This is a genomic window from Sphingobium sp. AP50 (genome assembly GCF_900109095.1).
In the GTDB taxonomy this organism is placed as follows: Bacteria; Pseudomonadota; Alphaproteobacteria; order Sphingomonadales; family Sphingomonadaceae; genus Sphingobium.
This window is the reverse complement of sequence record NZ_FNYZ01000004.1, coordinates 115344-230686: the sequence shown is the minus strand read 5'-3', so window position 1 is coordinate 230686 and position 115343 is coordinate 115344. Positions and strand designations below refer to the sequence as shown.

86 protein-coding genes (2 of these 86 cut by a window edge) are annotated in these 115343 nt (G+C 63.7%); 24 read left to right on the top strand and 62 right to left on the bottom strand.

Annotated features, from left to right (window positions below; all coding sequences use genetic code 11):
* Both dld and BMY84_RS10475 read left to right on the top strand, forming a co-directional pair.
* Window positions 1-213, top strand: the final stretch of a protein-coding gene (gene dld / locus BMY84_RS10480) for a D-lactate dehydrogenase (protein WP_093083668.1). The gene continues 1485 nt to the left of window position 1, outside the view; the window shows 213 of its 1698 coding nt (coding positions 1486-1698); its start codon lies beyond the left edge, outside the window; it ends in the stop codon at window positions 211-213.
* Complete coding sequence (locus BMY84_RS10475) at window positions 210-1076, top strand: BadF/BadG/BcrA/BcrD ATPase family protein (RefSeq protein ID WP_093083667.1); 867 nt, start codon at window positions 210-212, stop codon at window positions 1074-1076. Before dld ends, BMY84_RS10475 begins: the two co-directional genes overlap by 4 nt.
* On the opposite strand, the gene BMY84_RS10470 is transcribed toward BMY84_RS10475, so the two are convergent.
* From BMY84_RS10470 to BMY84_RS10455, 4 genes are all read right to left on the bottom strand, one after another.
* Complete coding sequence (locus tag BMY84_RS10470) at window positions 1066-2460, bottom strand: DUF1593 domain-containing protein (protein WP_093083665.1); 1395 nt, start codon at window positions 2458-2460, stop codon at window positions 1066-1068. The genes BMY84_RS10475 and BMY84_RS10470 overlap by 11 nt on opposite strands.
* 55 nt (window positions 2461-2515) lie before the next feature.
* Window positions 2516-5257, bottom strand: coding sequence for a TonB-dependent receptor (locus BMY84_RS10465; protein ID WP_218146938.1), 2742 nt, complete (start codon window positions 5255-5257; stop codon window positions 2516-2518).
* 80 nt (window positions 5258-5337) lie between these two features.
* The gene (locus BMY84_RS10460; protein ID WP_093083664.1) at window positions 5338-6609 is read right to left on the bottom strand and encodes an MFS transporter; all 1272 of its coding nucleotides are present in this window, start codon (window positions 6607-6609) and stop codon (window positions 5338-5340) included.
* Entirely contained in the window at window positions 6609-7760 is a 1152-nt protein-coding gene (locus tag BMY84_RS10455; RefSeq protein ID WP_093083662.1) for a mandelate racemase/muconate lactonizing enzyme family protein, read from the bottom strand. Before BMY84_RS10455 ends, BMY84_RS10460 begins: the two co-directional genes overlap by 1 nt.
* A 151-nt stretch (window positions 7761-7911) precedes the next feature.
* Between BMY84_RS10455 and BMY84_RS10450 the strand changes: the two genes are divergently transcribed.
* A complete protein-coding gene (locus tag BMY84_RS10450) occupies window positions 7912-8661 on the top strand; it encodes a FadR/GntR family transcriptional regulator (RefSeq protein ID WP_093083661.1) in 750 nt (249 codons plus the stop codon).
* Window positions 8662-8701: 40 nt separating this feature from the next.
* On the opposite strand, the gene BMY84_RS10445 is transcribed toward BMY84_RS10450, so the two are convergent.
* The 7 genes from BMY84_RS10445 to BMY84_RS10415 all read right to left on the bottom strand — a co-directional run bounded on the left by BMY84_RS10445 (window position 8702) and on the right by BMY84_RS10415 (window position 21490).
* Window positions 8702-11668 carry an amidohydrolase family protein gene (locus BMY84_RS10445; protein ID WP_093083659.1) on the bottom strand — a complete coding sequence of 989 codons (2967 nt, stop codon included), beginning with the start codon at window positions 11666-11668 and terminating at the stop codon, window positions 8702-8704.
* Window positions 11669-11684: 16 nt separating this feature from the next.
* Window positions 11685-13553, bottom strand: coding sequence for a gamma-glutamyltransferase family protein (locus BMY84_RS10440; RefSeq protein ID WP_093083657.1), 1869 nt, complete (start codon window positions 13551-13553; stop codon window positions 11685-11687).
* 132 nt (window positions 13554-13685) lie between these two features.
* On the bottom strand, window positions 13686-15071 hold the full coding sequence (locus BMY84_RS10435; RefSeq protein WP_093083656.1) for a uracil-xanthine permease family protein: 1386 nt from the start codon (window positions 15069-15071) through the stop codon (window positions 13686-13688).
* Window positions 15068-16168 carry a purine nucleoside permease gene (locus BMY84_RS10430; protein WP_256215201.1) on the bottom strand — a complete coding sequence of 367 codons (1101 nt, stop codon included), beginning with the start codon at window positions 16166-16168 and terminating at the stop codon, window positions 15068-15070. Before BMY84_RS10430 ends, BMY84_RS10435 begins: the two co-directional genes overlap by 4 nt.
* Window positions 16169-16233: 65 nt before the next feature.
* Window positions 16234-18702: a TonB-dependent siderophore receptor gene (locus tag BMY84_RS10425; RefSeq protein ID WP_093083654.1), complete on the bottom strand. Its 2469-nt coding sequence runs from the start codon at window positions 18700-18702 to the stop codon at window positions 16234-16236.
* Window positions 18703-18890: 188 nt separating this feature from the next.
* Window positions 18891-20417, bottom strand: coding sequence for a hypothetical protein (locus BMY84_RS10420; protein ID WP_093083653.1), 1527 nt, complete (start codon window positions 20415-20417; stop codon window positions 18891-18893).
* Complete coding sequence (locus tag BMY84_RS10415; RefSeq protein WP_256215200.1) at window positions 20414-21490, bottom strand: purine-nucleoside phosphorylase; 1077 nt, start codon at window positions 21488-21490, stop codon at window positions 20414-20416. The genes BMY84_RS10420 and BMY84_RS10415 overlap by 4 nt, the downstream gene beginning before the upstream one ends.
* Before the next feature lie 163 nt (window positions 21491-21653).
* Between BMY84_RS10415 and BMY84_RS10410 the strand changes: the two genes are divergently transcribed.
* The 3 genes from BMY84_RS10410 to BMY84_RS10400 all read left to right on the top strand — a co-directional run bounded on the left by BMY84_RS10410 (window position 21654) and on the right by BMY84_RS10400 (window position 23810).
* Window positions 21654-22586 carry a LysR family transcriptional regulator gene (locus tag BMY84_RS10410; protein WP_093083650.1) on the top strand — a complete coding sequence of 311 codons (933 nt, stop codon included), beginning with the start codon at window positions 21654-21656 and terminating at the stop codon, window positions 22584-22586.
* A gap of 85 nt (window positions 22587-22671) precedes the next feature.
* Complete coding sequence (locus BMY84_RS10405) at window positions 22672-23202, top strand: phosphoribosyltransferase (protein ID WP_093083648.1); 531 nt, start codon at window positions 22672-22674, stop codon at window positions 23200-23202.
* A gap of 29 nt (window positions 23203-23231) precedes the next feature.
* Complete coding sequence (locus BMY84_RS10400; RefSeq protein ID WP_093083736.1) at window positions 23232-23810, top strand: LOG family protein; 579 nt, start codon at window positions 23232-23234, stop codon at window positions 23808-23810.
* Window positions 23811-23816: 6 nt separating this feature from the next.
* On the opposite strand, the gene BMY84_RS10395 is transcribed toward BMY84_RS10400, so the two are convergent.
* The 20 genes from BMY84_RS10395 to BMY84_RS10300 all read right to left on the bottom strand — a co-directional run bounded on the left by BMY84_RS10395 (window position 23817) and on the right by BMY84_RS10300 (window position 45645).
* Window positions 23817-24833 carry an adenosine deaminase gene (locus BMY84_RS10395; protein WP_093083647.1) on the bottom strand — a complete coding sequence of 339 codons (1017 nt, stop codon included), beginning with the start codon at window positions 24831-24833 and terminating at the stop codon, window positions 23817-23819.
* Window positions 24834-24907: 74 nt separating this feature from the next.
* The gene (locus BMY84_RS10390; protein WP_093083645.1) at window positions 24908-25603 is read right to left on the bottom strand and encodes an HAD family hydrolase; all 696 of its coding nucleotides are present in this window, start codon (window positions 25601-25603) and stop codon (window positions 24908-24910) included.
* 10 nt (window positions 25604-25613) lie between these two features.
* Window positions 25614-26894, bottom strand: coding sequence for a guanine deaminase (gene guaD / locus BMY84_RS10385; RefSeq protein ID WP_093083644.1), 1281 nt, complete (start codon window positions 26892-26894; stop codon window positions 25614-25616).
* The gene (xdhC, locus tag BMY84_RS10380) at window positions 26891-27811 is read right to left on the bottom strand and encodes a xanthine dehydrogenase accessory protein XdhC (protein ID WP_093083643.1); all 921 of its coding nucleotides are present in this window, start codon (window positions 27809-27811) and stop codon (window positions 26891-26893) included. The genes guaD and xdhC overlap by 4 nt, the downstream gene beginning before the upstream one ends.
* Window positions 27808-30117, bottom strand: a complete 2310-nt coding sequence (gene xdhB, locus BMY84_RS10375; protein ID WP_093083641.1) for a xanthine dehydrogenase molybdopterin binding subunit — start codon at window positions 30115-30117, stop codon at window positions 27808-27810. The genes xdhC and xdhB overlap by 4 nt, the downstream gene beginning before the upstream one ends.
* Window positions 30110-31540, bottom strand: coding sequence for a xanthine dehydrogenase small subunit (gene xdhA / locus BMY84_RS10370; RefSeq protein ID WP_093083640.1), 1431 nt, complete (start codon window positions 31538-31540; stop codon window positions 30110-30112). Before xdhA ends, xdhB begins: the two co-directional genes overlap by 8 nt.
* A gap of 1 nt (window position 31541) precedes the next feature.
* A complete protein-coding gene (gene uraH, locus BMY84_RS10365) occupies window positions 31542-31871 on the bottom strand; it encodes a hydroxyisourate hydrolase (RefSeq protein ID WP_218146937.1) in 330 nt (109 codons plus the stop codon).
* Entirely contained in the window at window positions 31868-33286 is a 1419-nt protein-coding gene (locus tag BMY84_RS10360) for an FAD/NAD(P)-binding protein (protein WP_177203978.1), read from the bottom strand. Before BMY84_RS10360 ends, uraH begins: the two co-directional genes overlap by 4 nt.
* The gene (uraD, locus tag BMY84_RS10355; protein WP_093083637.1) at window positions 33283-33738 is read right to left on the bottom strand and encodes a 2-oxo-4-hydroxy-4-carboxy-5-ureidoimidazoline decarboxylase; all 456 of its coding nucleotides are present in this window, start codon (window positions 33736-33738) and stop codon (window positions 33283-33285) included. The genes BMY84_RS10360 and uraD overlap by 4 nt, the downstream gene beginning before the upstream one ends.
* Complete coding sequence (hpxZ, locus tag BMY84_RS10350) at window positions 33735-34115, bottom strand: oxalurate catabolism protein HpxZ (RefSeq protein ID WP_093083636.1); 381 nt, start codon at window positions 34113-34115, stop codon at window positions 33735-33737. Before hpxZ ends, uraD begins: the two co-directional genes overlap by 4 nt.
* A complete protein-coding gene (gene puuE, locus BMY84_RS10345; protein ID WP_093083634.1) occupies window positions 34112-34987 on the bottom strand; it encodes an allantoinase PuuE in 876 nt (291 codons plus the stop codon). The genes hpxZ and puuE overlap by 4 nt, the downstream gene beginning before the upstream one ends.
* On the bottom strand, window positions 34984-36165 hold the full coding sequence (locus BMY84_RS10340) for a pyridoxal-phosphate-dependent aminotransferase family protein (protein ID WP_093083733.1): 1182 nt from the start codon (window positions 36163-36165) through the stop codon (window positions 34984-34986). The genes puuE and BMY84_RS10340 overlap by 4 nt, the downstream gene beginning before the upstream one ends.
* Window positions 36166-36208: 43 nt before the next feature.
* Window positions 36209-37444: an allantoate amidohydrolase gene (locus tag BMY84_RS10335; protein WP_093083633.1), complete on the bottom strand. Its 1236-nt coding sequence runs from the start codon at window positions 37442-37444 to the stop codon at window positions 36209-36211.
* Window positions 37438-39015 carry a gamma-glutamyltransferase family protein gene (locus tag BMY84_RS10330; RefSeq protein ID WP_093083631.1) on the bottom strand — a complete coding sequence of 526 codons (1578 nt, stop codon included), beginning with the start codon at window positions 39013-39015 and terminating at the stop codon, window positions 37438-37440. Before BMY84_RS10330 ends, BMY84_RS10335 begins: the two co-directional genes overlap by 7 nt.
* On the bottom strand, window positions 39015-39926 hold the full coding sequence (locus BMY84_RS10325) for a 5'-methylthioadenosine/S-adenosylhomocysteine nucleosidase (protein ID WP_093083630.1): 912 nt from the start codon (window positions 39924-39926) through the stop codon (window positions 39015-39017). Before BMY84_RS10325 ends, BMY84_RS10330 begins: the two co-directional genes overlap by 1 nt.
* Window positions 39926-41293 carry an NCS2 family permease gene (locus BMY84_RS10320; protein WP_093083628.1) on the bottom strand — a complete coding sequence of 456 codons (1368 nt, stop codon included), beginning with the start codon at window positions 41291-41293 and terminating at the stop codon, window positions 39926-39928. Before BMY84_RS10320 ends, BMY84_RS10325 begins: the two co-directional genes overlap by 1 nt.
* A complete protein-coding gene (locus BMY84_RS10315) occupies window positions 41290-42630 on the bottom strand; it encodes an AtzE family amidohydrolase (RefSeq protein WP_093083627.1) in 1341 nt (446 codons plus the stop codon). Before BMY84_RS10315 ends, BMY84_RS10320 begins: the two co-directional genes overlap by 4 nt.
* Window positions 42627-43775 (bottom strand): bile acid:sodium symporter family protein, encoded by a 1149-nt coding sequence (locus BMY84_RS10310; protein ID WP_093083626.1) that lies wholly within the window; start codon window positions 43773-43775, stop codon window positions 42627-42629. The genes BMY84_RS10315 and BMY84_RS10310 overlap by 4 nt, the downstream gene beginning before the upstream one ends.
* An 85-nt stretch (window positions 43776-43860) precedes the next feature.
* The gene (locus tag BMY84_RS10305) at window positions 43861-45207 is read right to left on the bottom strand and encodes a DUF418 domain-containing protein (protein WP_093083625.1); all 1347 of its coding nucleotides are present in this window, start codon (window positions 45205-45207) and stop codon (window positions 43861-43863) included.
* 42 nt (window positions 45208-45249) lie between these two features.
* On the bottom strand, window positions 45250-45645 hold the full coding sequence (locus BMY84_RS10300; protein WP_093083624.1) for a hypothetical protein: 396 nt from the start codon (window positions 45643-45645) through the stop codon (window positions 45250-45252).
* A 219-nt stretch (window positions 45646-45864) separates the two neighbouring features.
* On the opposite strand from BMY84_RS10300, the gene BMY84_RS10295 reads away from it, so the two are divergent.
* Window positions 45865-47973, top strand: a complete 2109-nt coding sequence (locus BMY84_RS10295) for a winged helix-turn-helix domain-containing protein (RefSeq protein ID WP_177203977.1) — start codon at window positions 45865-45867, stop codon at window positions 47971-47973.
* A gap of 13 nt (window positions 47974-47986) precedes the next feature.
* Here the strand turns inward: BMY84_RS10295 and BMY84_RS10290 are convergent, their stop codons facing one another.
* The 7 genes from BMY84_RS10290 to BMY84_RS10260 all read right to left on the bottom strand — a co-directional run bounded on the left by BMY84_RS10290 (window position 47987) and on the right by BMY84_RS10260 (window position 56333).
* Window positions 47987-49192, bottom strand: coding sequence for a TolC family protein (locus tag BMY84_RS10290; RefSeq protein ID WP_093083732.1), 1206 nt, complete (start codon window positions 49190-49192; stop codon window positions 47987-47989).
* Between the two features lie 32 nt (window positions 49193-49224).
* Window positions 49225-49524 carry a DUF3240 family protein gene (locus BMY84_RS10285; protein ID WP_093083730.1) on the bottom strand — a complete coding sequence of 100 codons (300 nt, stop codon included), beginning with the start codon at window positions 49522-49524 and terminating at the stop codon, window positions 49225-49227.
* Complete coding sequence (locus BMY84_RS10280) at window positions 49517-52609, bottom strand: efflux RND transporter permease subunit (protein ID WP_093083621.1); 3093 nt, start codon at window positions 52607-52609, stop codon at window positions 49517-49519. The genes BMY84_RS10285 and BMY84_RS10280 overlap by 8 nt, the downstream gene beginning before the upstream one ends.
* An 8-nt stretch (window positions 52610-52617) precedes the next feature.
* The gene (locus BMY84_RS10275) at window positions 52618-53724 is read right to left on the bottom strand and encodes an efflux RND transporter periplasmic adaptor subunit (RefSeq protein ID WP_093083619.1); all 1107 of its coding nucleotides are present in this window, start codon (window positions 53722-53724) and stop codon (window positions 52618-52620) included.
* A gap of 40 nt (window positions 53725-53764) precedes the next feature.
* Window positions 53765-54784 (bottom strand): sensor histidine kinase, encoded by a 1020-nt coding sequence (locus tag BMY84_RS10270; protein ID WP_093083618.1) that lies wholly within the window; start codon window positions 54782-54784, stop codon window positions 53765-53767.
* Window positions 54781-55458 carry a winged helix-turn-helix domain-containing protein gene (locus BMY84_RS10265; protein WP_093083616.1) on the bottom strand — a complete coding sequence of 226 codons (678 nt, stop codon included), beginning with the start codon at window positions 55456-55458 and terminating at the stop codon, window positions 54781-54783. Before BMY84_RS10265 ends, BMY84_RS10270 begins: the two co-directional genes overlap by 4 nt.
* Window positions 55459-55580: 122 nt before the next feature.
* Entirely contained in the window at window positions 55581-56333 is a 753-nt protein-coding gene (locus BMY84_RS10260) for an SDR family NAD(P)-dependent oxidoreductase (RefSeq protein ID WP_093083615.1), read from the bottom strand.
* Window positions 56334-56446: 113 nt separating this feature from the next.
* Between BMY84_RS10260 and BMY84_RS10255 the strand changes: the two genes are divergently transcribed.
* On the top strand, window positions 56447-57352 hold the full coding sequence (locus BMY84_RS10255) for a LysR family transcriptional regulator (RefSeq protein ID WP_256215199.1): 906 nt from the start codon (window positions 56447-56449) through the stop codon (window positions 57350-57352).
* Window positions 57353-57402: 50 nt separating this feature from the next.
* On the opposite strand, the gene BMY84_RS10250 is transcribed toward BMY84_RS10255, so the two are convergent.
* The 4 genes from BMY84_RS10250 to BMY84_RS10235 all read right to left on the bottom strand — a co-directional run bounded on the left by BMY84_RS10250 (window position 57403) and on the right by BMY84_RS10235 (window position 61967).
* Entirely contained in the window at window positions 57403-59439 is a 2037-nt protein-coding gene (locus BMY84_RS10250) for an amidohydrolase family protein (protein ID WP_093083612.1), read from the bottom strand.
* A gap of 82 nt (window positions 59440-59521) precedes the next feature.
* The gene (locus tag BMY84_RS10245) at window positions 59522-59917 is read right to left on the bottom strand and encodes a hypothetical protein (RefSeq protein WP_143075020.1); all 396 of its coding nucleotides are present in this window, start codon (window positions 59915-59917) and stop codon (window positions 59522-59524) included.
* Entirely contained in the window at window positions 59914-60753 is an 840-nt protein-coding gene (locus BMY84_RS10240) for a class I SAM-dependent methyltransferase (RefSeq protein ID WP_093083609.1), read from the bottom strand. Before BMY84_RS10240 ends, BMY84_RS10245 begins: the two co-directional genes overlap by 4 nt.
* Window positions 60750-61967, bottom strand: coding sequence for an MFS transporter (locus BMY84_RS10235; RefSeq protein WP_093083608.1), 1218 nt, complete (start codon window positions 61965-61967; stop codon window positions 60750-60752). The genes BMY84_RS10240 and BMY84_RS10235 overlap by 4 nt, the downstream gene beginning before the upstream one ends.
* A 188-nt stretch (window positions 61968-62155) precedes the next feature.
* On the opposite strand from BMY84_RS10235, the gene treF reads away from it, so the two are divergent.
* Window positions 62156-63751: an alpha,alpha-trehalase TreF gene (gene treF, locus BMY84_RS10230; RefSeq protein ID WP_093083606.1), complete on the top strand. Its 1596-nt coding sequence runs from the start codon at window positions 62156-62158 to the stop codon at window positions 63749-63751.
* Window positions 63752-63838: 87 nt separating this feature from the next.
* Window positions 63839-65710, top strand: a complete 1872-nt coding sequence (locus tag BMY84_RS10225; RefSeq protein ID WP_093083605.1) for a bifunctional sugar phosphate isomerase/epimerase/4-hydroxyphenylpyruvate dioxygenase family protein — start codon at window positions 63839-63841, stop codon at window positions 65708-65710.
* Window positions 65711-65747: 37 nt separating this feature from the next.
* Here the strand turns inward: BMY84_RS10225 and BMY84_RS10220 are convergent, their stop codons facing one another.
* The 10 genes from BMY84_RS10220 to BMY84_RS10175 form a co-directional block, all read right to left on the bottom strand.
* Window positions 65748-67061 (bottom strand): carbohydrate porin, encoded by a 1314-nt coding sequence (locus BMY84_RS10220; protein ID WP_093083603.1) that lies wholly within the window; start codon window positions 67059-67061, stop codon window positions 65748-65750.
* Window positions 67058-67954, bottom strand: a complete 897-nt coding sequence (locus tag BMY84_RS10215) for a shikimate dehydrogenase (protein WP_093083602.1) — start codon at window positions 67952-67954, stop codon at window positions 67058-67060. Before BMY84_RS10215 ends, BMY84_RS10220 begins: the two co-directional genes overlap by 4 nt.
* Before the next feature lie 28 nt (window positions 67955-67982).
* Window positions 67983-69335, bottom strand: coding sequence for an MFS transporter (locus tag BMY84_RS10210; RefSeq protein WP_093083729.1), 1353 nt, complete (start codon window positions 69333-69335; stop codon window positions 67983-67985).
* A 147-nt stretch (window positions 69336-69482) separates the two neighbouring features.
* Window positions 69483-70388, bottom strand: coding sequence for a LysR family transcriptional regulator (locus tag BMY84_RS10205; protein ID WP_093083600.1), 906 nt, complete (start codon window positions 70386-70388; stop codon window positions 69483-69485).
* Between the two features lie 139 nt (window positions 70389-70527).
* Window positions 70528-76782 carry a calcium-binding protein gene (locus BMY84_RS10200; RefSeq protein WP_177203976.1) on the bottom strand — a complete coding sequence of 2085 codons (6255 nt, stop codon included), beginning with the start codon at window positions 76780-76782 and terminating at the stop codon, window positions 70528-70530.
* A 240-nt stretch (window positions 76783-77022) separates the two neighbouring features.
* On the bottom strand, window positions 77023-78435 hold the full coding sequence (locus BMY84_RS10195; RefSeq protein ID WP_093083597.1) for an efflux transporter outer membrane subunit: 1413 nt from the start codon (window positions 78433-78435) through the stop codon (window positions 77023-77025).
* 11 nt (window positions 78436-78446) lie between these two features.
* Entirely contained in the window at window positions 78447-81629 is a 3183-nt protein-coding gene (locus tag BMY84_RS10190; RefSeq protein WP_093083596.1) for an efflux RND transporter permease subunit, read from the bottom strand.
* Between the two features lie 186 nt (window positions 81630-81815).
* The gene (locus tag BMY84_RS10185) at window positions 81816-83081 is read right to left on the bottom strand and encodes an efflux RND transporter periplasmic adaptor subunit (protein ID WP_093083594.1); all 1266 of its coding nucleotides are present in this window, start codon (window positions 83079-83081) and stop codon (window positions 81816-81818) included.
* Window positions 83078-83479 carry a hypothetical protein gene (locus BMY84_RS10180; protein ID WP_093083593.1) on the bottom strand — a complete coding sequence of 134 codons (402 nt, stop codon included), beginning with the start codon at window positions 83477-83479 and terminating at the stop codon, window positions 83078-83080. Before BMY84_RS10180 ends, BMY84_RS10185 begins: the two co-directional genes overlap by 4 nt.
* A gap of 342 nt (window positions 83480-83821) precedes the next feature.
* Window positions 83822-84433 (bottom strand): TetR/AcrR family transcriptional regulator, encoded by a 612-nt coding sequence (locus BMY84_RS10175; RefSeq protein ID WP_093083591.1) that lies wholly within the window; start codon window positions 84431-84433, stop codon window positions 83822-83824.
* 152 nt (window positions 84434-84585) lie between these two features.
* On the opposite strand from BMY84_RS10175, the gene BMY84_RS10170 reads away from it, so the two are divergent.
* The 13 genes from BMY84_RS10170 (at window position 84586) to BMY84_RS10110 (ending at window position 100715) form a co-directional block, all read left to right on the top strand.
* Entirely contained in the window at window positions 84586-85590 is a 1005-nt protein-coding gene (locus tag BMY84_RS10170) for a threonine ammonia-lyase (protein ID WP_093083590.1), read from the top strand.
* Entirely contained in the window at window positions 85587-86483 is an 897-nt protein-coding gene (locus BMY84_RS10165; protein WP_093083588.1) for a LysR family transcriptional regulator, read from the top strand. Before BMY84_RS10170 ends, BMY84_RS10165 begins: the two co-directional genes overlap by 4 nt.
* Window positions 86484-86564: 81 nt before the next feature.
* Window positions 86565-87800, top strand: a complete 1236-nt coding sequence (locus BMY84_RS10160) for an amidohydrolase family protein (RefSeq protein ID WP_093083587.1) — start codon at window positions 86565-86567, stop codon at window positions 87798-87800.
* Between the two features lie 15 nt (window positions 87801-87815).
* The gene (locus BMY84_RS10155; protein WP_093083585.1) at window positions 87816-89315 is read left to right on the top strand and encodes a bifunctional 3-(3-hydroxy-phenyl)propionate/3-hydroxycinnamic acid hydroxylase; all 1500 of its coding nucleotides are present in this window, start codon (window positions 87816-87818) and stop codon (window positions 89313-89315) included.
* The gene (locus tag BMY84_RS10150) at window positions 89312-89743 is read left to right on the top strand and encodes a GlcG/HbpS family heme-binding protein (RefSeq protein WP_093083584.1); all 432 of its coding nucleotides are present in this window, start codon (window positions 89312-89314) and stop codon (window positions 89741-89743) included. Before BMY84_RS10155 ends, BMY84_RS10150 begins: the two co-directional genes overlap by 4 nt.
* A complete protein-coding gene (locus BMY84_RS10145) occupies window positions 89740-90648 on the top strand; it encodes a VOC family protein (RefSeq protein ID WP_093083582.1) in 909 nt (302 codons plus the stop codon). The genes BMY84_RS10150 and BMY84_RS10145 overlap by 4 nt, the downstream gene beginning before the upstream one ends.
* The gene (locus BMY84_RS10140) at window positions 90648-91478 is read left to right on the top strand and encodes a fumarylacetoacetate hydrolase family protein (RefSeq protein WP_093083581.1); all 831 of its coding nucleotides are present in this window, start codon (window positions 90648-90650) and stop codon (window positions 91476-91478) included. Before BMY84_RS10145 ends, BMY84_RS10140 begins: the two co-directional genes overlap by 1 nt.
* A gap of 38 nt (window positions 91479-91516) precedes the next feature.
* On the top strand, window positions 91517-93760 hold the full coding sequence (locus tag BMY84_RS10135; RefSeq protein ID WP_093083579.1) for a TonB-dependent receptor: 2244 nt from the start codon (window positions 91517-91519) through the stop codon (window positions 93758-93760).
* Window positions 93761-93831: 71 nt separating this feature from the next.
* The gene (locus BMY84_RS10130) at window positions 93832-94680 is read left to right on the top strand and encodes an alpha/beta hydrolase (RefSeq protein ID WP_093083578.1); all 849 of its coding nucleotides are present in this window, start codon (window positions 93832-93834) and stop codon (window positions 94678-94680) included.
* 25 nt (window positions 94681-94705) lie between these two features.
* Window positions 94706-96010 carry a glycoside hydrolase family 1 protein gene (locus BMY84_RS10125; protein WP_093083576.1) on the top strand — a complete coding sequence of 435 codons (1305 nt, stop codon included), beginning with the start codon at window positions 94706-94708 and terminating at the stop codon, window positions 96008-96010.
* A gap of 13 nt (window positions 96011-96023) precedes the next feature.
* Window positions 96024-96932 (top strand): alpha/beta hydrolase, encoded by a 909-nt coding sequence (locus BMY84_RS10120; RefSeq protein ID WP_093083575.1) that lies wholly within the window; start codon window positions 96024-96026, stop codon window positions 96930-96932.
* Window positions 96929-97369, top strand: coding sequence for a hypothetical protein (locus BMY84_RS10115; protein ID WP_093083573.1), 441 nt, complete (start codon window positions 96929-96931; stop codon window positions 97367-97369). Before BMY84_RS10120 ends, BMY84_RS10115 begins: the two co-directional genes overlap by 4 nt.
* A gap of 19 nt (window positions 97370-97388) precedes the next feature.
* Complete coding sequence (locus BMY84_RS10110) at window positions 97389-100715, top strand: glycosyl hydrolase (protein WP_093083572.1); 3327 nt, start codon at window positions 97389-97391, stop codon at window positions 100713-100715.
* A 37-nt stretch (window positions 100716-100752) separates the two neighbouring features.
* Here BMY84_RS10110 and BMY84_RS10105 read toward each other — a convergent pair whose 3' ends face one another.
* The 7 genes from BMY84_RS10105 to BMY84_RS10075 all read right to left on the bottom strand — a co-directional run bounded on the left by BMY84_RS10105 (window position 100753) and on the right by BMY84_RS10075 (window position 110179).
* On the bottom strand, window positions 100753-101625 hold the full coding sequence (locus BMY84_RS10105) for an amidohydrolase family protein (protein ID WP_093083570.1): 873 nt from the start codon (window positions 101623-101625) through the stop codon (window positions 100753-100755).
* Window positions 101615-103747 (bottom strand): PQQ-dependent dehydrogenase, methanol/ethanol family, encoded by a 2133-nt coding sequence (locus BMY84_RS10100; protein ID WP_093083569.1) that lies wholly within the window; start codon window positions 103745-103747, stop codon window positions 101615-101617. Before BMY84_RS10100 ends, BMY84_RS10105 begins: the two co-directional genes overlap by 11 nt.
* Before the next feature lie 43 nt (window positions 103748-103790).
* On the bottom strand, window positions 103791-105353 hold the full coding sequence (locus BMY84_RS10095; RefSeq protein WP_093083567.1) for an AMP-binding protein: 1563 nt from the start codon (window positions 105351-105353) through the stop codon (window positions 103791-103793).
* Between the two features lie 4 nt (window positions 105354-105357).
* The gene (locus tag BMY84_RS10090; protein ID WP_093083566.1) at window positions 105358-106107 is read right to left on the bottom strand and encodes a glutathione S-transferase family protein; all 750 of its coding nucleotides are present in this window, start codon (window positions 106105-106107) and stop codon (window positions 105358-105360) included.
* Entirely contained in the window at window positions 106104-106871 is a 768-nt protein-coding gene (locus tag BMY84_RS10085; RefSeq protein ID WP_093083564.1) for a glutathione S-transferase family protein, read from the bottom strand. Before BMY84_RS10085 ends, BMY84_RS10090 begins: the two co-directional genes overlap by 4 nt.
* A gap of 65 nt (window positions 106872-106936) precedes the next feature.
* On the bottom strand, window positions 106937-109444 hold the full coding sequence (locus BMY84_RS10080; RefSeq protein WP_256215198.1) for a TonB-dependent receptor: 2508 nt from the start codon (window positions 109442-109444) through the stop codon (window positions 106937-106939).
* Between the two features lie 279 nt (window positions 109445-109723).
* The gene (locus BMY84_RS10075) at window positions 109724-110179 is read right to left on the bottom strand and encodes a MarR family winged helix-turn-helix transcriptional regulator (RefSeq protein ID WP_256215197.1); all 456 of its coding nucleotides are present in this window, start codon (window positions 110177-110179) and stop codon (window positions 109724-109726) included.
* 111 nt (window positions 110180-110290) lie between these two features.
* On the opposite strand from BMY84_RS10075, the gene BMY84_RS10070 reads away from it, so the two are divergent.
* A complete protein-coding gene (locus tag BMY84_RS10070) occupies window positions 110291-111754 on the top strand; it encodes a carotenoid oxygenase family protein (RefSeq protein ID WP_093083561.1) in 1464 nt (487 codons plus the stop codon).
* On the opposite strand, the gene BMY84_RS10065 is transcribed toward BMY84_RS10070, so the two are convergent.
* The 3 genes in view from BMY84_RS10065 to BMY84_RS10055 are tightly spaced (at most 3 nt apart) and all read right to left on the bottom strand, a layout consistent with a single transcriptional unit that may run on beyond the window.
* Window positions 111751-113355: an MFS transporter gene (locus BMY84_RS10065; RefSeq protein WP_093083559.1), complete on the bottom strand. Its 1605-nt coding sequence runs from the start codon at window positions 113353-113355 to the stop codon at window positions 111751-111753. The genes BMY84_RS10070 and BMY84_RS10065 overlap by 4 nt on opposite strands.
* Window positions 113352-114407, bottom strand: coding sequence for an amidohydrolase family protein (locus BMY84_RS10060; protein ID WP_093083558.1), 1056 nt, complete (start codon window positions 114405-114407; stop codon window positions 113352-113354). The genes BMY84_RS10065 and BMY84_RS10060 overlap by 4 nt, the downstream gene beginning before the upstream one ends.
* A gap of 3 nt (window positions 114408-114410) precedes the next feature.
* On the bottom strand, window positions 114411-115343 hold the 3' portion of the coding sequence (locus BMY84_RS10055) for an NAD-dependent succinate-semialdehyde dehydrogenase (protein WP_093083556.1). Its footprint extends 495 nt past the window's final position; the window shows 933 of its 1428 coding nt (coding positions 496-1428); the start codon falls outside the window, past its right edge; it ends in the stop codon at window positions 114411-114413.

Genomic DNA, 115343 nt, shown 5'->3' with positions numbered 1-115343 from the left:
CCGCTGGCGTTCGAGCATCGGATCTGGGCGCTGCTGGACGCGCGCGGGGCGGAATATCCGGCCGAACATAATGTCGGCCATCTCTATAAGGCGAAGGCCGATCTGGCGGACTTCTATCGCCGGATCGATCCGCGCAACCAGTGCAATCCGGGCATCGGCCAGACGGCGCGGGCGCGCCATTGGGGTGAGCCGCAACAGGAGGCGCAACGATGAGCTATTTTCTGAGCATCGATGCGGGGGGCAGCAATTGTCGCGCGCGGCTGATCGACAGTGATGGCAAAGTAATCGGTACCGGGCAGGGCGGGACCGCCAATGCCCGGATCGGGCTGGAGCCGCTGTACGCGACATTGCGCGCCGTGTCGGATCAGGCGATCGGGGAGGCGGGGCTGTCCCCGGCGCAGGTCGAAAGGATCCGGGCGGGCATGGGCATCGCCGGCATTTCGCGGCCGGGCGTGCGTGATGCGCTGAAGGATTTCGCCTTTTCTTTTGCATCGGTCGCTTATGAGACGGACGCCTTCATCGCCAATCTGGGCGCGCATGGCGGCGGGGATGGGGCGATCCTGATCCTGGGTACGGGCAGCATTGCGCAGGTGCGCGCGGGTGGCCGGGATTTCACCATAGGCGGCTATGGCTTCCCCATTTCCGATGAGGGCAGTGGCGCAGCGCTGGGCCTGAGCGCGATGCGCCACGCGCTGCGCGCGCTGGATGGGCGATCGCAGACGACGCCGCTCAGCCGGGCGGTGACGGAGCGGTTCGGCCATGACACAGCGCAGGCGATCGGCTGGATGGATAAGGCCAGCCCCAAAGATTATGGCAGTTTCGCGCCATTGGTGATGGATTATGCCGAGGCCGACGATGCCATCGCCCGATCGATCGTCGAGGATGCGGTCCAGCATATCGAGCGGTTTATCGAGACGATTTTCGAACGGGGGGCGAGCCGTTGCACGCTGGTTGGCGGACTGGCCGAGCGGATGCAGCTCTGGCTGCGGGCGCGGACGGTGGCGCGGCTGAGTCCGATGCTGGGCGATCCGCTGGACGGGGCGCTGCTGCTGGCGGGCTATCAGGCTAAGGGTTGACGGTGATGATTGCGCGGCGATAGCTGGTGAGGGCAGGTTTGCCCTGATCGCGCGCCTCCAGAATGATGTGGAAGCGGGTCGCTTCCTCGACGGCGGGGACGGTGAAGCGGGTGTCGCGCGGATCGCCGCGTTGCAGCTCGACGCGGGGATTGCGGTTGGTCGCTTCGGACTCGCGATATTGCCACCAGTCATAGGTGACGGCGTCGCCATCGGGATCGGCCGATCCGGCAGCGGAGAGGCGGATGACGTCGCCGGGTTTGGCGGTCAGTTCAACTGGGGCGTTCCCTGCGACCCCATTCAGGACCAGTCGGGGCGGGTGATTGGCGCCCTTGTAGCTGGACTGGAGCGACCACTGTATCCGGGCGGCAAAGTCATTCTGGAAGGCTTCGCGCCAGCGCCAGATGGTCGCCTTGTTGCTTTGACGGGTACGGCCGTCCGCGCCGGTGACGAGGTCGCTGGTGTCGGTCCAGATGCCGTCCCATTCCGAAATCTTGCCATAGCGGCCGCCCCAGCTGCCATAATCGGGATGCTCCGGATGGCCCAGGCCATTGGGGACCAGATAGAGGAAGCTGGGCGTGTCGCCTTCCATGATAAATTCATAATTTGGATAGAGCGATCCCAGCGGGCCGATCTGGATATTTTCGCGCAACCATTCCTTGGAAACGGTCGTGAAGTCCGGCCCGTCGAAATAATACATGCGGTCGCCCGATATGCCGCCCCAGGTCGACAGATTATAGTGGCGATGCGCGGTCAGGCTGACGATCCAGAAGAGATCGGGGAAATAGCGACGGACCCAGGGGCCGGCATTATCCTGATCGGAGATGGAATAGACGCGCAATTTGCTGACGAATGTGGCGAGTTGTTCGGGCGATCGGGTTTCGCGCACCGTCCAGAGCGCCTGCGCCAGATCGACCGCGCCGCCCCAGACGGTGATCCAGACGGGCCGGGGATCGGGTCGGTCGACGGCGGCGATGATCGCCTGCGATCCCGGCGTGTCCTTGCCTGCGCCCACGCCCGCCATGCCATATTCGGGGCGGCCGGGCTTTACCGCAGCGCGCAGTGCGTCGGCGCTGGGCCAGCCATCGGCATGGGCCTTGAGGTTGGGAAGGACCTGCGCATAGGCGTCTATCCGGCGCAGGATTTGTTTGGGGTGGACACTGTCCTTGAGGTGCCGTGAGGTCGAAGGGATCAGCGCTTCTATGTCGAAATCATTGGCATAGAGCAGGAAGCGGACCATCGATTCCATGTCGTCCGGGTCGGACCCGATATCGGTCAACACGATGACGCGGGATTTTGGCAGGTCGCTGCTTTTGCCCGGTGCCGCCTGCGCGGGCAAGGCCGCCAGAGCAAGGGCGCAAAAGGCGGTAGCCCAAGCCAGTTTCATCGGGAATCGTCCTTGCGAATAGGGGCGGCGTCGATCGACGCCGCCCCGCATAGGATCAGAAGCGGACGCGCACGCCGCCGGAGAGGCGCCGGCCGGTCTGGCGATATTCCTTCGTCCGGTCCGGGCTGACCGAGTAGATGAACTCCTTCGCATTATTGAGGTTGATCGCATCGGCGAAGATGGTGAAGTTCGGCGTCACCTCATAAGACAGGCCGGCGTCGAGTTGGCCATAGGCGTCGAAATATTCCGGTTCACCGTTGCGGCCCGATGCGACCTGAAGGAAATTGTCGCGCCAGGTGTAGGCGACGCGCGCCTGGATGCCATATTTCTCATAGAAGCCGACGAGGCTGTAGCTGTACTTCGACAATCCTTCGAGGCCGAAGGAGACATTGGCCACCGCATTTTCATATTTGGCGTTGGAGTCGGTGAAGTTGAAGCTGGTCTGCACGCCAAGACCGTCGAACGGGGCGGGCAGGCCGGAGAAGGCCTGACGATAGCCGACTTCGAAGCCCTTGACCGTCGCGCCCTTGCCATTGCCGGGCACCGTCACCTGGAACGTCACCTGATCCACCGTCTGCGGCGTGGTGATCAATGTCACGAAGGAGTCGATCTTCTTGTAGAAGGCGGCGAAGGACAGGAGCGAGGAGTCGGCGAAATACCATTCCACGCCTGTTTCGATCTGCTTGGCCCGGAAGGGTTGCAGGTCGGGATTGCCGCGACTGATCGTCTCATTGCCGGGGTTGGTCTGGATCGACTGGCGCGGCGACAGGTCGGTCAGGGTCGGGCGGGTCATCACCTTCGACGCGGACAGGCGCAGGATCAGATTGTCGGTCGCCTCCAGCTTGATGTTGAGCGAGGGCAGCCAGTCGTCATATTTGCCGCGGAAGCTGACGGGGACGATGCCCGACACGACGATATCGTTTTGCCCCGTGGGATTGCCATTGGCGTCGACGCGCGGCTTGGCGCTCAAGACCGTGCGGGATGCGCCTGACGAGGTGTAATCGGTATTCTCGTAGCGCAAACCGGCGTTGATCGTCAGCGGCATCGACCCCAGCATGGTTTCGAAATTGGCCATGACATAGGCGATCTTCACCTTCTCATCGATCACCGAAGAGGCGGAAGGCGAGAAGACGGCCGGATTGAACGCCTTGCCATCTTCGGTCGCATATTGATCGATCAACTGGACCAGTTGCTGCGGGTTGTAGATCACCCAGTCGCGGATGATATTGTCCGGGCCGCCGCCCTGGAAGAAATTGCGGTTGGTCGGGCTGAAGAGCGAGGTCGGCAGCAGACGGTCGGAACCGCAATAGGCGCATTGTTCGCCAAAGGGCATTTCGTCGGCCGTCAACGTCTTCTTGCGGTTGGCGATCATGCCGCCGGTGAAGAGGGTGAGGTTGGACGTCGCCTTCCATTCGGTATCGGCGCGATATTCGCCAATCTTGTCATCGACGTCTGTGCCGCCGCCCCAGATATAGTAATGGGCGGTGATGCCCTGCGGGTTGGTCGCGGCATTGGGGTAATTGGGGCTGGTGAAGCCATAATCATAGATCGGGCTGTCGCCGCGCCGGTCGAACCACAGGTCAACATTTTTACGGCGGATGGTGGTGAAGAGATTATTCTCCTTACCGCGCCGTTCCGCCTTGGATCGGGAAGCGTCCAGCTTCAGCTTGAAATTGTCGGACGGCTTCCATTCGACATTCGCACCGAACTGGTTGGTCATGACATTGCGCTGGTCATATTGCAGGATCTGGTCGACGAAGCCGCCCTGATAGCGCTGATAGACCGCTTCGCCATCTTCAACGACCTGCTCGACCAACGTGCCACCGGAAAAGTCATAGGCAAGGCCGGTTTGCTGTTCGGTAAACTTGGCCTTAGAATAGAGGCCGTCCAGCGTGACGGTCAGCGTATCGGTCGGCCGGGCCTGGAAGGAGCCGGAGAAGCCATAGCGTTCCAGACCGCGTTCGAAGAAGAAGGGCGACAGGTTGGAGGGCATGGAGATGTTGCTGAACGGCGCGACATTTGGCCCGATGCGGCCGCCATCCACACCATTGGCGCGATAATAGGAGTCGGTGCTGGAGCGATGAACATGGCCGGCGCCGATGGTGAACTCATCATTGCGGGTGTCGCGCTTGGTATAGACGCCCGATAGCGACAGGCCGATGGTACGGTCGGCATTGCGCCAGGAGGCGACGCCCGAGATTTCAGGATTGAACTTGTCGGCGATCTCGGCCCACATCTGTCCGGCGGACGCGCTGAAGGCGAATTGCTCCTTCTGGTCGATCGGGCGCAGCGTGTGGACGTCCACCGTCGCGCCGATTGATGCGCCGTTCAGATTGGCCTGGGGCGATTTGAACACGTCGGCACCGGCGATGATTTCGGACGGCAGCACGTCGAAGGAAAATTCGCGACCATTATTGTCGGTGGCTAGCGTGCGGCCGTTGACGGTAACGGCGTTGAATTTGGGGCCAAAGCCACGGACGGTGATGTAGCGGCCTTCACCCCGGTTCCGTTCGATGGTGACGCCGGCGACACGTTGAAGGGATTCGGCGACATTCTGGTCAGGCAGCTTGCCCAGATCCTCGGCCACGATCGAGTCGACCACGCCGACCGATTCCCGCTTGATATCGATCGAGGCTTTCTGGCTGGCGCGGATGCCGGTGACGATGATGTCTTCCGTTGTCGATTCCGCATTTTGCGCCGCGGATGCATCCTGCGCCAGGGCCGCGCCGCCGATCGTCAGCGCCAGACCGGACGCCGCCATCATGCTCGCAAGACGGACCTTACCCACCTTCCTCATAACCACTCTCCCTCTCTTTATTGTCGGTGTTTATGGCGCAATGTTGCGCATATGTCAAATGACGTAATACATAATATGAATTAGCGAACGGCGCGGATCGGGAGCACGCACAGCGCCGATCCGAAGACGAACAGCAGCGCCGCGATGAAGATGGCGCGATAGTCATTGTCGAACAGGCCGAGCAGAATGGCGGCCATGACCGGGCTGATGATCTGGGGAATATTGACCGCCGTGGTCAGCACGCCCAGATCCTTGCCTTCGTCCCCCAGCGCGCTTTGGGGCAGCACCTGCGTCATCAACGCCATGTCGATCGACATGAACATGCCATATCCGATGCCGATCACCCCGGCATAGACCCACATGCCCGCCATGGATGGCGCCAATAGGGGCGCTGTCATGGCGATGCCCATGATCAGGCTGCCCAGTATGACGAAGGGCTTGCGCCGTTGCCAGCGGTCGGACAGCCAGCCGGAGATCAGCGAGGAGGCGACGAGGCAGACCAGGGTGAGCAGCGCCATATTGGCGATGGCGATGTTGGACGCGCCGTCGGACAGGCCGATATAGTCGCGCAGGATATAGAGCAGATAGGCGGCGACCGCCTGATAGCCCATATAGATGGTGAAGCGGCTGGCGAAGGCCCAGGCGAAATCGGGATGGGCGCGCGGGCTGATCCAGAAGCTCTTGAAGAAGCTGCCCCAGTGGATGGGACGGCGTGGCGTGGCGTCGCTGGGCGGTTCGCGGTTGAGCGCGACGAAGGCGATGCAGGAGGCGGCGATGGCGCCGGCGAACAGGCCATAGGCCAGCACGCGCTCTCCAGCCAGATAGCCCGCGACCACCGTGCCCGCCGTCAGACCAGCGGTCATGCCCGCGCCAACGATGCCCGATATGCTGCCGCGCGTTTCCGGAGCGAAGCGATCGGCGATCAGCGTGGTCATCGCCGGTTGCATGGCGTTATAGGCGATCGCCGCCATCACCCACAGGATCATCAGCGACCAGAAGCTGGTCATCCACGATACCCCGAACAGGCAGAGCGATCCGATGAGCGAAGCGATGGCGATCCATGGCGCACGGCGACCCCAGCGGCTGCGAGTGCGGTCCGACAGGGCGCCCGCGATCGGCGTCGCCAGCGTCGAGAAGATCGAGGTGATGGCGAAGAGCAGGGCGAGATTATTTTCTTTTGCGCCCGGCGAGAGTTCGGCGATCTGGTTGGGCAGCAACACGCCCAGCACGCCGCTGTACAGCGCCATCAGCAAGAAGAAATTGACCATCAGCGACAGTTGCAGCCGGACGCGCGCCGGGCCTGTCACCCATTGGGGCGAGGCGGTGTCGGTGGTTGTGGCGACGCCGTGCATCAGTGGTTCGCCCGGCCCTGTGGCACCAGACGCAGGCCCGCATCGCGGGGGCGGCGGTGCGGGCCGCCGCGTATATTCCAGCCATTGCCGGCCACGCTCTGCGCAATGGCGGCTTCATCGACCAATATGCCGAGGCCCGGACGGTCGCCAAGCACGATGCCGCCATCGGCAATCTGCTGATCGACGTCGAGACCGGTGGGGAAGCGGAAGTCCTGCACTTCTATGCCGATCATGTTGGGCACGGCCGCAGCGGCATGGGCCACCGGATTGGCATTATAGGCCACCGGCGAGACGGGCAGGCCGCGCGCATGGGCGGCCATGGCGACGCGGTGGAAATGGGTGATGCCCCAGACGCTGCCGGTCTGGACGATGTCCACGGCGCCAGCATCCAGCAGGGGCATATATTGTTCCAGCCCGGTGAGATTTTCGCCGGTGGCGACGGCGGCCTTGGCGGCGCGGGAAATGGCGGCGTGGCCCGCCGCGTCCCAGCGGCGCACCGGCTCCTCGATCCAGGTCAGGTCGACCCGCTTTTCGATTTCGGCGAGATGGCGGATCGCCTGTTTGCAATTCCAGGCTTCGTTGACGTCCAGCATCAGCGCGGGGCGACTGCTGTTGCGCGACAGGATGTCGCGTACCGTCTCCAGCCGGGCGATGTCGCGATCGAGATCGCGGCCGCCCTTGATCTTGGCGGCGGTGAAGCCGCGATCGGCCCAGTCGCCATAATGGGCGGCGAAGGCATCATCATCCAGACCATAGCAAAGGCCCGAGGCATAGCCGGGCACGAAGCGGTCGCCCGCGCCCAATGTGCGCCACAGGGGTTCGTCGGCCATCTTGGCCTTGAGATCCCACAGCGCCATGTCGATCGCAGCGATCGTGCCGAAGGTCGCGCCGGCATGGCCGCTCTTGAACACATGAGCGAGCATTGCGTCATAGAGGGTCGATACGGCACGGGGGTCCGCCCCTTCGACCGCAGGAAACAGCCGGTCGATCTCGCCATGCTGGCCAAGGCCCACGCCGGTCAGGCCGCCATCGGTTTCCAGCAACAGCAGGGGCACTTCGGTAATGCCCGACTGGACGACGCCATTCACGTCGCCCACGGGGCGCTGCCAGTCATGATAGGCGGTAAGGCTGCGATAGCCTGTGATCTTCATTGTATGTCCTCTACCCTCCGGTCCAGCCGGCCACGAGTCATATTATGTATTATCTATGTTGTTTGACAAGTCTTGACGACACTTGTCAATCGGGTCCACCGTCGAAAAAAGCGTCGTGCAGGGCGTGAGCATGAGAAAAGGCGTAAAAAACATGCAGGATAGAGTGGCCGGCGGGGGCCCGGCAGCGACGCAAAGGGTCAGGCGGCGTCCGCGACTGGCGGAAGCGGTGGTCGAGGACCTGGTCAATGCGATCGTCACCGAAATGTATCCGGCGGGGACTGCGCTGCCGCCGGAAAATATGCTGTGCGACATGTATGGCGTCAGCCGGACGGTGGTGCGCGAGGCGACGACGGCGCTGACCGAAAAGGGGCTGGTGGTATCGCAGCAGGGGCGTGGGACGATCGTGCGGGATTCGCGTGACTGGAACCTGCTGGACCCGATGATCCTGGCGGCCCTGTTCCGGCGCGAGGATGGCCTGTCCTATCTGGATAATCTGTCGGAAATCCGATCCTCGCTGGAAGCGTCGATGGCGGCCAAGGCGGCGAAGAAGGCGACGCCCGATAGCGTGGCGGAGCTATCCGCGCAGATCGACAAGCTGGAAGCGCTGGTCGAGATGCCGGCTGCCTATGTGCATGAGGATGTCAATTTCCATGATATCATCATGCGCATGTCGGGCGACCGGCTGAGCAAGGCGATCATCGACGGCATTCAGGGCAAGGCGCTCAACACCCATGGCTATGCCGGCAAGCTGAGCGTGGCGCATGTGCGCGACACCCATGCCGCGCACCGGCGTATCCATGACGCGATCGTGGCGGGTGACCCGGAAGGGGCCGCGCGCGCGATGCGCGAACATATCGAATCATCCTGGGCCAAGCGGCGGGGTTCGCGCGCGGCGACATAGGATGTCGTGGGCTGCCGGTGGGCAGCCCATAACCGATGACTTACTTCTGCGCGCCGCTGGCGACCAGATCATCGACATCATGGCTGACGCCGTTCGCCACCACCTTGCGGACCTTGAACGTGTTGGCGATATTTTCACGCGGATCGCCTTCGATCAGGGCGATGTCGGCCAGTTTCCCTGCTTCCAGCGTACCGGCGTCCAGATTGAGCGCCCTGGCCGGATTGACGGTAGCGGTTTGCAGCGCCTGGAACGGCGTGAGGCCGGCATCGACATAGGATGCGATTTCGGCATGGAGATTGGTCGAGATCATCGTGTCGGTACCGGCGACCACCTGGGCACCGGCATCATACATCTTCTTCATGCTCAGCAGCATGCCGCCGAACATCGGCTTGATCAGGCCTTCCAGCGGGCTGCGTTCGGTGACCGACTTCTGCGCCCAGACCGGGAACAGCTTGATGCGCGGGTCATTCATATAATCGGGATGCTTGGCCAGATAGCCTGACAGCGCGCCGAACATCGTCGGCGTCAGGGTGCGACCGCTGCGGCCGAACAGTTGCACGACATCGTCATAGGCAATGCCCAGCGGCCCCTGTTTGGGCGAATAGCCGCGCCGGCTGGTCGCGCCGACATGTTCAGTGCCGTCCACGCCGGTATAGGCGGCGGGGAAGATTTCATGGCCCGACACCGGCACGCCCATCTCATGCGCCGCCTCCACGATGCGGCGCTGGCCGAAATCGGTCATGCGCACATAGCTTTTGATGAGGTCATATTTGAGCGCCTTGGCCCGCGCCAGTTCGCGCTCCAGATGCGCAGGGCCGGATACGGCGACGCCCATCTTATAATAGACGCGCTGCCATTCCAGCAGCGGGCTGGCGGTGTAGAGGCGCGGACTGACGCGGACGCCCGCTTCGCTCGCCTCGCGATCCTCGATCGCGTCATAGACCATGGTGCCCGGATCGCGGACCGTGGTGATGCCATAGGCCAGCCAGGCCTTTTCCAGATTGGAACCGAAATCCTTCTGAACATGGGCATGATATTCGATCAGGCCGGGGATGGCGGTCAGGTTCGGCGCGTCGATATATTTGGCGGAGGCATCGCGCTTGGCCGGATCATGGGCACGGATTTCGGTGATGCGATTGCCGTCGATCACGATATCCTTGTCGAGCTGCGTTTCGTCCTTCACCGAATCCACCAGCTTGCCGACATGGATGATGGTACGACCCGTCGGCTTGGCGAGCGTGTAGTTCAGCGTCAGCGGAACCGGCGTGACGACGCCCGTTTCCAGATTGACGGTCTTCATGCTGTCATCGGACTGGAACAGGATCGTGTTGCCGTCAGCCGCCCAGGTCGGGAAAAAGGCGGTGTCGGATGCCAGCGCGCGGGGCGGACCCAGCGGCTTGCCATCCTTGTCCACCGGCCAGACCTTCAGCAGGCCTTCATAGATGCCCGCCATCTTCGTGCCGTCGGGCGACCAGACCGGGCCGCTGCCGCTGCGGGTGTCGAGCGACATATTTTCTTCGGGGATCTGCCAGAAGGCGGGGCTGGTGCCGTCGGTCGGGATTACCCAGGCCTGATTGGTGCCTTCGCGGAAACTGCTCGAATATTTGTGGGACAGGCTGATGACGACATATTTGCCGTCCGCCGACCAGCTGGGGCTGCCCGGCTGGCCCAGCGAGGTCTGGAGCCGGGTGATCTTGCCGGTCGCGACGTCGACCATGCAGACGCCCGCGACGCCCCATTGTCCGTCAATGTCGAGGAAGGCGATCTTCGTGCCATCGGGCGACCAGGCGGCGCCCAGCGGCTGGGTGTCCATATTGACCAGTTGGCGATCCTTGCCGGTGGCAAGGTCGCGGATGAACAATTCGGGCAGGCCGCCATTGCGATCGGAGGAATAGGCGATGCTCTTTCCATCGGGCGACCAGGTGGGATCGGCGTCGAGCGCGGCATCCTTGGTCAGATTCTCCGGCACGCCGCCCTTGGACGATACGACATAGAGGTCGCCGAGCGCGACGAAGGCGATCTGGCTGCCATCGGGCGAGATTTTGGGATGCATGATGCCCAGCGCCTTGCGCGGCGCGGTCGAATCCCAGTCGCGCTTGGCGCGGGTGTAGCTGGGGCGGACGGCTTCAAGCGTAGCGGCGAAGGGGATGATGGTCGCCTTTGCGCCTGCCCGATAATGCAGCTTTCCGTCGGCGGCGTAATAATAGCCGGTCTTGTTCCACGACACGCGGAATGGCGCGACGACTTCGCTGCCGCTCACCGTCTTGCCATCGATCTGGAGGTAGGAGCCTTTGGGATCGGAGGCGACATAGGCGAGTTGGCCGGATGGGCCGTAAGAGGGCGCATCCAGCCGCGTGCCATCGATCGCCTTGAGCAGGCTTTCCTTGCCATCCGCCAGGCTCGTTTCGAACAGGGAGGCCTTCACCATTCCTTCCTGACTGGAATAGGCGATCTTCGTGCCGTCGGGCGACCAGGTCGGCATGCGGTCTTCCAGCGGCCCCTTGCTGATCTGCTTCAGCGCGCCGCTGGCAAGGTCGATGGTCCAGATATCGTAATTGCTGCCCGACCGATCCGAGGAGAAGGCGATGGTCTTGCCATCGGGTGAGAAGGTCGGTTCGCGATCGTCATAGGCGCCGTTGGTCAGCTTGCGCATATCGCTGCCGTCGGGCTTGATCGTCCAGAGATCATAGCCGCCGTCGCGATAGGAGAAATAGGCGAGGTGCGATCCGTCCGGCGCCCAGACCGGCTGGCGGGCATCGTTGAAATAATCGGTGATCCGCTTTGCCTTGCCGCCCTTGACCGGCACGATCCACAGGCTGCCCTGCAAGTCCATCGCCAGCCATTTGCCGTCGGGCGACACCGACACGGCCATGGACGTGCCTTCATGCACGTCGAAAGCGACCGGGGTTTCGCCGCCGGGCGGGGGGAGATTGGCGGGTTGGGCGTAGGCGGTCGTCGCGCTTGCGGTCAGAAGGGCGAGGGACAGGAGCTTGATGGCAGATTTCATGATCTTGGAGTTTCCCTTACCAGCCAAAAATATAGCGTTCGCGGCGGACATCCGCGCCGCCGCGCAGCGTGCCGCTGCCCGGCACGACACCGGCAGCGACGATGCCGGTGGACACGGCGAACGGCCCCAGCACGTCGAGCCTGTGGCCACGCGCGGTCAGATCGTCACGGACGGCCTGCGGCACGCGATCCTCGATCTCCAGCACGCCCGGTTCATCCTTCTTGATGCCGAAGGAGTTGTGGAAATGGTTGGAATTGATGCGCGGCGCCTCGATCGCGGCCTGTAGCGGCTGATCGAAGGCGAGGACGCGGAGCAGGACGTTCATGATCTGCTGATCCTGATTGTCGCCGCCGGGCGTGCCGATTGCCAGATAGGGCGCGCCGTCCTTGAGCACCATGGACGGCGACAGGGTCGTGCGGGGCCGCTTGCCCGGCGCCAGCACATTGGGGCTGGCGGTATCGAGATCGAACACGGTCAGCCGATTGCTCATCGGGACGCCGGTGTCGCCCGCAATATAGGCGCCGCCCAGCATCCAGCCGGAACTGGGCGTGCAGGAAAAGAGGTTGCCGTGCCTGTCCACCACCTCGATTGCGGTCGTATCGGCCGTGGGCCTGGGTGGGGCCTTGAGCATATGGGGGGTGAAGAGGGGCGTGGTGCGCGCCTTGCCCTCATAGGCCCATGGGTCGCCGAAACGATGGTCGAGGGAGGCTTTCGGCCCGATCTGCTTCGCGCGGGCGGCGGCATAGCCCTTCGACAGGAGGCCCTTCATCGGCACGGTCGCGAAATCGGGATCGCCGAAATACATGTTGCGATCGTCGAAGGCGAGCTTGATCGATTCCGCCACGGTGTGGAGATAGGGGGCGGACCCCGGCTCCATCGCGGCGATGCCGGCCGCCTCGGCGATGTTCAGCGCCATCAGCATGGCCGGACCCTGGCTCCAGAAGCCGGCCTTGTACACCTGATAGCCGAACACATTGGTCATTATCGGGGTTTCGATTTTCCCCTTATAGGATGAGAGATCCTCATAGCGCATCAGGCCGCCGTCGCGCGCCATGGCGGCGCCGATGCGACGAGCGATGTCGCCCTTGTAGAAAGCGTCGCGCCCGGCCTGGATTGCGGCCTTGCGGTCCTTCGTCTTTGCAAAGGCGGTGCGGTCAGCCTCCGCGATGATGCGCATGGTGCGAGCAAGGTTGGGCTGACGGAAGAACTCGCCGGTCCTGGGGGGCTGGCCGCCCGGATAATAGGCGTCATAGGCGTCCTTATATCTGGACGTCGCCTTCTGCTGACTGACGAAAACCTCCGCCAGGAAATTATACATGACGAAGCCATCGGCCAGTTCGATCGCCGGTTGCATCACCTGATCGAGGGTCATCGTGCCGTTAAGCTGGAGCGCCAGCGCCATGGCGTCGACCATGGCGGGTACCGTGCCGCCATTGGGGCCATTGCCGGGGATGACCCCGGCGGCGGCGAATTTGTCCGGTGTGGCAAGGGCGGGGGCGACGCCCTGTCCGTTCACCAGCGATATCTTTTTCGTGCCAGCATCATAGATAATGGTGGGCGCTTCGCCGCCAAAGCCGAAATGGGATATTTCCGTCACCGCCGCCGCGAACACGGCCGCGACGCCGGCATCGGTCGCGTTGCCGCCCGCCATCAGGATGCGGGTGCCCGCCGCCACGGCATAATGGCGACCGGCCGCCACGATGCCGAACTGACCGACGATTTCGGGCCGCAATGTTTCGCCCGCGCTGACCAGTCGGGTGGGTTCGATCGCCGGTTTGGATGCCTGTGCGATGGCGGGCATCGCATTGCCCATCAGGGTCACGCCGCCCGCCGCCAGCGCCGCAAAGTCGCGACGGCTCAACCCTTGCTTGTCGCTGTCGCTCATCCCGTAAATCCCCTGTGGTCAGCATGGTCTGCCCGGCCTGAAGGGAAGGCGCGTGCCTGCCGATACCGGTCATAACGGGCAAGCCGGTCGTGTCCGCTATAGGGCGATCAATTCAGGCGATATTTCGGGGGCTCAGCGGACGGGGGAGCGTCCGGGGATCAGGAGATTGAGGACCACGGCAATCACCGCCGCCGGCAGGACACCCGACGACAGCAGAATACGCGCGGCTTCGGGCAGATGCGACAGGGCGTCCGATTCCAGTTCCAGCCCGATGCCCAGCGACAGAGCGAGGGCGAAGATCATCATGTTGCGCTGGGTCCATTCGACCGCCTGCAACATGGAGAGGGCGGCCGATGCGACCATGCCGAACATCAGGATCACGCCGCCGCCCAGCACCTCGATCGGGATTGTGGTGATGGTCGCGCCGATCTTGGGCACCAGGCCGCACAGGATCAGGAACAGGGCGCCGATCGTCACGACATGGCGGCTGACGATGCCGGTGATCGCGATCAGGCCGACATTCTGGCTGAAGCTGGTATTGGGCATGGCGCCGAACAGCGCGCCAAAGGCGGTGCCGACGCCATCTGCCGCCGTCGCGCCGATCAGTTCACGGTCATGCGCGGGGCGACCGGCATTGCCTTCGCAGATGGCGGACACGTCGGCGATGGATTCGATCGCGGAAATGAAGCCCATCAGGCAGAAACCCAATATGGCGGAGGCGGAAATCGAGAAGCCGAAATGCAGCGGATCGGGCAGCATGAAGAGGCCGGCCGACCCGATCGGCGCGAAGGAGACGCGGCCCATGAGGAAGGCGAGCACATAGCCGGCCATCAGGCCCAGCAGAACGGACGCGGTCGACCAGAGGCCCTTCCCGTAGAAGCTGAGGCCCAATGTCGTGACGATCACCACGCCCGCCAGCAGCCAGCTTGCGCCCGCGCCATAGGCTGGCGTTCCCTGCGCGGCGACACCGCCTGCGGCATATTGGATGCCCACCCGCATCAGCGACAGGGCGATCATCAGCACCACCAGTCCCGTCACCAGCGGCGGCAAGGCGAAGCGGATGCGGCCGACAAACTGGCTGACGAAGATGTGGAACAGCCCGCCGAACAGGGCGGCGGCGGTGAGTTCCGCCATCGCCTCCACCCCGCGTCCGGCACAGATGGGGATGATGACCGGCAGGAAGGCGAAGCTGGTGCCCTGTACAAGGGGCAGCCGCGCGCCGACCGGGCCGATGCCGACCGTCTGGAGCAGGGTGGCGACCCCGGCGAACAGCATTGCCATCTGGATCATGTAGATGAGCGCGCTGGGGTCTGCCGATCCATAGCCGAAACCGGCCGCGCCCGCGATAATGATGGCGGGGGTGATGTTGCTGACGAACATCGCCAGCACATGCTGGATGCCCAGCGGGATGGCGACGGCGAAGCCCGGAAAATGATCGGGATCACGCGCCTGTGCGGCTGTCATGCCGCCCGGCGATACGGGTGGGATGTCCGTAACGGCGAGCGGCGCGGCGGTCATTGCGGCGGGGCCTGTTCGTAGCGGTTCCAATGGCCGAGCAGCTCGTCCACCACTTTCGATCCGACCAGATAGAGGCTTTCCAGCGAGGCACGCATGCCCGAATAGCCTTCATTTTCCCGCATCAGATTGTCGGCGGCGGACACGCCATCGGGCGGCATGGAATAATTGCTGCCCGACCGCAGTACCATGACCCGATCCATCTTCGCCCGGCCGACCCGGTCGAGATAGGTCATCGCCTGAAGCGTGCCGGTTTCCTCCATGGCGGAGGTGACGAATTCGCCCTTTCCGCTGGTGGAATAGCGGGTGAAGTCATTGGCCCAATTGTTGAGCAGCTTGCCATGCCAGAAGGTCATCGCCGAAAACTGGTCGCCGATCAGGACGAAGGGCGGCTTTTGCGCATTGGGATAGCTGGTATAGCGCGCCCGTTCCTTCTGGATGCCGGCGTCGTCCGGGATGGGCGTGTCCTTCGTCAGGGCAAAGGCCCAGTCGACCAGCTTTGGGTTGAGCGCGAAGACCCGGCCCTCGGTGATCGGCGGGCTCTTGTCATGCGGGCCATTCTTGTCGAGCGGGAAGAAGCCGGACGGCCAGTCCTTCGGGATTTCGCGGGCGTCGATTTCATGCACCAGATCGCCGTCCACGCTGTAGCGCGCCCAGGCGGCCGATCCGATTGAGGCATTTTCGGGATCAATGCCGGCGATGCCGGCGACCAGCCAATAGGATTTCGACAGGTCGAAACGTGAGTCCAGGCCCAGCGCCATGGTGGCGGTGGCGGATCGGGCGGTGCCCACACCCGTCACCATCGCCAATATCTGGCTGTCTGGATTGTAATAAAGGTCGTGATAGCCCTGCGGGAAGGGGATGCGCGTGTCGAGTTTGCGGCGTTCCTTCCAGAGCTGGAATTCGCCCGGCGCATCGCCCGTGTCGGCCCCAATTTCGAACATGGTGACGATCACCATGCGGACGGGCAGGGGATTGGCGCAGGGCTTTGTCGGCGCACAGGCCAGCGCGGCATCGACGGCGGGTGTCGCGCTGGCGCCTGTGAAGGAGAGACAGGCGCTGGCGGTCAGAAGCAGGCAGCGGAACGGGAATAAGGTCAAGAACAGGCCTTCCGGTAATCAAAAAATGGGGGAGCGTGGCGTGGCCGCGCTCCCCCTTGAACGGATCAGAATTTATAGACGACCGACGCTTGGAAGCTGCGCGGCCGTTCCGGCAGGACGATGGTGCTGCCGAACAATTCGGTGAAATTCGCACGGAAATATTTCTCGTTAGTGGCATTTTTGACCACCAGACGGAGCAGGATCGGGCCGGTTTCGAACGATGCGCTGAGGTCCGCCGTGGTGTAGGCGGGCAGCTTCACCGCCTGGCTCTGACCCGAATAGACCGAGTCGACATGGACGATGCTGCCCGACAGAGCGAGGCCGAAGTCGAACGCATAGGTGGCGGTCGCCGAATACATATTTTCGGGGATGCCCGCGCGCTTGGAATCGCTCTTGCTGTTGATCGGCACCAGACCGATCGGCTGGCCACCCAGGAAGAGGGTCGGGTCGGTCACGTTGACCAGATCCTCGATGCCGAAGAAGCTGAACAGCGTGCCATCATGCAGTGCCGTCAGGTTGTATACATTGGTGTGGGTATAGGCGCCGGTGATCAGCAAGTGACGATCCACCGACCAGCGCAGTTCCGCTTCCAGACCCTTGGTTTCGACCGACTGGTTTACCGTGATCGACTGGACATTATAGTCGGTGCGCTTCTGCTTGTAGACCGATACGGCGGCATAGAGCTTGTTGTCGAGCCAGCTGCCCTTCAGGCCCGCTTCATAGAGTTTCGACGCGGAGATATAGGTGCCTGCCAGCACGTCCGTCGGGTAGATTTCGGCGCCCTGTCCCGCGATGACGGTCGATTGCTTGGCGATCGTGCCATAGGGGATGAGGCCAAGGGGCAGCTTGTAATTGGCGCTGGCCGACCAGGACCAGGCACCCTTGCTGCCGCTGGCATTATTGTTCACCGGATTGGCATCGGGGGCTTCCAGCTTCGACACGATGTTGGTCGCCTTGACGTCCAGATGGTCGTAGCGGGCGCCCAGCGTCACATCCAGGCCGAAGGCGAAATCGAGATCGGCAAGGCCCGCAAAGGCGAGATCGGTATAATGGCCGACGACATAGTTGGTATAGTCGCAGTCGCATTCGGTCGACAGCAACCGGTCGGACAGCGCATCATAGCCGACGGTCAGGTCGACGCGGTTGAAATATTCATAGTTGAAGTCGTCGCCATGCTTATATTTGGTGTAGCGGACCGAGGGCGAGAGCTGGAAGGCGAATTTACCGGCATCGCTTTCGAACGTCTTGGACGCGACGATCTTGTCCTCGAACACCCAGCTGTCATGGAATTGCGAGAAGCCATAGGCATTCTCGTTCATATTCTCATAGCTGTCGTAAAAGGCCTGGTTCTTGAGTTCGAAACCGCTGTCGGCCGTGTAGATGGCATCGAAATAGAGCGTCGTGCCGCGGTTGACCAGCCTGTCATCCTTGCCGGTCAGGACGTTGCGGCGGCTGAGCTTGGTGGTGCCGGTATTGGTCAGGTTGAGCGGCGAATTGGTGTAGCAGGCGTCGGTGATCGAGGCGGCGAAGGGGCTGCCGTTGCAGCCAAAGCCGCCGAAGATCGACAGGCCGCCGGGCGACACGACATTGATTTCCTGTTGCGAAATCTGGCCATCGCCATCGGTGTCGATCGGCTGCGCCTGACCGGTGATATAGGTGCCATTATTGACCAGCGCCTGCGTCAGGCGGTTCCAGCCGCCATTCTGTTGGCCCTTGTAATTCTGATACTGGCCGCCCCATTCGATGCGGACATGATCGGACAGATCGGTGTCGAACGATCCCTGAAGGATCGTCTGCTTGGTCCACATATTGTTATAGTAGCTGCCGTCATCTTCATATTGGCCGAACAGGCTGTAGCCGAATTCCTGTTCGCCGATCTTGAGCGGGCCCGAGATATTGCCCTTCACGACATTCATGTCCCAGCTGCCACGGGTGTAGCTGAGTTCGCCCGATGCCTTGTCGCGCAGCTTGCCATCGGCGACGCGCGCGGACTTTGGTACGAAGTTCATATAGCCGCCGGTCTTGGACGGGCCGTAGATGGGCGAGGCAGGGCCGCGCACGATGTCGATACGGTCCGACGCGCCGATCGGCGTGGGATAGTTGCCCGGATTGTCGAGCCGGCGCATGCCGCGGAAATAGACTTCGCCGGGCGTGCCGCGAATGTCGAGCGCGCCGCCGACGCCGAAGAAGCTGTTGGTGAAGGTGCCGGGCGCCTGCGCCACCAGATCATAGATGTCGGTGATGCCGAAGCGTTCGATCTGCTCGCTGGAAATGGTGGAGGCGGAGCGCGGCGTTTCCAGGATGGTCTTGTCGAAGCCGAAGATGGAGCCGACATTCTTGACCGGCAAAGCGTCGAGCGCACCGGTCACGACGATTTCGGCGTCGCCCGGTGCATCACCGGGTTCGGGCGTCTGCGCCCATGCGGCCGAAGTCAGCGCGGTGCAGGACAATAGCGCCAGTCCCAGCGCTGCGCTGCGCCCATGCTGCGATGCAGCGCCAAATGATTTGCGACCAGAAACTTTATAATTCGGCATCTTATACCCCCTTTTAAAGGCGGCGAAGCGCAAATCCCCACAGCTCCGCCAGCCGGTTTTCCCTGCTGCCTGCCTCTCCCATGACAAATTGAAATGCTGCGATGCACCAGACTAATATTTTCGACGCATCGTCGCAAAGAAAATGTCTTATATTCTCGACTATCTTCCAGATTCTGGACCAACCATGATCATGGCTTTGCCATTTTTGTCATGGATGGCACGGTAACATCTTCAAAAATCTTATATTCTTCTTCCAGTTGTAGCTGGAGCGCGGCCTTGGCGCTGCGCCGGATGAGCGCGCGGCAGGCCGGTGCAGCAATTGTGGTGCAGGCGGTCACTGGCGTTCCGATTTGTCCGTTGGCCCAAAGGCTGTCGCCCGCGACGAAGGCCTGTTCCAGACTGGTGCGGGCCATCTGCTTGAGGTCGGCATAGGACAGGCCCTGTTCCCGCGCGGCGCGCAGATATTCATTGGTCATGTCTGTGCGCAAAATGCCCTGATCGTCGGTCGAGAGCATCACGGGCACACCCATTTGCCGATAGAGGCGCAGCGGATGGGCATCGCCCTTCACGCCCAATATGATGTCATTGCTGCTGAGGTTGATTTCCACCCCGACATGGTCGCGCGCCATGCGCTGCAACGTGCCGGTCGCATCCTCCTCATAGGCGATGGCGGTGCCATGGCCGATCCGTTCCGCACCCGCATCCAGCGCCTTGGCGATATGGTCGCGCAGCGCGGCGGGCGGCACCAGTCCGAAAGCCAGTTCGCCGGCATGCAGCGTGCGATGGACACGCGGATAGCGTTCGCCGAGGAAGCGGATCATCGCCATGTGCAGATCATAATCGCGCAGGGCGATCACCCAGTCTTCGGGCTGGACGATGTTGATGCCAACATAGCGCGGATCGCGGTCGGCCAGCGCGAAGGCGAGAATCAACGAGGTGAAGGCCTGCGCGGGCGGCAGGTCACGCCAGCCCCAGGCGAGATAGCGGATGGCGACGCGGCAACCCGGATCGGGCTTTGCGCTGTCGCAGGCCATTGCCTTGCGGGCGACAGCTTCGTTGGCATCCAGTTCGGCGATGGCGCGATCGATGATCGGCTTGGCGTCGCGCATCGTCCGGTCGTAAAAGGCGGCAAGGGTGGTGGCATCCAGCGGCCTGTCGGCCGCCCCCAGCGTCGCGGCGATCAGCGCGGCGGGATTGTGGGTCAACTCTACATAGGCGACCCGATCTCCCGCTGCGACCTGCCACGCGACGATCATGCTGCCCACTTCGGTTTCCGGTGTCTCTGGCCCGAAGCGTTCGAAGCTGGAGAAGAATTGGGTGTGGCCCGATGCGTCATTGGCGCCAACGCCGCGTTGCAGACCGCGCGTCGACATGGCGTCGATCAGCGTTCCGAAGGCGAAGGGGCTGCGTTCGCCCAGATGCTTTAACCGCCGATCATCGGGGCAGGGCGGCGCGACGATGGCTGTACCGCCTTCATCGGCGCACAGATCCGCCTTCGCCGCCCAGCGCAGATAATCTTCGGCATAGGGCGTGCCGCCCAGATGATTGTGCAGGTCGCCGCCTTTGGGCATGGCCTTCAGAAAGACGCGCAGGGCAGGCGGACTGTCCAGCAACGTGTCGAACAGCGCCGATGCAGCCGCTTCGCCCGATTGCGCCTGTGCGGTCGCCGGCGACAAAGCAGCTAGGGAGGTGAAGAGAGCCAGACCTGGTTTCACCGGGGATCGGCTCCCGGCACATGGTCCTGATATATGTCCCAATGGCTCAGCAGTTCATGGACGACTGGTACGCCGACGCGATAATTGGCTTCGAACGCGGCGATCTGGCCCGCGCCTTCATCCGCCACGCTCTCCACGGCCGATCGGCCCGGTGGCGGCATGGACGGGTTGCTGCCGGTGCGCAGCACCAATACCCGCGTCGGATCGACCAGCCCCTGTTTTGCAGCGATCGCCATGGTTCCGGCCAGCGACTGGCTTTCCATATTGGTCATGGCAAAGCGGCCCTTGCCGCCGGTCCACAGCTTCACCCAGTCGCGCGCCCATTGCGTGCGGCCCGGACCATGCCAGTAGCGCACCGATCCCAGCGTCTCGCCCATCAGCACGAAGGGCGGCTTTTGCGCATTGGGATAGCCTTTCCACGCGGCGCGAGCCTTTTGCAGTGCCGGGCTGTCGGGAATGACCACATCCTTGGTGCGGTCATAGGCCCATTGCGCCAGACTCTGGTTGAGTTTCACCGACATGGCGAGTTTGCCCGTGTCCGTGAAGCCGGCAAAACTTTCGGTATTGGCGGGCAGCGTATTGGGCGCGTTGGCGCCGATCGCGAACAGGCCATAGGGCCAGTCCTTGGGCACTTCGCGATCGTCAAATTCGCGCAGCGTGTCGCCCTGCACCACCCAGCGCGACCAGGCGGCGCTGCCGACCGAGGCGAGTTCCGGATCGACCCCGGAAATGCCGGTGAACAGCCAATAGGTCTTGCTGAAATCGAAGCGCGGATCGAGCAGCAGGCTCATCAACTGTTCGGCAACCCCGCCCAGCATAGTGTCCGGGCTGCCCCAGCACATGCCATAAAGGCCGTCGGCATTGCGCCGTAGCGGATGGAGCGCGCCCTTGATCGGGATCACTTCATCCAGATGCTCGCGTTCCGCCCAGAACTGGAATTCGCCCGGCGCATCGCCTTTATCCTCGCCCGGTTCGAAATTGGCGATGACGATCACCTTGACCGGGATCGGTTTGATGGCCGGAAGGACTGGAACCGGCGGTTCCGCGCTGGAGGCGGCGGAAGGCGCGAGCATGGCGACAGCCGCAGCGAAGGCCAGTACCGCCTTTTTCCCGGACCCTCCCCCCATAAATGCCACGCGCCCCCCGAAATTTACCCTGTGGTGCGAGTAGGGGCTTGACCTGATGCGATCAAACGCAATGAATCCTACAGAGTGTTGCAAAAAATAGGGTGGGTTCATGCCGGCATTTTCGCGCTTTCTGCGCTACTTCATGGCGGTCGGACGGTTGGGGTCGATCCGTAAGGCCGCGGACGAACTCAACATCTCTGCCTCCGCCATCGATCGGCAGATTTTGAATGTCGAGGCGGACCTGGGCATGCCGCTGTTCGAGCGTCTGCCGACCGGCCTGCGATTGACGGCGGCTGGCGAGATCATGATGGCGGCCGGTGGGCGCTGGCAGAAGAATCTGACCGATGTCCGCGCCCAGATAGAGGATCTGCGCGGGCTGAAGCGGGGGCATGTCGATATCGCCATCATCGATGCGCTGGCCAAGGGCTATATCCCCGGCGCCATCCGCGCGATCCAGAGCCGCTATCCGGGCATCACCATCGGCGTGCGGGTGCTGGAAAATGATCGGGTCCGCGACGCCATCGCCAGTGGGGAGGTGGATTTCGGCATCTTGTTCGAACCGCAATCCTATCGCGACCTGACCGTGCGTTCCTTTGTAGAGGTGAGGTTGGGCTTCATCACCCCTGCGGGCCATCCGTTCGGCGACCAGCGCGAGGCGCGCTTTTCCAACTGCGCCGGATCGCCGCTGATCGTGCCGGCAGAACCGTTGGCGGTATGCCAGCAGATCGCGGTGCTGGAAGGGACCAGCGGCCTGCATATCGATCGCAGCGCGACATCGGACAATATCCAGATGATCACGTCGCTGGTGTTGCAGGGCGTCGGTATCGGCATCCTCACCTCGCTCGACGTGATTACGGAGGTGCAACGCGGCCTGTTGTCCTTCACCCGCATTTCCGATCCGATCCTGCGCCCGATGACGCTGGCACTGTGCACGGCGGCGACGCGCACGCCATCCTATGCGGCGGGGATCGTGTTGGGCGAGATCGAGAGCGGGTTCGCGCAATTAAGCTATCCGGCATCGATCGAGCGGAACGACATCTGATCCGCGCTGCCACAGATTGCCCCCTTGGCCCGGGCACGATAATCGGCATGTTTGTCTCTATTCCCGCCAACTGGATTCGCGTTTCATGAGCAGCACCGAAGAACCCGAACTTTTCTACATCGCCTATGACGCCTTCCTTGCCGATGTGCAGACGGTCGCGCGGCAGGTGGGGAGCGGCGGCTGGACGCCCGATTTCATCATCGGCATTGGGCGCGGCGGGTTGGTGCCGGCGGTGTATATTTCGCACCAGTTGAAGTTGCCGATGCTGTCGATCGACCATAGCAGCAAGGTGCCGGGCTTCGCCGACGAACTGCTGGGTAAGGTCGCGGCCAAGAGTGCGGCGGGCGTCAAGCTGCTGTTCGTCGACGATATCAACGACAGCGGCGGCACGATCGATTATATCCGCCACCTTCTGCGCGACAATGGTTGCGACCAGGACAATCTGCGCTTCGCGGTGCTGATGAACAACAGCCGGTCGCGCCAGACGGTGGATTATTGGGCGAGCATGATCGATCGCGACAGCGACAAGCGCTGGTTCGTCTTCCCGTGGGAATCGGTCGGCGCCAATGACGATATCGTGGAAGAGGCGCTGTCCGTGCCTGAGAGGCTGTCCTGACCATGGACGTCCTTGGCCGCGACGGGCGGATGCGCATCTGTGTGTTCCTGGGTTCGTCGCCGGGACGGTCGCCCGTCTATCGCGAGGCGGCTGAGGCGTTCGGCACGTTGCTGGCGAAGCGGGGCATCGGCCTGGTCTATGGCGGCGGCACCGTCGGGCTGATGGGCGTGGTGGCCGATGCAGCCTGCGCGGCGGGGGGCGAGGTGATCGGCGTCATCCCCGAAGCATTGCGCGCGCGTGAGCATGATCATCAGGGGATCAGCGAACTGCATGTCGTACAGACCATGCATGAGCGCAAGGCGCTGATGGCCAAGCTGTCCGACGGTTTCGTGACCCTGCCGGGCGGGATCGGCACCTTTGAAGAGATGTTCGAGGCCTGGTGCTGGTCGCAGCTTGGTTATCATGCCAAGCCGGTCGGCATGCTGGACGTCAACGGCTTCTACAGCGGCATGTCGGGCTTCATCGACCATGTCGTGGCCGAAGGTTTCCTGAAGCCCGAACATCGCGCCATGCTGCTGGTGGAGAAGGACCCGGAAGTGATGCTCGACCGGATCGCGCAATATCTGCCGCCCCGGACCGAACATTGGCTGGGTGATAATGATGTGTGACGCCGGTCAGGCCACCGTTTCGAGATAGGCGCCCAGCCGCTCCAGATGCGCGGCCACAGCCGGTTCGGGCAGGAAGGAGCCGGTGAAGCTGTTGCGGGCCAGCGTGGCCAACGCTGCCCGATCTAGACCCCGTGCCGCAGCGATCGCGCGATAATTGTCGCCGATATAGCCGCCGAAATAGGCGGGATCGTCCGAATTAACGGTCGCCTTGAGGCCGGCCGCCAGCATCCGGTCGATAGGATGATCCTCGATCGCGTCGATGACGCAGAGTTTGAGGTTAGAAAGCGGGCAGACGGTCAGCGTCATGCCTTCGCGCGCCAGCCGATCGACTAGCGCCTTATCCTCCAGCGCGCGATTGCCATGGTCGATCCGGTCGACCTTCAGCACGTCCAGCGCTTGTATGACATAGGCGGGCGGGCCTTCTTCCCCGGCATGGGCAACAAGGCGCAGGCCCCGGTCGGCGGCGGCGGCGAAGACACGCGCGAATTTTTCGGGCGGATGGCCCATTTCCGAGGAGTCGAGGCCGACGGCCGCGATCCGGTCCAGCCAGGGTTCGGCCATCGCCAGCGTCGCAAAGGCGGCGTCCTCGCTCAGATGGCGCAGGAAGCTGAGGATCAGGCTGCTGCTGATGCCCAGCCGGGTTTCGGCTTCGGCACAGGCGGACAGCAGGCCCTCGATTACTTCCGAAAAGGGGATGCCGCGATCGGTATGGGTCTGCGGGTCGAACATGATTTCGGCATGAACCACGCCGTCGGCGGCGGCCCGTTCGAAATAGGCGGCGGCCAGATCATGGAAGTCCTGCCGCGTCCGCAGCACGTCTGCCCCGGCATAATAGATGTCGAGGAAATCCTGTAGATTGCCGAAGGCATAGGCGGCGCGGACTTCCTCCACGCTGGCATAGGGGATGGTGACGCCATTGCGCCGCGCCAGCGCGAACATGAGTTCGGGCTCCAGGCTTCCTTCGATATGCAGATGGAGTTCGGCCTTGGGCAGGCCGGTGATGAAAGCGTCGAGATCGGTCATGGCGCGACTTTAGACAGGGACGGCGGCGCCCGCAAATGCAATCCCGGCGACGGCGCGTTGCCGCAAAGCGCGCATCAGGCGATGGTGCGCACCCAGTCCGGTAGGTCGCCCAGCCGGTCGAGCAGGCGGAAATGGGCATGGCCTTCGGGTACATGCCCCATTTCATGCGCCCATGCGCCCTCTTGCGGGATATAGGCGGCCCAGGCGCCGGCCTCCAGCGCAGGGTTGATGTCCGACCGCAGCGAGTCCCCGGCCATCACCGCCTCCTGCGCCGCGACGCCATATTGGGCGAAGATACGAGTGAAGGTTTCGGGCTTCTTGTCGCTGACGATCTCTATGCCGCTGAACAGATCGCCCAGGCCCGACGCCGCCAGCTTGCTTTCCTGATGCAGCAGGTCGCCCTTCGTCACCAGCACCAGCCGGCCGATGTCGGACAATGTCTCCAGCGTTTCATACACATCGTCGAACAGCTCGACCGGATGGGCGAGCAGGGTGCGCCCGGCGGCAAGAATGTCCGCGATCAGCGATTTGGACAGATGATCGCCGGCCAGTTCCACCGCCGTCTCGATCATCGACAGGGTGAAGCCCTTTGCACCATAACCGTAGAGTTTGAGGTTGCGCGTTTCGCAGGTGATCAGCCGCTCGCGCGTGACATGATCGTCCGCGAAGGGCTGGAGCATCGCCACCAACGCTTCCTCGGTCGCGTTGAAGTGACGCATATTGTGCCAGAGCGTGTCGTCGGCATCGAGGCAGATCAGCTTGATCGTCATGGTCTTTCCATCATGTGCGGCCGGTGCGGGCGCCCATGACATAGGTGCCCGCAATTGCCCGGTCGTCCCCCAATATCTGCAACGCGAAAAGCCGTTCGGCAAGGTCCGCTCCGGCAGTTCGTCGTGCGAGAAGTGGCGTTGCGGCCGGGTCCAGCACGATGAAGTCGGCCTCCTGCCCCGGCAGCAGTCCGCCGACCTTGTCTTCGATATGCAGCAGCGCCGCGCTGCCCGCCGTGGCGAGGTAGAGGGCGCGGAAGGGATCGAGCCGATGCCCGCGCATCAGCCCGGCCTGATAGGCGACGCCAGCGGTGTGCAGCATCGAAAAGCTGGTGCCCGCGCCGACGTCCGTTCCCAGACCGATCTTCAGTCCATGCTGCGCCGCCCGTGTGAAATCGAAGAAACCCGATCCCAGGAACAGGTTGGAGGTCGGGCAGACCGCGATGCCTGCGCCGCTTTCCTGCATGCGCGCGCATGCGCGGTGGGACAAATGGATACCATGAGCGAAGACGGAACGATCACCGACAAGCCCGAACCGGTCATAGGCGTCGAGATAGTCGGCGGCGTCCGGGAAGCGCGCGGCCACTTCCGCGCATTCCCGCTCATTTTCCGCCAGATGGGTGTGCATCAGCACGTCGGGATGATCGGCCAGCAATTGGCCCGCGACATGAAGTTGCTCGTCCGAGGATGTCAGAGCGAAGCGGGGCGTCACCGCATAGCCGAGCCGCCCCTTGCCGCGCCAGTGACGGATCAGTGCTTCGCTTTCCGTCCGGCCGCTGTCGGGCGTGTCGGCAAGGCCTTCGGGGCCAAGGTCCATCAGCACCTTGCCGGAGGTGATGCGCATGTTCCGGGCCAGCGCGGCCTCGAACAGGGCATCGACCGAATGGGCGTGAACGGTGGGAAAGACCAGCGCGCTGGTGGTCCCGTTGCGCAGCAACTCGTCCAAAAAGAGCCCCGCAATCTGATCTGCATGGGCACGATCGGCGAAGGCCTTTTCCGCCGGGAAGATATGCCGATCGAGCCAGTCGAGCAGTTGCTCGCCATGGGAAGCGATCCGGTCCATCTGCGGATAATGGATATGGGCGTCGATGAAGCCGGGGACGATCAGGCCCGGCAGCGTTTCGACCGGGACATTAGGATAGAGCGGCGCCAGGTCGGCATAGGCGCCACGCGCGACGATGATGCCGTCTTCCACCAGCAGCAGCCCGTCCGGATCATGGCGGATGGCCTCGCTATTGGTCAGCGGATCATGCGGTACGGACAGGATTTCGCCGCGAAAGGCCCGAACGGTCATGGACGCTCCAGTTGCAAAAGTTGGGCCAGCGCCGCAATCGCTATCACGTCCGGCTCCTTGCCGGTCACGCCGGAGACGCCGATCGGGCAGGTCAGGCGTGCGCGGGCCGTATCCGGCAGGCCGTCCCGTTCCAGCCGGCTTTGGAAGCGGGCGCGCTTGGTCTGCGATCCGATCAGGCCGACAAAGGCGATCGGCGAGCGGCGCAGCGCCGCGCGGGTCAGCAGATAGTCGAGCGCATGGTCATGGGTCAGGATCAGCATCGCGGCATCGTCCGGCGCTTCGGCTACGCATTGGGCGATGGCGTCTTCCGGCACGATGGCGACGCCATCGATCGTCTCGAACAGCGGCCGGGTATCGAACCAGGCGAGACGGAAGGGGAGTTGCTGGACATGGCGGGCAATCGCCTGTCCGACATGGCCCGCCCCGAACAGATAGAGCGGGCGGCGGCGCTGGCCGATAATCTCGGCGAAAGTCATGCCTTCCCGCGGCCGGTCGCCGCGCGCGGACAGCAGGGTTGGTGTCGCCTGCGCGCTGACATGGCGCTTGATCCGGCCGGGATACAGCGCGGACACCAGCACGCGCTCTTCCGCCGCATCTGCCAGCCAGTCGAGCGTGGTCGGATCGACATGTTCGATCAGCAACCGCACCCGCCCGCCGCAGCATTGGCCGAGCAAGGGGCCAAGCGGATAGTCCTGCACCCGCCAACTGCCTGGAGGCAGCTCCAATATGGCGTGCGCCTGTTCGATCGCCCGATGTTCCAGCTGGCCGCCGCCGATCGTGCCGAACAGGCGATCCGCGCTGACCAGCATGCGCGTGCCCGCGCCGCGCGGGGCCGATCCTTCGCTCGCCAGCACGCTGACCAGTGCCGCCGGTTCCTGCGTCGCCACGTCCCGCACCCATGTCAGCCATTCACTCATGCAGCGCGGTGGCTCGCAATAGCGCGCAAGATTCGTTCGGGCGTGGTCGGCGCGTCGAGCGGGGGCAGACTGCGCTTGTCCGGCGCGGTGGCGGCGATCGCCTGATTGAGCGCGGAAAAGACCGAGTTGGCCAGCATGAAGGGCGGTTCGCCCACCGCCTTCGACCGATTGATGGTCGGCTGCACATTCTCGCCATCCCACAGGCGGATCGACAAATGGCGCGGCCGGTCCGACGCAGTCGGGATTTTGTAGGTGGCGGGGGAGTGGGTCAGCAGCCGGCCCTTGTCGTCCCACACCAGTTCTTCGGTGGTGAGCCAGCCTTGCCCTTGCAGGAAGCCGCCCTCGATCTGGCCGATGTCGATGATGGGGTTCAGCGACTTGCCGACATCATGCAATATGTCGACCGCCAGCATCTTATGCTCGCCGGTCAGCGTATCGATCGCGACTTCCGCGACGGCCGCGCCATAGGCGAAATAATAGAAGGGCCGCCCCTTATGCGTGGCGCGATCATAGGCAATGTCGGGCGTGGCATAATAGCCGGTCGAAGAGAGCGAGATGCGCCCCATATGCGCCTTGCGGCAAAGGGCGCCGAAGTCGATGCGCTCGCTGCCGATCTGCACCCCGTCCGGCGTGAAGAGGACGGCCGTTTCCTCGCAGCCGAAGCTGCGCGCGGCAAAGGCGGTCAGCCGGTCGCGGATCGTGATCGCCGCATTATAGGCGGCCATGCCGTTCAGGTCGGCGCCCGAAGAGGCCGCCGTGGCAGAGGTGTTGGGAACCTTGTCGGTGCGGGTCGCGGTGATCCGGACCTGTCCGACTGGCAGGGCGAACACATCGGCCACGACTTGCGCGACCTTGATATAGAGGCCCTGGCCCATTTCGGTGCCGCCATGATTGATCTGGATGCTGCCATCGGCATAGACATGGACCAGCGCACCGGCCTGATTGAGGTGGGTGGTGGTGAAGCTGATGCCGAAGCGGACCGGGGTTAGCGCGATTCCCTTTTTCAGCACCGGATTGGCCGCGTTGAAGGCCGCGATCGCCTGTCGCCGGGCGTCATAGCGGGAGTCCGCGCGCAGCTTCGCGATCAGTTGCGGGGCGATATTGTCAGTGATGGTCATGCCATAGGGGGTGACGTCCCGGCCAGGGCCATAGAGATTGGCCATGCGCACGGCGAGCGGGTCCATGCCCAGATGCGCGGCGACATCGTCCATGATCCGCTCGATCGCCAGCATCCCCTGCGGCCCGCCAAACCCGCGAAAGGCGGTGGCGGACACCATATGGGTCTTCAGTCGCTCCGACGCGATTTCGATATCGGGCAGATGATAGCAATTATCGGCATGGAACATCGCCCGGTCGTTGATCGCGGGGGACAGGTCCACCGTAGCGCCGCAACGAGAGGCAAGACGGAGCTTGAGAGCGAGGACATGGCCCGCGGCATCGAAGCCGGCCTCATAATCGACGCGGAAATCATGGCGCTTGCCAGTCATCACCATGTCGTCGTCGCGGTCGCAACGGAACTTGGCCGGACGGCCGGTCTTGTGCGCCACCAGCGCGGCGGCGGCGGCGAAGAGGGCCGCTTGCGTCTCCTTGCCGCCGAAAGCACCGCCCATGCGCCGCACCTCGACCGTGACGTCGGCGGAAGAGCAATGGAGCATATGGGCGACCAGATGCTGGACTTCGCTGGGATGCTGGGTGGAGCAGAGGACGTGCATCTGCCCATCCTCGCCGGGCGTGGCGACCGCGACCTGCCCCTCCAGATAGAAATGATCCTGCCCGCCCATGTCGAAGCCGCCGGTCAGGCGCAGCGGCGCGGTTTGCAGCGCGGCCTCCGCATCGCCGCGCGCCATATGCTGAGTCGGCTCGATCAGCGACGTGGCGGTGCGCGCCTGTTCGACGGTCAGATGGACGGGAAGTGGCGCATAGTCGATCTTGCCGAGCCGGGCGGCCTGTCGTGCGGCGCGCTGGCTGGTGGCGGCGATGAGGAAGATGGGCTGCCCGACGAAGAGCACTTCGCCGTCTGCCAGAAGCCGGTCGTCGCCTGCGACCGGGCTGACATCATTTGCGCCGGGAATGTCGGCGGCGGTATAGACCGCGACCACGCCGGGGGCAGCGCGGACGGCCGACAGGTCGATGGCGGTGATGCGCGCATGGGCCTGACTGGCCTGGCCGAAGGCGAGGTGCAGCATGGCCGCCGGTTCGGGCATGTCGTCGGCATAGCGAGCGAGGCCACTGACATGCAGCGGCGCGCTGTCATGCGGATTGGAGGGTTTGGACAGGACCGGCCAGACGGGGTCGCGTTCAGCCATGTTCCGGCTCCAGCGCCATCAGCGATATCGCCGTGCCGGCCTCGCGATGCCAGAGCCGCCGGAACAGGCTGGCTGCGGCCTCCATCCGGTAGGCGGAACTGCCGCGCACATCGCTGAGCGGGCTATAATCCTCCGCCAATGCGGTGATGGCACTGTCTATGGCCGCTGCGCTGAAAAGCTTGCCGATCAATGTAGCTTCGCAGGCCGCCGCACGGTGGGGCGTGGCCGCCATGCCGCCAAAGGCGATCCGCGCGTCGGCGATGCGATCGCCATCCATGCGCAGGCAGATCGCGCCGCATACCGCCGAGATATCGCTGTCGAACCGGCGGGACAGCTTTCCGATCAGGATGATATCGGTCGGCGCGGGACGCGGCACGAAAATGCTTTCCACAAACTCGAACGGGCGGCGATCCTGTTGGCCATAGGCAAGGAAATACTCCTCCAGCGCCATCGTCCGCCGCCCCATGGCGCTGCGCAGCGTCAGGGTCGCGCCCAGTGCGATCAGTGCGGGCGGGCCGTCGCCGATCGGCGAGCCATTGGCGATATTGCCGCCGACCGTGCCGGCATTGCGCACCTGCAATCCGCCGATCCGCCGGACCAGTTCGCCCATGTCCGGGTGCAGCCGTGCGAAAGCGGCATGGGCGTCGGCATAGCGCACGCCCGCGCCGATGGTCAGACCGTCCGGGCCTTCGTCCATCTGCTGCAATTCTGCGATGTCGCCGATGAAGATCAGCGTCTCCAGCGTGCGCAGACCCTTCGTCACCCACAGGCCGACATCGGTGGCGCCCGCCACCAGCCGCGCGTCGGGATGGGCGCTCAGCAAATCCGCCAGCGCGGCGGCGGTGCGGGGGATGAACCAGCGGCGATCGCCATGGCTGCCTGAGATCGTCTCGTCCGATGCCAGCGCTTGGAGTGCCTCAACGGTGGCGCTGTCATCCTGTGGCAGGGACGGAATGCTTTCCGCCGCCTCCAGGATCGGGCCATAGCCGGTGCAGCGGCACAGATTGCCGGCCAATATGTCGGCTACCGGCAACTCATGTCCGCTGGCGCCGATGCAGCGCCCCTGCAACGACATGACGAAGCCGGGCGTGCAGAAGCCACATTGCGAGCTGCCATTCGCGGCCATGCAGGCCTGCAACGGGTTGAGCGCCTTTTCCGAACCCAGACTTTCCACGGTCATCAGCGCCTTGCCATGCAGCATCGGCAGGAAGAGGATACAGGCGTTGACCGCGCGCCAGTCTATCGCGTCGCCGGACAATGTCCCGACCAGCACGGTGCAGGCGCCGCAATCGCCCTCGGCGCAGCCTTCCTTGGTGCCGGTGCGGCGCATCGCATAGCGCAGATGGTCGAGCAGGGTGGCGGTCGGGTCGACCTCCGCCATCTCCACGATCGCGCCGTCCAGCAGGAAGCGTATCGCGCCCATCTCAGCTTCCCCGATAGGTGGAATAGCCATAGGGCGATACCAGCAGCGGGACATGATAATGGCCTTCGTCTGCAACACCGAAGTCGACAGTTACCACGTCCAGAAAGGGAGGGTCGGCCAGCACCGTGCCGTGCGCCCGAAAATAGTCTGCGACACAGAAGCGCAGGCTGTAACGGCCCGGTTCGATCGGTGGGATGCCGGGGCAGCGACCGTCTGCATTGGTGGTTCCGGCGAAGATCAGGGTGCCGCTGGCGGTGAGCAATTGCAACGATACGCCTTCGGCCGGGCAGCCGTGGGCGGTGTCGAGGACATGGGTGGACAGGCTGATCATGCCGCCGCCTCCTGACGCGGCCATTGGCCCAGAAATTCCGTCTCGTCATAGGCGATCAGATCGGCGATCAGCGCCTCCCCATCGTCCAGGAACAGCTGGTCGGTCACGCCCCGGATCAGGCGGGGAAGGGCGGTCTGAAGGCCCGACAAGGCGGAGGCGGAGAGGCCGAGGCTGATCAGCGCGGAATAGTTGAAGGCGAACAGGCCGTGAAGCTTTGCTGCATCCTGCGGCGTGCGCGGCGTCAGTTCGAAGCCGGGCCCCAGATAGGGGTGGGCGTCGATCAGGGCATTGGCCTCGCTCGCCGGGGGGATGAAGCGATCGGCCCAGCGCGCAATATGCGGCGCGACCTGCGCCAGTTCGGGCCGCAGGCCGGGATCGCTGATCAGGCCGGTGGAAAGCACGACGAAATCAAAGTCATGATGCTCCTGCGGTGTGATGACGCGCACTTGTCCATTTCGCTGTTCGACCGCGTTCCACGGCGATCCCAGATGCAGGTCGAAACCGGGCCAACTGGCCGCGCGCTCGAACGTGTCGTTGGTCGGTGGCTGGTTGTGGCCCAGGAAGCTGGCCATCACGGCATATTTCTCCGCGTCAGACAAAGCGGGATAGCGGCCAGTGAAACCGACCCGCTCCATGAAGCGGATGGGGTTGATGCGCGGCAGGATCTTGCGGCGGATGAAGACATGCGCCTCAGCCACGCCAAGCGCCAGCGCATGATTTGCATTGTCGAAGGCGGATGCGCCGCCGCCCAATATGCCGATCCGCTTGCCCGCCAGTGCGGCATAGTCGATCGCTTCGCTGGTATGGGCGTAGAGGCTGCGAGGCAGGGCGTCGCGGATCATCGCGGGCGTATGCCATTCGCCGCCACCCTGAATGCCGGTCGCCAAGATGACCTTGCGCGCCAGCAACGGTTCCTGCCCGTCCAGATGCAGCCTGTGCAGGCCATTACCCAGGGGTTCGATCAGGGTCAGGCGGGTGTCGTTGCGCACCGGCAGCGCCAGCACCCGGCGGTACCAGCGCAGATAATCCATCCAGTCGCCGCGTGCGATCTTGTCGACCGCGTCCCATCCGGCGGCGCCATGCTGCGCCTCCCACCAGGCGCGGTAGGTGAGGGCGGGGACGCCAAAGTCGATGGGATTGAGCGTCTTGGGCGTGCGCAGCGTGATCATCCGCGCATAGCTTTCCCACGGGCCTTCCAGGCCTTCGGGGCTTTCGTCGATGATCAGGATGTTCGACACCCGTTCGCGCAGCAGGCCGAAGGCTGCCGCCAGTCCGCTCTGCCCGCCGCCGACGATGACGACGTCATAGACATGGCCTCGCGGATGGGCGCGGGGCCGGGTCCAGTCCGCGCCGCCAAAGCCGATGAGGCTCATTTGCCGGGCGAGGTCGGCTTCGAGGGCGGGAAGGCCGATCATGCCGCCATATCCTTCAGGCGCAGGCGGACGATCTCGCCGATCTGGTCTAGCGCGGTCGCGATCTCGGTGTCGCGGTCATGGCTGAGCCGCTGTTCCATGGCCGCCAATATACCCGCCTTGTCGGTCAGGCGCACGCAGATGATGAAAGGGAAACCGAAGCGATCCCGATAGGCAGAGTTGAGGTCGTGGAAACGCGCATATTCCTCTGGCGTCAGCCGGTCCAGCCCGGCGCTGGCCTGCTCGGCGGCCGATGCCTCGGTCAGTGTCCGGTCGATCGCCGCCTTGCCCGCCAGTTCGGGATGGGCGCGGATCAGGGCCAGTTGCTCCTCGCCGCTGGCGCTGTCGACCACGGCCATCAGGTCGGCCCAGCGATCGCCGGACGACGGGCGGGCATCGGCGCGCGCCTCGATCCAGGGACTATGTTCGAACAAGGCCTGTTTGGGGCGAGTCAATGTGTATTCCCCTCCAGGCTGACATGGGCGGACACGACCTTCCAGCCATCGGGGAACTTGACCCAGGCTTGCGTCTGGCGGCCGCGACGGTCGCTATTCTCGCGAAAGAATTCGGCGTCGGCGGTCGCAAAATTGTCACCATAGACGGTGATCGCAACCTTCCCCAATTTGCGCTGGGGGGAGCCACCGCGACCTTTGCGGAATTCGCGTATTTCCTCGATGCCATAGAGCACTTCGCCCACGCCATAGCGGTTGGTGGTAGGCGCATCGTGGAACAGCAGGTCCATCGCCGGGATATCATCCTCCATCAGCGCGCGCTCATATTCCAGGAAAGCGGCGGTCATTTCGGCGAGCAGGTCGGGATCGTCGATTTTCATAACGGGTGAACCTCCATCCAGTGGCGGGCGATATCGATGCGGCGCGCGATCCAGGCGTCGCCGCTGGCTGTGACATGATCGAGGAACCGGGCGAGCGCGCGGGCGCGGCCAGGCCGTCCGGCGATGCGGCCATGCAGGCCGACCGACATCATGCGGCCGCCTTCCTCGCGCAACTGGTCGAACGTGTCGCGCAGATAGCGGAAGAACTGCTCGCCCTCGGTAAAGCCATTGAGCGCCACGATCTTCATGTCGTTGGCGTCGAGCGTATAGGGGACGATCAACTGGCCTTCTGCATAATAAGGCAGGTCGTCGGCATAGCTGTCCGCATCATAGACGAAGCCGCCTTCCTCCCGGACGAGGCGGGCGGTGTTGGGCGATGTGCGGCCCTGATACCAGCCGAGCGGGCGGCTGCCGGTCAGCTTTTCGTGCAGGGCGATGGCCTGCGCGATATGGCCGCGCTCCACATCCTCGGGCACATATTGATAGTCGATCCATTTGAGGCCGTGGCTGGCGATTTCCCAGTCGGCCTTCAGCATCGCTTCGACAGCATCCGGGTTCATCGCCATGGCATTAGCGACGCCGAACACCGTGACCGGCAGGCCGCGCTGCGTGAACAGCCGATGCAGCCGCCAGAAACCGGCGCGGCTGCCATATTCATAGAGGCTTTCCATCGCCATCGCCCGGTCAGGATGACTTTGCGCGCCCACCATTTCGGACAGAAAGGCTTCGGAGCCCTTGTCGCCATTGAGGACGCTGTTTTCCGCGCCTTCCTCATAATTGATGACGAACTGGACAGCGATCTTCGCGCCGCCGGGCCAGCGCGGATCGGGCGGGGTGGCGCCATAGCCGATCAGGTCGCGGGACTGGCTCATGCGTCCCACGCCTCCATCGCGGCGGTGACGGCGGCACCGGCGGGCAGGCTGAAACCTTCCATCCGCAGGCAGGTTTCCAATGCGCCGAGAGTGATCAGTATCTTATGCTTCATGGCATTATAGCCCATCGCGCCGATCCGCCAGATGCGCCCGGCGAGCGGACCAAAGGCAGTGCCGATCTCGATCTCGAAATGGGTGCGCATGGCGGTGCGCACCCGCTCGCCATCGACGCCCTCGGGGATATAGACGCCGGTCACATTGGTCATGCGATGGGCGTCGTCGCCGAACACGGTCAGACCCATGGCGCGCAGCCCGGCCGTCATCGCCCGGCCTGCGCTGGCATGGCGGGCATAGCGGGCGTCCAGCCCTTCGCCCAGCATGATCCGCGCGCATTCCCGCGCGGCATAAAGCATCGACGTCGCTTCGGTATGGTGGTTGAGGCGCTTCTCGCTCCAATAATCCATGATCATGGCGAGGTCGAAATAGTTGGAGCCGATGCGCGGGCCGCTGCCATCGACCATGCCGGCGGCGCGGATGCCCGCTTCGGTATGGCGACGGGTGAAGATATGGTCGGCCGCCTTGTCGGATATGGTGATGGGGGCCGAGCCGGAGGGACCACCGAGGCATTTTTGCAATCCGCCGGTGACGATGTCCGCGCCCCAGCGGTCGCTGGCCAGTTCCATGCCGCCGATCGTGGCGGTGGCATCGACATAGAGCAGCGCCCCGGCCGCCGCGCACAGGGCGCCAAGGCCGTCGAGCGGTTGCGCCATGGTGGTGGAGGTGTCGCCATGGATGGTGGCGACCAGCTTTGGCCCGGTGCGTTTGATCGCGGCGGCGATGGCGTCGAGCGGCACCACCTCGCCCCAGGCCGCATCGACCGTTTCTATGACCGCGCCGATGCGGCCCAATATCTCGCCCAGCAACAGGCCGAACCGGCCGAAATTGACCACCAGCACCGTGTCGCCCGGCGCGACCAGACTGACCAGCGCCGCCTCGATGCCCGCGCGCGCGGTGCCGTCGACCAGCATGGTCCAGCGGTTGTCCGTGCCGAAGATCGGGCGATACAGCGCCATGACCTGGTTCATATAGCCGGTCATTTCGGGATCGAACTGGCCCAGCAGATCGGCCGACATGGCGCGCAGCACGCGGGGATGGGCATTGACCGGCCCCGGCCCCATCAGCAGGCGCTGGGGCGGGTCGATCTCACCGAACAGGGACGGATCAAGCGCCGACAAAATTCTCTCCCAAATTTTCTATGAAGCCCATTATCGCCTGTAGCGCGATGTCCACATCGGCGGGATCGACATGCTCGGCCGGATTATGGCTGATGCCGTCCTTGCAACGGATGAAGAGCATGGCCGTGGGGCAGAGCGCCGCCATCACCATCGCATCATGGCCCGCGCCGGAGACGAGGCGGAAAGGTGGCTGACCGGTGTCCGCGATGGCCGCGTCCATCAGATCCATCAGCGCCGGATCGCAGGGGCTGGCGGGCAGATCGTGGATTTGGTTGAGCGACAGGCTGAGGTGGCGGGTCGAAGCGATGCCCTCCAGCGCGACGAGGATCGCCTGTGCGGCGCGGTTCCGTCGGGCTTCGTCACCTGAGCGGACATCGATGGTGAAGCGCACCTCACCGGGAATGACATTGGGAGCGCCGGGCAGCGCTTCCACCCGGCCCACGGTCGCGACCAGATCGGAGGCGTCGTCGCGAGCGATGCGCTCGATCGCCAGCATCATCTCCGCCGCGCCGGTCATGGCGTCGCGGCGCAGGCCCATGGTGGTAGTGCCGGCATGATTGGCCTGTCCGGTGACGATAGCCGCAAAACGCAGTTGCGCGGCGATGCCGGTCACGGTGCCGATGGCCAGCCCCTTCGCCTCCAGCACCGGCCCCTGTTCGATATGCGCTTCCAGATAGGCGAGCGTCGTGCCCGGCGCGCGAACGGCGGAGAGATAGGTGCTGGTGTCGACGCCGGCGTCCTGCAATGCCACGCCATCGCTATCGCTCAGGTCGAGGGCATCCGGGGACAGTGTTCCGGCCACCGCCCGGCTGGTCAGCATGGCGGCGGGGAAGCGCGATCCCTCCTCGTCGCCAAAGGCGATGACCTCGATCGGGAAGGGCAGGCGCTTGTCAGCCTGATGCAAGGCGTCGATGGCCTCCACCCCCAGCATGATGCCGAGCGGCCCGTCATAGCGCCCCGCATCGCGCACGCTGTCCAGGTGACTGCCGATCAGCAGGGCAGGTGCGGTGGCGTCGGTTCCTTCATAGCGGCCGATAAGGTTGGCGGCAGCATCACGCCGGACCGTCATGCCGGCCGCTTCCATCCATTCGGAGAGCCTGCCCTGCGCGGCGGCATAAGCGGGCGTCAGATAGGCGCGATACAGGCCGCCCTCCATGTCGCTATAGGGGGCGACGCCCAGCATGTCGCAGCGGGCGACGGCTCTTGCCCCGCCCGTCACCATGTCGCCACCCTGCCATCGCTGCGCGGATCGGTGGCCCCATCCAGCCGACCATCGGCGTGGCGGACGATCGCGCCGGCATGGCCCATGGTTGCGGTCAGCGGGCCGACCCGCTCCACATCATGGCCAGCGGCGGCGAGATCGGCATAGAGCGCTGCGTCGAACCCGTCCTCCAGTTTGAGCGTGGTCGACTGGTCGCCCCAGGTGCGGCCCAGCAGCCAGCGGGGTCGGCTGATCGCCTCCTGCACATCCACGCCATAGCGGGCATAGCGGGTGAAGAGGGCGGCCTGCGTCTGTGGCTGGCCTTCGCCGCCCATCGTGCCATAGGCCATGATCCGGCCATCCTCGAAACAGGCGAGCGCGGGATTGAGCGTGTGGAAGGGCTTGCGTCCGGGCTTCAGCGCATTCCAGCCGCTTTCCGCCAGGCGGAAGCTGGCGCCGCGATTTTGCCAGGTGATGCCGGTGCTCGGCAGGACGAGGCCGGAGCCGAATTCATGATAGGTGGACTGGATGCAGGACACGACCCGGCCTTCGCCATCGGCGGCCGCGAACCAGCAGGTGTCGCCATATTGGGGCGGCTGCGGCCATGGCAGAGCATGGGCGGGATCGATCTTCGCCGCCAGCGCATCGAGCGCGGCGGGATCGTCCAGCAGCCCCTGCCAGTCATAATCGTGGAAGGCCGGATCGCCGACATGGGTGTCGCGGATCAGGAAGGCCTGTTTGGTCGCCTCCACCAGCCCATGGACATGATCGAAGCTGTCGGCCGCCTGCGCCTTGAGCCGGTCGAACAGGGCGAGGATCAGCAGGGAGGCGAAACCCTGCGTAGGCGGCGCGCTGTTATAGAGGGTCGCGCCGCCGATGCCGACATGCAGCGGATCGGGGCGGGTGGCGACATGGGCTGCAAGATCGGTGGCGGACACCGGGCTGCCCAATGCGGCGAGATCAGCAGCGATGTCGGCCGCGAGCGGGCCGGTGTAGAAACTCTCCAGCCCCTCCATCGTCAGCCGTTCCAGCGTGTCGGCCAGTTGCGGCTGGCGCAGCAGGTCGCCCTCCCGCAAAGGCCGGCCTTCCGGTTCGAAAATCGTCGCATAAGCACCCGGCTGGACACGTAGTTCGCCGCCCTTGGCCGCCGCTATGTCCGCGCCGCCAGCCGTCACCGCCACGCCAGCGCGAGCATGATCGATCGCGTCACGCAGCAGGCGTGGCAAGGGCAGCGTCCCGCCCTCCAGCGCCGCCGCCCAGCCCGAAATGGTCCCTGCCACCGTATTGGCGGCCAGCGGTCCGCGCGTTGGCACTGCCTCCAACCCGGCATAGAGGGACAGGTCCGCCCCGGCCGCCGCGCCGCCGCAGCCATGGATACCACGCACGCGCCCGTCAGGTTGGCGGATCACCCAGAAACCGTCGCCCCCGATCCCGGTCATATGCGGATAGATCACCGCCAGACAGGCTGCCACCGCCACGCAGGCCTCCGCCGCATTGCCGCCGTCGCGCAGCACCGACAGGCCCGCCTCGCTCGCCAGGGCGTGCGGGGTGGTGACCATGCCGTTGCGGCCGGAGACGGTGGCCAGCGCCATCAGTTGGGCAGCGCTGCGACGAAGGCGCGCACGACATGGGCGCTGTTAACCGAGGCAAGTGCCATGAAGGCGACCATCTGATTCTCGCCCGCGTCGCCACCGGCAAGGTCCGACAGGCTGCGGAAGACGATCGTCGGCACCTGATTGGCATAGGCGACCTGCACCACGGCTGCGCTTTCCATGTCGAGCACGCGAGCTTTCCATGCCGATGACAGATAATCGCGAAACTCGGCATTGTCGGCGAAGACGCCGGCCGAAACGCCGGTGCCGCCGACGACGATCTTGGGATCATGCGGCAGGCAGGCGGAGGCTTCATTCTGGACGCAGCGTTCCAGCTTCACGTCGCCCGCCACCTTCTTCGCCAGATCGAGCAGTGCCGGGTCGACGCCGAAGCTGTAATGGCGCTTCACCGGTTCCGCTGCATTGCCCATGCGCACGCCGCGCGGGAACATCATGCCCCAATTGGCAGGTGCCTCCGCATCGACGGCTTCGGGCACTTTCCAACTGTCGCCCGTCTTGCGGGCAAAGGAGACTTCCAGATATTGCGCCCAGTCCTGCGGCACGATGACGTCGCCGATCGACAGGCCGGGATCGACGCCCCCGGCAATGCCGGAAAAGACGATCCGCCGGATGGTGAAGCGATCCAGTACCAATTGGGTATTCATCGCCGCGTTCACCATCGACACGCCGCTCTGCATCAGCAGCACCGGCTTGCCCGCCATCCTGCCGGTCAGGAAGGTGAGGCCGTTGATCCTGTAGCTTTTGGGCTTGTCCACCGACTTGACCAGCGCATCCCATTCAGGGGGAAAGGCGGTCATGACGACGGTGCGGGGCGTGCTGTCCAGCTTGCGCGCCAGTGCGGGTGTGGGAAGCGCGGCAAGGGCCAGCAGAGTGAAGGCAAGGACGCGCATCAGGCGGCTCCCATCCAGACGAAGCGGATAACGAAGAGGCCGGCGAGCAGGAAGAGGAACCAGTCCTTGCGCGTGGCCGTGCCGCGCAAAGCCTTGAGCGCTGCATGGGCGGTGATGCCGAAGGCCAGACCATTGGCGATCGAGAAGGTCAGCGGGATCATCGCCACCGTCAGGAAGGCGGGGATGGCCGACATCGGGTCTTCCCACTCCACTTCGGTCAGTGGCAGCAGCATCAGGCCGCCAACGATGATCAGCGCGGGCGCGGTCGCCGCCAGCGGCACCAGTTGCGCATAGGGAGCGACGAACATGGTAGCCAAGAACAGGATGCCGGTGACGACCGCGGTCAAGCCGGTTCGCCCGCCCGCCTGCACGCCTGCCGCGCTTTCGACATAAGAGGTGACGGTGCTGGTGCCTGCCATCGACCCGACGACCGTGGCGATGGCATCGGTGGTCAGGATACGATTGAGGCCGGGGATGCGGCCCGCCGCGTCCATCAGACCCGCGCGCTTGGTGACGGCGACCAAGGTGCCGATATTGTCGAACAGGTCGACGAACAGGAAGACGAACAGGATTTCGAGCAGGCCCAGACCATGGCTGCCGGTCAGGCCGAACACGCCGGGCAGGTCCAGCTTGAAAGCGGTGCCGGTCAGTGCGTCAAGGCTATAGGGTTCGGGCTTCACCGTGACCATGCCGGTCAGCCAGCCGACGATGGTGGTGGCGACGATGCCGATCAGCATCGCGCCGCGCACATTCCAGACGGACAGGGTGCCGATGACCAGCAGACCGAGCAGCGCCAGCGCCGCGCCGGGAGCCTTGAGATCGCCGAGCGCCACGAAGGTCGCCGGATTGGCGCCGACGATCCCTGCATTTTTCAGACCGATGAAACCGATGAACAGACCGATGCCGCCCGCAACTGCCGCGAACAGATAGGTGGGAATCACCGCGACGATCAGTTGCCGCACGCCAGTCGCAGTCAGGATCAGGAAGGCGACGCCGGAAAGGAAGACGCATCCCAGCGCGATCGGCCATGGCACGCCCATCTGGCCGACCACGGTGAAGGCGAAATAGGCGTTGAGTCCCATGCCCGGCGCCAGCGCCAGCGGCACATTGGCGGTCAGGCCCATCAGGATAGAGGCGAAGGCTGCGGCGAAGCAGGTGGCCGCCGCGACCGAGGCGACCGGCATCCCGGCCGCGCCCAATATCGCCGGATTGACCAGCACGATATAGGCCATGGTGAGGAAGGTGGTGATCCCCGCCAGCACCTCCGTCCGCGCCGATGTGCCGCGCTGGCTGAGGCCGAAATAGCGATCCAATGTCCCCGCGGGCGCTGATGGCGCTCCTGTCTCCGCGATTTGCGGCTGCGTCATGCAATATCCCCCGAATATGCACCGGTCGCCAGACTGACGCCGGTAATGCCCTTCTGCTCCAGTTGGGCGGCAAATTGAAACAGTGCCGGTTCCGTTCCCGGCTTGCCGATCAGTTGCAGGCCCAATGGCAGTCGACCCGGACGATAGAGCGGAACGCAGAGCGAAGGGAAGCCGGTGAAGCTGATCGGCTGGCTGTGAATGCCGAGGTCGGCGCGCGCCGCGCTCATCGCGCCGTCGATCAGGATGCGGGGATCATCCACCGGCGGCGCTGTGCAGGGTGTGGCGGGGGCGATCAGCACGTCATAGGGGGCGATCAGGTCCAGCACGGCAGCGCGGAAGGCAATGCGGAAAGCCCGCGCCTTGTCGTAAAGCGCGTCGGGCAGCAGCGCACCGGCGATCAGGCGATCGCGCACCTGCGGGTCGAACAGCATGGCGTCGCGCGCGAGCGCTTCGCGATGCAGTCGGCCGCCTTCGCTGGCGGTGATCAGGAAAGCGGCGGAGCGCGCGCGGGCGATATCGGGCAGGGTCACGACCGGGGCATCGGGGGCGATCGCATCCATCGCCGCGACCTGATCGGGATCGAGATTTTCGGCAAAGCGGCCGCCCAGGCGTGCGATGCGCAGGGGCCGATCCTTCTGCGTGACCGAACGGCCGGTCAATATTTCCCAGAGCAGGGCCATGTCGGCCAGCGATCCGGTGAAGGGGCCGATATCGTCGAAACTGTCGGCGAAGGGGAAGACGCCACCCATTGGCAGGTCGCCATGGGTCGGCTTCAGGCCATAAAGGCCGGTCAGGCTGGCGGGTACGCGGATCGATCCGTTAGTGTCCGAGCCTAACGAGAAAGGCAGCAGGCCAGCGGCCACGACTGCCGCTGATCCGCCCGATGAACCGCCAGCAAGGCGGCTCAAATCATGCGGGTTGCGGGTGGTGCCATGCAGAGCGTTGATGGTCGCAAAGCCATAGGCGAATTCATCCATATTGAGCGTGGCGACCAGTATCGCACCGGCGTCACGCAGCCTGCTGATGGCCTCCGCATCGGCTGTGGCTGGCGGCGCATCGGCATAGAGGCGTGACCCTGCTGTGGTCGGCAGGCCGGTGACGGCGAACAGATCCTTCACGCCATAGGGCACGCCGGCCAGCGGCCCCGGATCGCCACCCGCGGCGACGATGGCATCGACCCGCTGCGCTTCCTGCCGCGCGCGGTCGGCCAGCATACGAGTGACGGCGCAGAGTGGCGCCTCTCGCTCGGCCAGATCGATCAAGCATTGCTCGATATGTTGCACCGCCGACAGACGGCCGTTGCGTACAGCTTGCGCGATGGCGATGGCCCCGGTCATGCGGCGCCTTTCCCGCCGCTGGCCAGCATGATCCCGGCATGGCGATCGAGCAGCGCCATATTGGCGACGATGCCGGGCATGCAGGCGGGATCGATGGGCAGGCCGATGGTGGCGGCCGCGCTGCTGATCTCCGCTTCCGTGCGGGGCAGGGCGGTAAGCGGAGGGCTGTTTTCCTGCTGGCGGCGGAAACGCATGGCGAGGGCGGCGCACAGGAAAAGCTGCAACTGGTGGAAGATCATCAGGGGCAGGATCAGCGGCCCGACCTGCGCGGCAGGGAACAGCGCACCGGCCATCGGCACGCCCGATACCAGGCTCTTCTTCGATCCGCAGAAGAGCAGCACGATCGCATCTTCGCGCGGCAGGCGGAACAGGCGCGCCACGCCGATATTGGCGCTCATGACGATCGTGAGAATGAGCGAACTGAGCGCCAACAGGATCAGCAGGTCGCTAATGCCCACTTGGGTCCAGATGCCGCCGACCACCGCCGCGCTGAAGGCGGAATAGACGACCAGCAGGATCGATCCGCGATCGACCGGCGCCAATATCCCCTTGTTGCGATCGATGAAGCCGCCGATCAGCGGGCGCAGCAGATGCCCGGCGACAAAAGGAAGCAGCAATTGCAGCGCGATGCTCTGGATCGAATGGAGCGCCGCCGAACCGCCGTTGCCATCGACATGCAGCGCCAGCGCCACCAACAAGGGTGTCAACACGATGCCGATCAGGTTGGAGAGGGAAGCGCTGCAAACAGCGGCAGCAACATTGCCACCCGCTATGGCGGTGAAGGCGATCGAGGATTGCACAGTCGAAGGCAGCAAGGTCAGATAGAGCAGGCCAGATGCCAGCACGGGATCGACCCACCCCCGCATCAGCAGCGCCAGCGTGACGCCTACGATCGGAAACAGGATATAGGTGGAGGCAAAGACCAGCAGGTGCAGCCGCCAGTTGCCGGCCCCCTGCCGAATGGCGTCCCGCGACAATTTGGCGCCGTGCAGAAAAAACAGCAGGGCGATGGCGCAATCGGCCAGAATATCGACCAGGGTAGCGGCCGAACCCCGAACAGGTAGGAGAGACGCGCCCGCGACCGTGGCGATGAGCCATAGCAAAAAGGGATCGATCCGTAGCGGAGCGAGGGAAGGGCGCTGCATGGCGGCCTTATGCGCGCCTTCCCCCTACCGATCCAATAGAATGACTTCAACGGAACGTTGCAAAAAATAGAGCGCTGAAGAAATTTCATGCCATCGAACTGTTGCTACTGCTCAATGCTGGCGGGGCGTCGTCTGTCGGGATGCGCCGACCGATGGGCGTCATCCGGCCATAGGTGATCGATCGCAGCAGCCATTCGGCCGGTCCCATGTCGAAGCGGCGAAGCCATAGCATGGAGAAGGTGCATTGGGCGATCCAGATCAGCACCGCGATGCCCATCAATTGGGCGAAGCCGAAGCGATCATAGAAGCCTAGGCCATAGAAGAGCAGCGAGGTGATGATGGACTGGCCGATATAGGTAGTGAGGGCAGTACGGCCCACGACCGCCAATATATCGGCCAGACGCCCCAGCGCGCCGATCTTCAGCAGGAAGGACACCAGCCCCAACAGGCCGATCGTCATGCACAGGCGACCGGGTTGATAGAGCCAGAGCTGGAGTGTCGCCGAGTGCGCCGTCGGCACGAAACCGGCCTGCCATGCAGTCATCAGCACGATGCTGCGCAGGATGAGGCCGGGCACCAGTCCGCCGATGGCCATCAGGGCGTAGAAGCGTCGCGAGCGCCGACCCGTCAGCACGCCGGTCCGGAACAGGATCATGCCGATCAGCATGAAGCCCAGCGTTTCGAACTGGAAGGCAAGGGTGAAGGGACCGGTGAAGCTGATTTCCGACCATTTTTCCATGCTCCACACCAGCAGGGCGGGATAGGATGTGCGGGTCGCTCGCTCCCTGGCGCGCGTTTCCGGTGACGTCAGGGCCTTCATCTTCTCGTCGCGGGTCTTGAGGGCTTCCGCCTGCTCCTTGCTGGGCTTCTTCCCTGCCTGTGTTGCGGCGGTGGCTGCATCGGCGAGACGCAGCATCTCCATCCTTTCCTGTCGCGCCTGATCTATGCCGATCGGCATCAGGATCAGGGATGTCGCAGCCGCCATGCCCAGAAGGCGCAAATCAGCCTTGCGGAACAGAAAGAGGATGAGGCCTCCCACGCCATAGGTGAACAATATCTCGCCCGGCCACAGGAACAGCGCGAAATTGGCGACGCCCAGCAGCATAAGTGCGAAGCAACGGGCGAAATAGGCGCGTTGCGCCGCCTCTTCCCGTGCGGGATCGGGCCGGGTCAGCATGACGATCATCCCCGCCCCGAACAGCAGGGTGAACAGGCCGCGCATGGCGCCGGCGACGCTGACTTCCTGGATGGCAAGCGCGACCCAGTCTGCGTTCAGGCGCACGGGGAAGGGGGGGAGCGGCCGGTCCCATGACAGGCCCATGGCGGGAATGTTCATGAGCAATATGCCCAGAGCCGCAAAGCCGCGCAGGACGTCGAGAGACTGGAAGCGGGCGGTCGGGCTGACGGGATTGATGGAAGTATCAGTCATCATTGTCTGTCCATAAAAAGGGGGGTGGGCAGGGAGTGACCTCAATCAGGATCTCCAGCGGCGTGAGCCGGCCTCGAACGGAATGGCGCGGGCAAGGGCGGCTTCGCTGTCCCGCATTAGTTGGCGGGCATGGCCGGCGAGAAGCGGAACGGCAGCGAGCGCCGTCCAGATCGCCGCGATGACCAGCAAGATCGCCAGTGCGATTCCGCCATACCAGAAACGCCATGAAAGCCGGGGCTGGTCTGCCAGCTTCGCGAGATCGCCGATATCGTGGGTTGGGCCCGATGACAGATGGACAATACTGGTCTGCCGTTCCTGTCGTAGGAGGTTAGAGAGCCTGTCGTTGATTGCTTCGAGATGCGCGGCATGGTCGCAGGTCGTGAGAACAGGCCCGGCCTCCCGCCATAGTCGCTCATCCCGTCGCGGCTTTTTCCCGTCCATATCCCTGCCAGCCCCACCGTTGATTTGTGGTGCGGATTGTGCCGTCGGAGCGGCCGATCTGGCCAGATTGCGGGCGCCGATCTTTCGCCGATGGATTGCCGATCTTTAGGCGTGAAGGCATGTCGCTGCGACACCGGCATGTCTGACGCACGGGGTGGACCCTGTGAGCGGCTTGATCCGGCCATGCCGACAGGCCAAACAGGTCTGGGGGATATGGTGATGAATCCGAACGCAAATAGCGATGCCGTTGTGCTGGCCCGGACTGCCCCGTTCCGCCTCGGCATGGTGCAGGTCGATCCGGCCAATTGTCTGATCCGAGATTCTGCGGGTCAGGAGCAGGTCATCGAACCGCGCATGATGCAGGTTCTGGTCGCCCTGGCACGTGCTAAAGGGGTGATTGTCACCCGTGACGAGTTGATCGCATCCTGCTGGGCTGGGCGCATCGTCAGCAACGATGCTGTCAGCCGCGTTATCTCGCATCTGCGCCTTCTGGCCGGAGGCATTGCCGCTGGCAGCTTCCAGATGGAGACGCTGCCGCGCATCGGCTATCGACTGACGGTGCAGGAAGGCGAGGGTGCGGAAGCTCCTTCGACCGATATTGTTCCTGATGCTGTGCCTGCATCCCTGCCAATGGCCGAGGTCAGCCGTCGCGGCGTCATTGCGATAGCGACCGGCGGGGTTGTCCTGCTGGCGGTCGGCGCGAGGATCGGCTGGCCTAGCGCGGGCTCTACAGATCGATTGCTGATCATCAACCCGCTGGCGATCGAGGGGCGCGATCATGCGCTGGAGGTGATCGGCCGGACGACCAGCGATGCCTTGCGCAGCGATCTCGCGCACGTTCCTGGACTGAGGCTGTCAGGGCCAGCAGGAAAAGACGAGAAGGATCGAACGGGTGGTGCCGATTATCGCGTTGATGGAAGTGTGGCGCGGATAGGGCAGGATGGATTGCGCTTATCCCTGACATTGACGGATGCAGGCAGCGATCAACAACTCTGGTCCGGTTCGATCGATGCGGCGATGGCCGGGATATCGGATTTGCAACGCGACCTGTCTGCTGCCCTGATCGAACAGCTTGTGCTGCGACTGCCTGTAGCGTCCACGCCACCGACATCGGTCGCTATGCGCGGTGATCCCGAAGCCTATCGGTTAAGCGAGGCAGCGCGGCTGTTATGCGATGATGTGCGGGATCTGTTTCTGGCAGGGCAGCAGGATGCGGCGCAGGATTCAGCGGATCGGGCCGTGGCCCTTGCCGAACAGTCGCTGGCGCTGGCCCCGGAAAACCCCGGCGGACTGATCGTCATGGCGGACCTGACGCGCAATGGCTGGTCCCATGCGATCACCGCGCGGAAACTGACCACGCAGCAGCGGGTCGATCAGGCATTGCCACTCCTCCGGCGGGCCTTGCGGACCGATCCGGCCAATGCCGGGGCGATGGTGCGAATTGCCGATCTGTATCGCCGGTTCAGCTGGCGATGGGACGATGCGGCGACCCTGTTCCGTCATGCGATCGTCAACGACCCCGCCAATGCGGATGCGCATTGGGCCTATTCGCATTTGCTGGCGACTTTGGGCGATGTGGTGGCCGGACTGGACCATGGGTTGACGCTCAAGCAACTGACCGACACGCATTTGTGGCATCGGATTACCTTGCCCCGGCTGTTGTTCATGGCGGGGTATGAGGGCGCTGCCATGAAACTTTATTATCAGGAACTGGGAAACCGACCCAACAGCTACTTCCTGCTTTATGAAATTTACTATCTGCTGGTTGCACAGGGTAATCGCACAGGGTTGCAGGCCTATGTCGATCGCTTGGAGAAGGGCGGCCAGACCGATGCTGCCACCGCATGGACGATCGGACGGTGCCGTGCCGCTCTGGCCGCGATGGCTGGCCGACCGGAGGCGTTGCTTGTCATTCTGGATGCTGAACTGGCGCGCTATGATGCCGGGGGCCTAGCACTGGCGACGATAGGGGGACGCGCGCGGGATGATCTGACTTTCATCCTGGCGATCGAATATGCCTGTGCGGGACAATATGACAGGGCCATTGACCTGCTGGGCCGTGCGTTGCAGGCCATGTCGGTCTATTGGTTGCCATCGCTGCCTTATGGAAGTGCGCCTTTCCCGCCCGCGATGCAGCGTGATCCTCGTTTTCAGGCATTGTGGAAAAGAGATGTTCGCCTTGCCGATGCGGTGGCGCGCCGAGGCCGTGCTGCGCAGGCTAAACAGATGAGTACGGCCTTGCCCGATAGCAGCATGAGCAAAGCCCTGTTGCCCGCGCCGCTGTTAGCACGATTGCATGCGGCTTTTCCGGGTCTGCCTATTTCTTGACGCTTTGCGCCATTCAATCTTCATGCCCCTCCTGCGAGGTCCAGACGGCATGGGCATCGATCTGGATTTTCAATATGGCGCGGAGCAGGTTGCCGCGCGCTTCGATTTCCTGCCGACGGGCGTCATTGGCCTGCCGGCGGGCCAGCAGCATATCGGTCAGATCGACCTGCCCCAGTTCATAGCCACGTTTTGTCCTTCCGGCGGCGGCGGCGGCGCTGGACGCGGCATTTTCCATGCTGCGCCATATGCTGTCATGGGCCCTGACATTGCTAAGGTCGGCGGAAGCGGTCGCCTCTATTTCGCGACGGACGCGGGCGAGTTCCAGATCGGCGGCGCCCGCTTCCGCACTGGCCTGATCATGGGCGGCGCGGCGATAGCCGCCGCCCAGCGGGATGGAGCCGACCAGACCGACGCCCTTTTCCAGACCGCCGCGCTCGCTGAACACGCGCAGGCCGAGCGAGGGATCGGCGATACGATCGGCCGAGGCACGACGGGCCAGCGTGGCCAGCCTTTGCGCTTCCCGCTCGGATGCGCGGATTTCATGACTGCGCTCGATCACCAGATCGCGTAACATTTCGAGGCTGTCGGCGGGCATCGCCGGTGCGGCTGGCGCCGGTGCCTCTGCGGGCAGGGGCAGGCCGGGGAAATTGGCGGCGAGTTTCACCCGCGCCTCGTCCCGCGCTGCCTGCGACGTCGCGGCCTGCGCTTCGGCCATGGCCAGCGCCGATTGCACCTGGTCCACCTCCAGCAAGGAAGCGTCGCGCAATTGCGCCCGCCTGCGGATTGCGGCGAGATCATCCTTCAGGCTCTGCACGGAATCGAGGTCGGTGCGATGCTGGGCGCTGGCGACCAGCCAGTCATGCCAGTTGTCGGAAAAGGCCAGCGCCGTCTGGTGCCGGATATCCTCCATCAGATTATGCGCGACCTCGACACCTAACTCGCCAGCCTTGCGATCCAGCGCCGCCTTGCCCGGCAGGCGGATCGGGCGGGTGAGGTTGACATCATATTCGGCATAATCGCCTTCCGCTTCGACGGAACGACGCGACAGCGTGCCTTGGAAGGTGAATTCGTGGCTGCCCTGACGGAGCATGTCCGATCCCGCCCGCGCGGATCGGACCCGGGCCTGCGCGGCGGCGACGGCGGGATGGGTGTCCAGCGCCTCTATAACAAGCGGTTCGGGTGGCAGATCCGCGCGCTGTGCGAGAAGGGGCGTGGCCATGGTGGCGGCGCCGATCAGGAAAAGATGCCGGATCACAGGATGCGACCCCGGGCGCCAATGGTGCTGCTGTGCCAGCGGACGGGATGGCCCCGGCGAGCGTTGGCGACGGCAGTCACAAGCGCCTCCCGTTCCTGCGTTTCCACGATCAGGTCAATCGCAGCCCGGCGCAGGGCGCCTCGCACCTGTTCAGCGGGGCGGGCGTCCTGAAAATCGCGTCCCAGTACCTGCTCTTCGCGCAGGTGGAGCGGCGCGTGAGTGACGCTGCGCAGGGCATCGGCGATGCCATCCTGATCGATCAGGGCGCAGTAGAAGGTCAGCAATATATCAGTCATGGTCGGATTCCAGGGCGGCGGCATCCCGGGCGCTTTCGCCAAAGCGCTCGAACAGGATGGGCAGCAGGATGAGGGTCAGCAGGGTTGAACTCAGCAATCCGCCGATCACGACGATGGCAAGCGGCTTCTGGATTTCCGATCCCGGCCCGGTCGCGAACAGCAGCGGGACGAGGCCGAAAGCGGTGATGCTGGCGGTCATCAGCACGGGCCGCAGCCGCCGTTCGGCGCCGAGGCGAACGGCCTGCGCCATGCTCTGGCCTTCGTCCCGCAACTGGCGGAAATAGGCGACGAGGACGAGGCCATTCAGAACCGCGATGCCGAGCAGCGCGATGAAACCGACCGAGGCCGGAACGGACAGATATTCGCCCGATATCCAGAGCGACACGATCCCGCCCACCATCGCAAAGGGAATATTGGCGAGAATCAGCAGCGACGCGCGCAGCGACCGCAGGGTCAGCAACAGGACCAGCAGAATGAGCAGCAGCGCCGCCGGGATGACCAGCATCAGCCGGGCCGAAGCACGCTGCTGATTTTCGAACTGACCGCCCCAGACCATGCGATAGCCCGCGGGCATCCTGATCTCGCGATCGACGCTGGCCTTCGCTTCATCGACATAGCCGACAAGGTCGCGGCCAGAGACGAAGGCCTGCACCAGCGCATAGCGCGATCCATTTTCATGATCGAGCTTGACCGGTCCCTGCGTGCGTTCGACGCGGGCCATGTCGCTGACGCGGGCGACCGTGCCGTCGGGGGTGCGCAGCGGCAGGTCCGCAAAGCGCGTGGCGTCGCTGCGGATCGTATCGTCACCCTTGATCAGGATCGGCACGCGCTTCTGTCCATCGGCCACGACACCGGCATGGACACCTTCAATCTGCGCGCGCAGCGTGTCCTGCATCTGGTCGATCGGCATGCCGAAACGGCCGGCCGCGCTGCGATCGATGTCGAGTTGCAGATAGTCGACATGATCGTTGGCGACGGTCATGACTTCGGATGCGCCGCGTGTCTTCGACAGGATTTTCTGCACCTGCCCGGCTAGGTCGGACAGAGTATTGAGGTCTGGACCGAAAATCTTGACGGCAAGGTCGCCGCGCGACCCGGTGAGCATTTCCGACACGCGCATTTCGATCGGCTGGGTGAAGGTCGGCTCGATACCGGGCAGCCGGTCGATCGACTTGCGGATTTCGTCGACCACGAACTGCTTGTCGCCGCGCCATTGCTTTTGCGGCTTCAGCACCACGAAGCTGTCGGTTTCATTCGGGCTCATGGGATCAAGGCCGATTTCGTCCGTGCCGACACGAGCGATGATCTGCTGGATTTCCGGCACATCCTTCATCAGCGATTGCTGGACGGCCACGTCACCCAGCACCGACTGGTCCAGATTGATGGTCGGCAACTTGGCGGTCTGCACGATCACCGATCCTTCATCCATCGATGGCATGAAGGTCTTGCCGACTGCGCCGTAGGCCAGCCCCGCCAGAACCAGACCCAGCGCCGCGCAGCCATAGACGAGCCGCTTGCGCGCAAAGGCGCCGTCCAGCAGTCGACGATAGCGTGGCGTCAGTTTCCGCATGATCCAGGGTTCGCCATGATGGCCGGACTTAAGGCCCAGCGACGACAGGACCGGCACCAGCGTCAGCGCGATCAGCAGCGATCCCGCCAGCGCGAAGATGATCGTGAGCGCGACGGGCGCGAACAGCTTGCCTTCCAGCCCTTCGAGCGAGAGCAGCGGCAGGAAGACGAGTGCGATGATGAGGATGCCGGCCGACACCGGTACGACGACTTCGCTGGTGGCGCGGAATACGATGTTCAGTCGGGGCGGACCGCCTTCTTCCTTTGCATGGTTCAGCCGCTCGACGACATTTTCGACCACCACGACCGCGCCATCGACCAGCATGCCGATGGCGATGGCAAGGCCACCCAGACTCATCAGGTTCGCCGACAGGCCCATGCCGCGCATCATCAGGAAGGTGACGAGCGCCGACATGGGCAATGTCGCCGCCACGATCGCCGCCGCACGCCAGTCGCCCAGAAAGACGATCAGCAGGATGATGACCAGCACAGTCGCTTCGATCAATGCTTTCTCGACGGTGCCGACAGCCCGGCCGATCAGGTCGGAACGGTCGTAAAAGACGGCGATGCTTGTGCCCTTGGGCAGGGTCTTGTCCAGTTCGGCGACGCGCGCCTTGATGCCATCCACTACCACGCCAGCATCCGCGCCGCGCAGCGCGATGACCAGTCCCTGCACGGCTTCGCCCTTGCCGTTCGCCGTGACCGCGCCGTAACGGGTCAGGCTGCCGGTGCCGACGGTCGCGACATCGCCCATGCGCACGATCCGGCCGTTTCGGGTCGCGATGACCAGCGATTGCAGGTCCGCTTCCGACTGGATCGCGCCCACCGCGCGCACGATCAGCGATTCCTCGCCCTGCGACAGGCGCCCCGCACCGTCATTACGGTTGCCGCGCTCGATCGCTTCGGACAGGTCGGTGACGGTGAGGCCGGCGCTTGCCAGCGCGATCGGATCGGGCCGCACTTCGAAGGTGCGGACATAGCCGCCCAGCGCATTGACGTCGGCCACACCCGGCACCGTGCGCAGGGCCGGCCGGATCGTCCAGTCGAGCAGGGTCCGCTTTTCCTCCAGGCTCAACGGCCCTTCGATCGTGAACATGAAGACATCGGACAGGGGCGTGGAAATCGGCGCCATGCCGCCGTTAATGCCTTCGGGCAGGTCGGCCATCACGCCGGACAGGCGTTCGGCGACCTGTTGCCGCGCCCAGTAAATATCTGTGCCATCGACAAAATCGATGGTGATGTCGGCAATCGCATATTTGGCCGAGGAACGCAGGATCGCTTGCCCCGGAATGCCGAGCATTTCCATCTCGATCGGCGTGATGACCCGGCTTTCCACTTCCTCCGGCGTCATGCCCGGCGCCTTCAGGATCACCTTGACCTGCGTCTGGGCGATATTGGGATAGGCATCGACCGGCAGGTTGACGAAGGCCCAGGCGCCCAGCCCTGCGGTCAGCAGCGACAGTGCGACGATAACCAGACGATAGGACAGCGCCCAGGCGGCAAGCGATTTCAGCATGGCGCGGCTTACTCGCCCATCGCCATGGGCTTGAGCGCGCTGGTGCCAGCGACGACCACCTGTTCACCCGGCTTGAGGCCCGACAGGATCAGGATGCGATCGGCGTCCTTGCCACCGCTCTTCACCTTGCGGATTTCCACGCCCTTGGCCGAGCGGACGAAGACGGCTTCGCCATCCGCCAACGTGGCAAGAGCATTCTGGTCGATCGTCACGGCGCCGACGGGGGCAGGGCCAAAGAGCGACAAATTGGTTGCACGGCCCGCCAGTGCGCCGGGGCCAGCGGGCAGCTTTGCCTTGAGCGTGACGGAGCGTGTCGCGGGATCGATGGTCGAGCCAACCGACGTCACGGCGCCGCGCAGTGTATCGCCCAGCGCCACCGTCATGCCCGGCTTCACCTGTCCGGCGAGCCGTTCAGGCAGTTGGGCCTGCGCTTCATATTGGCCGGCCGCATCGATGACATAGGGGGCGGTGGTGCCATCGACGACGCTGCCGGCATGGATGGTCGCGGCCGTGACCTTGCCCGCGATCGGTGCGGTCAGCGTATAGCTGCCGCTGGCGCCCGAGCCGTTTACCATGCGCAATATGCGGCTTTTCTCCGACACGTCAGCGCGCGCTTCACCCAGCATCGCGCGGGCTTCATCAGCGCGGGCACCCGCGACGACGCCTTCCCGTTCAAGTTGCGACAGGCGGTTGGCGCTCGACTGGGCGACACCCAGCCGCGCACTGGCCCGACTGAGGTCCGCACCCATGCTCAATACGTCGCGGCTCGATACGATGGCAAGCGCCTGACCGCGCGTAACATCCTGCCCTTCGACCACCAATATGCGGGTCACGACGCCGGGGAAGGTCGCCGCGACTGCGACCCGCGCATTGGGTGGTGGCGCAATGATTGCGGGGACGACGGCGATCGGCGCTTCGGTCGCTTCAGCGGCGGCGGCGAATTTCAGACCCAGTCGTGCGATATTGTCCGCGCTGAGCGCGATCATGCCGGGATCGGACGGGGCCGCCGCGCTATCATTACGCGTGGCGGTTTCTTCGCTCGAACAGGCGGTCAGGGACAGGAGGGCAAGGGCACAAGGGATGGCGGCCTGTGCGATACGAAGCGACTGGAGCATGGCTCCCGCCTATGGCGCGAAACTGACGAGAGCCTGACGATCAGGTGGCCGATGTAAAATCCAATATCAGTTCCTGGCTTCCAGGCACGCTATGCAGACGACCGCCATGGGCGGCCATGATCCGCGCGACGATGGCCAGCCCCAGTCCCGCGCCCTCCCGACTGGCATGATCCGCGCGATGATGCCGCTGTACCAGTTGTTGCAGGCGATCGGGCGTCAGGCCGGTGCCGCCATCCTTGACACGCAGTCTGGGGCCGGGACCGACCAGCACCGTCACGGCGCCACCGGCCGGCGTCACGCGCAAGGCATTTTCCACCAGATTGCGCAGGGCCGCGGCTACCGTTTCGCGCTGACCGGTGATCGGCGTCGCTTCGCCGACGCGGGTGAGCGACAGAATCTTGTCCGCGCCGATCGCGCCGGGGGCCAGCAGGCTGACGATATCGGCGCCGATTTCCTCCAGTCGCAGCGTGTCGCGCATCGAATGGGCCAGGCTTTGCGCATCGACTCGCGCCAGCAGCATCAACTGATCGATCAGCCGCCGCATCGACAGCAGTTCGGCGCGCAGGCGTGGCGCATCGGGATGATCGAGCGCGTCCAGTTCCAGCGCCATCACCGCCAAAGGCGTGCGCAGTTCATGCGCCACATCGGCGGCGAATGCTTCATGATTGCGGGCCGCCTGATCGAGCTGGGCAAGCAGGCCATTGACCGCCTGCGCAAATGGCACGGCTTCGGTCGGGAAAGCCGCATGATCGATCATCACGTCGCGTTCATGCCCTTCCATCACCTGGAGCTGCGCGGCCGCTGTGCTCAGCGGTTCCAGCGCGCGCCGGATGACGATGAAGCTGGCGATGCCCATCGGAAAGATCAGCAACAGGATCGGCACCAGCACATGTTCGAACAATTCGCGAAAGGCATGGCGCGCTGCGTTCGGATCGCCCAGCGCGCTGAAACTCTGCTGATGCTCGCGGATGATGAAGATCAGCAGCAGGGTCGCGCCGACCACACCGACGATCGACAGGCCGATGAACAATCGGCGGGCAATGGATCGTCGCCGGCTCATGATGCGGCTTCGCGCAGCATATAGCCCACGCCCCGAACCGTGTGCAGCATGCCCTGTGCGCCCGCATCCTCCAGCTTGCGGCGCAGGCGCGACACGATGGCCTCGACCGCATTGGGCGTTACCGGTTCGTTGAAGGCATAGAGCGCATTTTCCAGACTGTCGCGCCGGACCACGGCGCCTGCCTGCCGCAACAACAGTTCCAGCAGATCCATCTCACGCCGGGACAGGTCCAGCGACTGGTCGAAGCAAAGCATCGTCCGACTGGCTGAATCCACCATGATCGGTCCGAACCGCAATTGCGTCTGCGCCCTTGGCCCCGGACGGCGGAGCAGCGCGCGGATGCGTGCGGCAATTTCGTCCACTTCGGCGGGCTTCACGACATAATCGTCGGCGCCTGCATCCAGCCCCGCCACTCGATCTTCCAGAGCATCCCGCGCCGTCAGGACCAGGGCGGGCTGCATATGGCCGCGCCGCCGCATATCGCGCAGCCAGGCGATGCCGTCGCCATCCGGCAGTCCGCGATCGACGATCAGCACATCATGCACCTGCGCCGCGATCGCTTCGGTGGCCATGTCGAGATTGGGGGTGTGGTCGCAGGTGAAGCCCCGGCGAGCAAGGCCCGCAACCAGCAGGTCGGCAAGACGACCATTATCCTCGATCAGCAGCAAGCGCATGATGGTGTCGCATCGTCGTGGTGAGACCGGAAGGCAACAGAATTTTGGCGGTTATCTCGGATGTCATACATGACAAAGGGTGCCGGCCCGAAAGCCGGCACCCTTTGTCGGAACCTGTCCCGTCAAATCTGCACCTGTCCGCCATCAACGAACAGTTCCACGCCATTGACGAAACTGGCTTCCTCGGACGCGAGGAACAGGACGGCCTTTGCAACTTCTTCCGGCTGGCCGATCCGTCCGGCGGGGATCAGGCCCGCCAGATAATCCTTGGTGCCTTCGGCCTGTTCTCCGCCACCGAACAATTCGTTGAGGCCGGCCGTTTCGGTCACGCCGGGGCTGACGGCATTGACCCGGATATGGCGATCCTTGAGGTCCAATATCCAGTTGCGGGCGAAATTGCGCACGGCTGCCTTCGTCGCCGAATAGACGCTGAGGGCGGGCGTGCCCGATATGCTGGTGGTCGACGCGGTGAGAATGATGGAGGCGCCGTCCCGGAGCAGCGGCAGGGCCTTTTGCACGGTGAAGAGCACGCCTTTCACATTGGTGTCGAATGTGCGCTGATAATGGTCTTCGCTGATGCTGCCGAGCGGCGCGAATTCACCGCCGCCCGCGTTGGCGAACAGGACGTCGATCTGGGCATGCTGCTGTTGAACGGCGTCATAGAGCCGATCGATATCGGCAAGGTTCGCCATGTCGCCCCGGACGCCAGTGATACGACCGCCGATGGCCTTAACCGCTGCGTCGAGTGCATCCTGACGGCGGCCGGTGATGAATACGGACGCGCCTGCATCCGCAAAGGCCTTGGCCGTGGCCATTCCGATGCCGCTGGTGCCGCCGGTCACGACCACCACCTTGTTGTTGAACCTGTTCGTCATTGTCTGTCTCCTTGTGTTTGTCGGCGGGATCGCCGCTGCCCATTGGAGATAGATTTCGAACGATAAGTCTTGTAGTCGGCAATATTGGTACTTAGCGTTCCATAAAAGGAACGATGATGAAGATCGATCTCAACGATTATGCCTATTTCGCCGAGGTGGTGGCGCATGGCGGCTTTGCCGCCGCCGGGCGTGCCCTGCGCGAACCCAAGTCCAAATTGTCCCGGCGCATCGCGGGGCTGGAGGAACGACTGGGCCTGCGGCTGATCGAGCGATCGAGCAGGCGCTTTCGGGTCACGGATACCGGGCAGGCCTTTTACGAACGATGCCGCACCATTTTGGCGGAAGTGGAAGGGGCGGAAACGCTGGTCATGGAAGCGCGGGCCGAACCCCGCGGCCGGGTTCGCTTCAGTTGCCCGACCGGTCTGGTCGAACTGGTCTCCGATCAGCTATCCTCTTTCCTGGATCGCTACCCCGGCATAAGGCTTCAAATCGTCGCGACGGATCGGGCCGTCGATCTGATCGAGGAACGGATCGATGTCGCGCTGCGCGTGCGGACCGAACTGACAAGCGATGCCGCGCTGACGATGCGATCTTTGGGCATATCGACCCGGATATTGGTTGCCAGTCCGCAAGTGGCGAACCGACTGACGGATATCGCAGATATTGCTGGTCATCCTTGCCTGAGCACCAGCGACACAGGCGAAGAAACCGTGTGGCATCTGGAGACAGATGACGGGCGAACCCATGTCGTGCGTTTCGCGCCACGTCTGGGGTGCGAGGATATGATGGCGATCAGGAAAGCCGCGATCGATGGCGTGGGCATTGCCCTTCTGCCCGACCATATTTGCAGCGCCGCGCTGGCGGATGGACGGCTCGTGCGCCTCTTTCCCGACTGGCGCGGTATCAAGGGGATCATGCATCTGGTGTTCACGACCCGACGCGGCCTGCCGCCTGCGGTGCGGGCGTGGATCGACCATCTGGCGGCTAGGCCGGTCCTCCGTCAGGCAAAAATGCCTTAGATTTTCGATCATGCCAAAAGCCAGGCCTACGGACGGATCGACCGGCGCGATTATTTCGGCATGCCACTCAGGCCGCTCGCCTGACGCAGGGCCGCGCCATCAAGCCGATATCCGTCCAGAAACACGCTTTCGACATGGCGCAGATTGCGCAGATCCTTCGAAACATCGCCGTCGACCAATATGATGTTCGCGGTCTTGCCGGGGGCGATCGATCCCATGTTGTCATCCATGCCGGTCATCTGCGCCGGGACGATCGTGGCGGTCTGCAACGCCTGCGCGTTCGTCAATCCGGCCTGCTCATAGAGTTCCAGTTCGCGCACCAGTTCCAGCCCGTAGCCGTCGGTGCCCGCGACGATGCGAACGCCGGCCTGATGGAGCTTGCCGACCAGATCGACCATCTTGGCGAAGCTCTTGCGATAATCGTCGCGGGTCAGGCCATCGACCAGCGGATAGCCGCCAATCTTCCAGCTACGGGCCACGGACGGCGGCGCGATATCGGCAAAGGGCGAATATTCCGGCGATATGCTGCTGCCGTCCGACGTCATCAGCGGTTCCCAGACGGTCAGGGTTGGATCGATGATCGTCTTGCGCTGGGCAAGCTCGGCATAGAAGCTCTTCATCATCGGGGAGTCGAGGTCGACATCCTTGCCATATTTGGCCGGGCCTTCCAGCCGGGCGGCGGTGTTGGCCTTGTCCACGACATCTTGCGGCATCGCCTGCATCATGATGAAGTTGATATGGGTCACTTCGTCATAGCCCGCCCGCACGGCGTCTAGCGGCCGCATGCCCGCCGGCACATGGCCATGGACATGCAGGCCCAGCTTATGGGCCTCTGCCGCTGCCGGGGCGATCCAGTCGGGATTCATCGATGTGTAGAATTTGACGCCCCACAGGCCAGCCGCCTTGATCTTGTCGACGGCGGCAATGGCTTCGGCTGCGGACGACACGGTCAGCGCGCCCTGCGCGGCCAGCGGGTCCTTGCGGTCGACGATGATCGACACCTTGCCTTCGGGCGCCAGCAGGTCGCCGGCGGCGCGGCGCTTGGTGATGCTCGCTATCTCATCGATCATCGATCCGGGGCTGCGATAATTGGTCATGCCGGTCGCGACATTCTGCAACAGGTTCCAGTCGTCGCCGACATGCTGGTGCGCATCCCACAATCCGGGGGACAGAGTCTTGCCCCGGCCGTCGATCAGCGTGGCGCCATCGGGCGCCTTGATCGATCCGCCAGCACCGACAGCCGCCACCTTGCCATCGGCGATCAATACTGCGCGATCCGGCAGATATTGGCCCGCGACGGAATCGAACAGCAACACATGGTCGATCAGCGTGGGCGTGCGGTTGGCGGGGCTGAGGAAGCGGTGCGCCACATCGCGCACCATCGCCGCCGTCGCCTTGTCCTGAATATCCTTCAGCTTCGGCCCATTGGCTTCATAGCCCGCGGGCAGCAGCGAAATGACACCGGCATTGCCGAAGAAGTGATTATCCTGATCCAGCCAGATCGGGGAGGGGGAGAAGCCATAGCCCTGAATGAAGGCCAGCTTGACCGTCTTGCTGCCCTGTGCCCCGCTGATCTGCACCGGTTCGCCGATGCTGATGCTGGCATGGCCGGTCGGCAATAGGTCGATGCCCTTCGTCCCTGCGGCGACCAAAGCCTCGATATCCTTTTCGCCCGCCAGCCAGGGGCCGCCATAGCTGTTATAGCGCTTGTTGGCGAAGGGGGCCTCGCCCTGATCGATGCTCGTCTTCCAATGGGCGATGCCGCCGCTATCGACGGAGAAAGTCTCCGTCGCGTCGCCCTGATCGGTATAGCCGCGAATGGCCATGGCGGTCGGCCGCCCGTCGGGGCCAAGGGTGAGCATTTCGTCCGTTTCCGTCACCCATCCGCGCAGTGACATGGACATGCGATAGGCGATGCGCCCGTCGGCCAGCGACCATGACCAGATATCGCCATGATTACCCGCCGTCGAACTGATGGTGTAGTGCCGCGCCGCGGGCGGCGGCGTCATCAATTCTTCTTTGGGTGTGGGGGCCGCCGTTGCGATCGACGTGGTGGCAAGCAGCAACGCAAAGACTAATGGGCGCATGACTCAATCCCCGGTGAGCAAGACCGGCAGAGTGACAAGGAGAAGGTGTGCGCGCAATGTCTTTCGCGGCGTCACCTCTCTCTTACAGATTGACCAGCGATCTGGCGGGCAGTTGCAGGCCCAGTCCCTTGAGCGACAGACTACAGTCCAGGATCAGGGCAAGGAACGTCCTGTCCTTCGCGACCGCCTCCAGATCGCGCGACAGCCGCTGCCCCTGCGCCAGCCAGGCGAGCAACCTTAATTCATCATCATGGATGAAGGGCGCGCCGGGGGCCCGAATATGCAGGCCCTGCGCCTGGGCCTGATCGCGGAGCGCATCGAACAGGGCCTGATCCCGCTCCGACAGCCGGGGCGGTCGCTGTGGCGTGCGGCCATCCTGCGCTAGGCCGTCCCCGCGCAGGATGGCCAGCACCTTCTGCTCCACCGCCGGGCGGCGGGTCACGGTGCGCATGAAGGGTTGGGAGGCGCCACTATTCATGCGGCGGCCGCCGTCACGATCCAGGCCGCGCCATTGATGACAACACCTTCCGCCGTCATGCGACCGACAAAGGCATCGCCCACGGCCTGCATCGCTTGTGCGCGGACGGTTTCGGGCTGGCCCAGCAGCGCGCGCTCCAGCGGACCGACATCGCAGGCGCGCCGCACCGCGCCAGCGACATCGGGGGCGAAGGGAATGGCATGGTCGAAGGGCGTGATCATGATGTTGCCGAAACCAGCAGTAGACAGAATGTGATGGACCCGGTCGACATTCCCGAACGAGAAAGGGCCGGGCGTTTCGGGAGGCGACGGCGCAGCGAGCGGCACGATGCCCTTGATCGCGCCCATGGGCAGACTGACCCAGTCATTTTCCGCCGCCGTTCGCCAGCAGACGAACACCAGTCTTCCGTCCGGTTTCAGCGCGGACCGCATATGGCCGAAGGCGGCGACCGGATCGTCGAAGAACATGACGCCGAACCGGGAGAACAGACAGTCATAGGTCGCAACCGGCAGGGGCGCGCGTCCGGCGTCGGCAAGCTGGAATAGGGCTGATGATCCGGCGCTTCTGGCGCGCTCGCCAGCGCGTTCGATCAGGGCGGCGGAGATATCGAGGCCCATGACCGTTCCGGCCTGACCGACCAGCCCGGCGATATGCAGGCTGCTATCCCCGGCGCCGCAGCCAATGTCCAATATATGGTCGCCCGGTTGCGGCGCTGCGACGGCTATGGCTGCCGCGCCGAAGGGGGCCAGCATCTGATCGAGCGATGCCTGATGGGCCACCCATTGATCGCCATTGCGGCCATTCCAGTCGGAAGCCTGAACTTTCTCGGCAGTCATGATCCTGGGCTCCTTTCAGGCAGGCAGTTCGACCAGAGGCCGACCAGCAACAGCAACAGTGCGACCACGGCATAGGGTGCGCCATTATCGATGGTGTAGAGCGTGGTCCCGGCGATCGGCCCCAATACGACGCCCAGACCCTGCGCCGCCGCGACCGTGCCGGCTGTCGCGCCCTGCTCATGGGGTTCGACGGCATTGGCGGCCGTTGCCGATACCGACGGGAAGACCCACCCCATGCCGAAGGCGGCGACGGCATAGCCCAGCCACAGCAAGGTAGCGGTGCTGGCGAAGATGACCGATCCAAAGCCGATCGCGCCGATGATCATGCCCAGCCGGATGAAACGCGCGGGCGCCCAGCCCAGTGCCCGCAGCGCCAGTTGCGCGCCGATAAGTGCCACGCCGACGGTCGCCAGCGCTATGCCTGACGTCCATGCCGCTTGCGCCGGCGGCAGGTGCAACCGGTCCAGCGCGAAGAAGCCGACAGTGATCTGTGCGATCGACACGCTGAACATGGCAGAGAAGGCCAGCAGCATCGGCCGACGCAAGCGCCCATCCGACAATTTCAGCGGCGCGCTATCGCGAGGTGCGACTGCGACATCGCGTGGTAAGGCCTGCCACAGGACGATCAGCGCAAGAGCCGGCAGGATCGCCGTGCCATAGAGCGGCAGCCGAAGGCTGTAGGAACCGATCAGACCTGCCAGTCCCGGCCCGACCACCAGCCCGGCGGCGCTGGCTGCACCCAGGCCGGCCATGGCTGCGGCCCGCTTGTCCGGCGCGACATGGTCAGCAACCAGAGCCGCGCTGGTCGACGGCACGGCGGCATAGAAGAGGCCCGCCAGCCCTCTGCCCAAGATCAGGCCTGCAAAGGCGAGGGCGGGCGACAAAGCGCCACGCAACGCACTGTCGATGAACAGCGCCAGCAGGGCATAGCTGACGACGAAACCCGACAGGCCGAACAGGAGTATAGGGCGGCGTCCGCGTCGATCGCTGGCCACGCCCCAGATGCGGGCCATGATCATCCAGCCGATCCCGGCGATTGTCACCGCTGTCCCGACATGCCATGGGTCCAACCCGATCACGCGGGCGATCGGCCCGGCCAGGGCGACAAATGCCATCATCGCCATGGAGCAGACGAACGTCTCGAACATCAGGGGCTTGAGGGAGAAGGACAGCGAGGGGGACGGCTGTGCGACCGCGCCGGTCAATTCTGTCATGATGGCAACTCCCGATAATCAGCGGCACAGCTATGCGTCATATATAATAATGACATGCAATAGCATAAAAGGCAAGATCGAACGGTGCTGCCGGTCGTCTGCGGGATTTGCAGCATAACCCTGATCCTCCGTCCATCCATTTTCCCTGTTCCACGGAACTGCGACGGGCCGTGCGCCATTGAGGGGACATGAAGAGAAAAGCCATCCTGCCGCTCCTCGCCGCGCTGCTCTGTACCGCGCAGACGGCCCCGCCGCCCAGTCCGCAGGATCCTTATGGCCCGCTTTTTCAGGCGGTGCAGGCGGAAAGGATATTCCCGGACGGCAAGACCTTCGTGGACGCAACGCCGCGCGATACGCCCGATGCCATATTGGAAGCCTATCGCCGGGAAGAACCGCGAGGCAAGGAGGCTCTTTGCGCTTTCGTGCTGCGACATTTCGATGTGCCGGGAGAGGCGCCGCCGTCGGAAAAGTCGCTGATCGGCCATATCGCCGCCCTGTGGCCTCAGCTTACACGCCCGGCCTTGCAGCCCCGCGCCGGGTCGAGTGCGCTGGCGCTGCCCGCGCCCTATGTCGTGCCGGGCGGCCGGTTTCGCGAAATCTATTATTGGGACAGCTATTTCACGATGCTGGGCCTCAAGGCTGACGGCCATGATGCACTGATCGGATCGATGCTCACGAATTTCGAAAGCCTGATCAATCGCTACGGCCATATCCCCAATGGCACCCGCACTTATTATCTCAGCCGGTCGCAGCCGCCCTTCCTGTCGCAGATGATCGATCTGGCGGATGACGGTGATGCAGAAACCGCCGCCCGGCATCTGGCCGCACTGCGCGCCGAATATCGCTTCTGGATGGCGGGCGCGGAGACATTGGGCAAGGTAGGCGCGGTACGCCGCGTCGTTCGGATGCCCGATGGCAGTCTGCTCAACCGCTATTGGGACGATCGCGCCGACCCGCGTGACGAAAGTTGGGCGGAAGATGTCGCGACCGCGCGGGAGAGCAATCGACCCAGCGCGGAGGTCTATCGTCATTTGCGGGCCGGGGCGGAAAGCGGCTGGGATTTCTCTTCGCGCTGGCTGACCGATCCCAAGCGGCTGGCGACCATTCATACGACCGATATCATTCCCGTCGATCTCAACAGTCTGATGTGGGCGATGGAGCGCAATATCGCACGGCGCTGTCGGGTCGCGGGCGATCAGCCCTGCGTCACGACTTTCGAAAGCGCGGCACAGCAACGGGCACGGGCGATGCAGCGCTATCTGTGGTTGCCCCGCGAAGCGCGCTTTGCCGATTGGGATCATGTCCGGCGCCAGCCCACGCCGGTCCTGTCGGCCGCAACGCTTTTTCCGCTCTTCACCGGTCTGGCCAGCAAGGCACAGGCAGATGCCGTCGCGGGGACGATAGAAGCGCGACTGGTGGCACCGGGCGGATTGCGGACGACCGAAATGGACAGTGGCCAGCAATGGGATCGGCCCAATGGATGGGCGCCGTTGCAATGGATAGCGATCGACGGGCTGGCGCGCTATCAGAAGACCGATCTGGCGCGGCGCATTGCCGCTGGCTGGATCGGCACCGTCAATGCCGCCTTTCTTTCGACCGGCAAGATGCTGGAGAAATATGATGTCGAACAGCGTCAGCCGGGCGGGGGTGGGGAATATCCGCTACAGGATGGCTTTGGATGGACCAACGGCGTCACCCGCGCCATCCTGCAACTCTATCCCGACCTTGATCCCGCGACAGGTAGGCAAGCCAGCCCATCCGCAAAACATGGCGTGGCGCAATGACTATAACGTCAAGGCATGGATAGGGCAGTCAGCACCCCTTATCGCGCGATCCTCTGCATGGGATGATGGCCTGATCAGGAGGTCGCCATGTTCAATGCCATCGCTACGGTTTCGCTCAGGGGTACGCTGGAGGAAAAGCTGCGCGCTGCCGCCGACGCCGGCTTTGCCAGTGTCGAGATTTTCGAGAATGACCTGATCGGATCGACCCTGTCGCCGCGTGAAGTGCGGCGGATGATGGAGGGTCTGGGCATCGGCTGTTCCCTCTATCAGCCGTTTCGGGATTTCGAAGGCATGCCGGGTCATCTGCGCCAGCGCGCCATGGATCGGGCCGAACGCAAATTCGACCTGATGGCGGAACTGGATACCGACCGCATCCTCGTCTGCTCCAACTGTTCGCCCGTGTCGCTGGGCGAGCGCGAGCGAATCGTCGATGATTTCCGCGAACTGGGTGAGCGCGCGGCAAAGCGCGGCATAATGGTGGGCTATGAGGCTCTGGCCTGGGGCCGCCATGTCTTCGACCATCGCGACGTCTGGGCGATCGTGGAGCAGGTGGATCACTCCAATATCGGCATCATCCTCGACAGCTATCATTCGCTGTCGCGCAAGATTCCGAGCGAGAGCATCCGCGCCATTCCCGGCGACAAGATCGTCTATGTGCAACTGGCCGATGCCCCGTTGCTCGACATGGACCTTCTCTACTGGAGTCGCCATTTCCGCAACCTGCCGGGGCAGGGCGGGCTGGACGTGACGGGCTATGTCGCCGAAATCCTGCGCACCGGCTATGATGGCCCGCTGTCGCTGGAGATTTTCAACGATCGCTTCCGTTCGAACAGCGCGGCTTTGGTGGCGGAGGACGGCTATCGTTCGCTCGATTATGTGCGCGACGCAGCGCTGCGCCAGCTTGGCCGGGAATCCCCCATTCCCGCGCCGCAACCCATGCTGGGAGCGGAATTTGTCGAATTTACCGCTGACGGCGTCAGCTCCGCCCGCCTCGGCAGCACGCTTGCCAGCCTGGGCTTCACCCTGGCGGGCGAACATCGGCACAAGAAGGTGACGCGCTGGCGCCAGGGCAACGTCAATCTGGTCGTCAATGCCGAGCCCAAGGGCTTTGCCAGCGCCTATCGCACCGCCCATGGATCGTCCATCTGCGCCATCGGCGTCCGGGTGAAGGACAAGGCGGCAGTGTTGGCGCGCGCCGCCGCTCTGGGGATCAAGGCCTATAGCCCCGAAGGCCGCCCCAGTCGCATGGCCATGCCCGCGCTGCGCGGCGTGGGCGGCAGCCTCGTCTATCTGATCGACGATAATGAGGTGGAGGGCCTGTGGGCGCGGGAGTTCGTCGCGCTCGATGCCGAACCGGACGCACCCATCCATGCGCGCGGTTTCGACCATCTCGCCGCCGTGGTGCATGAGGATGAATTCCTGTCGTGGCAGCTTTACTGGCGCGCGCTGTTCGGCCTGGAGGCAAAGGCGGCGCAGGATGTGATCGACCCGTCCGGTCTGGTTCACAGTCAGGCGATGCAGTCCCCCGACGGCGCATTCCGCGTAACGCTCAATGCATCGGATGCGCGCGAGACATTGTCTTCGCGCTTTCTGGAACAGGGGATCGGTGGCGGCTATCAGCATGTCGCGCTGACCACCGACGATATATTCGCAACCGCGCAGGCCCTGCGCGATGGCGGGGCTGCGATACTGGACATTCCCGCCAACTATCATGCGGACCTTGCCGCCCGTTTCGGCTTCGACGATGCCATGATCGCCCGGATGGCGGCGCTGGGCATTCTCTATGATGAGGATGCGGACGGCCATGGCTATTGGCAGGTCTACAGCCGCGCCTTCGACAAGCTGTTCTTCTTCGAATTCGTCCAGCGCGACAGCGGCTATGTCGGCTATGGCGCGCCCAATGCCGGCGTGCGACTGGCAGCCCAGAACCGCTTCCGCGACGACAACGTGGTGGATTGAGGACAACAGGCTCCTGCACCAGCAGGAGCCTGTCGGGCTACAGGATCAGCTTCACCGTCATCCCAGCCACGATGGCGTCATCATAGCGGCTGGTCGCGCCCACCCGATGGATATATTGCAGGTTCGGGCGCAGCAGCAGCGCGCGGGTCGCCTGCCAGCCATAGAAGATTTCTCCGCTCGCTTCCCAGGTTTGTACGTCGACCGCCTGTCCCAGCGATTGCTGGTCGCGCTGGCGATCGGCGATGCGCGGATTGACGCGGGCATAGACCAGACCCAGACCGAAATTATCCTTCGGCCGACTGTCCCACAGCCCACGCGCGACGAAGCCGCCGGACAGGAAGAAGGGCACCCGCGCCGTATGCTTGTCCGACAGGGTCATGGTGCCGAACAGGGAAAGGCCACGATCGCCCGCGCCAAAGCGGCTGATCATCTTTTCGCCCATGATCCAAGCGCTCCACCGCTCCTTGCGCATCGCCGGAGAAAGGCCGGAAAGTGCGTAAGAATCGCCATTGATGTCATCGCGGACATCAGGCTTGTCGGTCGTGTCGACCAGCCCACCGATCCGGATCAGGCCGGGCAGTCCGTCTGGCTTCTGCCCGGTCTTCCAACCCAGTTCGACCGGCAGCACGAAGCTGTCGAAACGTGGCGCCAGTTGCCAGCCGCTGCCGGTTTGCGCGCGATAGGCATTCACCTCGAACGCGGCGACCGTGACGGTCAGATTATTGGCAATCTCCTGCCGGGCGCGAATGCCCCAGCGCGGAATGGGAAAGCCCGAAAAGCCGCTATTATAGAAGAGCGTCGTCGGGCGCGGACAGAAAGCGAAATTCTGGAACTGGCAACCGGACGGCAGCGTCGCGAAATCGTCGCCGGTATGATAAAGGCCGATCTTCAGCGCCGTCTTGCCGCCGTTCAATTGCTGTTCGTAGCTGAGTTCCGCCGGCCGCAAATCCTGCCCGCCGCCGAACAATTCCTGCACCTCGAACAGATTGCCGATGCGCGTGGCGGTCAGATCCTCACCCTTGCGGTGGATGATGGTGGCGATGAATTTTCCGCCCTCCAGCCCGAACGTTTTGCCGGTGTCGACCACGGCCGATGCCAGCAATTGCTGGGTATAGGCCGATCCCTGATCGCGCCCGCCGCTGATGGAGGCGGCGCTTTCGGACACATAGGAGAAGGTGAGGGTGACGCCCTTGTCCTTCAGCCGGGTGCGCCAGCCGGGCTTTTTCTCCAGCGGCGGAGGCGGGGTCTGCGGACCGGCGGTCGGGCCTTGCAACTGCTTGGCCTCAGCGGCAGCGACCTCGATCGGCAGGACGATCGCAGGCGGCGGAACGGGCGGTGCGTCGGCGATCATGCCGCTGCCCTCCGCTCGGTTGCTCGCGCGAAGTCGGCCAGCATGCGCTGGCTGTCGGGCTCGACTCCGGTGAACAGGGCAAAGGCATGGGCCGCCTGCATCACCGCCATCCCGCCGCCGTTGAGCGTGGCACAGCCCTTGGCTTCTGCCGCCGCCAAAAGCGCCGTCTGAAGCGGGAAATAGATAATGTCCGACACCCATTGGTTCGGGTGCAGCAGGTCGGGATCGAAGGGCAGGCCGGGATGGCTTTCCATCCCGATTGGGGAGGTCTGGACTACCCCGTCCGCGCCGGAAATAGCCTCGGCCGTGGTCGTTGCAGCCTGCACCTGCGCCATGGGGAACAGCCTGCCAAGCCGGTCGGCAAGCGCAGCCGCCCGATCGGCTGCTGGATCGAAGATGGTGAGTTGTGTCGCGCCCAGATCGAGATGGGCGTAGCCCACCGCCGCCGCCGCGCCGCCCGCGCCGATCAGGGCCACCTTGTCGCGCTGCCGATCGCCCAGCCCCGCCAGGAAATGGGCGCGATAGCCCGACCAGTCCGTATTGTCGCCATGCGCCTTGCCATCGCGGAACAGGACGGTGTTCACCGCGCCCAGCGCCTTTGCCGCATCGGAGAGGCTGTCGAGCAATGGGATAACGGCCTGTTTGAAGGGATGGGTGACGTTGACGCCGTCAAATCCCATCGTCCGCAGCATGGGCAGCAACCGGGGCAGGGCGGTGGCGTCATAGCCCATAACCTCTGCATCCAGGATGCGATAGACCATGGTCAGACCCAGCGCGCGGGCTTCGCGTTCGTGCATTTCCGGGCTGCGCGATCCCGCAATGCCCTGGCCGACAAGGCCGCAGAGAATGGACGCGACGGGTCGCCCCGCGTCGATGACGGGTTGGTGGATCATGATAATCTGGTCCTTAACGGAAGGGCTTTTAGCCGGCCTTGGGCAGACGGATCAGCATGACGCAAATCCCTGACAACAGGATCGGCACCGCGAAGATGCCGAAGATCAGCGCCAGCGACACTTTCGCCGCCAGCAGGAAGCCACCCAGCATCGGACCGATCACCGCGCCGATCCGGCCCATGCCCATGGCCCAGCCGATGCCGGTGCCGCGCGCTTCGGGCGGATAGAGGCTGGCGGCGAGCGGATAGCAGCCGTTGAAGCCGCCCTGCACGAACATGCCGATCAGGAAGGCGGTGCCGAGCGTGGCGATCAGCGGCATGGCCACCGATCCGAAGATGATCAGCGTCGCGGCGGCCGCGCTCATATAGCCCAGGATCAGTTTGCGCAGGTCGAGCCGGGTACCGCCAAGACCAATGAGGGTGATGCCGACGAACGCGCCGATATTGTAGATGGCGCCCGCATAGATGGCGTCCTTGGCAGGCAGGCCGGCTTCGACCGCCAGCTTGGGAATCCAGCTGATCACGAAATAGAGTGTCATGAAGCCGAAGATCGTCGCCATCCACAGCAGCAGGGTGCCGGCCGCACGCCCTTCGCTCAGCAGTCCGCGCACGCCGACATTCTGGGCTTCATGGACCTTCTTGGGCGGCAGAGCATCCACTTGCGGCTGACCCATGGCGCGCAGCAGGCGATTGGCCTTTTCCAGCGCGCCTTTGGGCTGGCGGGTCAGCAGGAAGTCGATCGATTCGGGCAGCAGCATCCACACCAACGGGATGGAGATCGCGCACAGGATCGCCGCGCCGAGCAGCATCGCCTGCCAGCCATGGACCGGCAGCAGACTGGCGACGACGAAGCCGGTGATGGTGGCGCCAACCGGATAGCCGGCCTGCAGGAAACCGACCGCGAAGGTGCGGTGCTTGGCTGGTGCATATTCGGCGGTCAGCGCGGCCATGCTGGCCAGCACCGACCCGATGCCGATGCCGACGATGAAGCGGCTGAAGATCAATTCCGTAATCGACGTGGCGATGGCGGAACCGAACATGGCGACGGACATCATGATCAGGGACGCCAGGATGAGCTTGCGACGGCCGAACTTGTCGGCCATCGGCGCGATGATCAGGCCGCCAGCCGCCATGCCGGCGAGGCCCGCGCTGAAAACCACGCCCAGCCGTTCGGGGCTGACCTGCCAGTCGGTGGACAGGGCGGGGGCGACGTAGGACAGGATCAGCACGTCCATGCCGTCCAGCATGTTGAGGATGAAGCAGATGGCGACGACCAGAATCTGGCGCGCGGACCAGTTGGCATCGGACGGCGCAGGGGACGGGTTGTTCACCGTCACATAGGGCCGCACGGATACCGTGCCGGCGGGGGAATAGCTGGCCATGGAAATGACGCCTTTCATCCTCTCGGGCCAGATGGCCCTCATGCTCTTTACCAAACCGGTGGCCTGTCGGCTTCTATTCTGCGGGTGGTTCTGCTTCTCTCCTTTTCTAGGTAATTTCCACATGAGGAAATGAAGTCCTCTATGCCATTATGTTATGAGATTGCGGGGAAGGCTCATTAGCACATTGCGGGCGATTTCCTCGAAAGTTTCACCGATGATCGCGCGCGGGGATTCCAGATTGCGGTTGATATAGACGGGCAGCAGGCCCGGTTCTTCAAATTCCAGGAAGCGCACTGTGTCGGCATGCGGCTGCATCGCGGTGAAACTGTCCACCAGCGCCACGCCCATGCCATTGGCGACGAAGGCCACCGCCGTTTCGGCAAAGCGGATATAGGTCGATATGTCGATCTCATAGCCGGCCTTGGCAAACATCTCCGCGATGATGCCGCCATGCGGCGTATGGGGGCGGAAGGACTGGAGATGCTCCCCGGCAATGTCGGCCACGGTGATCTTCTCGCGACCCGCCAGCCGATGGCTGGTCGGCACGGCGCAGACCATCCGCCCCGCGCCGATCCGGCTGGACAGGATATTGGGATGGTCGATCGGAAAGGCGGTCAGCGCATATTCGCCGCGCTGAAGCGCCAGATAATCGCCCGCCTGCTCGACCGACAGGATATCAAACTGAATGGTCAGGCCCGGATAATTGGCGGTCAGGCGCGCCAGCATCTGCGGCACCACCGAATGGCCAAGCGAGGGGGAGGCGCCCACGCGGAAGGTCCGGTCTTCGCCCTTGGCCAGTCGCTGGATGACATGGCCAAGATCGTCGAACCCTTTGTAGATGCGCTCGATCTCCTCGAACAGGATGCGGGCCTCCTGCGTCGGGACCAGCCGCCCGCGGGTGCGGTCGAACAGGCGGAAGCGCAGCCGGTCCTCCATATGCGCCAGCATCCGGCTGAGGCCGGGCTGCGACGTGCCCAGCATGCGGGCCGCGCCGCTGACCGTTTTGGTGATCATCACCGCACGGAACATCTCTATCTGGCGAACGGTGAGCATGGCGGTGCGGGCATGGGTCCGGGGATTATGGGGCGCCCTGACTACTGCAAATGGGCGCGGGCGAACAGGGTAAAGCGGCAAGCAAAAAGGGCGCCGGTTTGCACCGACGCCCTTTTCCGTGAGCGGATGATCGCCGGGATCAGCCGATGATGAACTCCGCATTGGTGAGCGCAAGGCCTGTGCTGAGCTGGGCGAACTTGATCGCCACGCCGGCACCATTGCCGTCGGCATCGAAGAGCAGCGCGCCGGTGGCGCTGTTATAGATGATCCGATCATCCGCATCATGTGCCGCCGACCCGATGTAGAAGGCATTGGCCGACAAAGTGCCCACCGACAGGCCAGTGAAGATGGCATCGTCCAGCGTGATGCTGTCATCCGCAACGACATAGTCCTGGATCTTGTCGACATTGTTAGAGCCAAGCGCTGCATCGAACACGAAATTATCCGCGCCAGCACCGCCGGTAAGCGAGTCATTCCCCAGCCCGCCGATCAGCGTATCGTTGCCGGCCCCACCCGACAGCCTGTCACCGCCGTCCATGCCGGACAGGATGTTGTTGCCATCATTGCCGAACAGGCTGTTGACGCGGCCGTTGCCGGTGGCGTTGATATTGGCCGTTCCGGTCAGTGTCAGCGTTTCGACGATACGGCCGGCCAGCGTGTAGGACACCGACGAATAGATGCGATCGGTGCCTGCGTCATTGGCTTCGACGACATTGTCGTTGACGTTGTCGACATAATAGGTGTCGTCACCCAGCCCACCGGCAAGTGTATCGGCGCCAGCACCGCCATCCAGCGTGTTATTGCCATCATCACCGGTCAGTTTGTCGTTAAAGGCAGAACCGATCAGCTTTTCGATGCTGATCAGCGTATCGGTCCCCGCGCCGCCGGTATTTTGGGCGGTCGTCACGCTCAGGTTTACGGTCACGCCGCTGGTTGCATCGACATAGGTGGCGGTATCGGTATGGTTGCCACCGTCCAATATGTCGTTACCGGCGCCGCCGTTCAGGATATCTGCACCATTGCCGCCACTCAGCGTATCATTGCCGGCCAGACCTGACAGGACGTTATTGTGGCCATTGCCGTTGATGATGTTACCGCGACCGTTACCGGTTCCGTCTATGTCATCCGGCCCGGTCAAGGTCAGGGTTTCGATCAACCGTGAGGTCAGGGCATAGCTGACCGAAGCGTAGACCGTGTCGGTCCCACCGCCATCGGATTCCACGACATTGTCGTTGACGTTGTCGACATAATAGATGTCGTCACCCAGGCCACCGGCCAGCACATCCGCACCGATGCCACCGTTCAGGGTGTCGTTACCGGACGATCCGGTGATGCTGTTGTCCAGGCTATTGCCGGTCAAGGACTGGCCGGTGGCGACCGTACCGGCCAGATTTTCGATATTGGCCGCCAGCGTGTAGTTGGCTAGGCTGGTGCGGACCTCATCCGTGCCTTCACCCGTGAGTTCGTTGAGAACATCACCGACATTGTCCACGATATAGACATCGTCGCCCAACCCGCCGGTCATGATGTCGGCGCCAACGCCGCCATCCAGCGTGTCATTACCGGCATTGCCGATCAGCGTGTCGGCACCGTCAAGACCCGAAAGGACATTGTTGCCGCTATTGCCGACCAGCGTATTGACGCGACCATTGCCCGTTGCGTCGATATTGGCCGATCCGGTCAGGGTCAGGGTTTCGACGATCCGTCCAGCGAGCGTGTAGGACACCGACGAGTAGATGGTATCCGTGCCGGCACCATCCGCCTCAACCACGTTATCGGCGACATTATCGACATAATAGATGTCATCCCCCGCGCCACCGGCCATGGTGTCGGCACCGGTGCCGCCGTCAATCACATTGGCGACGCTGCTGCCGGTCAGCGTATCGCCGAACGACGAACCGATCAGGTTTTCGATGTTGGACAATGTGTCGGTGCCCGCCCCGCCCGTATTCTGGGCAGCGGTGGTGGCCAGGCTGACCGTGACGGCAGCCGTGGCGTCCGCATAGGTGGCCGTGTCGATGTCAGCACCACCATCCATGGTGTCATTACCCACACCACCGTTCAGCGTGTCATTGCCCGCCCCGCCATTCAGCGTATCATTGCCTTCCAGCCCGGTCAGGATATTGGCGCCGCTATTGCCGTTCAGCACATTGGCGCGCCCATTGCCCGTAGCGGTGAGGTTGGCTGATCCCGTCAGAGTGAGCGTTTCCACGATCCGGCCCGTCAACGCATAGCTGACCGACGACAGGATCGTGTCAGTCCCGGCCCCGTCGGCTTCGATCACATTGTCGTTCACATCGTCGACATAATAGGTGTCGTTGCCCAGGCTGCCGGCCATTGTATCCGCACCTGCCCCACCGTCGATGACGTTATTGCCGTCATTGCCGGTCAGGTTGTTGGCATCACCATTGCCGGTGGCATTAACATTGGCCGTACCGGTCAGCGTCAGATTTTCGACCGACAGGCCAGCCAGCGAATAGCTGATCGTGCTGAAGACCGAGTCATTGCCCTCGCCATTAGCCTCGACCACCACGTCGCCGCTATTGTCGACATAATAGCTGTCGTCGCCCAGACCACCGGTCATGGTGTCGGCACCGGTGCCACCGTTGATGATATCGGCGCCGATCGTGCCGACGATGATGTTGGCCAGATCGTTGCCGGTCAGCGTCTGCCCGCTGACGCCGGTGGCGGTCAGTTTCTCGACATTGGCGGTCAGCGTGTAGCTGGCCAGCGCAGTGCGCACCTCATCGGTGCCTGCGCCGGACGCTTCCGTCACCACGTCGCCGGCATTGTCGACATAATAGAGATCGTTGCCAGCGCCGCCAGCCATCGCGTCGGCGCCAGTGCCGCCGTCGATGATGTCGTTGCCGCTGCCGCCCGTTATCACATTCGCCGCGCTGTTGCCGGTCAGCGTCTGGCCGGTCGTGGCGGTGCCGGTCAGATTTTCCAGCGTGGCGCCCAGCGTGTAGCTGGCCAGCGTGGTGCGCACTTCATCCGTGCCTTCATCCGCCAGTTCCGTCACCACGTCGCCGCTATTGTCGACCGTGTAGACATCGTCCCCCGTGCCGCCGACCATGGTGTCGGCACCGGTCCCGCCATTCAGCGTGTCATTGCCCGCGCCGCCAGTCAGCGTATCATTGCCCGCCCCGGCGGTGATGCTGTTGGCTAGACTGTTGCCCGCCAGCGTCTGCGCCGTGGTCGCGGTGCCGATCAGATTTTCGACGTTCGATCCCAGCGTGTAGCTGGCCAGTGCGGTCCGGACGGTGTCGGTGCCCTGGCCCGACGCTTCGGTCACCACGTCGCTGGCATTGTCGACATAATAGAGATCGTTGCCCGCGCCACCAATCATCGTGTCCGCGCCGGTCCCGCCGTTCAGCGTGTCATTGCCGCTGCCGCCGGTGATGGTGTTGGCGGCGCTGTTGCCGGTCAGCGTCTGGCCGGTCGACAACAGGCCGGTCAGCTTTTCCAGATTGCTGCCCAGCGTATAGCTGGCCAGCGTGGTGCGCACTTCGTCCGTGCCTTCACCGGACAGTTCGGTCACGACGTCGCCGGCATTGTCGACGATGTAAATGTCGTTGCCCGCGCCACCGACCATCGTGTCGGCCCCGGCACCACCATCGATCTGGTTGGCCGTGGAGGTACCGGTCAGTGTATCATTCTGTGCGGAACCGATGAGGTTTTCGAAGCCGACGGTATAGTCATAGCCATTGCCGGCATCATACCATGTGCCCTGATGGTCGGTCAGCGAGTAGGTGATGGCATTGGCGGACGAGGCGAAGCTCAGCGTGTCATTGCCATTGGCGCCGCCGCTCAGCTGATCGCTGCCCGCGCCGCCGTCGATCGTGTCATTGCCAGCACCGCCGTCAATATAATCGTCCAGTGCGCCGCCGGTCAGAGTATCGACGCCACCACCGGTCGTGATGGAAATGCGCTCGACATTGGTGAGCGTCGTGCCTTGTCCGACAAAGGTCGACGTCGATCCTGCAGTCTGGTTCAGCGTGAAGCTGATATTGGCCGTGTTGGCTGAAAAGTCCCCATGGAAATAGTCGGTTCCGCCGCCGCCGTTAAAGGCGACGATTGCGTTGTTATAGGCTGTGAAATCGTCATCGCCACTGCCGAAAAGGATGGTCAGCGCCTCGATATTATAGCCATAGACATTGTTGCCATTGCCATAATCATAGGCATAGAGATTATATCCGGAACCGGCTCCGTACCAATAGCCATATTGAGAGCCGTCGCTGGCCGACCAGTTGATGGTCATGCTGTCGGTGCCGGCCCCGGCATCGAACGATCCGGTAGTCGCAATCTGGAAACTGTCGTTACCGCTGCCAGTGGTCAGCTGGATATTTTCGACATTGGTGACGCTGCCGCCATTGGACAGGCTATAGGTGCCAGCGCTTTCGGTGACGGTCAGCGCGGTCGTAAGGCTCCCATATTGGCCATACCATGTGTCGCTGTCGGCCCCGCCATTGATGGTGTCGACGCCGCTGGTGTAGATGGTGTCATTGCCCGCCCCGCCATTGACGCTGTTGGTGCCGGTACCTGCCTGTAGCACGTCGTTCAGCGCGCCGCCGGTCAGGCTGTCATTGCCGCTGCCAGTGGTGACTTCGATCCGTTCGACATTGGTAAGGGTGGTGCCCTGACCCACAAAGGTCGATGTCGACCCGGCGGTCTGGTTCAGCGTGAAGCTGATATTGGCCGTGCTGGCAGAAAAATCCCCGCGGAAGAGGTCGGTGCCGCCGCCGCCATCAAAAGCCATCACACTATTATCGTAGACAGTGAATTCGCCGTCTGAATCGCCAAACAGAACCGTCAGGGATTCGATCCCATAACCATTCACGTTGCGGCCGGCATAGTCATAGATATTGGCGCTATTGCCCGCTCCATACCAATAGCCATATTGGTAGATGTCGTCATAGGCGGTCCAGTTGACGGTCAGGCTGTCAGTGCCTGCGCCACCATCGAAGGTACCGTTCGTGCTGATCTGGAAACTGTCATTGCCGCTGCCGGTGGTCAGCTGGATATTTTCGACATTGGTGACACTGCCGCCATTGGACAGGCTATAGGTGCCGCTGCTTTCAGTGACGGTCAGCGCGGTGGTCAGGTCCCCATATTGGCCATACCAGGTATCATTGTCAGCGCCGCCATTGATGGTGTCGACGCCGCTGCTGTAGATGATATCGTTGCCCGCACCGCCATTGACGCTGTTGGTGCCGCTACCCGCCCGCAGCACGTCGTTCAGCGCGCCGCCGGTCAGGCTGTCATTGCCGCTGCCAGTGGTGACTTCGATCCGTTCGACATTGGTAAGGGTGGTGCCCTGACCCACAAAGGTCGATGTCGACCCGGCGGTCTGGTTCAGCGTGAAGCTGATATTGGCCGTGCTGGCAGAAAAATCCCCGCGGAAGAGGTCGGTGCCGCCGCCGCCATTGAAGGCCATCACGCTATTGTCATAGACAGTGAATTCGCCGTCTGAATCGCCAAACAGAACCGTCAGGGATTCGATCCCATAACCATTCACGTTGCGGCCGGCATAGTCATAGATATTGGCGCTATTGCCCGCTCCATACCAATAGCCATATTGGTAGATATCGTCATAGGCGGTCCAGTTGACGGTCAGACTGTCAGTACCGGTACCACCATCGAATGTGCCGATACCGCTGATCTGGAAACTGTCATTGCCACTGCCGGTGGTCAGCTGGATATTTTCGACATTGGTGACGCTGCCGCCATTGGACAGGCTATAGGTGCCGCTGCTTTCGGTGACAGTCATTGCCGTGGTCAGGCTGCCATATTGGCCGTACCAGGTATCATTGTCGGCACCGCCATTGATGGTGTCGACACCGCTGCTGTAGATGATATCGTTGCCAGCGCCACCATTGACGCTATTGGTGCCCGTACCAGTCCGAATGGTGTCAGCCAACGATCCACCGGTGATATTGTCATTGCCGCTGCCAGTGGTGATGTCGATCCGCTCGACATTGGTCAGGGTCGTTCCCTGATTGACGAAGGTGGAGACGGCATTGGCCGTTTCATTCAGCGTGAAGCTGATATTGGCGGTGCTGGCGGAGAAATCGCCATGGAAATAGTCGTTCCCGCCGCCGCCATTGAAGGCGACGACTGCGTTATTATAGATCGTAAAATCGCCGTCGCCGCTGCCGAACAGGACGGTTAGGACTTCGATATTCGTGTAGTAGACGGACTGACCACTGCCATAGTCATAGATCGAGCCGGAGGATGTTGGCCCATACCAATAGCCAGACTGATAATAGCCGGTGCTGCTCGATAGATTAACCGTCAGGCTGTCTGTGCCACCGCCGCCATCAATATTGGAAGTGCCGTCCGCCGGCGTGATGGTCCAGCTGTTATTTTCAGAGCCGCCCGTATAGTCAGTCATGTCCACTCCCCCACACACAGGAAGAACCAGCGACGCCCCATCAGGACTCGCTGGAATTTTGTGAACGACCCACGTGAGCGGTCGCATGGCAGTGGCTGAAATGCAAGTGACTTGAACGGGGTTAATCGAAAATTATTCTATTCTTGGACAGGAAAGTAATCGCCGCCGATCCGAAAATTTTCTTTTATGACCAACTTGTTGCAGTTGAGGGGCGGATGCCCGGTCCGCCCCTGATCATCATCAGCCCGCCCGGTTGTCCCAGCCGCCGCCCAGTGCCCGGAACAGGTCGACCTGCGCGAAGGAAACCGCCCGCGTCGCGGTGGCCAGATCCGCTTCAGCGCTGGCCAAAGTCCGCTGCGCGTCGAGCACAGTCAGGAAGTCGATCTGGCCTTCCCGTTGCCGGGCGAGGCTGATCCGGGCAGCCCGCGCCGCTTCATCCCGCGCGGCGCTCAATGTCTGCGCCCGCTCGATCGCATGAGAATAAGCGGAGAGGGAGCGTTCCGTTTCCTCCAGCGCTTGCAGCACCGTGCCGTCGAAGGTTGCGAGCGAAGCGGCGCTGTCCGCTTCCGCCGAACCGATGCGGGCACGGATCGCCTCCTGATTAGGGAAGGCCCAACTGATCAGCGGCCCCAGCACCCAGTTGAGCGGTCCGCCGCCGAACAGATTGCCGCCGCCCAGCGCCGTGGTGCCGATCGATCCGCCCAGTGTGATACGTGGATAGAGGTCCGCCGTCGCCACGCCGATCCGGGCGGTGTCCGCCGCCAGCCGCCGTTCGGCCGCGCGCACGTCGGGCCGCCGCGCCAGCAGCGCCTGTCCATCCCCCACCGGGATCGGCTGCGAGAGTTGCGGCGTGCGGATCGCAGCCCGCACCGTGTCCGGCAAGTCCTGCGGCGTTCGACCGGTCAGGGTGGCGAGGCGGAAGAGCGCCGCATCCCGATCCGCCAGCAAGGCGGGAATGGCCGCCTTCTGCTGTTCCCGAAGTGTCGTCACACGGATGACGTCCAGCCGGTCCGACCGCCCCGCATCGAAGCGCGCGCCGGTGATACGGACCGACTGGTCGAGCAGGTCCACGGTGCGCTGGGCGACCGCCAGTCGCTCGGCCGTGGCGGTCACGTCCAGATAGGCGCGAACCGTATCGGCGATCACGGCAACTCGCACACCATCGACATCGGCTTGCGCGGCTGCATAGTCGCCGCGCGCAGCTTCCACGCCGCGCTTCACCCGGCCGAACAAGTCGACCTCATAGGAGATATCCAGCCCGCCATCGTAAATCGTGTTTTCGCGGTCGATGCCGGGCAGGGACTGCGCCGCCGAAGTGCGACTGCGCACGGCGGACGCGCCAAGGCTGGTCTGCGGCAGGCGATCGGCCTTCGCGCCGCGCAGCGACGCACGTGCCCGTTCGATCCGCGCTACTGCCACGCGCAGGTCGGTATTGGCGGCCAGCGCATCGCCGACAAGGCCGTCCAGCAGTGGATCATTATAGAGCGTCCACCAGCGATCCTTCGCGGCGGCGGCGCTGACCGCCGGGCTTGCCGCCCCGATGAAGGGCGCGGCGGCCGTGGTCGGGGTAGCGGGCGCCTTGTAATCCGGCCCGGCGGCGCAGGCCGTGAGCGCACTGGCGCCGAGCAACAAGGCGATGAAGTTGCGTGTCATGTCTCTGTTCCTCATTCGGCCGGCTGGAACGCAGGTTCGGCCTGTTCGGGCCGGCGGCGGGCGAAGCGATCGCCCAGCGCACGGCACACGACATAGAAGGTGGGGGTGAAGAGCAGGCCGAAGGCGGTCACACCGGCCATGCCGAAGAAGACGGCCGTACCCAGTGCCTGCCGCAGTTCGGCCCCCGCGCCGGTGGCGATCACCAGCGGTACAGCGCCCAGAATGAAGGCGAAGCTGGTCATCAGGATCGGACGCAGACGGGTCTGCGCAGCCTGAACGGCGGCCTCGACCGGCGACAGGCCCTGTTCCTCCTCCGCCTGCTTGGCGAATTCCACCACCAGAATGGCGTTCTTCGCGGCAAGGGCGATCAGCACGACCAGACCGATTTGCGTGAGGATATTATTGTCCATCCCGCGCAGGTTCACCCCCAGCATGGCCGCGAACAGGCACATCGGCACGATCAGGATGATCGACAGCGGCAGCGTCAGGCTTTCATATTGCGCCGCCAGCACCAGGAAGACGAAGAACACCGCCATGCCGAACACCAGACCGGCTGTATTGCCCGCGCTGACCTGCTGATAGGCGACGCCCGTCCATTCGCCGCTGTAACCGGCCGGGGCTGCGGCAGCCAATTTCTCCATCGTGGTCAGCGACTGGCCCGACGAATAGCCCGGCGCCGTGTCACCGTCGATTTCCACCGCCGGCAGCAGATTGTAGCGGACCACGCGATAGGGACCGGTCTTGTCCTTGAAGGTCGAGACGGAGCCGATCGGCACCATCTGGCCGCTGTTCGACCGGGTCTTGAGGTTGGCGATATCCGCCACGGTGCCACGATGTTCGGCATCGGCCTGCGCGGTCACGCGATAGGTGCGACCCAGCAGGTTGAAGTCGTTGACGAACGCCGACCCCAGATAGACCTGCATCGCTTCGAAGATGCGTTCTGGTGGCACGCCCAGCAGGTCGGCCTTGCGCCGGTCGACATCCGCATAGATGCGCGGCGTGCCGACATCGAACAGGGTGTAGACCATGGCGAGGCTGGGGGACTGGTTCGCCTTGGCGATCATGTCCTGCGCGACTTTATTCAGTTCGGCGTATCCGCGATCCTCCCGGTCCTCCAGCATCATCCGATAGCCACCGGCCGAACCGATGCCCTGGATGAGCGGCGGGGGGACGAGCAGGATGCGCGCCTTGTCATAGCCGGCGACAGCCTTGTTCGCCTGTTCCATGATGCCGGCATAGGTGGCGCCTTCCTCCTTGCGTTCGGCAAAGCTCTTGAAGGGGAAGTAGATCGCCGCGCTGTTAGGCGCCTGCGTCTGCGAGGGGCCATGGAAGCCGGCGAACATCACCGCGCCGCGCAGACCCTTGATCGGCAAAATCTTCGCTGCGACTTCGCGGGTCACCTTGTCCGTGCGTTCGAGCGAGGCGCCGGAGGGCAATTGCACCACGGCAAGGAAGTAACCCTGATCCTGCGCCGGAATGAAGCCGCCGGGCGTCACCCAGAACAGGGCGATGGTGGCGGCGATCAGGCCGGCATAGGTCAGCAGCATCTTCTTGGGCCGAGCGACGAGGAAGCGGGTGAGGCGGCCATAGCCCGCGCTCATCCGGTCGAAGCCATTGTTGAACGCATCGACGGCCACGCCCAGCTTCTGCCGCCAGACCGGATCGCCGCTGCGGTCGCGCGGGCCATGCTTGGCCTTGAGCAACAGAGCGGCGGCGGCCGGCGACAGAGTGAGCGACAGGATCAGCGAGATGACGGTCGCGGTCGAGATGGTGACGGCGAACTGCTGATAGAAGGCGCCGGAAATGCCGGTGATGAAGAGCGTCGGCACGAACACGGCGCACAGCACCAGCACGATCGCGATCAGCGCCGTCGACACCTCATCCATGGAGACGCGCGCGGCCTCCAGCGGCGACATGCCATGCTCGATATTGCGCTCGACATTCTCGACCACGACGATGGCGTCATCGACGACGATACCGATGGCAAGGACCAGACCGAAGAGCGACAGGTTATTGAGGGAATAGCCAAGGCCCGCAAGGATCGCCGCCGTGCCGATCAGCGAAACCGGGATGGCGATGATCGGGATGATCGCCGCGCGCCAGTTTTGCAGGAAGACCAGAATGACGAGCACGACCAGCAGCACCGCTTCGATCAGCGTGTGATAGACGGCGTCGATCGACTGGCTGATGAACTCGGTCGGGTTGTAGATGATGCTATATTCCAGGCCCTTGGGGAAGCGCTTGGACAATTGCTCCATTTCCGCCTTCACCTTCTCCGCCGCGTCGAGCGCATTGGAGCCGGGGCGCTGCATCGTCGCGATGACGACGGTGGGCTTGTTCGACAGATAGGTGTTGGTGCCATAATCCTGCGCGCCCAGTTCAACACGGGCAACGTCACGCACGCGCACCTGACGGCCGTCGGCGTCAGACCGGATCACGATGTCGGAGAACTGTTCGGGCGTATTCAGGCGGCCCTGCATTTCCACGCCAAGCTGGAAGGCTTCGCCGCGATCATAGGGCGGCTGGCCGATCGAGCCGGCCGACACCTGCACATTTTGCGCGCGCAGGGCGGAGACGACTTCACCAGCCGTCAGGTCCAGCGCGGCGGCGCGGTCCGGGTCGATCCAGATGCGCATCGCATAGTCGCGCGACCCGAACATCTGCACATCGCCCACGCCGTCGAGCCGGGCAAGGCGGTCCCGCACCTGCGTCAGCGCATAGTTGGAGATATAGTCGCGGTCGAACGTGCCGTCGGGCGACTGCAAATTCACGACCATCAGAAATTCGGGCGTGGTCTTGCGCGTCACGACGCCAAGGCGCTGCACTTCTTCGGGCAGGCGGGGCGTGGCGACGGCGACGCGGTTCTGCACCAGCACCTGAGCGGCATCCAGGTCGGTGCCGATCTTGAAGGTGACGGTGATGACGACCTTGCCATCGCCGGTCGACTGGCTGCTCTGATAGAGCATGTCATCGACACCGTTGATTTCCTGTTCGATCGGCGCGGCCACGGTCGATGCGACCGTTTCCGCCGATGCGCCGGGATATTGGGCGGACACCGTGACCGTGGGGGGCACGATGTCGGGATATTGGGATACCGGCAGGCCGATGAAGGCGAGCGCGCCGACCACGGTGATGACCACCGCGATGACGGCGGCGAAGATCGGCCGGTCGATGAAGAAACGGGAAAAGCGCATCGGATCGTCCTTTGCGAACGAGCAAAAGGGAGGCCGCGTGATCCGGCAGGAGCCGGATCACGGGCTTGGGTTCATTTCTAGCCCCTCCCCTTCAGGGGAGGGGTTGGGGTGGGGGGCACTTGACGCAGCGCTTGGGGCCAAACCCCACCCCCGTCCCCTCCCCTGAAGGGGAGGGGTGATTTCAGCTTACCGCGCGAAGGTCGCCTGCGCCGCTACCGGGGCCGCACTGTCGACCGGCGTGACCGGCGCAGGGGCGGGCCGGATGGTTGCAGGCTTCACCGCCACCTTCGCGCCGGGCATGGCGGCCTGAAGGTTGGACACGATCACCCGGTCCTGCGGGCTGAGGCCCGACCGGATGATCCGCAGTCCGTCGACGATCGGACCAAGCTCGACCGGCTTGGCCGTCACATTGTCGTCCTTGTCCACGACCAGCACGGTCTTGCGCGCCTGATCGGACTGGATCGCTTCGTCCGGGACCAGCAGGGCATTGGCCTTGCCGCCATTGGCAAGGCGCATATTGCCGAACAGGCCGGGGGTCAGGAAATTGCCCGGATTGTCGAAGACGGCACGAATGCGGATCGTGCCCGACCGTGGATCAAGGCCATTGTCGGTGAAGTCGAGCCGGCCCTGATGATTATAGTCCGCCTCATCCTGCAACCGCACTTCGACCGCGCCGCCATTCTCCTTGTCGCGCTGCGACTTGAGATACAGCGCTTCGGAGGCGTCGAAGTTGAAGTAAATGGGGTCGAGTTTGTTGACCGTGGTCAGCAGGGTCGCACTCGTGCCTTCGGCGCCCGCCACCAGATTGCCGATATCGACGCGGCGATCGGAGACGCGCCCCGATATGGGCGCACGCACCTGCGTGAACTCCACGTCCAGCGCCCGGCTCCGTTCGCGCGCCTGCGCTCCGGCAAGTGCGGCCTGCGCCGCCTGAAGCCGCGAGCGCAATGCATCCACTTCGCTGGCCGACACGGCTTCATCGCCGCTCAGCCGCTGGACGCGGGCATAGTCATTCTGCGCCAGCAGCAAGGCGCTGCGGGCCGATGCGCTGCTTGCCCGCGCCTCGGCCAGAGCCGCCTGGAAGGGACGCTGGTCGATGGTGAAGAGCAACTGCCCCTGACGCACGAAATCGCCGTCACGGAAATGGATGGCGGTCACCGCGCCCGACACGCGCGGCCGGATTTCCACCGTCTGGCTCGGCGCGAAGCGGCCGACATAATCGTCCCACTGGGTCACGCTGCGGGCGAGCGGCGCGGATATGCCGACAGCCGCCAGCGGCGCGGCGGAGGCCTGCGCCTCCGGCTGCCCCAGATATTTCCAGCTGACGCCGCCCAGCACGACGATACCCAGTGCTGCCCAAGCCAGATGTCGGCCGCGCCAGCGGCGTGTCGTGCCGCCAGATCCGACTTCGCTGGCCTGCGTATCGGTGTCGATCTTTGTGATCATGTTCATGGATATTTCCCCTTGATGGTGCGGCGGGCGGCGGTGACGGCGGACAGCAATGTTTCCAGCTGTCCCTCACTGAACCCGGCTTCGCGAAACTGTCGGATGGCGGATGGGCGGACGGCGAAGCCTTCATGCCAGGCCTCCACGGCCAGACGGCGCAACGCCTCCAGCTTTTCGTCCGCCAGTTTGAAATGCGGCTGCGGTCCGAAGAGCAATGTCTTCAGGCGGAACCAGCGTCCCGGCTCCCGCAGGGAAGACAGGCCGTCCGTCTGTGCCAGACGCACGATCTGCCACTCCATCGGCGAAAAACCGGTGGCGACGGCTTTGATCCGGTCCCGGATCGCAGGCAAGGAAATGCCGTTCCCAACCGCAGGCAGCGGCTGGGCAAAATCGATATAGGCCATGGTTTCAATCCCCTATTTGCGCGCAGACCCGGCCGCGAACACCATCTGCGGGCGCACGCGATACTCTCCCGAACCGGTGGCGGCCGCGGGACTGCACGAGCCATCAATGCCGGAGCGATGCCCCGACCCCATGGCCAGACGATGATGATGTTGGCGGCGTGACGATGCGCGCCGCCAAGTCGAGTGACTTAGCTTGTACAGATGTGTTTCATGGAGCCTCCTTAGAGGGCGACGCCTCAACCGGATTTCATACTTATCGGTATATAATGCGATGCTGCATCGCGTCAACCGCTTTCTGTACCGCCTGGTAAATTTTTCTGTATGGCGGCTGAATGACGGGATTTAGCGGGTTGGCCACATCGCCATGGTGGTTTCCACCAATTGCTCCAGTTGCTGCGGCGAGGCTCCGCCGCTGGCCTGCACGCCCATGCCCTGCATGACCGCCATCACATAGGCCGCCAGCGCCGCTGGTTCGACCCCGGCGGGCAGGTCGCCTTCCGCCTTGGCCCGTTCCAGCCGCTCGACCAGCGCCTTGTCGGACGAGGCGCGGCGCGCCATCACGTCGTTCTTGATCGATTCCGCCTGCGTGGTGCAGGCGACCAGGCTGATCACGCCCAGACAGGCGCGCGGATCGCTGCCGCCGGTCTGAATGTTCAGCGTGCCGCGCAGCAGTCGTTCGGCCACGGCGCGGGCGGTGGGCTCTTCCATCGCCGATCGCATATAGCAGAGCTTGTCGCGCTCATAGAGGTCGAGCGCCTTGTGAAACAGGGCTTCCTTATTGCCGAAACAGGCATAAAGACTGGGCTTGGTAATACCCATCGCGTCGGTCAGTTCGGCCAGCGATGCGCCCTCATAACCACGCGTCCAGAAGACCTGGAGCGCAGCCGACAGGGCTTCCTCGGGATCGAACTCCCGAGGGCGTCCTCTTGTGACAGGTTCCGCTGCGCTTTTCATACCGGTCGGTATATAGGTGGGGCAGGGGCTGCTGTCTACCATCGCGGGAAAACATTCGTCGCAATGTCGTGCAACTGTCTACTTCCCTGTTCTTCGCACTTCTCCTCCCTCCGCGCTGCGGCTAGAGCCTGAGCCAGACAAAGGAGCCGCGCATGAACCCATCGCCCGTCATCAGCCCCATCATCAGCATTGCGGATATTGTCGACGCCGCCCGCGTCATCGCCCCGGCGGCAGTGCGGACGCCATTGCTGGAAAATGCGGCGCTGAACGACCGGGTTGGTCGCCGCGTGCTGTTGAAGTTCGAAGGGGCGCAGCACACCGGTTCGTTCAAGTTCCGTGGCGCCTATAACCGTCTTGCCCGACTGGATGCCCATGAACGGGCGGCGGGCGTTGTCGCCTGGTCCTCCGGCAATCATGCGCAGGGCGTCGCGGCGGCGGCCAGGCTGCTCGGCATTCCGGCAACGATCGTGATGCCGGCGGACGCGCCCGCGATCAAACTCGCCAATACCCGCGCGCTCGGCGCGGAAATCGTCACCTATGACCGCCACACCGAAAGCCGGGAGGAGATCGCGACTGCCCTGTCGCAAAGTCGCGGCGCCACGCTGGTCCCGTCCTTCGATGACCCCTATATCATCGCAGGGCAGGGGACGGCGGGCCTCGAAATCCTCGAACAGGCGGCGCAGGTGGATGCGACCGTTGGCCAGATCCTCGTCTGTTGCGGTGGCGGCGGCCTGACCGCTGGCATCGCCACGGCGGCAAAGGCGCGCTCGCCCGGCACGAGCATCTACACGGTCGAACCCGCCGGCTTCGATGATACCGCCCGGTCGCTTGTCAGCGGCGTGCGGGAAACTGTGTCGCCCGACGCGCGCAGTATCTGCGATGCGCTGATGGCGCCCAGCCCCGGCGCACTGACCTTCCCGATCAATCAAGCCTTGTTGTCGGGCGGCCTTGTCGTCAGCGACGATCAGGTGCGCGATGCCATGCGTTTCGCCTTCTCTGCGCTCAAGCTGGTAGTGGAACCGGGCGGCGCGGTGGCACTGGCCGCCATGCTTGCGAGCCTCGCGCCGCCCTGCGATGGCGCCAGCGTCGTCATCCTGTCGGGCAGCAATGTCGATCCAGTCGCTTACGCCGCCATCATCGGCGATATCGCCGCATGATCGATCCGCGCGCCATCCGCACCTTCCTCGCGGTGTGCCGTGCCAACAGCATCAGCGGCGGCGCGCGAGCGCTCAACATCTCCCAGCCCTCCGTCTCCAACGCCATCGCCCAGTTGGAGCAATCGCTCGGCGCCACCCTGTTCGAACGGTCGCGCAGCGGCATCCAGCTGACGCCGGAAGGGCAGGCATTGCTCCGACGCGCGGAAGCGATGGATGCGCTGCTGGCGGATGTGCAGACCGAAGTGAAACTTGCCAGTCGGGGCATCACCGGCCCCTTGCGCATCGGCGGCACGCCCGGCGCGCTGGTCAGCCTGCTGCCCGATGCGGTACGGCGGCTGGAAACGCGGATCGGTCGCTTCGCCCTGCATGTGGTGGAACGACCCGACCATGATCTGGCGGCCATGCTCCATCGCGGCGACATAGAATTGGCGTTCGTGACCACGGGGATCGAGGAACCGCCGGAGGGGATCGAGGAACGCACCTTCTCGCGCGATCCCTTCGCCCTGATCGTGGGCAAGCAGAATGACCATCTGCCCTCCAGCCTGTCGCTGCGCGATACGGCCCTGATGCGCTGGGTGCTGCCCGAAGCGCGGGGCGCCTTTCGGCGACAAACGGACGCCCTGTTCATGGCCGCCGATATCTCTGTGCCGCAGGACATCATCCGCTGCGACTCTCTGCTCAGCACGAAGGCGATCGTGCGCGGCAGCCAGCGCGTCACCATCCTGCCGATGCAGGTGGCGTCGGCCGAACTGTCGATCGGCGTGCTGCGCGCCATAACGATCGAGGAGGCTGCATTTCCTCGCAGCATCGGCGTGCGGATGCTGGCGGGTGGGCGTCTGTCGCGGCTCGGAGAGGCGCTGCTGGATGTGCTAATCCATAGTTCCAAACTATGACGTTCGCAAAAATCATTATTTTTCTTTGGATCAGGAACGGCGCATAAGCTCCTTCAACAAGAGCTTTCGGGAGAGACCACCGTGCGGCAGCTGATCCGCAATATCGCAATTTTCGACGGCACGGGCAGTGCTCCGGTCGCTGGAGCGGTGGTCATCGAAGGCGACGCCATCGCCGCCGTTCTGCATGATGAAGCCGCCATCGCTGCGGTCGAGGTTGATGCGGTGATCGACGGTCAGGGCGCCACCCTGATGCCCGGCATGGTCGACGCGCATACCCATCTGACCTGGGGCAGCTCGGTCGAGAAAATCTATCACCAGTTCATCCTGCCGCCCGAAGAGCTGAAGGTCGCCGCCTGGCGCAATGCCCGCGTGCTGCTCGACCATGGCTATACCAGCCTCTATTCGGCTGGCGCGCTGGGCGACCAGATCGAACCCGAACTGGCCCGCGCGATCGAAGCTGGCGAAACGCCCGGTCCGCGCCTGGTCCCCTCGACGCTGGAGCGCAGCCCTGAGGGCGAGGAAGGTGTCGAGACGGGCGACGTGTTCAACGGTCGCGGTCCCGATGCGATGCGCGCCTTTGTCGCCTATTGCGCAGAAGAAGGCGTGAAGTCGCTCAAGCTCGTCATTTCCGGCGAAGATGCGCTCAAGCCCGGCTCGTCCGCCGACATCCTCTACACGGATGAGGAAATGCTGGCGGCAGGCGAAGCGGCCAGGGAGGCTGGCCTCTGGATCGCAACCCACGCTTACTCGCCACGCGCCATCACTCTGGCGCTCGAAGCAGGTGCGCGCATCCTCTATCATTGCTCCTTCGCGGACGATGCCGCAGTCGATGCCATGGCCGCGAAGAAGGACGAAATCTTCTACGCCCCCGGCCCCGGCGTGTCGGTCGCCGCGCTGGAAGCCTCGCCCCCGCCGCATATCAACATGTCGTCGATGAAGGCCAGCGCGGCCGAGCGGCTGGAACTGGAGAAAATCCTCGTCCCCAAGCTGAAGGCGCGCGGCGTGCGCATCCTGCCGGGCGGCGACTATGGTTTCCCTTTCAACCCCCATGGCCGCAACGCCCGCGATCTGGAGCATTTCGTCACTTATTACGGCTTCACCCCGGCCGAGGCGCTGAGCGCCGCGACCATGCTGGGTGGTCAGTTGATGGGACAGCAAGTTGGACAGGTGAAGCCCGGCTATCTGGCCGACCTGCTGCTGGTCGATGGTGATCCGACCCAGGACGTCCGCATCATGCAGGACGCCAATAATATCAAGATGATCATGCTGGGTGGGCAGATGCATAAATCGCCCACCGCTCAGCCCGTAAACGCCTGACGGGGAAGACGTTTCATGTTCGATGTCGCGATCATCGGCTGCGGGCCGGTGGGGGCCTTTGCGGCCAATTTACTGGGGAAGGCGGGTGTCTCGGTCCTTGTGATCGAGCAGGAAGCCCATCCCTATCCGCTGCCCCGCGCAGTGCATCTGGACCATGAAATGATGCGCCTGTTCCAGTCGGCCGGCGTCATCGACCGCGTCGCCCCGGACATGCGCGATACCGAAGGCCATCTGCATGTCGGCGCCGATCATGGCGTCATCCGCTACATGGGCACGGTCGGCCGCGCCCGTCCGTTCAGCTGGTCCAACGACTATTTCTTCTATCAGCCCGAACTCGAAGATCATCTCCGCGACGCACTGGCTGATTATTCCAACGTAACTGTTCAGCTCGGTGTCGCATTCGAGGGGCTGGAGCAGGGTGAAGGCGCCGTCACTCTGCGCCTGTCGGGCGGTCGCAGCGAGCAGGCTCGCTATGTCATCGCCTGCGATGGCGCGCGCAGCGCCGTGCGCAAGGCGCTGGACATTCGCCTGGACGATCTGGATTTCGAAGAACCCTGGCTGGTGGTCGATGCCGAAGTCGATGGCCCGGTCCGCTTCCCCGACCTGTGGGGCGTGCCGGAAGCCGCCAATCTCCAGACATTGTCGGTCATGATGTGCGACCCCAAGCGGCCCGCGACGATCGTGCCGGGGCGCGGCAATCATCGCCGCTGGGAATTCATGTTGCTGCCGGGGGAAGATGACCGGGCGATGATGGAACCGCAATCGGTCGCAGCCCTTGTCGAACCCTATCTCTCCGGAGTTCCGCATCGGGTGGTGCGCGCGGCAACCTATCGCTTCCATGGTCTGATCGCCGAGCGGTGGCGGCAGGGCGGCGTCTTTCTGGCCGGCGATGCCGCGCACCAGACGCCGCCCTTTTTTGGACAGGGCATGTGTCATGGCCTGCGCGATGCCGCCAATCTCGCCTGGAAACTGGAACTGGTGCTGAAGGGGCAGGCGCCCGACGCACTGCTCGACAGCTATCAGCCCGAACGCGATCCGCATGTCCGTGCGGTCATTTCCGCCGCCGTGGGCGCAGGCCGCTATATCTGCATGCTCGATCCCGAAGCCGCTGCGGAGCGCGACGCGAAGATGCGTGAAGCCGCCAAGGGTGCGCAGCATGGCACTGCCGCCGACCTGATCCCCGCCATCGCGACGGGGATCGTTGCCACCGGCACGGCAGGTGCAGGCGAACGCTTCATTCAGCCGCGGGTCGGCGACCGGCTGCTGGACGATGTGACCGGTGGTGGCTGGCGACTGTTCACCCATGGCGTAATCGAGGCCGATGACGTGACCGTGATCGATATCACAACGCTCGACGATCAGGGCGCTATCGCCGCCTGGCTGGCCGATCGCAAAGCCGACGCGGTTCTGATCCGTCCCGACCATTATGTCTTCGGCACCGGTAAGGCGTCGGACCTCGTCGCCTGCCGCGCTGCGCTGATCGCTGGCGTTACCCATCAGGAGATCGCTGCATGAGCCTCACCCTCGCTCAAGCACGCACCATCATCGATCGTGCGCTGGAACAAGGACGCACCGATAGCGCGCAACCGCTTGCCATCGTTGTCTTGGATGCCGGCGCGCATCCCGTCGCCATGGTACGCGAAGATGGTGCCAGCCTGTTCCGTTTCGACATCGCGAAGGCCAAAGCCTCGGGTGCGCTGGGGATGGGGGCGGATACGCGGGTTTTGGCCGCGCGTGCCGCCTCCAACCCTGTCTTCTTTCAGAGCGTCGTCGCCGCCACCGGCGGTCGGCTCGCTCTGTCTCCCGGCGGCGTCCTGATCCGTGACGTGGAAGGTGCGGTGATTGGCGCCGTCGGAATCAGTGGCGACACCGGCGACTGCGACGAAGCCTGCGCCATCGCCGGCATTCTCGCCGCAGGCCTTTCCCATGGAGACAAGAAATGAAGCTGCGCAGCATCGAACTGGCGCTGCCCCATGCGGCAGAGGCCGCCGCTTTCCTGACCGACATTTGGGGCATGGCGCCCGCAGCTGTTGAGGGCAATATCCATTATCTGCGCGGATCGGGCAGCTATCCCTATCTGGTCGCGCTGGAAGAGTCGGCGGATGCCTATGTCCGTTCCACCACCTTCGTCTGCACGGCCGAACGGCTGGAGCAGTTGAAGCGCAGCGTGAGCGAAGCGGGTCTGCCTGCCGCGCCGGTCGTATCGAGCGATCTGGGCGGCGGCCATGGCATCATCGTGGAACTGGCCGAGGGCGAACTGCTCCGCTTCCTGGTCGATGCCGAAGAGGTCGCGCCGATCGAGGGCGCCGACCTGCCGGTCAAGCTGACCCATGTCGTATTCAACAGCGCCGATGCCGAAGCGACCGGCCATCTTGTCGAGGACGCATTGGGTTTCCGCGTGTCGGACCGGACCAAGGGCATGGTGTTCGTGCGTTGCAATGACTCGCACCACAGCACCGCCTTTGCCCGCGCCGGTTTCGCCAGCCTCAACCATATCGCCTTTGAAATGACGGACCTCGATGCGGTGATGCGCGGCATTGGCCGTCTGCGCGATCATGAGATGGTGCCCGCCTGGGGCCCTGGCCGTCATGGCCCCGGCGCCAATGTCTTCGCTTACTTCATCGCCCCCTTTGGCCCCGTCATCGAATTTTCGACCGCCGTCGAGAAGGTGCCCGAAGATTATCAGGCCGGTGCGCCCGAAGACTGGACCTGGCCTGAAAAGCGGATCGACCAATGGGGCATGTCCGACAAGGATTTTGCCGGCCTGCGCGCCGCCGAAGAGAAATTCCGCCATCGCCGCGACTGGGACAGCCAGCCGCTCGACCTGATCAGTGAGGAACAAGCCTGATGCGTTACGTCAGTTTCCGCCGTCCCGACGGCACCCCCAGCTTCGGCCGCCAGGATGGCGAGACGATCGTCGAACTGGCGACCGACGCGACGCCCGGCCTGAAGGCCGCGTTGTCCGACGGCAGCCTTTCGACGCTGGCCGATGGCCCGACTTATGCCGCTGCCGATGTGGTGCTGCTGCCGGTGATCCCGGATCCGGCCAAGATCCTGTGCGTCGGCCTCAACTATGCCGAACATGTCAAGGAAACCGGCCGCGAACAGAAAGCGCATCCGGCGATCTTCGTGCGCTATGCCGACAGCCTTGTCGCCGATGGCCAGCCGATGGTGAAGCCGGCCGTGACGACCCGTTTCGACTATGAAGGCGAACTGGCGCTGGTGATCGGGAAGCCCTGCCACAAGGTCGCCCGTGCCGATGCCATGGCCTATATCGCCGGCTATGCCGCCTTCAACGACGGGTCGGCCCGCGACTGGCAGCGCCACAATATCCAGTTCACCCCCGGCAAGACCTTCCCCGGCACCGGTGGCTTCGGTCCCGCGCTGGTGACACCGGACGAGATTGAAGACCTTAATGCCCTGCGCGTCCAGACCCGCCTCAACGGCGAACTGGTGCAGGATCAACCGGTCAGCGACATGATCTGGGATATCGCGACCGTCATCGAATATATCAGCGCCTTTACGCCGCTGGCCCCCGGCGATGTCATCGCCACCGGCACGCCCGGCGGTGTCGGCGACAAGCGCACCCCGCCGCTCTACATGAACGCCGGCGACAAGGTCGAAATCAGCGTCGGCACCGTCGGCACGCTCATCAACCGGATCATCGACGAACAATAAGCCCAGTCTACCCAAACATAAGAAGGGGAGGAGATATCATGCGTAAGATCAACCTGACCATTGCGGTGCTTGCCGGTGCAAGCGCCATTGCCCTGTCGGCCCCTGCCTTCGCGCAGGACGCCGCGCCACAGGCGGCGGCCGATACGCCCGATGCCAATTCGGACATCATCGTCACGGCCCAGCGCAAGGCGGAAAAGGTGACGGAGGTGCCCATCTCCATCACCGTCGCCAATGCCGCGCAGCTGGAACGGCAGCAGGTCAACACGATGAACGACCTGAACCGTATCGCCCCGTCGCTGGAAATCCAGCAGGCCCCCGGCCAGAATACCGGCGGCGGCGGTTCGATCCGCGGCATCGGAACCCAGACCTTCTCGGCCGGTGCGGTCGCGTCGGTCGGTGTGGTCGTCGATCAGGTCAGTCAGGGCAACGCCAATATCTCCGACCTGTTCGACGTCAGCCGCGTCGAAGTGCTGAAGGGGCCGCAGGGCACGCTGTTCGGCCTCACCACCTCGGCCGGTGTCATCAACATCACCACCAACGCGCCCGACTTCAACAGCTTCTCGGCGCGCGTCCGGGGTGAAGTGTCAGATGCGGGCACCGCCGGTTCGAAGTTCGGCAATCAGGTGCTGCAGGGCGTGGTTAACGTGCCCCTGGCATCCAACGCCGCGATCCGCGTGTCGGGCGTTGCCAATATGCGCCAGGGCGTGAATCGCAACCTGACGACCGGCAACCTTAACGACACTGATCGCTATGGCGTGCGCGCACGCCTGTTGTGGGAGCCGACCGACAAGCTGACCGTCAACGTCATCGGCGATTATGCAAAGTCGCGCATCGAAAATGGCGGCGACTTCTTCACCTTCGTCAAGACCAGCGCTTCGGTTGCTGCCGAGCTTGCGAATTGCGGCATCGTTCCGGGTGAGGGCAACAGCAATTATTGCACTGACAGTTCCTATGTCGGCCATAATGAAAATTATGGCGGCTCGCTCCAGATCGATTATGAGGCAGAGCCGTTCACTCTGACGTCGATCACCGCGCTGCGTAAATCGAATGAGACGGGTTATGGCGCGGCAAGCAACGTCTTCCGTGCCGATCCGCTGGCGATTCAGGTCGCCAATGGCCCGGTCAATCGTCGCCTCAGCCTGTTCACGCAGGAATTCCGCATCTCTTCGCCGTCGGATCAGTTCCTCGAATATACCGCTGGCGCTTTCTATTCGCGGCAGAAGCAGACCCGCGACCCGGAAACCCTGTCGGTCATGCTCACCCTGTTCCCGGGCATGACCATTCCGCTGGTCGATCCGGCAACGGCCGGTGCTGGCGCGAATGACAGCATCGTCGATGAATCGCTGGCTTTCTTCGGTCAGGGCACTTTCCATCTGTCGCCCAGCCTGCGCCTGATCGCCGGTGGGCGCTATACGACTGGCCGCCTATCGCTTGACCGTTATAACTACGCGACGTCGGTCGCCAGCGACACGGTGCTGAACGTCGACAACTTCTCCTACAAATTTGGCGGCCAATATGATCTGGCCCGCAACACCATGGTCTATGCGACGGCATCGCGCGGCTTCAAGGGTGGCCAGATCGCAACGCCGTCTGCGCCTGCCGTGCCGTTCACCGTGTTGCCGGAAATTCCGACCGCTTATGAAGCGGGCCTCAAGACCACCTTGTTTGGCGGCTGGGTAGCGGATCTCAGCGTCTTCTATCAGAAGATCAAGAATTTCCAGGCGCAGCAGTGCACAGTGGATAACAACTCGGTCATCTCCTGCGTTCAGCGCAACATTGATGGCGTAAAGTCGCGCGGCGCGGAAATCAATTTCTTCGGCAAGGTCTTCGATGGCCTGTCGCTCAATACCGGCTTCATTTACGCCAAGGCGACCTATCCGGGCGGCTTCATCGGCACTGACGGCACCGATATTGGTGGTTCTCAGCTTGCCTATGCACCCAAGTACAAGTTCACCTTGTCGGGTGAATATGAGGCGCCGGTCAGCAGTCGTCTAAACGCCTTCGTGGCGGCTGACACGGTCTGGAAATCGCGGGTGCGCTATGAAGCCAATTCGCGCGACGAAACGACCTTCCGTTCGCATTGGCTGGTCGGTGGCCGCGTCGGCATCCGCACCGAAGACGATCGCTACAGCCTTGCGATCTTTGGTCGCAACCTGTTCAACGTGCATGAACCCTCGCTGATGCAGAGCGATTTCCCTGCCGATGGCGCCGCCAATATCGGTGCCATCTACGGTCCGCAGTCCTTCCGTCAGGTGGGTCTGAGCTTCGACGCGAAATTCTGACCGGACAGGCGCATGGCGGCGCGATAAGCGTCGCCATGCGCATTTTCACGATCGCGCCAGGAAGGGGACGGATGAATCAGGTCAGGGAAGCCATTGCCGCACTGGGCACCGACCTTGGGCCGGATGTGCTCGTCCAATGTCGCGCATTGTTCGATGCGGAACAGTCCGCACTGATGGCGCAGGTGCCGGTGTCGGCCAGCGATGTTGCCTATGGCCCGCATGAGCGGCACCGCATCGATCTCTATCAGCCGCAGGGCAACACACCTGCACCGATCCTCGTCTTCGTGCATGGCGGCGGTTTCCTGAAAGGGGACAAGGGCGGCGCGACCGACTGGCCCAATGCCAATGTCGGCCGGATGGCAGCGCAGGCCGGGTTTCTGGGGGCCGTCATCAACTATCGTCTGGCGCCCGACAATGTCTGGCCCGCCGGATCGGAAGATGTCGCCTCCGTCGTTTCATGGCTCAAGGCCAATGCCACGCAACATGGCGGCGATCCCGACCGCATCGTGCTGATGGGCACGTCGGCCGGGGCGGTCCATGTCGCCGGCTATCTCAAGTTGGCGGGTGATCGCGATGTCCGTGCCGCGATCCTGTTGTCGGGCCTCTATGGCTATACCCCGCTCGATCAGCGCGACACGCTCTATTATGGCGATCCCGCCCTCTATCCCGATCGCATGCCGATGGAGGCGGTGGCTGCGACCCACCTGCCGCTGTTCCTGGCCTGCGCCGAATATGATCCGCCCCGCTTTCAGGCCGAATTTCTGGGCCTGATGCAGGATCGCCTGACCCGCCATGGCGCTATGCCACGTGCCTTCATCCATTCGGGCCATAATCATTACAGTATGGCCATGCATCTGGGCACCGCCGACCGGCGGCTCGCCAACGAAATCTGCGCCTTCGTGCGCGAAACCACTACCTGACACAGATAATAGGAGAGACGGAAACATGCTGGACCGCAGAACCCTTCTGGCTACCGGTGCCGCGCTGATGGCCGCGCCTGCCTTCGCCGCGCGCAAGACCGCCGATCCCGCCTTTCCCAAGGGCTTTTTCTGGGGCACGGCCACGGCGCCGCACCAGATTGAGGGCAATAATGTCGCCAGCGACCTGTGGTTTCTGGAGAACCAGCAGCCCACCGTCTTTGCGCAGCCTTCGGGCGATGCCTGCAACAGTTTCGAACTGTGGGAAACCGACCTCGACATCGTCAAGACTATGGGCCTCAACGCCTATCGCTTCGGTATCGAATGGGCGCGGATCGAGCCGGAAAAGGGCCTGTTCAGCCAGGCGATGCTCGATCATTACAAGGCGATCATTGAAGGTTGCCGCGCCCGTGGCCTGACCCCCATCGTCACCTACAGCCATTTCACCGCGCCGCGCTGGTTCAGCGCACAGGGCGGCTGGACTAACCCCGAGAGCGCAGAGCTGTTCGCGCGCTATTGCGACAAGGCGACCCGTGCATTGGGGCAGGGGATCGACCGGGTCATTACTTTCAACGAACCCAATATCCTGCTGCTGCTCAAGCCCATGCTGCCGCCGCAAGTCTGGGATATTCAGAAGCTGACGCTGGAAACCGCCGCCAAGCGTCTGGGCGTGCCCAAATTCGTCAGCGCCAATGTCGCCGGCTTCGATGATCTGCCTGCCCTGCAAGCAGGCCTGCTTGCTGCGCACAAGGCCGGTAAGGCCGCGATCAAGGCGGTGCGCCCTGACCTGCCCGTCGGCATATCGCTGGCGATGATGGACGATCAGGCGGTCGGCAAGGCGTCGGTCCGCGACAAGATGCGCGGCGAACTTTACGGCCAATGGCTGAACGTCGCCAAGGGTGACGATTTCATCGGCGTGCAAAATTATGAACGTGCGCTCTGGGGCGACAAGGGCCGCCTGCCCGCGCCCAAGGGATCGATCGTCAACTGGTCGGGCACCGAAGTCTGGGCGGGTTCGCTCGCTGGCGCGGTCCGCTATGCCCATGAAGCGACCGGCGTGCCGATCCTGGTATCCGAACATGGCGTCGGCACCGATGATGACGCGATCCGCGCCAAGTTCGTCCCCGAAGCGCTCGCTGGCCTCAAGGCGGCGATCGATGATGGCGTGCCGGTGCTGGGCTATTGCCACTGGTCGCTGCTCGACAATTTCGAATGGATTTTCGGCTATAAGCCCAAATTTGGTCTGGTCAGTGTCGATCCGGTCACTTTCGCCCGCACACCCAAGCCCAGCGCGGCTGTCTATGGCGCAATCGCGCGTAGGAACGCCCTGTAAAAGGAGATCTGCCATGAAGCGCTTTGCATTCCTTCCTGCGCTGCTTCTCGCCGCACCGGCCGTCGCGCAAATGCCTGTGCCGGTGCCAGCGCAGGCGCCCGCCGAACCCGACGCCATTCCGCTCTATCCGGATATGAAGGCGCCCAAGGGGACGACGGAAAACTGGGTGCGCTTCGGCAATGATCTGGCGGTGCGCAACGTCACGGTGCCGACATTGACGCCGGTATTGCCCGATCCCGCAAAGGCGACCGGCGCGGCGGTCGTGGTGGCGCCGGGCGGCGCCTTCATGCTGCTGGCGATGGATCATGAGGGCTGGAGCGTGGCGCGCTGGCTGGCCGATCATGGCATCGCCGCCTTCGTCCTCAAATATCGGCTGAACCAGACCCCGGCCGATACGGCGGAAGCCTCCGCCTATATGGGCAAGCGGATGGCGGACTCGCTGCGCGATCCCAATGCGCCGCCTTCGATCCGCGAACCGCGCGCCACGCTCGATGCGCTGGCCGCGCTCAAGATGGTGCGCGGCAATGCCGGCAAATGGGGTGTCGATGCCGGACGGGTCGGGATGATCGGCTTCTCCGCAGGTGCCATGACGACGCTGAATGCTGCCCTGGAAGGGAAGGGGGGCGATCGCCCCTCCTTCATCGGCTATGTCTATGGGCCGATGCTGGCGCGCGATGTGCCAGCCGACGCACCGCCGATGTTCGCGGCGATCGCCAATGATGACAGCCTCTTTCCCAATCCCTCTTATGCGCTGGTCGAAGGCTGGCGCTGGGCGCATGTTCCGGTCGAACTGCATGCCTATGAACGCGGCGATCATGGGTTCGGCATGGGCAAGCCTGGCACCACGACGATGGGGGTGCTGCCGCAATTCCTGTCCTGGATGGACATGCGGGGCCTGCTGGCGGCGAAGGCAGGCCAGTGACGGCGACGGTTTCGATCCGGCGGGAGGCGGGGATCAGCATCGTCATCAACGGCATGCTGAGCCTCGCCTTCTTCCTGGGCGTCTTCGGGCTGCAATCGCGGCCGCTAAGCTGGGCCGCGCCCGATCGTCTCGCGCTGGACTTCATCCCGCAGAGCATTGCGGTTGCGCTGATGAGTGCGCTGGTTCCGGCGCTGATCGCGCGTCGGCAGTTGGGCAACCGCCCTGCCATCGGTCCCATCCTGCGCCGCGCCATGCTGTTCGCCATCGCCGGCGCCGTGCTGGGTGGCCTGCTCGCCTTTTCGATCGGTAGCGCCGGCTTTCCGACTATGGCTTGGGCCACGGCTTTGACGATCAAGATCGCCTATGGCGGTGCGCTCGGCGCGCTGGTCGCCAGCCTGTCGCTGCGACGGCTGCTGACTGCCGCCCCGAATATATGAATTAGAGGATAGTCTTTTGATGAAAGCCCGCGCCCTTCGCCTTGCCGCCCTGCTGGCCTGCACCATCATCGCCACGCCTGTATGGGCGGACGATCTGGTCGACGGATTCCAGAACCCGCCCCAGTCGGCACGCCCGCGCGTCTGGTGGCACTGGATGAACGGCAATGTGACCAAGGACGGGATCGACAAGGATCTCGACTGGATGGCCCGCATGGGCATTGGCGGCGTCCAGAATTTCGATGCCAGCCTGATGACGCCGCAGATCGTCAAGGAACGGCTGATCTATATGACCGATGGCTGGAAGGATGCCTTCCGCCATGCCGTTCAGACTGCTGAGGCCAAGGGGCTGGAATTCGCCATCGCCGCCTCGCCGGGCTGGAGCGAGACGGGCGGCCCATGGGTCAAGCCCGAAGATGCGATGAAGAAACTGGTCTGGAGCGAAACCGACCTGCGCGGTGGCCAGCGACTGAAGGGCGCCCTGTCTGCGCCGCCATCGGTCACCGGTCCGTTCCAGAGCGCGAAGTTCAGCGATCCGCTGGCGGCCGGCGCGGAAGCAGGAGCTTTGCCCAGCTTCTATGCCGATGCCCGGATTTTGGCTTACCCGGTCAGCGCTGCTGCCCTGCCTGAGCCGCGCGTGACGCAGGCAGGCGGCACCACGATCGCCGCCGCGCCGCTGCTGGACAAAGATCTGGAAACGGTAGCCCAGATGGCCAAGGGCGATGCCGCCCATCCCGGCACGCTGATCCTGGACTATGGCAAACCCGTCACCATCCGTTCCGCCAGCCTGTTCGTGCCCCATGCCCGGCCGCCCTTCGGCGACCCGGCCTATCGCCCGACGCTGGAGGCGCAGACGGCGCAGGGCTGGCAGCCGGTCGGCCGTTTCACCCTGACCGAAGTGTCGGCGACGATCGCCTTCGCACCGTTCACGGCGCAGCGTTTCCGCCTTGTCCTTTCGTCCAATGATGCGGCCAAGTCGCCCGGCCTTGGCGATGGCGCCCCCGGCGCGGTGATGATGGACGTCTTCGCGCGTCCGGACAGCAGCACGTTGGGCATAGGCGAACTGCGCCTGTCGGCCGAAGCGAAGATCGATCAATATGAGGCGAAGGCTGCCTATGCGATCATACCCGATTATAACAGCCTGAGCGATGGGGCCGCGCCGTCTGCACCTGCGATCGATCCGGCAAAGGTCGTCGACCTCACCGATCGCCTGCGTCCCGATGGCACGCTGGACTGGACCGCGCCCAAAGGCAGCGACTGGCGTATCGTCCGCATGGGCTATTCGCTGACCGGCAAGACCAACCATCCGGCCACGCCCGAAGCCACGGGCCTTGAAGTCGACAAATATGATGCCGCCGCCGTCCGCCGCTATCTTGAAACCTATATCGGCATGTATCGCGATACGGTGGGCGCCGACTGGATCGGCAAGAAGGGCATCCGCGCCCTGCTGACCGACAGTATAGAGGTCGGCGCGTCCAACTGGACCCCGCGCATGGTGGACGAGTTCAAGGCGCGGCGCGGCTATGATCCGGTCCCTTTCCTGCCGACGCTGACCGGCGCGGTGGTCGGTTCGCCGGTGCGTAGCGACGCTTTCCTGCACGATTATCGCCAGACATTGGCGGACCTGCTGGCCGACGCCCATTATGGCACGGTGGCCAAGGTCGCGCATGAAAATGGCTTGACCGTCTATGGTGAAGCGCTGGAAAATGGGCGCCCGGTGCTCGGCGACGATCTGGCGATGCGGTCGCATACCGATGTGCCCATGGCCGCGATGTGGACGTTCAACCGGGGCGCGGCGCCACGCCCGACCCTGATCGGCGACATGAAGGGCGCGGCATCGGTTGCCCATATCTATGGCCAGAATGTCGTGTCGGCCGAATCCATGACATCGGCCTTCGCGCCCTGGGCCTTCGCCCCGTCGGATCTCAAGCGCGTGATCGATCTGGAATTTGCGTCCGGCGTCAACCGGCCGATCGTCCATACATCGGTGCACCAGCCGGTCGATGACAAACTGCCGGGCCTCAGCCTCATGATCTTCGGCCAATATTTTAACCGGCATGAAAGCTGGGCGGAAATGGCCAGGCCCTGGGTCGATTACATGTCGCGCACCGGCTATTTGCTCCAGCAGGGCCGCGACCATGCCGACCTCGCCTATTTCTTTGGTGAGGATGCGCCGATCACCTCGCTGTTCGAACATGGCGTGCCGGCCGACCTGCCGACCCGTTACGCCTATGATTTCGTCAATGCCGATATCCTCGCCAATCGCATGCGCGTGGATAATGGTGAACTGGTGGCCGGCAATGCGCGCTATCATGCCCTGTATCTGGGCGGATCGAGCCGGGTGATGACCCTGCCGACGCTGCAACGCATCGCGGCATTGGTCGAAGCGGGCGCCACGGTGATCGGCGCAGCGCCGGAACGCGCGCCGGGGCTTCAGGATGATGCCGCCGCGTTCAAGGCGCTCGCCACCCGCCTGTGGAGCGGCAAGCCGTTCGGCAAGGGGCGCGTGATTGCCAGCCAGGATGCCGAAGCCGCGCTGGCCAGTGCCGGCATCACACCGGACTTCCGCATCACACAAGGCGCGGCCGATACCGACTATCGCTTCGTGCATCGCAAGCTGGCGGACGGCGATCTCTATTTCGTCAACAACCGGACCGACAAGGCAGGCCGGATCGAGGCGCGCTTCCGCGTCACCGGCAAGCAGCCCGAACTGTGGCGCGCGATCGATGGCACGGCGCAGCCTGTATCCTATCGGATCGAGGGCGGTGAAACCGTGATCCCGCTCGATGTCGGGGCGGAAGATGCCTTCTTCATCCTGTTCCGCAAAGCCGTTGACGCGCCTTCCGCCACCGTCGCAGCGAAGGCGACCCATGCCGTCGCCACCATCACCAGCCCCTGGACCGTTCGCTTCCAGCCGGGCCGGGGCGCGCCCGCGCAGATCGAGATGCCGGTGCTGACCCCGCTGGAGAATAATGCGGACAAGGGCGTGCGCTATTTCTCCGGCATCGCAACCTACAGCACGCGCTTCGCTTCGCCCAAGGGCGTGAAGGCGGGCGCGCCGCTTTGGATGGATCTGGGCAAGATCGGCGATATCGCCGAGGTGCGCGTCAACGGGCAACTCGCGGGAACAAGCTGGTTCGCCCCCTACCGCATCGACATCGGCAAATTCGTGAAGCAGGGTAGCAATCAGTTGGAGATCAAGGTCGCGAACCTGTGGGTCAATCGCCTGATCGGTGACCAGCAGCCCGGCGCGGACAAGCTCACCTTCACCGCCGCACCGACCTACAAGCCCGATGCGCCGCTTCGCGCTTCCGGCCTGATCGGCCCGGTCCAGTTGATCGCCGAATAAGGATGGCAATGACGCGCCGGAGCGAAGGCCCGGCGCGTCATCCCAGTCCCAACAGCTTCACCGCATTATCCTTCATGATCAGCGGCAGCACTTCCTCACGGAAGCCAGCTTCGCGGGCTGCGTCGATCCATTTTTCCGGGCGAATGAGCGGCCAGTCGGAGCCGAACAGCATCTTGTGCTTCAGCTGCGTGTTTGCGTACTGAATCACCTGTTTCGGGAAATATTTGGGCGACCAGCCGGACAGGTCCATGAAGACATTATCCTTGTGCAGCGCCATCGACAGGCTCTCGTCGGTCCATGGCCAGCTGGGATGGGCCAGGATGATCTTCATGTCGGGGAAGTCGACCGCGACATCGTCCACCAATATGGGCTGGCCATATTTCAGCCGCACCCCGCCGCCGCCGCGCATACCCGTGCCCATGCCCGAATGGCCGGTGTGGAAGATGGCGGGCAGCTTATATTCCGCGATCACTTCATAAATGGGATAGGCGACCCGATCGGCCGGGTGACAATCCTGCATGATGCCGTGGAATTTGAAGCCCTTCACCCCATAATTCTCGACCAGATCGCGGGCTTCGCGCGCGCCATATTTGCCCTTGCGCGGGTCGATCGAGGCGAAGGGGATGACGATGTCGCTGTCATTGGCGGCCAGTTCCGCTACCTCATAATTGCTGACCCGCTTGGCCCCGATCCCGCTCTCGCAATCGACGGTAAACAGGCAGAAGGCGATATTCTGCGCCCGATAATAAGCGATGGTTTCAGGGATCGTCGGCCGCTTGCGATCCGCCTTGAAGTAAGCGGAGGCGGCGTCGAAATATTTGGCCATCACCGGGTCTTCGGGGTCGTGACACGACACTTCGGCATGGACATGGACGTCGATGGCAACCACCTTGGTCGGGTCAACGGGCATTGGGGGTGCTTTCCAGTTTCTTGTCTTCGTTGGCACGGTGGATGACATAAGCGCGGATATCTTCGATCTCCTTGGCAGAGAAGATCGACGCGAAGCTGACCATGCCATTATCCTTGAGCGCGCCGTCATGCACGATCATCTGCCATGTGCCCTTGTCGTTCAGCGCGGCGCTGCGGCGCAGATCGGGGACGATGCTGCCGCCGACCGCCGCATCGCCATGGCAGGTGCTGCAATAGCGGCCGAAGCGCGCGCCGCCGGCGGCTATGTCCGCTGCGCTGGCGGTGGAGGGCGGCGGGTCGAGCGGCATGGCGCTATGCGGCGGCGGCGCTGGCAGCGCGCCTTTGCCATCCAGCTTGAACACCAAGAGGCGGCTGATGTTACGGCTGGGACCGCTCTTGTCGGAAAGGATGCCGGGCGCCAGCGCCCAGACGCCCCCCCAGCCGGCCATCACCGCCACATATTGCTGCCCGTCCAGTTCATAGCTGATCGGCGCCGCGACGATGCCGGTCTGCGCCGGGAAGGACCAGAGCTTGCGGCCATCCTTGGTGGCGTAGGCGTTGAAGTCGCCGGTCGCCGTCCCCTGAAACACCAGATCGCCGCCAGTCGCCAGCACCCCGCCATTCCACGGCCCCTTGTAGGAGACGCGCCATTTTTCCTTCTGCGCGACAGGGTCCCAGGCGATGAGCGCGCCGGTGGTCGCCTTCATCGCGGCATCCCGCACCGCCTTGTCGGCGGGCATGGCGGCGGCGGCAATATCGACGCCGACATTGAAGCCTAGCTTGTTCGCCTTCCATCCCTTTTCCGGGATATAGGGGAAGGCGGCGAGATTGGCGGGGATGAACACGGTCTGGCTCTTGGGATCAAAGGCCATCGGGTGCCAGCTATGCGCGCCGGTCGCACCGGGCGATCCGATGAAGGGCTTGCCGGTCTTGTAATAGCGGGCTTCAGGATTTTCGATCGGTCGGCCGGTCTTCATGTCGATGCCGCTGGCCCAGTTGACCGGGACGAAATTCTTCGCCGACAGCAGCTTCCCGTTGGTGCGATCCAGCACATAGAAGAAGCCGTTCTTGGGCGCCTGCATCAGCACTTTTCTCTTCTGCCCGCCCATTTCCATGTCGGCGAGCATGATATGCTGAGTGGCGGTAAAGTCCCAGCTATCGCCGGGTGTGGTCTGATAATGCCAGGCATATTCACCGGTCTTCGCATGGACCGCGACGATCGAGGAGAGATAGAGATTGTCGCCCTTGCCATCCGACCGATAGGCCTGATTCCAGGGCGATCCATTGCCGACGCCGATATAGAGCAGGTCTAGTTCCGGATCATAGGCCATGGCATCCCACACGGTGCCGCCGCCGCCCTGTTTCCACCATTCGCCATACCAGGTGGTGGCGGCTTTCTTGAGATAGTCCGCTTCCTTCTCCGTGCCGGGCTGGGCCGGGACGGTGTAGAATTTCCATTTCTCCGCGCCGGTGTCGGCGTCATAGGCGGCGACATAGCCGCGCGCGCCGAATTCCGCGCCGCCATTGCCGATGACGACCATGCCATTCACCACGCGCGGCGCGCCGGTGATGGTGTAATTCTTGGTCTGGTCGAGCGTGACCTTGCTCCAGACCGGCTTGCCGCTCTTGCGGTCGATGGCGATCAGCCTGCCATCCAGCGTGCCGACGAAAATCTTGTCTCCCCATGCCGCTACGCCGCGATTGACCGCGTCGCAGCAGGCCTTGACCAGCGTGTCGCGTGGCACTTCCGGGTCATAGGACCAGAGCAATTTCCCGTTGCGCGCGTCATAGGCCTTCACCATGCTCCAGGCAGTGGAAACATAGAGGATGCCGTCGATGAAGAGCGGCGTCGCTTCCTGTCCGCGATTGGTGTCCATGTCGGCCGACCAGGCGAGGCCGAGTTTGCCCACCGTATCCTGATTGATCGCAGTCAGCGGGCTGAAGCGCTGCTCGTCATAAGTGCGGCCGGTGGAGAGCCATTCGGCGGGCTTGGCGGCGATGATCCGGGCGGCATCCACGCCGCCGGAGGAGGCGGACGGCGCGGCCGCATCCTGACTCGCCCCCTTGCCACAGGCCGACAGGGCCAGACTCGTTCCCAACAGCAGCGCAATCGCGACCCGCATCCTCTTCCTCTCCTTATGCGGCGCAGATGTTTTCATCTGTCACCTAATTGACCATCCGCGCGCCGGTCCAATAGGCGGCGCGCAGGGCTTTCTTGTCCATCTTTCCGGCGGCGGTCCGGGGAATGGCGGAGACAAAGGCAACGCTCTTGGGCGCCTTCACCCCGCCCAGCCGGGCCTTGGCGTGGGAGATGATCTCTGTCTCCCCGATATTGTCGGCGACGACAATGGCATGGACGGCCTCGCCCCATTTTTCATGCGGGATGCCGATCACGGCGCACTCGCGCACGGCGGGCAATTCGGTGACGGCGGCCTCCACCTCGGCGGTGAAGACGTTGAAGCCGCCGGACACGACCATGTCCTTCTTGCGATCGACGATATAGAGATAGCCGTCCTTGTCGCGCCGGGCGACGTCGCCCGTATGATGCCAGCCATGGGTGCGCACTTCGGCGGTCGCGTCTGGCATCTCATAATATTCGCGCGAGACGAGCACGCCGCGCACGACCAGTTCGCCGGCCTCGCCATCGGGCAGCAGGCGGCCATCCTCGTCCATGATGGCGACGGTCACGGATCGGGTCGGCCGTCCGCAACTGGCGAGCCGTTCGGGCCGGTCGCCCGCCGCCGCCGCTGCCACATCTTCGGGCGGGAGCCAGGTGACGATCATGGGCGATTCGACTTGCCCATAGGCCTGGCAAAGGCAGGGACCGAAGATGTCGACCGCGCGGCGAAGTTTCTCCGGGGAAACGGCAGATCCGACCAGAAGGAAGAATTTCAACGACTTGGTGTCGCTGCCTGCCAGTTCTGGCGCGTCCAGCAGAGTGTAGAGCGCGGTCGGCGGCAGATAGATATGGCTAACGCGATAGCGCGCGATCGCCCCCAGTACCGCAGTAGCGTCGAAGCCGGGCAGGATGATCTGCGTCGCCCCCAGCGACAGCGTGGCGAGCGCCACGGGACCGGCCGCATGGGTGATCGGCGCGACAACGAGCGAGACAGGTGAATCGCATTTTCCATCGACCGCCTGCGCCAGCGTTTCGATCATCGTGCCCCAGCCCAGATTGGTGACGACCACGCCTTTGGACGGTCCGGTCGTGCCGCCGGTGGGGAACAGGCCGACCACATCGTCGGGCTTGCCGAACGGATCGGAAAAGTCCGGCAAACTGTCCACTTCGCTGTCGCGGATAAACTGGTCGAGCGAAGGATCGCCATCATGCGGGCGGTCGAGGCAGATGAAGTGGGTGAGGCTTGGCACCCGCGCCTTCAGCGCCGCCACATCTGCCGCCTGACTGCTATGATAGAAGAGCCAGCCGCAGCGAACATAGTCCAGATAGGCGGCATTGGCGTCGATCGCGTTGCGGGTGTTGACCGGCACCCACTGGCCATTGGCGCGCCAGATGGCTAGCAGGGCGACCATCATCGTCGCGCTGTTGGGGCCATAGAGCGCGATCGGCTGCTGGTCGCGGAACCCCGCCGCATGCAGCGCGGCGGCGATCCGGATGGTCAATGCCCGGACCTGCGCGAAGCTCAGCGTCTCGCCGCTGGCGTCGTCGATCAGGCAGGGCCGTTCGGGATCACGGTCATGGCCCCGGTCGAAATAGTCGATCGCGCGCATCGCCTCAGCCCCAGCGGTTGATCTCCGGGCCGGGCGCCCAGATCGCTTCGGGTTCGGGGACGGTGGCAAGGCCTAAAGCCTTCACCACGGCGGGCCGGGCGCGTAGCCGCGCTTCCCAGGCGTCGGTCAGCGGCGCGGCGGTAAAGGCGTCCGGCACGATCGCGCGCATCCCCGCCAGCCAGGCATGGGTTTCGAGGTCCGCGATCGAGAAATCGCCCATCAGCCAGTCGCGGCCATCGGCCAGTTGCGTTTCCAGCTTCTCGACCGCCTGTACGATCTTCGCGCGGCTGTCGGCCAGTTGGGCTTCGTCCACCTTGTGGTCGACTGCCTGCGTCCAGCGGGCGGCAAGGTCCGCGCTCGCAATGCCAGCGGGAACGGAGGGCGGCGGGGTGGCGGCATTGCCCAGTGCGGCGGCGGCGGGGGCGACGCGCTCGATCACATAGCGGCACCATGCCATCATCTGCCAGCGGGCATAAGGGTCGACCGGGCGGATCGCAGGGCCGGTGCCGACTTCATCCAGATAGCAGGCGAGGAAGATGCTGTCCGTCATGGCGACATCCCCGACAATCAGAACCGGGCCTTCGCCTTCGATCGACTGGTCTACCTCGATGGGGTGGGGCAGCGCAGCGGCGTGACGGTCGCCAGCGACCAGATCGATCGGGCGGCGGTCCAGATCGACGCCTTTTTCCAATGCGGCGGCCAAGACGGTGAAGGATGGGCCGTTGGGCTGGCCATGGTAGAGGATGCCGGTCATGCGGGTTCGCTTTCGAGCAGGGAGATGCGACGGGCGAGGTCGGTGCGGCCGAGCGCCCAGCAAGCGCGGGTCGCAGGGCGCGCATAGATGGCGCGCAGCCAGCGCATGATGTTGGGGGTCAGTTCGTCGTTGCACAAATGTGGCTGCGACAGCGGCATGGCATAGGCGAGGTTGAAGCCGTTGATGTCGGCCAAGCCATAGCTGTCCGACGCCAGCCACTCCCGCTCACCCAGCGCCTGCTCCAGATAACCGATGCCCAGGCCAACGCGGCGCTGCGATTCCGTCATTTCCTCTGGAGAGAAGGCGCCGTTGATCGCCTTGCGCCAGGCGACACGCCGTTCGGGCATGGGAATGCGGTCGATCGCTGCTTCCAGTTCCGCCGGGTCTTTCTGCCGGACCGAGGGGCCGACGAACACGCTCCACCCGATCATCGAGAAGCTGGGGGCGAGCCACTGGTCGAGAAATTTCATCCACCAGCGGGCACGCCATTGATCGACCGGGTCGGCCGGCATCAGGCGCGGGCCATCAAACGCCTCGTCCACATATTCCATGATGGCGGTGGATTCGGTCAGCACCTTGTCGCCATGGGTCATGGCCGGGATGGTGCCGAGCGGATTGACCGCCAGATAGTCGGGCCGGTGCTGGTCGAAATTCAGCAGGTCCAGATAATGGCTGTCGAACGCGACGCCCTTTTCGAACAAAGCCAGCATCGGCTTGCCCGAATTGGCGTTGGGTTCCCAATGATAGAGTGTGACGTCGGTCATGCCGCTTATGTCTCCGAAAAGAAGCCGGTCGGGCCGTGCGCTGCCCGACCGGCCAAGGGGGAGGCCTAGAATTTCTTCTTCACCGTCACGGCCCATTCGCGCGGATTGCCGGGGCGCGCCTTGCGCACGCCAGCACCCGCACCGCGCAGGTCGAAGACGGAGAGATAATAATATTTGTCGAAGAGGTTGGTGACTTCGAGTGAGACGTCGAGATCCTCGTCGGCATTCTGCCAGGTGACCCGCGCATTGGCGAGCGTGTAGGCGGGTACGAAGTTAAGGATGCGAGTGCCGTTGATAACGGCCGCGCCGCCGAACTTCTTGTCTTCATAGGTGACGTCGAAGCGCGGGGTCAGGCTGCCGGCCTTGTCCATGTCGATCTTGTACTGGGCGCCCAGGCTGAACTTCCAGGGCGGCGAGACTGGCGGATCGTCGGCCGACACGCCACCCGGATTGGTCGGATAGGCGGCGGCGGGATCGAGGCTGCTGGCGATATATTTGAAGTCGAGATAGCTGATCGACGCATCGATCGCGAGGCCGTCGATCGGATAGGCCGACAGTTCCGCTTCAAACCCCTTCACCCGTGCATCGCCGGCATTCAGGCGGGCGGCGCAGGGCGCGGTCGGGCAGGTCAGCACCGGGATCTGGATGTCGACATAGTCGTTGATGAAGGCGGCGGCGTTCAGGCGGACGCGGCGGTTGAAGAAGTCGCTCTTGAAGCCGATTTCATAAGCGGTCAGCTTTTCCGGGCGGAAGGCGATGACCTGCTGTGTGGTGAAGGGACGGGGGTTGGAACCACCACCCTTGAAGCCGGTCGACACCGATCCATAAACCATCAGATTGTCGGTCAGGCGATAATCGGCGGCGACGCGATAGTCCCAGCGCTTGGCGCTATAATGGGCAGTCAGACCCGACAGCGCCGTGACGACCTCTGTCACGTTGCCATTGCCATTATAGTCCAGCGTATCCGCGCCCGAATAGCCGATGCCATAGGCCGCGCCGACCGGATCGAGGAAGTGATTGACCGTGCCGTCATAGTTGAGGCGATAATAGGTCTGGTCCTTCGTCTCCGCCGTGTAGCGCAGGCCACCGCTGAGCGTCAGCCGGTCGATCGGCTTCCAGGAAAGGTGCGCGAAGGCAGCCTTCGCCTCTGCCTTGGTCGGGTCGGGCTGGCGGAATTGCAGCGGATAGACCGGGACATAGCGAATGTCCTGAAGCGAGTCATAGGTCGACTTCTGCTTGAAATAATAGCCGCCGACCGTCCCGTTCAGATTGTCGCCCAATTCCGCATTCAGCCGGACTTCCTGGCTGAAGCTCCAATTTTCCAGATAATTGCGGCCAAAGCCGATATTGGCGGGCGAGATATCATCGTCGGAATCAAACTGGGTGTTGAAGGTGCGATAGCCTGTGATGGACGACAATTTGAAGGCGTCCGACAGGACATAGTTGATCTGCCCGGATACGCCCCAGCCCTTGTACAGGCTGCGATCCGTACCCTGCGTCGCTGCCAGCGGCGTGCCCGATGCATTATAGGGATCGACCGGGATGGGCGGCGTCCATGTGCCCGCAGGCTGTCCGGTGCCGATATAGTTGCAATAGCGGCCGCAGATGAAGCGATCATCATAGACGATGCCAGGTGCCGGATTGGTGTTCGGCGAATTGACCGTGCTGGTCGCCAGCAGCACTTCGCCCGCGATCGTATGTTCGTCGCGCGTATAATCACCGATTACCGTGACATCCAGCTTGTCGCTGGGTTCCCAGAAGGCGATGGCGCGGATCGCCTGATAGCCCACGCCGCCCAGCTTGCTGATGACGCAGTCGCCTGCCGGCTGGGTCGAGGCTATGCCGCTGTCCGGATTGGCGCAGCCATAGTCGATCCGGTCGACGAAACCGTCCTGCTGCTTGGCGACGCCGGAAATGCGGACGGCCAGCGTGTCGGTGATGCCGAAATCGGCGGCGGCGCGGATACCGATGCGGTTACGGATACCGTAATTCACCTCGACAAAGCCGCCGCCATCGCCGGTGGGGCGCTTGGAATAGAGCTTGATCGCGCCGCCTTCGGCATTGCGGCCCGCCAGCGTACCCTGCGGCCCGCGCAGGATTTCCACCCGGTCGAGATCGAGCAGCTCGAACACCGCGCCGGTGAGCTGGGGATAATAGACATCGTCGATATAGATGCCGACGCCCGGTTCATAGGCAGGGTTGAAGTCATTCTGGCCGACGCCACGGATCGACGCGGTGATGGAGGGGCCGAAGGACGCGCCCTGTGGTTTCAGCGACACGTTGGGTGCCGCATCCGCCATCTGCGCCAGATTGGTCTGGCTCTTGGCCTCCAGTTCGGCCGCGCCGACGGCGGTGATGGAAATCGGCGTATCCTGCAGTCGCTGCGCGCGGAACTGGGCGGTGACGACGATGTCGGCGACCGCGCTGGCGGGCAGCGCGTCCTGATCGGCGCTTTGTGGCGCCGCGTCGGCTGGTTGGGTCTGCGCCAGGGCGCTGGCCGGGGTGGTGATGGCAAGTATCGAAGCGGACGCCAACAGGGCGCGCGCCATCATTGCACGAAGTTCGTGTTGCATGGGAAATCCCCTCTCCTGATCCGGCTTTAAGATCCGCCCTGATCGAGCGCGACCCGCCGTAACGCCTTCCGTGATATTGTTAGTAAGGCATACAATTTTTATCGATGCAAGAGGCTGATCGCCCTTGCAGTGTCGATAATGCGATTATTTGCAGATATTGGGAGAGGGTAAATAATGGCGGTATTTGCATTGGTGGTAGTGGAACTAATAGCTTCACCTGAAATGCAGAAGGCCCGCCCCCGATATCCGGGCGCGGGCCTTCCGTCAGCGCCTTAGTTTTCAGACGTAAACGCGGCGCAGCAGCTCCACCAGCATCGCCGTCTCGGCCGGGGTGAAGCGATCCTTCAGCCATTTTTCATGCTCGGCGATGCAGCTGCGCGCCTGCTCGAGCGAGCCATGGCCGGCCTCGGTCAGGCTCAGCGTCTGGCGCCGACGGTCCTGTTCGGATGCGCCACGCCGCACGAAACCGCGGTCCTGCATACGATTGACGATCGCCATGACGCTGGCCCGGTCCATCTTCAGCCGCCGACCGATATCCGCCTGGGCAATGCCGGGCTGATCCTCGATCAGCCAGAGCACCGCCACCTGCTTTTGCGTCAGACCCAGGTCGCTGAACGTCTCGGTAAAATGCTGGTAGACCGCCGCGCTCGCCAGCCGGATGTGGAAACCGACCAGTCCGTCAATGCCGCTGAGACGAGGATCCGGGAAGAGGCCGAGCGGCTCCATATCGTGCATGGTATTCATAGTAACAGTGTGCGGAGTAAATGGAGGCGCGTCAATCCTGTGGCTTGAAAAAATGTGAGTGACACATACAATGTTGCCGACAAGATCAGGAGAGGATTCATCGTGGCGCATTTTCCCGACACGCCTGCTTTTACCGGTTTCAACACACCATCCCGGATCGAGGCGGATATTGCCGATCTGGATGTGAAGGGTGCTATACCGCCGGAACTCGACGGCGCCTTCTACCGGGTGCAGCCCGACCCACAATTTCCGCCCTTGCTGGGGGATGATATCGCCTTCAACGGTGACGGCATGATCTCCATGTTCCGGTTCAGGGATGGCAAGGTTGATCTGCGCCAGCGCTGGGCCAAGACCGATAAATGGAAGCTGGAGCATGAGGCGGGGCGGGCGCTGTTCGGGGCCTATCGCAATCCGCTGACCGACGACGAGTCGGTCAAGGGGCAGTTTCGCGGCACGGCCAACACCACCGCCTTCATCCATGGCGGGCGGCTCTATGCGCTGAAGGAAGACAGCCCGGCGCTGGTGATGGACCCGGCGACTCTGGAGACGGACGGCTATACCCGATTCGACGGGGCGATGACCGGTCAGACCTTCACCGCCCATCCCAAGATCGATCCTGCAACCGGCGACATGATTGCCTTCGGCTATGCGGCCAGGGGGGTGCTGACGCGCGACATGACCTATTATGTCGTGTCGCCCGATGGCGTGCTGAAGCAGGAGCTATGGTTCGAACTTCCTTATTACGCGATGATGCATGATTTCGCGATCACGCCCGATTATGCGCTGTTTCATGTCGTGCCCAGCACGTCCAATTGGGAAAGGCTGGAGCAGGGGCTGCCGCATTTCGGATTCGATACGACGCTGCCCGTCTATCTGGGCGTACTACCGCGCCGGGCGGATGCGACAGCGGCGGACATTCGCTGGTTCAAACGCGACAATTGCTTCGCAAGCCATGTCATGAACGCTTTTCAGGAGGGGACGAAAATCCATTTCGACATGCCTGAGGCGAAGAATAACATGTTCCCCTTCTTCCCCGACATTCATGGCGCGCCGTTCAATGGACAAGAGGCCGCCAGCTTCCTCACCCGCTGGACTGTGGACATGGCCTCCAATGGCGAGGATTTCGCCAGTGTGAGTCGGTTGACGACCATGATGGGCGAATTTCCGCGCATCGATGATCGCTTTACCGGCCTGCCCTATCGCTATGGCTGGCTGCTGGTGATCGATCCGACCAAGCCGGTGGAACTGAAGGGCGGCAGTCCATCGGGCATGCTGATGAATACGCTGGGCCTGATCGATCATCAGACCGGCGAAGAGCAACGCTGGTGGTGCGGACCGGTGTCGTCGCTACAGGAGCCCTGCTTCATCCCGCGCAGTCCGGATGCGGCCGAAGGCGATGGCTGGATCGTGCAGGTCTGCAACCGGCTGGAGGAACATCGCAGCGACCTGCTGTTGTTCGATGCGACCGACATCGCCAAGGGGCCGATTGCAGAGATACAGGTGCCGATCCGCCTGCGCTTCGGCCTGCATGGGAATTGGGCGAGTGCGGATCAGATCGGACTTTAAACCGCTTCCCCCGCCGATCGCGCGCGGTGGAGCAGGCTGGCATGATCGCGCTCGACGCGGAAGAGCAGGATCAGCAGCAATAGTACCAGTGGCGGGGCGACCCAGTTGATCGACAGGATCGCCCCGCCCAGATCGCCGCCGCGCGCGTCGCTGATCATGCCGACCGCATAAGGGCCGATGCCCAGGCCAAAGATGGTCGACACGACGATATAGAGGCTGACCGTCAGGCCGCGCATGCGCGGCAGAACCTGTTCGAACAGCACCGCATAAAGCGGCGGCATCCACATGGTCAGGATCAGGCTGTAGAGGGTGAAGCGCAGATAGAAGCTGCTCGCATCGCCCGCGCGATAGACCCAGAGCCCGATCAGCGGCGACAGGCCCATGGCGAACAGCGCCACCCAGACCCGGCGCGACAGGCGGTTCGCGCCGATCCGATCGGATAGCGGCCCGGCGATCAGCGGCCCGACCACACCCAGCGCGGCGGATAGCAGGCCGAACTGCATGCCCGTGACGGCAGGGGAGAGGTCATAGCTTTTCATCAGGAAGGAGGGCGTGAAGCCCATCACGCCATAGTTGATCACGCCCTGCAACGATCCCGCCGCAACGCAGAGCAGCAGCGAGGGATTGCGAGTGATCAGCGCAAAGGCAACCGCATCGCGGCGCTTGAGCGACTGGATCAGGTTGAGGATGACGATGGCACCGAAGCCGATCACGCTCCATTGCACGACATGCGGACTGATCGCGATCCCGCCCAGCAACAGGGGTGGCCGGGGAGAAAAGGCCTCGGCCCAGCGGATCGCCAACAGCATCGCAACGATGATCAACGCCATAAGGCCGATATTGCGCATCCATTCGCGCCCGTTGGCGCGCGCCTGCGCGAGGCTGAGCCAGTGGAAGCCAGGCGTCACCGCGCCCAGCAGGGAGATACTGGCGCGGAAGGGATGCGGATCGGGCGGCGTCGCGATGCCGTCGATCGCTCCGCGCTGTGGCTCGGCAAGGCGGCTCATCAGGAAAGCAATGAGGAAGCCGGGCGTCGCCGCCACGGCAAAGGCGAACTGCCAGCCCTTGAGGCCCAGCGGCGCCTCGCCCGCGACATAGCGCGCATCCCACCATTGCGCTGCGACGCCGCCGATGATCAGCGATCCGCCAAGGCCGATGGCGATGGCGGCGGCCATCACCGCCATCACCATGCCGCGCTTCTCGCGCGGGAAATAATCATAGGTCAGGCTGGTGCCGGCCGGTTGCGATGCCGCCTCGCCGATCCCCACGCACAGGCGCGACAGCATCAGCGTGAAAAAGCCGGTGGCAAAGGCCGCGCCGCCGGTCGCCAGCGACCAGAAGCCGATGGTGATGGCGAGCAGCTTCGTGCGTATCCATCCGTCCGCCAGCCGTCCCAACGGCAGGGAGAAGAGCGCGTAAAAGAGCGCGAAGACGGTGCCGTAAAGCAGCCCCATTTCCGCGTCGCCGATCTTTAAATCCGCCTTGACCGCCGGCGCCAGGATGGCAAGAATATTGCGGTCGAGCAGGCTGACCAGATTGGTGCCCACGACCAGCGCGAGTGCATAATAAGCGGTGCTACGCGGCGGGATCTTCTGGCTCACAGGCGAAACACACGCTCGGCATTGGTCTGCATCAGCTTGCGCTTGGCTGTGTCCGATATGTCCAGCAGGTCATGGGTCCGCACCTCATCCGCCACATATTGATAGGGATAGTCCATCGCATACATGACCCGATCCTCCCCCAGCACGGACTGCGCGAACTTGATCGCCGGCTCCCATGCCATGCCGCTGGTGGTAACGCAGACATTGGATCGCATATAGTCGCGAATGGACTTTTGCAGCGGCTTCATCCGCTCGTAACGCTGCGATCGCACGCCCGCCTGATGCATATAGTCGAGGCGATAGAGCCAATAGGGCAAAGCCTCCCCCATATGGCCGACAATGATCTGCAGATCGGGATAGCGATCGAAAATGCCGATGGTGATGAGGCGCAGCAGATGCATCCCCGTCTCCACGCCAAAGCCGAAGATCGCGCCGTCCAGCCCGGCCTCCAGCATCGGCCCGATCATCGCGTCCGGCGGGGTCGAGGGGTGGATGTAGAGCGGCTGGCCGGTATCGGCGAGCGCGCGGAAGATCGGGTCGAATTTGGGATCGTCCAGATATTCGCCCTGGGTGTGACTGTTCACCATCACCCCCCTGAAGCCCAGGTCGCCCGTGCCACGCCGGATTTCGGCGGCCGACCAGTCCGGGTCTTGCGGCGCGATCGAGGTCATGCCGACGAAGCGGGTGGGGTGAGCGGCACAGCAGTCGGCCAGATGATCGTTGGCGCGCGTCACCATAACCTTGGCCTCGGCCATATCCAGCAACGGTTGCACACCGGGCGAGGTGAACGACAGGATCGCCACATCAATGCCGGTCGCGTCCATATCTGCCAGTCGCTGGTCGCCCAGGTCCAGCAACCGGTCTATGATCTGGGTCGCGCGCTGTGACGGCGACTGGGCGTAGAAACCCCAGAGCGACGTCATGCCCCGGTCCGCCGTGCCAGCGCGCACCATGCGCAGATAGGCATCGATTTGCTCCCGCGTGGCAAATGCCTCTTCAGTGGCGATCCGCAAATAGCCGTGATCACCGCCAGTGTTTAACGCATGCGTCATCGCTTATCCTTCATGTATCGCTTTGGTGACGAGGCAGGCGTCGATGCCCTCCGGCCCGTCCTCCGCGCCATGGCCGGACCATTTGACCCCGCCAAAGGGGGAATCCGATCCACCGATCATGGATGTGTTGATGCCGACCATCCCGGCCTCGATCTCGCGCGCGACCCGGCGTTGTCGTGCGGCATCGCTGGTCCAGGCATAGGCGGCCAGGCCATAGGGCAGGCGATTGGCTTCGGCGATCATCGCTGCCTCATCCGGATAGGCGTTGATCAGCGCGACCGGCCCGAACGGTTCCTCGTTCATGATGTCGGCGTCCAGCGGTGTGCAGGACAGCACGGTGGGCGCATAGAAAAAGCCCGCATTGCCGATCCGCGCGCCGCCGGTTTCCAGCGTTGCGCCTTTCGCCACCGCATCGCCGATCAGCCGATCCATCGCGTCCAGCCGCCGGGCATTGGCCATCGGCCCCATGATGCTGTCGGGCCCTGATCCGTCGCCGACCACGACCTTTTTCGCGCGTTCCACGAAGCCGGCAAGAAAGCGGTCATGCACGCTCGCCTCTACGATGAAGCGGGTGGGGGACACGCACACTTGCCCGGCATTGCGATATTTGCCCGCGACCACCGTATCGAGCGCCTTGTCGATATCGGCATCGGCGAAGACCAGCACCGGGCCATGGCCGCCCAATTCCATCGTGGTGCGCTTGCAATCCTCCGCCGCCAATTTGGCCAGATGCTTGCCGACGAGCGTCGAGCCGGTGAAGCTCATCTTGCGGATGATAGGTGAGCCAAGCAGGTGGCGGGACACTTCATCGGGCACGCCGAACACCGCCTGTGCGACATCGCTAGGCAGGCCGGCGTCGAGCAGGCACTGCAATATGGCGAGCGCGGATGCCGGGGTTTCTTCCGCCGCCTTCAGGATGACCGAACATCCCGCCGC

Bases quoted from the DNA above. Each gene is read 5' to 3' on its own strand.
- BMY84_RS10360 (WP_177203978.1), bottom strand. From the start codon at position 33,286: ATGATCGGCCTTCCCGCCCTCGAAGCCGACCTCGCCCGGCAAATGAGC.
- BMY84_RS10415 (WP_256215200.1), bottom strand. From the start codon at position 21,490: ATGCTCGCGCCTTCCGCCGCCTCCAGCGCGGAACCGCCGGTTCCAGTC.
- BMY84_RS10455 (WP_093083662.1), bottom strand. From the start codon at position 7,760: ATGAAGATCACAGGCTATCGCAGCCTTACCGCCTATCATGACTGGCAG.
- BMY84_RS10155 (WP_093083585.1), top strand. From the start codon at position 87,816: ATGTTCGATGTCGCGATCATCGGCTGCGGGCCGGTGGGGGCCTTTGCG.
- BMY84_RS10255 (WP_256215199.1), top strand. From the start codon at position 56,447: ATGATGAAGATCGATCTCAACGATTATGCCTATTTCGCCGAGGTGGTG.
- BMY84_RS10165 (WP_093083588.1), top strand. From the start codon at position 85,587: ATGATCGATCCGCGCGCCATCCGCACCTTCCTCGCGGTGTGCCGTGCC.
- BMY84_RS10395 (WP_093083647.1), bottom strand. From the start codon at position 24,833: ATGACCGATCTCGACGCTTTCATCACCGGCCTGCCCAAGGCCGAACTC.
- BMY84_RS10315 (WP_093083627.1), bottom strand. From the start codon at position 42,630: ATGACCGGGGCCATCGCCATCGCGCAAGCTGTACGCAACGGCCGTCTG.
- BMY84_RS10205 (WP_093083600.1), bottom strand. From the start codon at position 70,388: ATGCTCACCGTTCGCCAGATAGAGATGTTCCGTGCGGTGATGATCACC.
- BMY84_RS10095 (WP_093083567.1), bottom strand. From the start codon at position 105,353: ATGCGCGCGATCGACTATTTCGACCGGGGCCATGACCGTGATCCCGAA.
- BMY84_RS10215 (WP_093083602.1), bottom strand. From the start codon at position 67,954: ATGATCCACCAACCCGTCATCGACGCGGGGCGACCCGTCGCGTCCATT.
- BMY84_RS10475 (WP_093083667.1), top strand. From the start codon at position 210: ATGAGCTATTTTCTGAGCATCGATGCGGGGGGCAGCAATTGTCGCGCG.
- BMY84_RS10400 (WP_093083736.1), top strand. From the start codon at position 23,232: ATGCGCATCTGTGTGTTCCTGGGTTCGTCGCCGGGACGGTCGCCCGTC.
- BMY84_RS10245 (WP_143075020.1), bottom strand. From the start codon at position 59,917: ATGAATAGTGGCGCCTCCCAACCCTTCATGCGCACCGTGACCCGCCGC.
- BMY84_RS10305 (WP_093083625.1), bottom strand. From the start codon at position 45,207: ATGATGACTGATACTTCCATCAATCCCGTCAGCCCGACCGCCCGCTTC.
- BMY84_RS10185 (WP_093083594.1), bottom strand. From the start codon at position 83,081: ATGAACATGATCACAAAGATCGACACCGATACGCAGGCCAGCGAAGTC.
- BMY84_RS10145 (WP_093083582.1), top strand. From the start codon at position 89,740: ATGAAGCTGCGCAGCATCGAACTGGCGCTGCCCCATGCGGCAGAGGCC.
- BMY84_RS10175 (WP_093083591.1), bottom strand. From the start codon at position 84,433: ATGAAAAGCGCAGCGGAACCTGTCACAAGAGGACGCCCTCGGGAGTTC.
- BMY84_RS10105 (WP_093083570.1), bottom strand. From the start codon at position 101,625: ATGCCCGTTGACCCGACCAAGGTGGTTGCCATCGACGTCCATGTCCAT.
- BMY84_RS10325 (WP_093083630.1), bottom strand. From the start codon at position 39,926: ATGCGCGTCCTTGCCTTCACTCTGCTGGCCCTTGCCGCGCTTCCCACA.
- BMY84_RS10260 (WP_093083615.1), bottom strand. From the start codon at position 56,333: ATGACGAACAGGTTCAACAACAAGGTGGTGGTCGTGACCGGCGGCACC.
- BMY84_RS10445 (WP_093083659.1), bottom strand. From the start codon at position 11,668: ATGAAATCTGCCATCAAGCTCCTGTCCCTCGCCCTTCTGACCGCAAGC.
- BMY84_RS10340 (WP_093083733.1), bottom strand. From the start codon at position 36,165: ATGGGGCCGGGGCCGGTCAATGCCCATCCCCGCGTGCTGCGCGCCATG.
- BMY84_RS10085 (WP_093083564.1), bottom strand. From the start codon at position 106,871: ATGACCGACGTCACACTCTATCATTGGGAACCCAACGCCAATTCGGGC.
- hpxZ (WP_093083636.1), bottom strand. From the start codon at position 34,115: ATGAAAATCGACGATCCCGACCTGCTCGCCGAAATGACCGCCGCTTTC.
- guaD (WP_093083644.1), bottom strand. From the start codon at position 26,894: ATGACCGTTCGGGCCTTTCGCGGCGAAATCCTGTCCGTACCGCATGAT.
- BMY84_RS10470 (WP_093083665.1), bottom strand. From the start codon at position 2,460: ATGAAACTGGCTTGGGCTACCGCCTTTTGCGCCCTTGCTCTGGCGGCC.
- BMY84_RS10080 (WP_256215198.1), bottom strand. From the start codon at position 109,444: ATGCAACACGAACTTCGTGCAATGATGGCGCGCGCCCTGTTGGCGTCC.
- BMY84_RS10295 (WP_177203977.1), top strand. From the start codon at position 45,865: ATGAATCCGAACGCAAATAGCGATGCCGTTGTGCTGGCCCGGACTGCC.
- BMY84_RS10465 (WP_218146938.1), bottom strand. From the start codon at position 5,257: ATGAGGAAGGTGGGTAAGGTCCGTCTTGCGAGCATGATGGCGGCGTCC.
- BMY84_RS10240 (WP_093083609.1), bottom strand. From the start codon at position 60,753: ATGACTGCCGAGAAAGTTCAGGCTTCCGACTGGAATGGCCGCAATGGC.
- BMY84_RS10150 (WP_093083584.1), top strand. From the start codon at position 89,312: ATGAGCCTCACCCTCGCTCAAGCACGCACCATCATCGATCGTGCGCTG.
- BMY84_RS10090 (WP_093083566.1), bottom strand. From the start codon at position 106,107: ATGACCGGCATCCTCTACCATGGCCAGCCCAACGGCCCATCCTTCACC.
- BMY84_RS10265 (WP_093083616.1), bottom strand. From the start codon at position 55,458: ATGCGCTTGCTGCTGATCGAGGATAATGGTCGTCTTGCCGACCTGCTG.
- BMY84_RS10225 (WP_093083605.1), top strand. From the start codon at position 63,839: ATGTTCAATGCCATCGCTACGGTTTCGCTCAGGGGTACGCTGGAGGAA.
- BMY84_RS10100 (WP_093083569.1), bottom strand. From the start codon at position 103,747: ATGCGGGTCGCGATTGCGCTGCTGTTGGGAACGAGTCTGGCCCTGTCG.
- BMY84_RS10170 (WP_093083590.1), top strand. From the start codon at position 84,586: ATGAACCCATCGCCCGTCATCAGCCCCATCATCAGCATTGCGGATATT.
- BMY84_RS10200 (WP_177203976.1), bottom strand. From the start codon at position 76,782: ATGACTGACTATACGGGCGGCTCTGAAAATAACAGCTGGACCATCACG.
- BMY84_RS10300 (WP_093083624.1), bottom strand. From the start codon at position 45,645: ATGGACGGGAAAAAGCCGCGACGGGATGAGCGACTATGGCGGGAGGCC.
- BMY84_RS10440 (WP_093083657.1), bottom strand. From the start codon at position 13,553: ATGAGCGACAGCGACAAGCAAGGGTTGAGCCGTCGCGACTTTGCGGCG.
- BMY84_RS10280 (WP_093083621.1), bottom strand. From the start codon at position 52,609: ATGCTGAAATCGCTTGCCGCCTGGGCGCTGTCCTATCGTCTGGTTATC.
- treF (WP_093083606.1), top strand. From the start codon at position 62,156: ATGAAGAGAAAAGCCATCCTGCCGCTCCTCGCCGCGCTGCTCTGTACC.
- xdhB (WP_093083641.1), bottom strand. From the start codon at position 30,117: ATGGCTGAACGCGACCCCGTCTGGCCGGTCCTGTCCAAACCCTCCAAT.
- BMY84_RS10210 (WP_093083729.1), bottom strand. From the start codon at position 69,335: ATGGCCAGCTATTCCCCCGCCGGCACGGTATCCGTGCGGCCCTATGTG.
- BMY84_RS10220 (WP_093083603.1), bottom strand. From the start codon at position 67,061: ATGATCGCCGACGCACCGCCCGTTCCGCCGCCTGCGATCGTCCTGCCG.
- BMY84_RS10285 (WP_093083730.1), bottom strand. From the start codon at position 49,524: ATGACTGATATATTGCTGACCTTCTACTGCGCCCTGATCGATCAGGAT.
- BMY84_RS10250 (WP_093083612.1), bottom strand. From the start codon at position 59,439: ATGCGCCCATTAGTCTTTGCGTTGCTGCTTGCCACCACGTCGATCGCA.
- BMY84_RS10290 (WP_093083732.1), bottom strand. From the start codon at position 49,192: ATGGCCACGCCCCTTCTCGCACAGCGCGCGGATCTGCCACCCGAACCG.
- xdhC (WP_093083643.1), bottom strand. From the start codon at position 27,811: ATGAGTGAATGGCTGACATGGGTGCGGGACGTGGCGACGCAGGAACCG.
- BMY84_RS10425 (WP_093083654.1), bottom strand. From the start codon at position 18,702: ATGCCGAATTATAAAGTTTCTGGTCGCAAATCATTTGGCGCTGCATCG.
- BMY84_RS10275 (WP_093083619.1), bottom strand. From the start codon at position 53,724: ATGCTCCAGTCGCTTCGTATCGCACAGGCCGCCATCCCTTGTGCCCTT.
- BMY84_RS10190 (WP_093083596.1), bottom strand. From the start codon at position 81,629: ATGCGCTTTTCCCGTTTCTTCATCGACCGGCCGATCTTCGCCGCCGTC.
- BMY84_RS10410 (WP_093083650.1), top strand. From the start codon at position 21,654: ATGCCGGCATTTTCGCGCTTTCTGCGCTACTTCATGGCGGTCGGACGG.
- BMY84_RS10435 (WP_093083656.1), bottom strand. From the start codon at position 15,071: ATGACCGCCGCGCCGCTCGCCGTTACGGACATCCCACCCGTATCGCCG.
- BMY84_RS10075 (WP_256215197.1), bottom strand. From the start codon at position 110,179: ATGCACGATATGGAGCCGCTCGGCCTCTTCCCGGATCCTCGTCTCAGC.
- puuE (WP_093083634.1), bottom strand. From the start codon at position 34,987: ATGAGCCAGTCCCGCGACCTGATCGGCTATGGCGCCACCCCGCCCGAT.
- BMY84_RS10180 (WP_093083593.1), bottom strand. From the start codon at position 83,479: ATGGCCTATATCGATTTTGCCCAGCCGCTGCCTGCGGTTGGGAACGGC.
- BMY84_RS10135 (WP_093083579.1), top strand. From the start codon at position 91,517: ATGCGTAAGATCAACCTGACCATTGCGGTGCTTGCCGGTGCAAGCGCC.
- BMY84_RS10110 (WP_093083572.1), top strand. From the start codon at position 97,389: ATGAAAGCCCGCGCCCTTCGCCTTGCCGCCCTGCTGGCCTGCACCATC.
- BMY84_RS10320 (WP_093083628.1), bottom strand. From the start codon at position 41,293: ATGACGCAGCCGCAAATCGCGGAGACAGGAGCGCCATCAGCGCCCGCG.
- BMY84_RS10130 (WP_093083578.1), top strand. From the start codon at position 93,832: ATGAATCAGGTCAGGGAAGCCATTGCCGCACTGGGCACCGACCTTGGG.
- uraH (WP_218146937.1), bottom strand. From the start codon at position 31,871: ATGATCAGCCTGTCCACCCATGTCCTCGACACCGCCCACGGCTGCCCG.
- BMY84_RS10060 (WP_093083558.1), bottom strand. From the start codon at position 114,407: ATGACGCATGCGTTAAACACTGGCGGTGATCACGGCTATTTGCGGATC.
- BMY84_RS10270 (WP_093083618.1), bottom strand. From the start codon at position 54,784: ATGAGCCGGCGACGATCCATTGCCCGCCGATTGTTCATCGGCCTGTCG.
- BMY84_RS10235 (WP_093083608.1), bottom strand. From the start codon at position 61,967: ATGACAGAATTGACCGGCGCGGTCGCACAGCCGTCCCCCTCGCTGTCC.
- BMY84_RS10450 (WP_093083661.1), top strand. From the start codon at position 7,912: ATGCAGGATAGAGTGGCCGGCGGGGGCCCGGCAGCGACGCAAAGGGTC.
- BMY84_RS10390 (WP_093083645.1), bottom strand. From the start codon at position 25,603: ATGACGATCAAGCTGATCTGCCTCGATGCCGACGACACGCTCTGGCAC.
- xdhA (WP_093083640.1), bottom strand. From the start codon at position 31,540: ATGGGCGCGATACGCTTCCTGCTGGACGGCGCGATCGTGGAGATGGCG.
- BMY84_RS10195 (WP_093083597.1), bottom strand. From the start codon at position 78,435: ATGACACGCAACTTCATCGCCTTGTTGCTCGGCGCCAGTGCGCTCACG.
- BMY84_RS10125 (WP_093083576.1), top strand. From the start codon at position 94,706: ATGCTGGACCGCAGAACCCTTCTGGCTACCGGTGCCGCGCTGATGGCC.
- BMY84_RS10140 (WP_093083581.1), top strand. From the start codon at position 90,648: ATGCGTTACGTCAGTTTCCGCCGTCCCGACGGCACCCCCAGCTTCGGC.
- BMY84_RS10460 (WP_093083664.1), bottom strand. From the start codon at position 6,609: ATGCACGGCGTCGCCACAACCACCGACACCGCCTCGCCCCAATGGGTG.
- BMY84_RS10405 (WP_093083648.1), top strand. From the start codon at position 22,672: ATGAGCAGCACCGAAGAACCCGAACTTTTCTACATCGCCTATGACGCC.
- BMY84_RS10330 (WP_093083631.1), bottom strand. From the start codon at position 39,015: ATGGCGCTGGCCACCGTCTCCGGCCGCAACGGCATGGTCACCACCCCG.
- BMY84_RS10120 (WP_093083575.1), top strand. From the start codon at position 96,024: ATGAAGCGCTTTGCATTCCTTCCTGCGCTGCTTCTCGCCGCACCGGCC.
- BMY84_RS10335 (WP_093083633.1), bottom strand. From the start codon at position 37,444: ATGGTGACGGGCGGGGCAAGAGCCGTCGCCCGCTGCGACATGCTGGGC.
- BMY84_RS10310 (WP_093083626.1), bottom strand. From the start codon at position 43,775: ATGCAGCGCCCTTCCCTCGCTCCGCTACGGATCGATCCCTTTTTGCTA.